The sequence below is a fragment of the Mycobacterium sp. 852014-52144_SCH5372336 genome, assembly GCF_001665615.1.
Classification (GTDB): domain Bacteria; phylum Actinomycetota; class Actinomycetes; order Mycobacteriales; family Mycobacteriaceae; genus Mycobacterium; species Mycobacterium neumannii_A.
In genome coordinates this window covers 56,938-171,623 of sequence record NZ_LZSW01000049.1, presented here as the reverse complement: position 1 = coordinate 171,623, position 114,686 = coordinate 56,938, and the positions used below count along the sequence as shown (strand labels likewise).

Sequence of the window (114,686 nt, the reverse complement as noted above, 5' to 3'; positions counted from 1 at the left end):
GGAGGAGACGGGACGTACCCCGATGCAGTGGGTGACCGACCAACGCGTGTTGTACGCGCGAACCCTGTTGGAGGAGACCGATCTCGACGTCGACCGGATCGCCGAGCGCAGCGGTTTCGGGACAGCGACGCTGTTGCGGCACCACTTCCGCAGGATCATCGGGGTGACACCGTCGGACTACCGCCGCCGGTTCTCATGCAGCACATGTGAACCCGAGCCCGACACCGATACGGAAATGGCCTCGGCCTGACCTCACGCCGTCGCGCTCAGCCGCCTTCACCGGCGAGTGCGAAGCGGCCGTCGGCGGTCTGTTCGACGAGGCCGTCGACCAGAAGCGAGTCCAGCGCGCGGTCGCGTTGTGCGGTGTCGGACAGCCACGCGACGTCCAGCTGCGCTCGGGTGACCGGAGAGGCGTTGTCCCGCAGGACATCCAGCAGCCTGCCCCGGACCTGCCGGTCGGTGCCCGCATAGCGTTGAACGCGCCGCGCCGGCGAAGGCGACGCAGGGAAGCCCCGAGACCGCCACGCGCACGTACTCAGCGGGCACAGCCCGCAACGGGGCGCCCGCGCGGTACACACCGTCGCGCCCAACTCCATCAAGGCGATCGAGAACTTGGGCGCCAGAGCGGTTTCGGGCAGAAGAGCCTCGACATCGGCAAGGTCGCGCGTTGACGACGCCGCGTCGGCTCGACCGTGGACGACCCGGGTCACCACCCGCCGAACGTTGGTGTCGACCACCGGTACCCGGTCGCGGTATGCGAAGCAGGCGATGGCCCGTGCGGTGTAGGCCCCGACACCCGGCAGCGTCAGCAGCGTCTCGACGTCCGACGGTACGACGTCGTCGTACTGCTCGGCGATCACCGTCGCGCATTCGTGTAACCGCTTGGCGCGGCGCGGATAGCCGAGCTTGCCCCACGCCCGCAGGATGTCTGCGGCGCTTGCCGCCGCGGTCGCCGACGGTGTGGGCCACCGCTGCACCCACGCGAGCCAGACCGGTTCGACGCGGGAGACCGGCGTCTGCTGCAGCATGAATTCGCTGACCAGGATCTGCCAGGGGGTGATCCCCGGCCGCCGCCACGGCAGATCTCGCTGTTCGCGGTCATACCAATCGACCAACTGAGGCACAATGTCGGTCATGCCCAACACCAGCCCAGTGACCGCGTGGAAAGCACTCAAAGAGGGTAACGAGCGCTTCGTCGCCGGCAAGCCCCTGCATCCCAGCCAAGGCGTCGAGCACCGCGCCAGCCTGGCCACCTCGCAAAAGCCCACGGCTGTCGTGTTCGGCTGCGGGGACAGCCGGGTGGCCGCCGAACTGATCTTCGATCAGGGGCTCGGGGACATGTTCGTGGTGCGCACGGCCGGGCACGTGATCGATTCGGCGGTGCTGGGCTCCATCGAGTATGCGGTCGCGGTGCTCGACGTGCCGCTGGTCGTCGTGCTCGGCCACGACAGCTGCGGGGCGGTGAAGGCGACGCTGGGGGCGCTCGACGAGGGCGTGGTGCCTGGCGGTTATGTCCGCGACATCGTCGAGCGCGTGATGCCGTCGATCCTGTTGGGTCGTCGCGACGGGCTGACCCGCGTCGACGAGTTCGAGGCTCGTCACGTGAGCGAGACCGGTGCCCAACTGCTGGCACGCTCGACGACCGTGTCCGAACAGGTGGCCGCGGGCGAGTTGGCGATCGTCGGCGTCACCTATCACCTCGCCGACGGCCGGGTGGTGTTGCGGGACCACCTCGGCGACATCGGCGAAAGCTGAGGGCGACACGCCGAGCGACCTCGACCGATAAGGCGTGACCTGGCCTTACCGTGAGGTTGTGCTGGATCTGGAACCGCATGGCCCGCTACCGACGCAGATTTACTGGCGTCGCAGGGCACTGGCGTTGGGCATAGCGGTCCTCGTGATCGGCGTGATCGCGGCCATCGTGGTCGTGGTCGTGAAGAACACCGGGGGCTCCGAGACGAAGGGCGCCGACGCGTCCGCCCCCGCTGCGGCAGGCGAAACGACGCCGCTGCCGGGGGAGAACCCCGAGGTGAAGACGCCGGTGATGCCGCCGGCGCAGGACGCACCGCCGCCCACCCCGACACCCACCGCGGCCGTCACACCGCCACCGATCCTCAACGAGGGCGACGACTGCCCCGACTCGACACTGGCGGTCAAGGGCATCACCAACCAACCGCAATACGTCGTCGGTGAGCAGCCCAAGTTCACGATGGTCGTAACCAACATCGGGCTCGTCGGCTGCAAGCGTGACGTCGGCGCCGCGGTGCTGGCCGCCTACGTCTACTCGCTGGACAACGCCCGGCTCTGGTCCAACCTCGATTGTGCGCCGTCGAACGAGACGCTGGTCAAGGCGTTCCAGCCCGGTGAGCAGGTGACCACCGAGGTCACCTGGACGGGCATGGGATCGGCTCCGGGCTGCCCGCTGCCGCGTCAGCCCATCGGGCCGGGCACCTACAACCTCGTCGTCCAGCTGGGCAATCTGCGGTCGGCCACGGTGCCGTTCATCCTCGCCGCGCCGCAGTCGCCGGAGCACGGTCAGGGCGTCGCCCCGCCGCCGGGACCTGTCCCCAACTGAGGTTCGGCGCGGATTCAGGCCAGCCGGTCGGCGATCGTCGACTCGGCCAACTGCGACAGGCCCTCCCGGATGTGGCGCGCCCACATCGAGCCGATGCCCTCGACCGACTGGAGGTCGCCAGCGCTGGCCGCCAGCAGGCCCTGTAACGACCCGAACGAGCGCACCAGCAGGTCGACATGCGCGAACTGCAGGCGGGGGATGCCGGCCATCGCGCGGTAGCCGCGCGAGCTCATAGCCGAATCCTGCGCCTCGATCGTGGACGGGTAACCGAAAACCCTTGCCAACGTCGTGAAGTCGAGGAGCTCACTGTCGGAGAGCCCGTCGAGCTCCTCGAGGGTGGCGCTCACCTGCGCCGCCGACGGAGGGTCCGGGTTGGCGTGATAATCGCGCACGATGAGCTCGCGGGCGGTGTCGTTGTCGCCGACGAGCTCGTCGAGCTGCAGTTTGAGCTGGCGGCCGTCTGTGCCGAGTTCGACCACGTACGAGTCGATTTCGAGGCTGATGCGGCGCACCATCTCGAGCCGCTGCACCACGGTCATCACGTCGCGCAACGTGACGAAGTCTTCGATCTCGGCGGTCGAGAGCTGCCTGCTGACCTCGTCGAGACGCGTCTTGTACCGCTCGAGGGTGTCGATCGTCTGGTTCGCGCGCGACAGGATCGTCGCCGAGTCGGGGACCACGTGCCGCTCACCGGCGACGTACACGGTCACGATGCTCATCGAGTGACTCACCGAGATCACCGGATAGCCGGTCTGGATCGCCGTGCGCTCGGCGGAGCGGTGCCGGGTTCCGGATTCCTCGGTCGGGATCGACGGGTCGGGCACCAGTTGCACGTTGGCCCGCAGGATGTGGGCGCCGTCGCTGGACAGCACCACCGCGCCGTCCATCTTCGACAGCTCCCGCAAACGAGTCGGTGCATAGCGGACGTCGAGGGAGAAGCCGCCGTCGCAAATAGCCTCGACGCTTTCGTCGTAGCCAATCACGATCAGGGCGCCGGTGCGGCCGCGCAGGATGCGCTCCAGGCCGTCGCGCAGCGCCGTTCCCGGGGCCAAGCGGGCGATCGTCTCGCGCATGGTGGGTCGCGCCAACGGCACCACCGTGCGTCCCGATCTGCCACCCGACTTCACGGCCATCGCCCCTCCCTAGGATCGGCCGTCATTGCTCTATCTTTGCTGATCTTTGCTGATATCGCGCAAAACTCGCAACGCCGAGCCGATGTCGTGGGCGGTGATCGCCCGCAATCCCGCGGGCACCGATGTCACGCCGGGTGGTACGACCGCCGAGGTGAAGCCGAGCCGGGCCGCCTCGGCCAGGCGGCGGTCCATGCCGGTGACCCGGCGTAGATCGCCCGCCAGGCCCACCTCGCCGATTGCCACCGCGGCGGCCGGCACGGGCAGGTCCATCTTCGAAGACGCGATGGCCACCGCGATCGCCAGGTCCGCCGACGGATCGGTCAGCCGCATGCCGCCCACGGTCGACAGGTAGATGTCGTGGGCGCCCACCGACAGGCCCGCGTGCTTGTCGAGGACCGCGGTGATCATCGCGGCCCGCGAGGAGTCGATTCCGCTGACGGCGCGGCGGGCGGTCCCGTTCGCAGGCGGCCCGATCAGCGCCTGCACCTCTCCGATCAGCGGACGCTTACCGTCCAGGGTGACCGTGATCGCCGTTCCCGCAACGGGTTTGGGTCGTTGGTCGCGAAACAGGCCGGATGGGTCGGCCACGCCTTCGATCCCGTTGTCGTGCAGAAGGAAACAGCCGACTTCGTCCGCGGCGCCGAAGCGGTTCTTGATGCCGCGGACCATCCGAAGCGACGATGCGCGGTCGCCCTCGAAGTGCAGCACGACGTCGACGAGATGTTCGAGCGAGCGCGGCCCGGCGATCGCACCGTCCTTGGTCACGTGGCCGACGAGGATCAGCGCGACGCCGGATGTCTTGGCCGCCATCGTCAAAGCGGTGGTCACCGCGCGTACCTGGGTGACGCCGCCGGTGACGCCGTCCGCCTCGGTGGTGGACATGGTTTGCACCGAGTCGACCACCACCAGGCTGGGCTGCACCTCGTCGATGTGTGCAAGTGCTGTGCCCAGATCCGACTCCGCGGCCAGGTACACCTCGTCGTGAGTGCAGCGCGTGCGTTCCGCCCGCATCCGGATCTGGCCTGCCGACTCCTCACCCGAGAGGTACAGCGCCCGTTTCCCCGCCGCCGCCCACCGGTGCGCGACCTCCAACAACAGCGTCGACTTGCCCACGCCGGGATCACCGGCGAGCAGCGTCACCGATCCGGGCACCAGGCCGCCGCCGAGCACTCGGTCCAACTCGGTGACACCGGTGTGGCAGTGACGGGTGCGCCCGGGATCGATCGAGCTGATCGGCACGGCCGCTGAGGAGGGGGCGACTGAACGTCGCGCTCCGGCTCCGGCCACCGCGGACAACACGGCCACCTCGTCGACGGTGCCCCAGGTGCCGCATTCGGGGCAGCGGCCGACCCATTTGAGGGTTACGTGGTGGCACTCCGAGCAGCGGTACTGCGAGCGCGCTTTGGCGCCACTTTTGGCCACGCGTTGACGGTAGCCGTCGCCTCCGACAGACAGCGACAGAAACTCAGCGCTGAGCGGTCGTGTCGCGGACTTCGCTCAGTGCCCGCCGCCGTGTCCGCCCGCTTCGGCGGCTTCGCCTCGACGCGGCGCCTCACCGGCGGAGATCGGCACCCGCACGGTCGCCTCGCCTGCCTTCTGGAACTTGAACGTGAAGTCGTAGAGCAGGCCGTTGGTGATCGGCTTGCTCAAGGTGACCATGGCTTCGGCGGCTTCTGCGGCCTCGACGCTCTCCAATGGGGTGATCTGCCCGTCCGGTGCGCCAACCGTGAGCATGCCGCCCGCGGGCACAGTGGTGTCACCGGTCAGGGTCACGGTGCCGACCTCGGAAGTGACCGACTCCAACTTGTCGGCCTCTTCAGGCGAGGTGTTGGCCGCCACGAAGATCAGCTCGACCTCTTTGCCCGGCCGGACGAAGTCGGTCACTTGCTCGGCCCGCAGGTGAACGTTGCGCAACGCGATCTCGCCGAGGTTCGCGCTGGTGCCGTTGACGGCCGGCTCCTGCGTGGTCATCTGGGAGACCTGTCCCGAACTGCAGCCGACGAGCGCCCCGCCCACGACAAAGGCAGCAGCCAACCCGCAGGCGGCCAGTTTGAAGCGGTCCACTCTTGCCTCCTGCTCGGCCCGTCGAAGCGACCGATCCGGTCGGTCGCGGGATTCGACTATGCAGAGTAGTAGGTGCGTGCGGGCGGCGGTAGCTGAGGTCCGGCACGTCGTCGGGAATCCGCGGGCGGCGCCGCGAAAGTGGCACCGGAAGTGCCACTGCCCCATGCGCGATGCCCCGCCCCAGCTACTGGATGGACGTCTCGAAGACGCCTGAGCCATGCATGGATTCGTCGGCGTGTCAACCCCTAACGTTCCCCCGAGGTGCCCCTGACCTGCACCGTTGGTCCACCCCTGTCTGGGCACCGTGCTAGCATTGAGGTGTGAAAGGGGCTCGAAACTGATGATTTTCAAGGTCGGAGACACCGTTGTTTATCCCCACCACGGTGCTGCGTTAATTGAGGCGATCGAAACCCGGACCATCAAAGGCGAACCAAAGGAATACCTCGTCTTGAAGGTCGCTCAGGGGGACCTCACGGTTCGAGTGCCAGCCGAGAACGCAGAGTATGTCGGGGTGCGCGACGTCGTCGGACAGGAGGGCCTGGACAAGGTTTTCCAGGTGCTCCGTGCCCCCCATACCGAGGAACCGACCAACTGGTCGCGGCGGTACAAGGCCAACCTCGAGAAGTTGGCCTCGGGTGACGTGAACAAGGTCGCCGAAGTGGTCCGCGACTTGTGGCGACGCGATCAGGAGCGTGGCCTGTCGGCGGGTGAGAAGCGGATGCTGGCCAAGGCGCGACAGATCCTGGTGGGCGAGCTTGCTCTCGCCGAGAACACCGATGACGAGAAGGCCGCGACCATCCTCGACGAGGCACTCGCCGCCGCTTCCTGAAGCCGATGACGAGCCTGCCAAGGGTCGGGCTCGGCACCGACGTACACCCCATCCGGGCGGGGCGGCCGTGTTGGCTGCTGTGTCTGCTGTTCGACGGGGCAGACGGCTGCGAAGGCCACTCCGACGGTGATGTCGCGGCGCACGCGCTGTGCGACGCGCTGCTTTCCGCGGCCGGTCTCGGCGACCTCGGCGAGGTCTTCGGAACCGGTCGCGACGAGTGGCGCGACGCCGGCGGCGCCGACATGCTTCGGCACGTCCACGGGCTCGTCACCGATCAGGGCTTTCGAATCGTCAACGCGGCAGTGCAGGTGATCGGCAACCGTCCGAAGGTCGGTCCGCGCCGCATCGAGGCGCAGAAGCTCCTGTCCGAACTGCTCGACGCTCCAGTGTCCGTCAGCGCGACCACCACCGACGGCCTGGGTCTGACCGGCCGTGGTGAGGGTCTGGCGGCGATCGCGACCGCGTTGGTGGTCGACCGCGATTAGGCCTGTAAGCTGGCCCTTCGTGATTGGGGGCGAACGATTGGGTGCCGTGAATCAGACGAACGGTTGGGCGGTCAGCGCGTGACCGACCTGCGGCTGTACGACACCATGAGCGGTGCCGTCCGCGACTTCGTTCCCGTGCGCCCCGGGCACACCTCGGTCTACCTCTGCGGCGCCACGGTTCAGGGTCTGCCCCACATCGGACACGTACGTAGCGGAGTCGCCTTCGACGTGCTTCGGCGCTGGCTGATGGCCAAGGGCTACGACGTCGCCTTCATCCGGAACGTCACCGACATCGATGACAAGATCCTCAACAAGGCCGCCGACGCGGGACGGCCGTGGTGGGAGTGGGCCGCCACCTGTGAGCGCGCGTTCTCGGCCGCCTATGACGCGCTCGGGGTGATGCCGCCGTCGGCCGAACCGCGCGCCACCGGCCACATCACCCAGATGGTCGAGCTGATCGAGCGGCTGATCGAGCGGGACCACGCGTATGTCGGTAACGGCGACGTCTACTTCGACGTGCTCAGCCTGCCAGGCTACGGCAAGCTGTCCGGTCACAAGATCGACGATGTACACCAGGGTGAGGGCGTAGCGACCGGCAAGCGCGACGAACGCGATTTCACCTTGTGGAAAGGCGCCAAACCCGGTGAACCGTCCTGGCCGACGCCATGGGGTCGTGGAAGACCGGGCTGGCATACCGAATGCGTCGCGATGTGCCAGGCGTATCTCGGCGCGGAGTTCGACATCCACGCCGGCGGCATGGACCTGGTGTTCCCTCATCACGAGAACGAGATCGCCCAGGCCGAGGCGGCAGGCGACCCGTTCGCCAGGTATTGGCTGCACAACGGTTGGGTGACCATGGGCGGCGAGAAGATGAGCAAGTCGTTGGGCAACGTGCTCGCGATTCCCGCTGTGCTGCAACGTGTCCGGGCCGCGGAGTTGCGCTATTACCTGGGCAGCGCGCACTACCGGTCGATGCTGGAGTTCTCGGAGACGGCGCTGCAGGACGCGGCGAGGGCCTACACCGGTATCGAGGACTTCCTGCACCGCGTGCGCAACCGGGTTGGCGCCGTCGTGCCCGGCGAGTGGACTCCGAAGTTCGCCGAGGCGCTCGACGACGACCTGTCCGTTCCGATCGCGCTTGCCGAGGTGCACGCCGCGCGCGCCGAGGGCAATCGCGCGCTGGACGCCGGTGACCACGAAACCGCCCTGACACAGGCGATGTCGATCCGCGCGATGATGGGTATTCTCGGCGCGGACCCGCTCGACGAGCGCTGGGAATCCAAGGACGAGACGTCGGCCGCACTGGCCGCGGTCGATGTGTTGGTGCGCGCTGAGGTCGAACGGCGCGAGGACGCACGGGCGCGGCGGGACTGGGCCGAAGCCGACGCGATCCGTGATCGCCTCAAGGAAGCCGGGATCGAGGTCACCGACACCGGCGATGGTCCGCAGTGGACGCTGCTCGACGGACACACGAAGTAGATGGCCGGAAACTCCAAGCGCAGAGGCGCGGTACGCAAGCCGGGAACGAAGAAGGGCCCGACGGTCGGGTCCGGCGGCGTTAGGCGGCGCGGTCTGGAAGGCCGCGGCGCCACTCCGCCCGCGCATATGCGTCCCCACCATCCGGCGGCCAAGCGGGCGGCCAAGGCCGCGAAATCCCAGCCGCGTCGGCAGGGCAAGAAAACCGACGACACCGAGGTGGTGCTGGGACGCAATCCGGTCCTGGAGTGTTTGCGCGCAGGGGTGCCCGCGACGGCTCTGTACGTCGCGCTGGGTGCGGACGCCGACGAGCGGTTGACCGAGTCAGTGCAGATCGCCGCGGACGCGGGAATCTCGATCCTCGAGGTCCCGCGCCACGACCTCGACCGCATCGCCGCCAACGGTCTGCATCAGGGTGTGGCGCTTCAAGTTCCGCCGTACTCCTACGCGCATCCGGACGATCTGCTCGCAGCCGTGACGGCCGACGGCGCCTCGGCGCTGCTTGTCGCATTGGACAACATCTCCGACCCGCGCAACCTCGGTGCGATCGTGCGTTCGGTCGCCGCGTTCGGCGGTCATGGCGTCCTGATTCCGCAGCGCCGGTCGGCCTCTGTGACCGCGGTCGCGTGGCGTACCAGTGCGGGTGCCGCCGCGCGGCTTCCGGTCGCGCGGGCCACGAATCTCACCCGCACACTGAAGAACTGGGCCGACGAGGGCCTGCAGATCGTCGGCTTGGACGCCGATGGCGACATCACGGTCGACGAACTTGACGGCTCGGGACCGATCGTCGTCGTGGTCGGCTCCGAGGGTAAAGGGCTTTCGCGCCTGGTGCGGGAGACCTGCGACGCCGTGGTCTCGATCCCGATGGCCGGCCCCACGGAGTCGTTGAACGCCTCGGTGGCCGCGGGCGTCGTGCTCGCCGAGATCGCCCGTCAGCGCCGAGGCTAGAGGCCGAACAACCGCAGCGCCACCCACAGGCCGGCGACCGCGGCCACCAGCGTGGCGGGTACTGTGCACAGTCCGATGCGGCTGAACTCACCTGCGGTGGTTGTCATTTCGCGGCGTACGACGCTACGCCAGAGCAAGTTGGCCAGCGAGCCGACGTAGGTGAGGTTCGGTCCGATGTTCACTCCGATCAACACCGCCAGCACGGCGCCCGGTCCCGATGCCGACACCAGCGGCAGCAGCACCAGCACCGCGGGCAGGTTGTTGACGACGTTCGACAGCAGCGCCGCGACGGCCGCGATCCCAAGCAGCGCGAGCAGTCCGTGACCGCTGGGCAGCAGGCCGCGCATCGCGTTGTCGAGACCGTTGACCATGACGGCGTCGACCACGATGCCGAGGCACAGCACGAAAAGCAGAAACGGCACATCGGCTGCGGCTGCCATCCGGGCGACGGTCGTGTGGCGTCGCGTCAGGCTCCACCCACCGAGCACGACGACTCCGCCGAGTGCGGCCCAGGCCGGCGAGACTCCGAGCATCGAGGTGACGACGAATCCGGCCAGCGTCAAGCCCAGTACGACAAGGGGAAACACGGGGACGTGCACCGTATCGTCGGGCACCGGCCGGGGCGCGATCGAGAGCTGCTTCCTGAAAAGCCAACGCAGCACGACGAATTCGACGACGATGGCCAACAGCCAGGGCAGTGTCATGAGCGCGGCGAAGTGCAGGAAGGTAATGCCCGCCGCGGTGAACGCCAGCAGATTGGTCAGGTTCGACACCGGTATCAGCAGCGACGCGCTGTTGGCCAGGTGCGCGGTCGCATAGGCATGCGGGGTGGCCGGCACCGACAGCATGCGAGCAGTGGCAAGCACGACGGGGGTCAGCAACAGCACGGTGGCATCCAGGCTCAGGACCGCCGTCGTCGCCGCGGCGATCGCGAACACCCCTGCCAGCAAGCGGTTCTGGCTGCCGTCGGCGGCACGCGCCAACGCCGCACCCGCTGCGCGGAACACTCCCTCGTCGGCGCACAGCCGCGCCAACACCAGAACGACCGCCAAAAAGCCCACCACCGGCACCAGGCGACCGACCTCCGCGGCGGCCTCGTCCAGCGAGACGATGCCGGCGCCGATCAGCAGCGCGGCCACGGGTACCGCCACGACGGCTTCCGGCCACTTGTGCGGGCGGGCCACCGCGAAACCCAGTATGACCGCCAGGGCGGCCACCGCCAGGATCAGATCCACGGATCGGCAGGCTGCCACAGCGTGGGCAGGTGCAATGCGACGCCATCGTCGTAGGCCAGCCGCGACAACACCCGCATCGAGACGTCGAGGTCGTCGGCTGCGTAGGGAAGCGCGCGCAGTGGTTCGTGCAGGGGACGGAAGAAGTCATCCCAGTGGATGAGCACCACGCGGCGCGCGCCCACGGTCCGCACGGTTTCGCGCCAGTAATCACGCAGGTAGCGCTCCGGCTGCAGTCCGAGCTGGCCGACTCCGAGGTACGCGACATCGGCGCGGTGTCCGGCCAGTGCGCCGGCAACGAATCCCGCACTGCCGACGATCAGCAGACGACGATCCGACGGACGGTGACGAACCAGCGTGGACCACGCCTCACCGCACCGGTACGCCGACACCCTGACCGGCGGCACGACCGGACCGGTGATGACACCCGGAAACCGGTCGGGCGGGCAGTGATCCCCCTCGATGAGCGTGACCTCGTAAGCGCCCAGCGCGACGGGGTCGCCGGGGCTGACGACCACGATGCGGTCCTCGGGCAGCCGGTGGCCGCGGCCCACGTGGGCGGCGGATTGGCCGCCGACAAGTCGCGCGCCGGTCCGCTCGGCGACAGCCGCACTGTCCATCGTGTGGTCGTAGTGGGTGTGTACGGGAAGGACGGCCTCCAGCCGGTCGATCCGCAGGCGGGTGAGGCAGCCGTCGATGCGCGGTTCCGCCGGTGACAGCCGCCGCAGCCCGACTTCGGCCAGGCTCGGGCGTGAGAAGAAGCCGTCGGTCAGCAGCGCCGATTCGCCATCGTCGATCAGCAGCGTCGTGACGCCCGCCCAGGTGACCCTCAGCGGCGTATCCGCACCCGCCGGCGGGACGTCGAAATAGCGCTCGTAATCCGCCAGGTTGGGCCTGCCGAGTTTGAGACGCATAGCGCCAACTCTAAGTGGCCAACGCGATGGTGCGCTCGATCGTGACTGTCGACCGCGTCCTTCACCGATCCTCCCCTTCGTGCCGGCTGCTGATTTCGCCGGCATGTTCGGCCCTGTCGTCACACGGATCCTCGTGCCAGTCGCCGAAAGGGTCTGCATATGCGGGCCATTCGTGTGGGCGCGCCCATTCCTCGTCGGTGAGCAGTGCCGCGCGTAACGCGTCGACGATGTCCTCTGGTTCCGCTCCGCGCACCAACACGGTGATCGAAACGTGACGGTCGCCGAGACGGCCGTCCCAGTCGGCGGCAGCGAGCGCAACACGTTGCGGGTCTGCGTAGGTCCGCTCGGTTTCGCTCATTGCGGCCAGCCATCGACCCGCATACTCGAACCGCATACCTCCGCCGGCTGATTCGAGCCACATGACATCGTCGAACCGGTTGGCCAACCACAGCCGTCCCCTCGTGCGCACCACGCCGTCGAGAAGCACCTCCAGCGCGTCGTGCAGTCGCTGGGGATGGAATGGCCGACGGGCGGAGAACAGCAACAACCCGATCTCGCCGTCGGCATCCAGTGACGGCTGTCCGGCGAGCAGCGGGTCGTGCGGGTGGTCGCTGCGTCCGCGCCTGCTGTCAGGCTCGAGGTTGGCCAGCGCCATCTCGATGCGTTCAGAACCGACCGTCAGGCGCGCACGATGTGCCAACCGTCGCAGTACTTTCAGTGTCTGCGCATGAGCTTGGTCCAGTACGAGCGTGTCGGCGAATTCGGCCTGCCCGACAGCCACCTGCGCCACGGTCCGTCCGTCGTCGAGGTCGTGGTCGCCGGTCGCCTGAGTCAGCCAAACGGCAGAGTCGACGCAGGTCACCACCGCCTCGATGCGCACGTCACGAGCCGCTGGTGCGTCGATGTAGCCAGGACCCACGTGCACCCGCACGTTGTTGATCGCCCAGCACACCGGTTCGGGCTCAAGCCATGGCATGAGTTGCACCGCAATGCGATTGACATCGCCGCGGCGGTGTAGTCGGCGCAGCAGCGCCAGTAGGTCCTCGCGCACGGTGCAGGTCACGCATCCGCGGACCAACTCGATGGGCTTAGCCGTGGTGCCCGACGACGTCGTGACGGTACGCACCACGACTTGACCGTCGTATCCATGTCTGACGACCACCGTGCCGGTCGCCCGGGCCAGCACGGTGGCGACGCCTTCTGTGTTGCCTTGCCCGCAGATCAGCACCAGTGGAGTGCGCACAGCAACCCTTCCTCAGTTGAAAATGATTTTCATTAACGCTAGGTTACCGCCGAAGGAGGAATATGTCCGCGCACTGTCAGGTCACCGGCCGAGCACCAAGTTTCGGCAACTCGGTATCGCATTCGCACCGACGCACGCGTCGTCGCTGGAGTCCCAACATCCAGACGAAGACGTATTACCTGCCGTCCGAATCGCGCCGGATCAAACTGCGGGTGAGCGCGAAGGGCATCAAGGTCATCGACCGAGACGGCGTCGAGGCCGTCGTGGCGCGGTTACGGAAGGAGGGGAAGAAAATCTGATGGCGCGCACCGATATCAGGCCCACCGTGAAACGGCGTTCGACGGCCGGTACGGGCTACACATATGTCACACGCAAGAACCGGCGCAACGACCCGGATCGATTGGTGCTGCGCAAGTATGACCCCACCGTCCGCCGCCACGTCGACTTCCGAGAGGAACGCTGATGGTGGCCTGTCCTCGTCCGGCGCACAGCCCCGCAGACGATCGGCAGTGGCTGTTACACGCACGGTGCCGTGGGCTGCCGACAGAGATCTTCTTCGCGGCCGAAGGTGAGCGCGGGCAACGTCGAGTAGCACGCGAAGAACAGGCGAAAAGAGTTTGTCGGCCGTGCCCCGTGCAGCCCGAATGCCTGCGGTACGCACTCACAGCCGTGGAGCCATGGGGCATCTGGGGCGCAACGACGCCAACAGAACGACAGCGGCTCACCGAGCCGGCCGAGCCGTCGGGACGAGCGCCCACCGACGCCCGTGTGGCAGGATCATGCCCGACAGGCGATCGCGACTCGAGGAAGCCGGTGTGAATCCGGCGCGGTCCCGCCACTGTGACCGGCGAGGTCTTTGCGATCGAGCCGGGAGCCAGATACTCACCGCGGTCGCCTCCTCATAAGGCTGGGGCGGATTTCCCCGGTGAGGCTGACCTCGGCGTACCGAGAGCGCTTCCCGTGGCATCCGCGCACGACGGAGGGCACGGCATATGGCGCGTCGACATCTTGCGGCGGCGGTGATCTCGGCGCTGCTGCTTACCGCGTGCGGCACTGCGAGCCCGCCGGCCGGCACCACCGCCGCCGAAGCCGTGGCGGGATTCCCGGTGAGCGTCACCAACTGCGGCATCACCACAACCTACGACCGCCCTCCGCGCCGGGCCGTGGCCTTGAACCAGCACTCGGTCGAGACGATGTTGGCGCTGGGACTTCAGGAGTCCATGGTGGGCACCGCATTCCTCGACGATCAGGTGCTGCCCGAATACCGCGACGCCTACGAGGGCATACCGGTGATCGCCGAGGAATACCCGTCGTACGAGACACTGCTCGCCGCCGAACCCGACTTCGTCTACGGCGGTTGGGAAAGCGCATTCGACGAGAAGGAGGGGCGTGGGCGCGAGCGGTTGCGCGATGTCGGCATCGACACCCACCTCAACCCTGAGAACTGCTCTTCTGAGCCGATGACGTTCTCTGCGGTGGACGACGAAATACGCACCATGGGGCGGATATTCGGTGTCAGCGACCGAGCCGAGTGGGTGGTCGAACGCCAGCAGCGTAGCCTGCAGGAAACCCGTCAGCGCGTGCGCGACCTGGCACCGGTCGATGTGGCCGTCTACGACAGCGGTGAGGCCACCGTGTTCACCTCCGGCGGGCAGGGCATCGGCAACCAGATCATCGAATCCGCGGGCGGGCGCAACCTGTTCGCCGACGTACCGAAGGTGTGGGCCGACGTCTCGTTCGAACAGTTCGCCGAACGGGCGCCCGAGGTCATCCTGATCTATGACTACGGCGATCAATCGGTCGAGCAGAAGAAACGGTTTCTGCAGGACAACCCGCTGCTGCAGCGGGTACCTGCCGTCCGCGACCAGCGCTTCGCGGTGTTGCCGCTGTCCGAGATCACCGCAGGCGTGCGTGTCGGGCCCGCGGTCAGATCCCTTGCCGAACAGCTGCATCCGGAGCAGGCGCGATGACGGCCGTCGTCCTGGACAGGCCGGTGCGGTCGGTGACCCCGGGCTCGCAACGCGTTCCGTACGGCCTCGTGCTGACCATGCTCACGGGGCTCCTTCTGATGTGCGCGACCGCAGGGGTCACCATCGGGTCGGTGGCCCTTCCGCCCGGGCAGGTGTGGCAGATCCTGCTCCACCAGCTCCATCCGATGTTGGTCGACCCGACATGGCCGCCCGTGCGTGCCTCGATCGTGCTCGACGCACGGCTACCCCGGGTTGCGTTGGCGGCGGTCATCGGGGCCGGCCTGGCATGCTGCGGGATGGTGCTGCAGGCTGTCGTGCGCAACCCGTTGGCCGACCCGATGCTTTTGGGTGTGTCGTCGGGTGCGTCGGTGGGTGCGGTTGCGGTGCTGGTGGCCGGCGCAGGGCTCGGCGTGTTCATGCTGCCGCTGGCGGCGTTTCTCGGAGCGTTGGTCGCGTTGGTCGCCGTCTACTTTCTCGCTCGTACGGGCGGACGGATGACCACGCTGCGACTGATACTCGCCGGTGTCGCGGTCGCGGAGGTGCTGTCGGCCGTCGCCAGTCTGCTGATCGTCACTTCTGACGACCCGCACAAGGCCCAGTCGGCGGTGCGCTGGATGCTCGGCGGCCTCGGTGGGGCCACCTGGTCGACGGTGTGGATCCCGGCTGTCGCCGTTGCCGTCGGTATCGCGGTGCTGCTCGCCGTCACCCGGCCGCTGAATCTGTTGTACAGCGGTGAAGAGGCCGCTGCAGCAATGGGTTTGGACGTTCATCGCTTCCGCGGGGCGATGTTCGTCGTGGTCGCGTTGATGGTGGGTGCCATGGTCGCGGTCAGCGGTGCGATCGGATTCGTCGGCCTGATCATGCCGCACATCGTGCGGATGCTCGTCGGCGCCGACCACCGTCGCGCCCTGCCCGCGGCCGCGCTGCTCGGGGCCTCGTTCCTGATCGTGTGCGACATCGCCGCGCGAACCGTCGCCGCACCGGAGGAACTGCCGGTCGGCGTCCTGACCGCCCTCGTCGGCGGCCCGTACTTCCTGTGGCTCATGCGGCGCAAGGTGTCGGCGTGACCGGCGGAGTCCTCATCGACGATGTGACGGTGACGAGGGGGCGAAAGACGTTGATCCGCAACGTCTCCATGCGGGCGGAGCGCGGTGAGATGGTGGCGGTCGTCGGACCCAACGGCGCCGGTAAGACCACGCTGTTGCGCACGCTCTACCGCGCTCAGCGGCCGACATCGGGGCGCGTGCTGGTCGGCGGCGACGACGTCTGGCAGATGTCGGCCAAGCGCGCGGCGCGCCGCATCGCGGCGGTGTTGCAGGACGCGCCGGGCGATTTCGCGCTCACGGTGTTCGACGTGGTCGCGATGGGCCGGACCCCGTACAAGCGCGCGTTCGACGGTGACAACACCGACGATCGCCGCATCATCGCCGAGGCGCTCGAATCGGTGGAGGTATCCGGTCTGGCGAACGAACCGTTCGACCGGCTCTCGGGTGGTCAGAAGCAGCGCGTGATGATCGCTCGTGCGCTTACACAGAGGACCGACACGATCGTGTTGGACGAGCCGACCAACCACCTCGATCTGCGCCACCAGCACGATGCTCTGCACCTGCTACGGAACACCGGCACCACCGTCATCGCGGCATTGCACGACCTCAATCTCGCTGCGGCATACTGCGACCGGGTCTGCGTCCTCGATACCGGCCGCGTGGTGTCGATCGGCACTCCCGCACAGGTCCTGACCGAGGGCATGCTCGCCGAGGTCTACGGCGTCGCGGCCAGGGTCGGCCTCGATGCGGGCACCGATCGAATCCGGGTCGACGTGACACCCAAGGAGCGGACCCGGTGAGGATCGACGCTCAACTCACCGAGATCACCCGCTTCGGAGGGTTCTTTGCCATCGCCCATGGGGGCGCCGAAGCGGGTTGGCGGCCGGTGAACGCGTGCTACACCGACGGATACCAGGACCTGATCGAGGTGACGGCTAAACGCTACCGCACGAGCGACCTTCGCATCAGCGCGTCGGCGGTGCAGTTGAGCCACGCGTCGAGGCTGTGGTCACCGGTGCTCGCGTGCGCCGTCACATACGGGGTGGTCCCCGACCTCACGAGCCTGCAACGTGCGGAGGACAGCCCAGCGCTGAGAGTTCCTGCCCCCGAAGGTGCTCAGATCGTCGGGGATCCGTCGGCCGCGCTGTACCGCATCGTCGTCGAGGAGCACCTGGAGCGGTTGGCCGACGGGCTGCGTGTCAAGGTCGCACCCGGCCTGCTCTACGGCAACATCGCCTCGGCGTTAGTGGCCGCGACCAGAGCGCTCTACTCGGTGCGACCGCAGCTGCGCGATTCCGCGACCGCCCTGGCGCGGTCTCTGCTGGAGACCGGCAGACTCACCGGAACCGGAACGGTCAAATACAACTTGGCGTTTCGTCGCCGAAGCTGCTGTCTGTACTACCGCGTGAGCGACGGATCGAAGTGCGGAGACTGTGCGTTGCGCTGAATCAGGTGAAGGGGGCGATCTCCACGCCCTCGGCCAGCAGCCTGTCGCGTACCGCCGTGGCGATCTGCACGGCGCCCGGTGAGTCACCGTGCACGCAGATCGAATCGACGGTGATCGGAATCGTCGAGCCGTCGACCGCGTCGACGCGCCCGTCCGACACCATCGACGCGATCCGGTCGGCGATGACGTCGGTGTCGTGCAGGACGGCACCGCGCTGGCGTCGGTCCACCAGCCGGCCGTCGGGACGATAGGCCCTGTCGGCGAACGCCTCGGGCACCGTGCGCAATCCGAGCTGTTCGGCCTCGCGGAAGAACGCCGAGCCGGTGAGCCCGAGCACCGGAAGGGCGGGATCGACGTCGTGCACGGCCTCTGCGACCGCTCGGGCCTGATCGTTGTTGGTCACGATCGCGAAGTACAGCGCCCCATGAGGCTTGACGTAGGTGACGGTGGATCCGGCAGCGTGCGCGATCGCCTGTAGCGCGCCGATCTGGTAGATAACGTCGGCCTTGAGATCCTCGGGTGTCGCGTCGATGAACCGGCGGCCGAAGCCGGGCAGATCGCGATAGCTGACCTGCGCGCCGATCCGCACGTCGCGCTCGGCCGCCGCTCGGCAGGCCCGCACGAGCAGGGCCGGGTCGCCGGCGTGGAAGCCGCAGGCGACGTTGGCGCTGGTGACGATGTCGAGCATGGCATCGTCGTCGCCGAGGCGCCAGACCCCGAAGCCCTCACCGAGGTCGGCATTCATGTCGACGGTTCTCATGTCGGTGACTCCGCGGATGTCGATGACGGCCAACGGTTTTCGGCGACGAATTCGCTCAACGGGCGTCCAGTCGTCCATTCGTCGATCTCGAGCTGGGGACGATCCGGAAACTCGGGGACCGGGCCGAGGCACAGGATCGCCACGGGCTCAGCGCCGTTCGGCATGTAGAGCAACTCGGCGAGCCTGTCCGGTTCGAAGATCGACACCCAACCCATGCCGAGCCCCTCTGCGCGCGCGGCAAGCCACAGGTTCTGTATCGCGCAGGAGACCGAGGCCAAATCCATGTGTGGAAGGGTGCGACGCCCGAACACATGCTCGTGTCTGCCGTCGCCCAGCGCAACGACGAGGAGCTCGGCGCACTCCAGGATCCCTTCGACCTTGAGAGCCAGGAACTCCTCGCCACGTGGCCCCAACGCCTCGGCGGTCCGCACACGCTCCTCGTCGACGAGGTCATGGATGCGTGCCCGCAACCGGTCGTCGGTGATCCGGACGAATCGCCATGGCTGCATCAGGCCGACGCTCGGTGCGGCGTGTGCGGCCTGCAGCAGCCGCACCAGTACGTCTTCGGGTATCTGCGTGCCGGGCAGGAACCGGCGCATGTCGCGGCGTTCGGCGATCACCCGATAAACCGCGCGGCGTTCTTCGACGTCGAACGCGTGCTGGTTCACGCGGCCAGCTTAGACATTCGGGGACCACCGTGACGCCGGCCGCGCGGTCCGGGCAGCGCCCACTAATGGAAACGGTTATCGTTATCGGTGTGATGACCCCCCGCATTGCCCGCACGATCCTCGCCGGTGCGCTGCTGGCCGCGCCGTTCGCTTTGGCGGCGTGCGCCGGCAGTGACGAGCGAGCCCAGGAGGCGAGTACCGTTCCGTGTCCGGTCCGGCCGGTCGACGTCGTCGTCAGCGTGGATCAGTGGGGTGACATCGTTTCCCAGTTGGGCGGTGCCTGCGCGGAGGTCTCCACGGTGCTGGCCGGCTCGGCGGCCGACCCCCATGACTTCGAGCCCGCACCGTCGGATGCGGCGAAATTCGACGGGGCGCAGCTCGTGGTCCTCAACGGAGGTCACTACGACGAGTGGGCGGTCAAGCTGGCCGCGAGCACGGCCCCGGACGCGCCGGTCGTGGCGGCGATGGCCGTCGACCACGAAGACGGGGCCAACCCCCATGCCTGGTACGACCCCGCCGCGGTGACGGCGCTGGCCGACGCGGTCACCGCGCGACTACGCCAACTCGCGCCGGAGGCGGCGGGCTACTTCGACGAACGTCGCGTCGCGCTCGCGCAGAACCTCAAGCCGTACCATGAGCTCATTGATTCCCTGAGGGCCAAAGCGTCCGGCAAGAGCTATGCGGCGACCGAGACGTCATTCGATGACATGGGTGCGGCGCTCGGTCTGGCCAACCGCACCCCGCGCGGCTATCAGGTCGCATCGTCCAACGACTCCGAACCGTCCCCGGCCGACCTCGACGCCTTCTTACAACTGTTGTCCGATCGCGGCGTTGACGTCCTGGTCTACAACGTGCAGACCGAAGGCTCTGTCCCGCAACAGCTTCGGGCAGCGGCCGAGCAGTCGGGGCTTCCGGTGGTCGAGATCACCGAGACGCTGCCGCCGGACGCCGATTCGTTCCAGAGCTGGCAGGTCGACCAGTTGATCGCACTCGGCGAGGCGCTCGGTGTCGCAACCTAGTTCCGAACCTGAGGTCGAGCCCGACGTCGAGCAGACGGCGCTGACCTTCGAGGACGTCAGCGCGGCGCGCGGCGGGCGGCTGATCTGGTCGGAGGCGACGTTCGAGGTCCCCGCCGGCGGCATCGTGGCCGTCATCGGGTCGAACGGGGCCGGAAAGACGACGCTGCTGCAGATCGTGCTCGGTCTGGTGCCGCCGGCGTCCGGACACGTCCGCGTCTTCGGCCAACCGGCCGGTGCGCTCAACAAGTCGATCGGTTACGTCCCGCAGAACTACGCGTCGGCTTCCGGCGAGGCGATCCGGGCGCGCGACGCCGTGATGCTCGGCCTCGTCGGGCACCGGTGGGGTTTCGGGTGGCCGAGTCGTGAGGACAACCGTCGCGTGGACGAGGTGCTCGCCGCCGTCGACGCGACCGCGGTGGCGGACAAACGGCTCTCCCAACTCTCGGGCGGCCAGCGCCAGCGGGTCGCGCTGGCCGAGGCGCTGGTCTCCAAGCCCCGCATGTTGATCCTCGACGAGCCGTTGGCCGCACTCGATCTGCGCAGCCAGCGCGAGATCGTCGCCGTGCTCGAGCGGATCAGCAAGGAGTTCGGGGTGACGATCCTGGTCGTCGCACATGACCTCAACCCACTGCTGGGCGTGTTGACCAGCGCCATCTACCTGCTCGACGGACACGCGCACTTCGACACGTTCGACGGCCCCGTCGACGAGACACTGCTGAGCCACCTCTACGGCACCCGAGTCGAGGTCGTTCATACGCCGCAGGGCGATCTCTACGTGCGGAGGCCGTGATGAACACGACCATCGTCGCGCTTGGCTACCAAGACCATTGGTGGCAGATCCTTATGTCGTCCTTCATGCGCAACGCGTTGATCGGCGGCACGATCGTCGCCCTGGCCGCCGGCCTGATCGGTTACTTCGTCGTCGTGCGCAACACCGCCTTCGCCGCCCACGCGCTCGCTCACATCGGGCTGCCGGGCGCGACGGGAGCGGTACTCGTCGGCGTCCCCGTCGGGGTGGGGCTCGGCGTGTTCTGTATCGGCGGCGCCCTGGTGATCGGAGTGCTGGGCCGCCGGGCGGCCGACCGCGAGGTGGCCACGGGAACCGTACTGGCGATGGCGACCGGTCTCGGGTTGTTCTTCAACTCGCTGGCGACCAAGAGTTCGAGCACGCTGACCAACGTCCTGTTCGGCAACCTGCTGGCGATCTCGCGCCAGCAGATCATTACGTTCGCGGTGCTGGTGGCGGTGCTGGCGGTGTGCATCGCGCTGATCTACCGGCCGCTGCTGTTCACGTCCGTCAACGCCCAGGTGGCCGACGCCAGGGGAGTGCCGGTGCGCGCGCTTTCGGTGGCGTTCATGGCGCTGCTCGGCCTGGCGGTGACGATGGCCGTGCAGGCAGTCGGCACGCTGCTGCTGTTCGCGCTCGTGGTCAGTCCCGCTGCGGCGGCGATCATGCTGACACCGCGACCGGGCAAGGCGATCGCCCTGTCCACGGCGTTCAGCCTCGCAGCCGTGTGGGTGGGTCTCGGCCTCTCGGCGATGTTCAACGCGCCGCCCAGCTTCGTGATCGTGACGGTCGCGTGCAGCGTCTGGGCGGTGGTGTGGGCCGGGCAGCGCGGGCTGCGACGAACCGCCGATCAGGTGCTGGTCACCTGAGCTTGAGCCGTGGTCGGCTACCCTCACGGAGCATGCCGAGGAGTCCCACGCCGCGACGGCGTGCCACGCTGGCTTCTCTGGCCGCCGAACTGAAGGTCTCCCGCACCACGATCTCCAACGCCTACAACCGGCCGGACCAGTTGTCGGCCGAACTCCGCGATCGCGTACTGGCCACCGCGAAGCGGCTGGGATACCCCGGCCCCGACCCGGTGGCGCGTTCGCTGCGCACCCGGAAGGCCGGTGCGGTCGGTCTGATGATCACCGAACCGCTCAACTATTCCTTCAGCGATCCAGCCGCACTCGACTTCGTGGCCGGCTTGGCCGAGTCGTGTGAAGAGGCCGGGCAGGGACTGCTGCTCGTCGCGATCGGCCCCAACCGCAGCGTCAGCGACGGGACGGCGGCGATCCTCGCTGCCGGGGTGGACGGTTTCGCCGTCTATTCGGCCTCCGACGACGACCCGTATCTCGCGACCGTCCAGCAGCGGCACCTGCCGATGGTGGTGATCGACCAGCCCAAGGACGTGCCCGGTGCCTCGCGCGTGTCCATCGACGACCGTGGCGCCATGCGCCAACTCGCCGAACACGTTGTGCAGCTGGGTCATCGGGAGATCGGCCTGCTGACGATGCGGCTGGGCCGGGATCGGCCGAAGGGCGGGGCAGGGCCCACGGCGGCCGACCCGCAACGACTGCAGACTCCGCACTTTCACGTACAGCGCGAACGCATCGCAGGGGTTCGTGACGCGATGAGTGCAGCCGGGCTCAACCCCGAATCGTTGACCGTGGTGGAGAGCTACGAGCACCTGCCGACGTCGGGCGGGGCGGCCGCGGCAGTCGCCTTGGCAGCCAATCCCCGGCTCACCGCGTTGATGTGCACTGCGGACGTACTGGCCCTGTCGGCGATGGATTACCTACGGGCGCGGGGCATCTACGTTCCCGGCGAGATGACGGTCACCGGATTCGACGGAGTGCCCGAGGCGCTGCGGCGCGGTCTGGCCACCGTCGCACAGCCCAGCATCGAGAAGGGTCGCCGGGCGGGACGGCTGCTGCACCACCCGCCACGATCGGGTCTGCCCGTCGTGGAAGTCCTCGACACCGAGCTGGTCCGGGGCCGCACGGCGGGACCGCCCGCCTAGAGCGCGGTGACCGGTGGGGATGCCCGCCACTGCTGGACCATCGGTGCGATACCCGAGGTGAGCATCGGCAGCTCGGGAGCCATCGCCAGCGCCGCGACCATCGCGAGCCTGCCGGCCGCCTCGGTGATCCGCAGAACACGTTCATCGGTCGGGCGCAGCCCTATGGAGACCGCCGCCGCGTCGTAGGCGGCGAGGGCGTCGGCGCCCACCATCGCGAGGTCCGATTCGACCGCACCGAGCGTCACGAGTTCGAAGTCCGACCACATCTCGCCGTCCGGTGTGGTGATCATGTTGTGGTATGGCGCGTCACCGTGAATGGGCTGGACGTCGACGCCGGGGAATGCGGACTGAAAGGCCGCGCGCGAGGTCAACACTGGGCCGATGACATCCCATTCGCGTTGCGCCCGTTCGAGATCGGGTGTCGGAATGAGTTCGGGCAGGTTCCTCAACGCCGCCAGCCCCTCCGGTATATAGGAGCCAAACGGCGCCCAGAAATCCAGCTCCCCGTCGTAGTCGCGCAACGCGGCGTGCAGCTGCGCGGTCTGCTGCATGCGGCGATTCAAATCCGGGTTCGGATCGGGGACCTGCTCAACGAACTGCCAGAACGTCATCGAAAACCCGTCGCGGCGAACGGGTTCGGCGGGCACCAACGGGCTCGGTGCCACTACCGGATGCCCACGCTCGGCGAGCCATCTGGTGACGGCGAGCTCTGCGCGCTGTTGCCGGGTCTGCACATCCGGATTTCGGGTGTACGACGGCGGCAGGACCGTGGGCACTCGGACGACGACCGGCTCGGGATGAAGGTGGACGATCACGGAGAACACGTCGTAGAGCACGCGGGGATCGTCGCTGCGCAGGCCGAGGTCGGCCCCGGCGGCGACGGCCGCGGCAACTGCGGAAGCGGTCCGCTCGGCGATCTCGGCGTCGGTCAGCACCGTCAACCCGATTGCGAGCGGCGCGCGTCGAGCAGGTAAACCAACGCTGCCGCAACGTCTTGCGGCGATTCGACGCGATAGGCCGCCAACGTATCGCCCGGCCCGATCTTCACCCCGACGTCGTCACCGCGAAGACGACGGAACGCCTTCTCATCGGTGACGTCGTCGCCGAAGAACACCACGGCGTTCGCGTTCTCCTGCTCTCGCAGGATGTCGATCGCCTCGCCCTTGTCCGTCTGGATCACCGCGAACTCCAGCACTTCCTTGCCTTCGGTCAGCTGGGCATCCCAGTCGGTCGACGCCTCGCGAGCCGCGGCGAGCGCGGCCGCGCCGTCGTCCGCCGAGGCGTTGCGCACGTGCAGCGCGACGCTGGCCGGTTTGGTCTCGACCGTGACACCCGGCTTACCCGAGGCGATCTTTAGCAGCTCCGACGTGATGCGCTGCAGCGCAACGTCGTCGACCTCGTGCGTGAATCCCGTGTCGAACTCGGCACCGTGGCTGCCGACAAGATGCACCGCAGGCGGCATCCCCGACAACTCGCGCAGCACCTCGAGCGCGCGTCCGGAGATCAGCGCGGAAGCCGTGTCGGGCAGGTCGGCGAGCGCGACCAACGCGTCCGCGGCCTCGGCGAGTGGCCGGGCGTCGCCCGGGTTACTGACGATCGGCGCCAGCGTGCCGTCGAAATCGGAGGTGATCAGCAGCCGTGGCGTCGCAGCAGCCGAAGTGAGCGCGCGCTGCAGATCGGCTGGAAGCACGCCTAGATCTTAGGATGCTCTCCGTCGCCGATCAGCAGCCGCACAGCGAGGTCCAGCCGCTTGCTGACGTCGGTTGCCGAGGCCCGCCTGGTGAGCCAGGCGAGCAGGTTGGACAGCCAGACATCGGAGATGACGCGCGCGATGTGGTACTGGTCCTCGGTGGGCTCACCGTCGCTCATGGCGCGGGCGAACATCGAGTCCATCAGCTTGCCGACGTGGTCGACCTCACCGGCCGCCGACGCGTCGGCGAACACGAACGCTCGCGTCATCGCCTCGGTCAACAACGGATTGCGCTGCATCGCGCGGTTGAGCTTGCCCACCATGATGTTCAGCCGCTGATACGGCGTGCCACCGGCCAGCGAGGCGCGGTCGGTCTTGGCGTCGATGCGCTCGAACTCGCGACCCAGTGCGGACACCAGCAGGTGCACCTTGGACGGGAAGTACCGGTAGAGGGTGCCGACCGCGACATCGGCCCGTTCGGCAACGGCCCGCATCTGGACGGCTTCGTAGCCGCCCTTGGAGGCGATGGCCAGCGTCGCGTCCAGGATGCGCTTGCGGCGCTCGCGCTGGGCTTCTGAGCCGAGCTCTGACTCGGACAGGACCGCCACGTTCATCACCTGGCGTGGTCGAGATTCCGACCCCGAGCCCGGGTTGGCGGCTGCTGGCTGGGACGGGCCGGACATGCGGCGGGCTTCTCCTTCGTTACGCGTTCTCGCTGGAAACGATACGCATGCCGATGCACTTTTTCTCACCCCGATGTCGCCGATGGCACCGATGTGTCCTGCTGTAATGGCGGTCGACTTGACGGTCGGTCGCTGGCACTATTAGAACACGTTCTAGTGAGGAGCACCGCCTTCTCACCCAATAGCTAGGAGTGGACGGTGTCGCTCGCATCCCCGGGGACCATTGCCGACGACCAGGCAGCCGTGAGGGAGCTGGTGCGTGACTGGGCAACAGCTTCTGACGTCGTCACCGCCGCGCGAGACGTCGAGCAGGGGCAGGCGGACGCCTGGCGCCGGGCCTATGCGGGGATGGCCGAACTGGGGATCTTCGGGGTGGCGTTACCGGAGGCGCACGGCGGCGCCGACGGCACGGTCGACGACCTGTGCGCGATGGTCGACGAGGCGGCGGCCTCGCTGGTGCCCGGCCCGGTAGCGACGACCGCACTGGCCACGCTCGTGTTCGAATCGCCGGAAGTGCTGCAGGCGCTGGCTTCGGGTGAGCGGGTTGCCGGGGTGGCGTTGACGGCCGACCTGCGCTTCGCCGACGGCCGCGCCTCGGGCACCGCGGACTACGTGCTCGGCGCCGATCAGGCGGGGGTGCTGCTGCTGCCGGCAGGCGACGTCTTCGTCACGGTCGATGCCGGCGCGGACGGCGTGACCGTCGAGCCGCTGAAGGCCACCGACTTCTCCCGGCCGCTTGGGCGGGTCGTGCTCGAGTCCGCGCCTGCCGAGGCGGTCAGCGCTCCGGCGCAGCGAGTGATCGACGTCGCCGCGGCCGTGATGGCGGCCGAGGCCGCGGGTCTGGCCCGCTGGGCGCTGCAGACCGCGACCGAGTACGCGAAGGTGCGCGAGCAGTTCGGCAAGCCCATCGGCAGCTTCCAGGCCATCAAGCACATGTGCGCGGAGATGCTTCTGCGGTCCGAGCAGGCCTCGGTGGCCGCCATGGATGCGGCAAGAGCCGTTTCGGAAGGCGACGAGAACCAACTCTCGATCGCCGCTGCGGTGGCGGCTGCGGTCGGAATCGAGGCCGCCAAGGCCAACGCCAAGGACTGCATCCAGGTGCTGGGCGGCATCGGGATCACCTGGGAGCACGACGCGCATCTGTATCTGCGCCGCGCCTACGGCATTTCGCACTTCCTCGGCGGAGCGCCGCGCTGGTTGCGCCGGGTCGCGGCGTTGACGCAACAGGGTGTGCGCCGGGATCTGCGTATCGACCTCGAATCGGTTGAGGGTCTGCGACCCGAGATCGCCGCTGCCGTCGCGGAAGTCGCTGCCCTACCCGTCGAGAAGCAGCAGGCCGCACTCGCCGACGCGGGCCTGCAGGCGCCGCACTGGCCCAAGCCGTACGGCCGCGGGGCCGGGCCCGCCGAACAGCTGCTGATCGACCAGGAGTTGGCGGCCGCCGGTGTCACCCGGCCCGACCTGGTGATCGGATGGTGGGCCGCGCCAACGATTCTCGAACACGGCACCCCCGAACAGATCGAACAGTTCGTCCCCGCGACGCTGCGCGGCGAACTGCTGTGGTGTCAGCTGTTCTCCGAGCCGGGCGCCGGATCGGATCTGGCCGCGCTGCGCACCAAAGCCGTACGCGTCGACGGCGCGACCGCGGGCGGCGCAAGGGGCCCGGGTTGGAAGTTGACCGGCCAGAAGGTGTGGACCTCCGCGGCGCACAAGGCCGCGTGGGGCGTCTGCCTGGCGCGCACCGACCCGGACGCGCCGAAACACAAGGGGATCACGTACTTTCTGGTCGACATGAAGTCGCCGGGCATCGACATCCGCCCGCTGCGCGAGATCACCGGCGACAACCTGTTCAACGAGGTGTTTTTCGACGAGGTGTTCGTGCCCGACGAGATGGTCGTCGGCCAGGTCAACGACGGGTGGCGACTGGCCCGCACCACGCTGGCCAACGAGCGGGTCGCGATGGCTCACGGCACCGCGCTCGGCAACCCGATGGAGGAGTTGCTCAAGCAGGTCGCCACGCTGGACTTCGACGTGGCCGGTCAGGACCGCTTGGGTTCGTTGATCGTGGCGGCTCAGGTCGGCTCACTGCTGGATCAGAAGATCGCCGAACTCGCTGTGGGAGGGCAGGATCCGGGCCCGCAGGCCAGCGCGCGCAAGCTGATCGGCGTGCGCTACCGGCAGGCGCTGGCCGAACTGCGGATGGAACTGTCCGAAGGTGGCGGCGTGGTCGAGAACTCGACGGTGTTCGACTTCCTCAACACGCGCTGCCTGACCATCGCGGGCGGCACCGAGCAGATCCTGCTCACCCTCGCGGGTGAACGGCTTCTGGGCCTACCCCGCTAACTGAATGAGGCCTGCGCGCACGCGTCCGGCGAGGTGATGTTGACCCCGCTGTAGACCACCTGGATGTGCGAGCACACGATCAAGGGAACGTCGGTGCGCGGCGCTCCCGTGCGCTGATCAACCGGCCAGGCGATCCCGCGGAGTTGGAACTTCTCGGGCGGTCCGCCCCCGAAGTAGATGGTCGTGAACTCCACGTCGGTGAGCGATTTGAACGACCGGGTGTTCGGGGCGTCGAAGTTGAAGTTTCCGACGTACACGCCCCGGTCCATGGTGCGCAGCGTGGTGGTCTGGCGGGCCCACAGGTCGCCGGGGAAGCCGAGAACGTCCGGGCCGCGGCGCAGATTGGCCCTGGCGTCGAACAAGCACTTGGCCTCGGCCGCGATGCAGTTCGCGGTCGCGTGCATCTCGAGGTTGGTGCCGGGGTCGACCGGGATCGACGAGTCCGCGGTGTCGACGGCCGCGGCCGCCGTCGGGGTGGGTGCCATGAGCGTCAGCGCCAGCAGCACCGCCGAGATCGCCGCAGCGACGCCGGTCAACCGGTTCGTCACGTTGCTCCCCTTCCACGTGCGGCGAATGCTAGCCCGCGCGCTATTCGTCATAGGTGACTTCGACCGAATCCGAGCGGGGTAGGGCCTGGCAGCCCAGGATCAGACCCTCATCGAGGTCGGACTGCTCGAGGACGTCATTGACGTCCATCTCGACGTCGCCGCTCTTCTTCAGCACGGCGCACGCGCCGCAATGGCCCTCGCGGCAGGAGAACGGCGCGTCGAGTCCCTTGTCCAGCAGCACGTCGAGCAGTTTGGCGTTGCGGGGCCAGCGCACCTCGTGGGTTTCGCCGTCGAGCGTGACGATCGCCGTGGCCGGCCCCTCGTCGCTGTCGTCCTCCTCGATGACCACCGCCGCGAACGGGTCGGAGTCCAGCGACTTGAACACCTCGATGTGCACCCGTTCGGCGGGCAGTCCTGCGCCCTTGACCGCCTCCTCTGCCGCGGCCATGAACGGCCCGGGGCCGCAGATGTAGGCGTCGTGGCTCGTGTAGGGAGCGGTCAAAGCGGCCAGCGCCGCCGCGCTCGGCAGACCCTGCACCGTTTCCAGCCAGTGCACGACGACCAACCGCTCGGGGTACTTCTCACTCAGCTCACGCAGCGCCGAGCCGAAGATCACCGACTTCTCGTCGCGGTTGGCATAGACGAGCACGACCTTGCCGCTGCCCTCGGCCAGCGCTGACTTGCAGATCGACATCATCGGCGTGATCCCGGAACCCGCGGCCAGCAGCAGGAAGTCGGTGTCCAGCGTCTTGGGCACGAACGTGCCCGAAGGCGCGAGCACGTGGATCTTCATGCCGGCGTGCGCGTGGTCGCACAACCAGTTCGATGCGTACCCGTCGGCGGTGCGCTTGACGGTGACGGTAAGCCGGTCGTCGGTGAACGGGGAACTGCACAACGAGTAGCACCGCGCCACCGAACCCGTCCGGTCGCTGGGCACGCGCAGGGTCAGGAACTGCCCCGGCGCGTACCGCAACCGTTCGGCGGGGATATCGGCGCCGGAGGGCACGCTGAACACCAGCGAGCGCGCGTCGTCAGTCTCGGTGACGACATCGGCAAGTTCCAACTCGAGCACGTGGCTGCCGAGTGGCTCGTCGGTCACTTTCGTGTCCACCTCTCACGTCCGCCGGCCCTGCGATCCAGGGCAATAACTAGAACAGGTTACAGAAATGCATGTGTGCAGGTCCAGGTCCTACAGGTATGCCCTACTCGACATGAATCGTAACGTGTTCTAATCTGACGGCTAAGCGGTTCGCGCTTCGCGTGCGTGCTCATCGCAGTCCGTCCTATCGGGAGGCACATCAGTGACGTCCATTGAACAGCGTGACGTGCAGTCGGTCCTAGCCGGGATCGACGACCTCCGGCCGCTGATCGCCAAACGCGCACAGGCGACCGAAGACCTGCGCCGCCTCCCCGACGACACCGTCAACGAACTGAACGAGGTCGGCTTCTTCAAGCTGCTTCAGCCCGAGCAGTGGGGCGGGATGCAGTGCGATCCGACGCTCTTCTACGAGGCGGTGCGCCGCCTGGCCAGCGCCTGCGGTTCGACCGGTTGGGTCAGTTCGATCATCGGCGTCCACAACTGGCACCTCGCGCTGTTCGACCAGAAGGCGCAGGAGGAGGTATGGGGCGAGGACCCGGCCGTGCGGATCTCCTCGTCGTATGCCCCGATGGGTGCGGGCACCGTCGTCGACGGCGGCTACATCGTCAACGGCTCGTGGAACTGGTCGTCCGGTTGTGACCACGCCACGTGGACGTTCGTCGGCGGCCCGGTGATCAAGGACGGCAAGCCGGTCGACTTCGGCAGCTTCTTGATCCCGCGCTCCGAATACGAGATCGACGACGTGTGGCATGTGGTCGGCCTCAAGGGAACCGGAAGCAACACGCTCAAGGTCAAAGATGTGTTCGTGCCGCGGCACCGCTTCCTGTCCTACAAGGCGATGAACGACCGCACCGCGGGCGGGCTCCAGACCAACACCGCCCCGGTCTACAAGATGCCTTGGGGCACAGTGCATCCCACCACCATCTCCGCTCCGATCGTCGGTATGGCGTACGGCGCGTACGACGCGCACGTCGAACATCAGGGCAAGCGTGTGCGCGCGGCGTTCGCGGGGGAGAAGGCCAAGGACGACCCGTTCGCGAAGATCCGCATCGCGGAGGCCGCCAGTGATATCGACGCGGCCTGGCGCCAGCTGATCGGCAATGTCGGCGACGAGTACGCCCTGCTGAAAGCGGGCGAGGAGATCCCGTTCGAGTTGCGCGCCCGCGCCCGCCGCGACCAGGTCCGCGCGACCGGCCGCGCGATCGCCTCGATCGACCGCCTGTTCGAGGCCTCCGGCGCCACCGCGCTCAGCAACGACGCACCGGTGCAACGGTTCTGGCGCGACGCCCATGCCGGGCGCGTGCATGCCGCCAACGATCCCGAACGCGCCTACCTGATCTTCGGCAACAACGAGTTCGGGCTGCCGCCGCAAGACACGATGGTTTAACGGAAGGCCAGATGACCTCATACATCCAGGAGACCGAGCAGCAGGTCGAGGTCACCTTCGAATCGACGTCTCGGTACGCGCAGGTCCGCGCCGGTGAACGAGACATGCGGCTGCACTACCACGAGGCCGGTGTCGGCCACTCCGAGACGGTGGTGTTGCTGCACGGCGGCGGGCCGGGAGCGTCGAGTTGGTCGAACTTCTCCAAGAACATCGCGGTGCTGGCCAGGCACTTTCACGTCATCGCCATTGACCAGCCCGGGTACGGTCACTCGGACAAGCACACCGAACATGAGCAGTACAACCGCTACAGCGCGAACGCGGTGCTCGGGCTGTTCGACCACCTGGGCATCGAACGTGCTGCGCTGGTTGGTAACTCGCTCGGTGGCGGGACCGCGGTGCGGTTCGCGCTCGACAACCCCAAGCGGGCGGGCCGGCTGGTGCTGATGGGCCCCGGCGGGCTGTCGGTCAACCTCTTTGCGCCCGATCCCACCGAGGGCGTCAAGCTGCTGGGCAAGTTCACCGCCGAGCCCACGCGCGAGAACATGGAGAAGTTCCTGCGCATCATGGTTCACGACCAGAAGCTGATCACTCCCGAACTGATCGACGAGCGGTTCGAGATCGCCAGCCGGCCCGAGTCGCTGGCCGCGGCCAAGGCGATGGGAATGTCGTTCGCGGGTGCGGACTTCGAGCTCGGCATGATGTGGCGCGAGGTGTACAAGCTGCGTCAACCGGTGCTGTTGATCTGGGGTCGCGAAGATCGCGTCAACCCGCTCGACGGCGCGCTGGTGGCGCTCAAACAGATTCCGCGGGTTCAGCTGCATGTCTTCGGGCAGTGCGGACACTGGGCTCAGCTGGAGAAGTTCGACGAATTCAACAAGCTCACCATCGACTTTCTGACGGTCAAACCCAAGGAGGTTGCGCGATGACCATCAAATCGCTTGGCTACCTTCGGATCGAGGCCACGGACGTCGCGGCGTGGCGCGAGTACGGCCTGAAGGTACTCGGCATGGTAGAGGGCTCCGGCGAGACCGACGGTGCGCTCTATCTGCGGATGGACGAGTTCCCGGCCCGGCTGGTGATCGTGCCAGGAGAACACGACCGGTTGCTGCAGTCCGGCTGGGAAACCGCCAACGCCACTGAGCTGCAGGACATCCGGAACCGGCTCGACATCGAAGGCGTGCCGTACAAGGAGGCCTCGGCTGCCGAGCTGGCCGAACGCCGCGTCGACGAGATGATCCGCTTCGACGACCCGTCCGGTAACACGCTCGAGGTCTTCCACGGTGTCGCGCTCGAGCACCGTCGCGTCGTCAGCCCGTACGGCCACAAGTTCGTCACCGAGCAGCAGGGCCTGGGCCACGTGGTGCTGACCACCCGTGACGACGCCGAGACGCTGCACTTCTACCGGGATGTGCTGGGGTTCTACCTGCGTGACTCGATGCGGCTACCACCCCAGCTCGTCGGACGGCCCGCCGACGGCGCGCCCGCGTGGCTGCGCTTCCTCGGGGTCAACCCGCGCCACCACAGCCTGGCGTTCATGCCGGGTGAGACGCCGAGCGGCATCGTTCACCTGATGGTGGAGGTCGAAAGCGCCGACGATGTCGGGCTCTGTCTGGACCGCGCGTTGCGGCGCAAGGTGCCGATGTCGGCGACGCTGGGTCGCCACGTCAATGACAAGATGCTGTCGTTCTACATGAAGACGCCGGGCGGCTTTGATGTCGAGTTCGGTTGTGAGGGTTTGCAAGTCGAGAATGAAGACTGGGTCGCGCGGGAAAGTACCGCGGTCAGCCTATGGGGCCACGACTTCAGCGTCGGCTTCAAGTGACGGTGAAGATCACTCGATAATGGCGGCCGAACCGATCGATCCGCGCACATTCCGCAGCGTGCTCGGACAGTTCTGTACGGGCATCACGGTGATCACGACGATCCACGACGGCGTGCCGGTCGGGTTCGCGTGCCAGTCGTTCGCCGCGCTGAGCCTGGATCCACCGCTGGTGCTGTTCTGCCCGACGAAGATGTCGCGGTCGTGGCAGGCGATCGAGGCCAGCGGTAATTTCTGCGTGAACGTGCTGCACGAGAACCAAAAGGATGTTTCGGCGCGGTTCGGCTCGAAGGAACCCGACAAGTTCGCCGAAATCGAGTGGTATCAGTCCAAACTCGGCTCGCCGGTCATCGAAGGCACGCTCGCTCACATCGACTGCTCGGTGCATTCGGTGCACGACGGAGGCGACCACTACGTCGTATTCGGCGCTGTGCATTCGCTGTCGGACGTCCCGCACCGCAAGCCGCGGCCGCTGCTTTTCTACCGCGGGCAGTACACCGGTATCGAGCCGGAGAAGAACACGCCCGCCCAATGGCGTGACGATCTCGAGGCCTTCCTCACCGCGACCACCGACGACACCTGGTTGTAGGCGCGCTACAACAACCCGTCGATGAAGTCGACGATCGCGGCCGCGACCTCTTGGTGCATGGTCTCGTTCAGAATGTCGTGACGAGCCCCCTCGAACTCGGCGAGGCGCAGCGCGTCGATCTGCTCGGCGTAGGCACGTACCGCCCCGACCTGGGCGAGGGGGTCGTTTGAACCGTGCACGGCCAGTGTCGGCACCGTCAGCTTCGGCAGCACCGCGCCGAACCGGTCCCAGGCCCGGTCGAGCTCCCGCACCAGCGCCACACCGTCGGCGTCGACGAACGTCAATGGATCGTTCGCCAGCAGGTCGAGGTAGAACGGGTCCTCGGACAGCCAACTCGGCTCGAGGGCCAGTGAGGTGTCGCTGTCGAGCATCGCCGGGATCGGTACCAGCGGAGCGCCGGAGACGATACCGCCGGCGTAACGGTCGGGCTGGTCGAGCAACCGGAACAGCGTGACGATCGAGCCGAACGAATGTCCTTGTGCGATCAACGGTATTCCGGGAGTGGCGCTTTCGGCGAGCGAGATCAGGTCGTCGGCCAGTGAGGAGCTGTCCTCGGTCGATCCGAAGTCACCGCGGGTGCCCGGGCTGAGCCCGTGGCCGAACTGGTCCACCGCCCAGAGGTCGAAGCCCGCGGCGTTGAGTGCGAAGCCGTAACGGTGGTAGAGACCGGTGTGCTCGCCGAAGCCGTGCAGGAAGATCACCGCCGCGCGGGGCTGCGGCGACGCCCAGTGGCGGTAGTAGGCCCGACCCTTCGGGTGGTCGATGAACGGCATACCGACGACGTTAGCCCTTGCCCAGTAGCACGTCGTGCTGGTCGTCCATCCGATCGCGAATCGCGTCGACGACGGCCGCCACCTCCGGCCGCCGCAGTGTTTCGCCGCGGGTGACGAGCCAGTACGTCAGCCGCACCGAAACCTCGGTGCGCAGGACGCGTACGAGATCGGCGTGGCGGTCGGCCATGAAGCAGGGCAGCAGCCCGAGGCCCGCGGCCGCGCGGGTCGCCTCGACGTGGACGAAAACGTTCGTGGACGTGACGGATTCGCGCATCGCGGGCGCGAAGCTCGTCGCCGCATCGAGGTCGTCGACCTGCAACATCGAGTCGATGAAGTACACCAGCGGATAACGGTTCAGATCGGCTACGGTCCTCGGCGTACCGTGCTCGGCCAGGTAGTCGCGGGACCCGTAGAGGCCGAGGCAGTAGTCGCCGAGCCGGATCGCCCTGGCCCGATGGACACGGGGTTCGCCGACGACCACCTCGACGTCCAGCCCGGACCTCTGCTGGGTCGCACGGCGGGTGGCGGCGACGATCTCGACCGCCACATTCGGATGCTGCCGCTGAACGCGCGCGGCGGCGGGTGCCGCGATGTAGGCGGAGAAGCCGTCGGTGGCCGAGATCCGGACGACACCCTCGAGCGCGCGCTCGCCGGCGGGATCGACGGCAAGTGATCGCACGGCCGACTCGATGGCTTCCGCGGCGGCCAGGGCGTCGCGTCCGAGTTCGGTGAGTTCCCATCCGCCCGCGCCGCGGGCGAGCACCCGTCCGCCCACCGACTCCTCGAGCGCGGCGATGCGCCTGGAGATCGTGGTGTGGTTGAGGCCGAGTTCCTCGGCGGCCGCGTTGTACCGTCCCGATCGGCCGACCGCCAGCAGCACCAGGAGGTCATCGGCGCTCGGTCGTCGCCGAGCCGGCGGCTGCGTCATGTGTGCATTTTTGCAGATACTCCCTGCGCCTTTCGCCATTGCCCGGGGGCGTATCTGCGTGAATACTCACAGGCGACTTGTCTGCCATCACAACCCGAAGGAGTGTGCGATGGGTGTCACCAACGCCGACAGCGGCGCCGCGCCGGTCCCCACCGGGCTCAAACGCGTCGTGGTCGCCTCGATGGCAGGCACCGTCGTCGAGTGGTACGAATTCTTCCTCTACGCCACCGCCGCCACCCTGGTCTTCAACAAGGTGTTCTTCGCAGAAGGCACCAGTGAGGCGAGCGGTCTGATCGCCGCACTGTTGACCTACGCCGTCGGATTCGTGGCACGGCCGCTGGGCGGAATCGTCTTCGGGCACTTCGGCGACAAGTACGGGCGCAAGAAGCTGCTGCAGTTCGCGATCCTGCTCGTCGGTGCAGTCACCTTCCTCATGGGCTGCCTGCCGACCTACGCGCAGATCGGCGTGTGGGCGCCGATCCTGCTGGTGGTCCTGCGGTTCATGCAGGGCTTCGCGGTCGGAGGCGAATGGGGCGGAGCGGTCCTGCTCGTCGCCGAGCACAGCCCCAACGACAAGCGCGGCTTCTGGGCCAGCTGGCCGCAGGCGGCGGTGCCGGTGGGCAATATGCTCGCCACCGTCGTCCTCCTGGTGCTGACCGCCGCGCTGCCGGAGACGGCGTTCTTGTCCTGGGGATGGCGGGTCGCGTTCTGGCTGTCGGCCGTGGTGGTGCTGATCGGGTACTACATCCGGACCAAGGTCACCGACGCCCCGATCTTCGTGGCCGCACAAGAGGAGGTCGAGCGCGCCAAGGCCGTCTCGTACGGGGTGGTCGAGGTGCTGAAGCGTTATCCGCGTGGAGTTTTCACCGCGATGGGCCTGCGGTTCGCCGAGAACATCATGTACTACCTGGTGGTCACCTTCTCGATCGTGTACCTCAAGACGCACGTCGGCGCCGACACCAGCGACATCCTCTGGTGGTTGCTGGTCGCGCACGCCGTGCACTTCGTGGTGATCCCCCAAGTGGGGCGCTTGTCTGATCGGTTCGGTAGGCGGCCGGTGTATATCGTCGGGGCGATCCTCGGAGGCACGTGGGGCTTCTTCGCGTTCCCGATGATGAACAGCGGTTCCTATGCGTTGATCATGGCAGCCATCATCCTCGGGCTCGTCATCCACGCGCTGATGTACTCACCGCAGCCGGCGATCATGGCCGAGATGTTCCCGACTCGTATGCGGTATTCCGGTGTCTCCCTTGGCTATCAGGTGACATCCATCGTCGCCGGATCGCTCGCGCCTGCCATCGCCACCTGGCTGCTGGACAGGTTCGACTCAGCAGTTCCCATCGCTCTCTACCTCGCGGGCGCGTCAGCGATCACCCTGGTGGCCGCGTTGTTCAACCGTGAGACCAAAGGCCTCGACCTCGGGACGCTCGACGCCGCCGATCGCGATCAACTCGCCAAGGCGGGTGTCGTATGAGCGATCTCGACGGGCGCACCGCGTTGGTCACCGGTGGCGCAAGCGGGATCGGCGCGGCTTGTGCGCATGCCCTCGCTGAGCGCGGGGCGACGGTCACCGTCGCGGATCTGGACGAGGAAGGCGCCAAGAAGGTTGCCGACGAGATCGGTGGAAGGCCATGGGCTGTCGACCTTTCCGACGTGTCAGCGCTCGAGGACCTTCGGCTGCAGACCGACGTCCTCGTCAACAACGCCGGGGTGCAGCACGTCAGCCCGATCCACGAGTTTCCGCCCGAGCGATTCCGCTTCATCCTCGCGTTGATGCTGGAAGCGCCGTTCCTGTTGATCCGCGCGGCGTTGCCGCACATGTACGAGCAGGAGTTCGGACGCATCATCAACATCTCCTCGGTGCACGGTCTACGCGCCTCGGAGTACAAGAGCGGCTACGTCACCGCCAAGCACGGTTTGGAGGGGCTGTCGAAGGTGACCGCTCTGGAGGGCGCGCCGCACGGCGTCACAAGCAACTGTGTCGACCCCGGCTATGTGCGTACCCCGCTGGTGACCAAGCAGATCGCCGATCAGGCCCGCACCCACGGGATCGACGAGGATAAGGTGGTCGCCGACATTCTGTTGAAGGAGAGCGCGATCAAGCGACTTGTCGAACCCGAAGAAGTTGCCTCCCTGGTCACCTGGCTCGCCTCGCCGGCCGCAGTGATGGTGACCGGAGCGTCGTACACGATGGACGGTGGGTGGAGCGCCCGATGACCGCAACTCCGCAATGGACACCCACCGAGGACGATGTGGCCGGAGCGCGCGTCACCGACTTCGCACAGTTCGTGCAGCGCCGCACCGGCCGAAATCACCCCGACTACGAGACGCTGTGGCAGTGGTCGACCGACGAGCCGGATGAGTTCTGGGCCGCGTTGTGGGACTACTTCGACCTCGGCGATCGCCCGGAGCAGGTGCTCACCTCTGCTGAAATGCCTGGAGCGCAGTGGTTTCCGGGCGTGCAGCTCAACTATGTGGATCAGGTGATTCGCAACGCCCGGTCGGACCGGCCCGCCATCCTGTACCTGCGCGAGGGTGGGGATCCCGTCGAGGTGTCGTGGGCCGAGTTGTTGGGACGCACGGCGGCGTTCGCGCAGACGCTGCGCGACCTCGGTGTGAGCGCCGGCGACCGGGTCGTCGGATATCTGCCCAACATTCCCGAGGCCGTGATCGCGTTCCTGGCGACGGCCAGCATCGGCGCGATTTGGAGCGCGTGCGGCCAGGACTATTCGGCCAAGGCCGCACTCGACCGTCTCGGTCAGCTCGAACCCACCGTGCTGGTGACCACCGACGGCTATACCTACGGCGGCAAGTTCCATGACAAGGCCGCCGAAATCACCGCGCTGCAGAAGGGATTACCAACGCTGCGTGCGACGGTGATGGCACCCGACATGGCGGGCAGCAGTAGCAAGGAGTTGACCACGACGCCGGTCGACTTCGCCCACCCGCTGTGGATCCTGTTTTCCTCGGGCACCACCGGGTTGCCCAAGGGCATCATTCACGGCCACGGCGGTGTGCTGGTCGAACACCTCAAAGCCGTGAGCCTGCAGTCCGATATCGGACCGGACGACATCTTCTTCTGGTACACCAGTCCCAGCTGGATGATGTGGAACTTCCAGGTGGCGGGCCTGCTGGTCGGATCGACGATCGTCTGCTACGACGGCAGTCCCAGTGTGCCGCGTCCGGATGTGCTCTGGGAGATCGCGGCGCGGGTCAAGGCGACGGTGCTGGGGACGAGTCCGGGCTATGTGCTGGGCTGCGCGAAGGCCGGCGCGGTGCCGCGCAAGGAGCACGACCTGTCGGCGCTGCGCACGGTCGGCATCACCGGCTCGTCGCTCCCCCCATCGTCGTCACTGTGGTTGCGCGACAACGTCGGTGAGCACGTGCAGGTGTCCTCGATCAGTGGCGGCACCGACGTGGTGTCCGCTTTCATCGGCGGGGTCCGCACGGTCCCGGTATGGCCGGGTGAGCTGTCGGCGCCGTACCTCGGATGCGCCCTGGACTCGTGGGACGAGTCCGGAAAGCCGGTGCGCAACGAGGTCGGCGAGCTGGTGGTGACCAAGCCGATGCCGTCGATGCCGGTCGGCTTCTGGAACGATCCCGACGGGTCACGTTACCGCGCAGCGTATTTCGAGATGTATCCCGGGGTGTGGCGGCACGGGGACTGGATCACGATCACCGATCACGGCAGCGTCATCGTGCACGGCCGTTCGGACTCGACGTTGAACCGGCACGGTATCCGGATGGGTAGCGCCGACATCTACCAGGCGGTCGAACGGCTGCCCGAGGTGGCCGAAGCCCTGATCATCGGCGTCGACCAGCCCGACGGCGGATATTGGATGCCGCTGTTCGTGGTCCTCGCCGAGGGAGCCGAACTGACCGACGAGGTGCGCGACCGCATCAAGAACGCCGTCCGCGAAGAGGTCTCGCCGCGGCATGTGCCCGACGAGATCATCGCTGCGCCAGGTGTTCCGCACACCCGCACGGGCAAGAAGCTCGAGGTGCCGATCAAGAAGCTGTTCCAGGGCGCCGACGCCGCGAAGGTGGTCGAGCGCAGCGCCGTCGACGACCCGGACCTGTTGGACTGGTACGTCACACAGAAGCGCTGAGTTATCCCGACTCATTCGGGTGTTCATTCTTGTCGCCCAGGCGTGGCATAATCGAACACGTGTTCGAAGGCGTGGATGAAGCGGGGTTGGTGGCCACCATCGAGGAGGCCACCCGCGCCGAAGCGTCCGCGGGCGCATTGCGCACGGCGGCGATCGGGGAGCTGATGTCGCGCCGCGGTGTCGGCGACGACGATCATCCGCGTGCGTTGTGGGCGTGTGATCCGTGGGCTTCGACCGCTGCCGAGGTCACCGCGGCCATGAACATCAGCCACGGCAGGGCCTGCGGGCAGATGCGCATCGCCGAAACCCTGCGCGATCGCCTGCCCAAGGTCGGTGCGCTGTTCGGCGCGGGCCGGCTCTCGGCGCGCGTGATCGGGATACTCACGTGGCGTACCCGGTTGATCGCCGACGACGCGGTTTGGGCGCAGGTCGATGCGGCGCTGGCCGAACGGGCGGACGAGTGGGGACCGCTGTCGGAAGACGATCTGCGCATCGGCGTGGACGCGTTGGTGCTGCAGTACGATCCCGACGCGGTGATCGCCAGCCAGGCCCGCGCCCGTGGCCGCGATTTCAAAGTCGGGTCCTACGAAGACGAGCACGGGGCCACATCGGTGTGGGGCAAATTGCAACCCGCCGATGCCGCGGTTCTCGACCGCAAGGTCGCCGCGATGGTGGCCACCGTGTGCCCTGACGATCCGCGTTCGGCCGGTGAGCGTCGCAGCGACGCAGTCGGGGCGCTTGCGAACGGCAACGACCACCTACCGTGCGAATGCGGCTCCCCGGCCTGCCCGGCGCGGGCGGCCCAGCCCGCCCCTACATCGTCGGTGGTGGTGAATGTTTACGCCGACCAGACCGCCGTCGATGCCACCCAAGCGACACCGGAATCCGTCCGGCGCACCGCGGCCTGCCGACGGGACCCGGGCACCGCAGTGATATCCGGAGCCGGGGGTCCCGAGGTGCTGACCACCCCGATGCTGGCCGCGCTGCTGCGCAACGGTGCCACACTGCGGCCGCTGGGCGAACCGGACGAACAGCCCGAGCACGGATATCGGCCGTCGGCCAAGCTGGCCCGTCGCATCCGTGCCCGTGATCTGCGCTGCCGCTTTCCGGGATGCCATCGGCGCGCGGAGTTCTGCGATATCGACCACGTCACGGCCCACCCGAACGGGGCAACGCATCAGTCGAATCTGGCTTGCCTCTGCCGTCTTCACCACCTACTGAAAACCTTCTGGGACGGTGACTGGTCGTATCTGCTGCGCGCAGACGGCGCCGCGGTCTGGACGTCACCGACAGGCCGTACATATACGACATATCCGGGGTCTCGAAGTCTGTTCCCCGGATGGGACACAAAGGCAGCCGAGCTGCCGCCGCGGGCTAGCGGCCCACCGCATGGTGCCGGCCCGCCGCCCGGCAACCGCGGTTTGAAGATGCCGATGCGCAAGAACACTCGATCGGTCGAACGTGCCCAGCGCATCAAAGCCGAACGGGCACAGAACGCCTCGGAGTCGCCGTCGTTTTGACTCCGGTCGACGTGCGCACCGGAATGCTAATGGTGCTGCAGCTGACCCAGCCAGCTGCCGATTCGCCGGAGCGCCTCGGTGATGTCGCTCGCTGGCCCGGCGAACGACAGCCGGACGAACGTATGGCCGCGGGCCGGGTCGAAGTCGATGCCCGGTGCGATCGCAACTCCGGTGTCGGCGAGCAGCTTCGAACAGAACGACAGCGAATCAGACGTGAGATGCGACACGTCGGCGTACACGTAGAACGCTCCGTCAGTCGGGGCCAGGCGATCGATGCCGAGGCCGCGCAGACCGTCGAGCAGCATCTGCCGGTTGGCGGCGTAGTGATGAAGCAGCGCGTCGGACTCCGCGATCGACTCCGGGGTGAACGCCGCGATCGCGGCGTACTGCGGCAGCGTCGGCGGGCAGATGGTGAAGTTTCCGGTGAGACGGTCGACCGCCCGCTGCAGCTCCTTCGGAACCAGAAGCCAGCCGAGCCGCCAACCTGTCATCGCGAAGTATTTCGAGAAGCTGTTCACCACAATCGAATCCCGTGACGTCGCCCAGGCGCAGCTGACGGCGGGAGCACCTTCGTAGACCAGCCCGTGATACACCTCGTCGCTGATCAACCGGACACCGCGCGATGCGCACCACGAAGCGATCGCAGCGAGCTCGTCCGGCGGAATCACCGTGCCTGTCGGGTTGGCGGGGCTCGCCACGATGACACCCTGCACGGGCGGGTCGAGTTCCTCGAGCATCTGCACCGTCGGCTGAAAACGGGTTTCGGCGCCGCAGGGGATCTCCACGACCTCACAACCCAGCGCGGAGAGGATGTTTCGATAACAGGGGTAACCCGGGCTGGCGATCGCGACCCGGTCACCGACGTCGAAGCAGGCCAGGAACGCCAGTAGGAAGCCACCCGACGAGCCCGTGGTGATGACCACGTCATCCGGATCCACCTGCAGGCCATGCTGTTCCAGGTACGAATGCGCGATTGCTGCGCGCAGTTCCGGGATCCCGAGCGCGACGGTATATCCGAGGACGGTCGTCTCCAGCGCCTCCTTGGCGGCTGCCCGCACGGCTGCGGGAGCACCCGCGCTGGGTTGGCCCGCGGACAGGTTGACCAGGTCACCGTGGCTGCGCTGCCGCTCGGCGGCGGCCAGCCATACGTCCATGACGTAGAACGGAGGGATCCCTGACCGCAGCGAGATCTTCCCGGTCATCATCCGTGATCCTCGCACGCCGGCTCGGCGAGGCCGCGCAGCACGGCACAGTCCGCGCCCGGGCCGCCGTCGCAGTCGACACTGGCCACATCGAGAAGCCTCGCGATGTCGCGCTCGAGCGCATGTAGCTCCGCGAGCTTGTCGCGGATGGAAGCAAGATGCGTCTCGGCCACCTCGCGCGCCTCAATGCAGGACCGGTCGGTGTCCTGCAGCAGGCACGCCAGGGTTCGCACCTGGGCGACCGCAAAACCGAACTCCCGGCAGTGCCTGATGAACGTCAATCGCCCGATGTCGTCGCGGCGGTAGCGTCGTTGACCGCCCACACGGCCCGGCGGTGGCAACAGGCCGATTTCCTCGTAGTAGCGGATGGTGGACGGCGTTGTCCCAGCTGCCCGTGCCAGTTGCCCGATCTTCAGTTCCGTCCGAGCCATCGAAACATCCCGCTCTCTTGAACCTCAAGCTACGTGAAGGGTCATCCTCGAGGATATGGAACCACCCCCAGCATGTAACCTGCCTGCGGCCGACCATCGGAAGCGCCTCGCGTGGATCCATGAGCTGAACTCCACAGCCCTCCGTGACTTCCGCCGAGAACGCCGAGCGATCGAGCTCAGATATGACGCGAGCGCCGTTGACCTGGTGCGGGCATTCGTGCGCGGCGAGCGGAATTGCTGCCCATTTCTCGGCTTCACCGTGGAGAAGAACGGTGATGCGGTCGTGGTGCGGATCGAGCTCCCCGACGACTTGCGCCATACCGCTGACGAGCTGTTCGCGCCCTACACCGCGTCATGATCGAACTCGAGGCCGACCGCGCCGACAAGGTTCTCGTCATCCATGCGCGGGGAAAGTTGACGCGGGAGGATTACCGCGACATCCTCGCGCCGCAGGTTCGGTCGCTGCTCGATCGATCCGGCACGCTGAGGGTGATGTTCGTGATGGACGACAGCTTTGAGGGTTGGACTCTCGGCGCCGCGTGGGAGAACACGCTTTTCGATTTGAAGCACCGCCGAGACCTCGAGAAGGTGGCGATGGTGGGGGCACCGAGATGGGAGGAGTGGTGCGTCAACGTGGCGGCCGCACTGCTGATGAAGGGCCAGCTGGCGACGTTCTCGCTCGATCAACGCCCAGAGGCGTGGAAGTGGCTGTGCGCCTGAGCTTTAGAACACTTCGGATTCGAGGCGGCGCAAGTGATCGCGCGGAGGTCCGAGCAGCTGGGCACTGCCGTGCGCGCGCTTGAAGTAGAGCTGGATGTCGTGCTCCCAGGTGATCGCGATGCCGCCGTGCATCTGGACGGCTTCGGCGGCGACGTTGGTGAACGCCTCGCTCGCCGAGAACCGGGCCAGCGCAGCCGAGGTCGGTGACGGCGCGGCGATCGCCTCGTCGACGACCGCACGCGCGGCCTGAACCGCGACGTACATGTCGGCCATGCGGTGCTTGAGCGCCTGGAAACTGCCGATGGGCCTGCCGAACTGCACCCGGTCCTTCGTGTATTGCACCGTCAGGTCGAGGCACCGCGACGCCGCGCCGATCTGCTCGGCGGCCAGCAGCAACGCGGCGGTGTCGGCCAGTCCCGGATCCGAGCCGATGTCGGTGCTCTGTTGGACTTCGACGCGCGCAAGCCGGCGGGTCAGGTCCATCGCGTCCAGGCGGTTCGCGGTGAACTCGGTCCACCGGGCCATGCGGTCGCCGTCTGCCCCGATCACCACGTCGGCGATGTCGCCGTTGATCACATAGTCGGGGTCGAAGACCACCGTGCCGACGCTGGTGCCCTCGGCCATCGCCTCGAGCGCTTCGGTGTCCGGCTCGTCGCCGGCCAGTAGTGCCAGCTCGGCGAGAGTGGTTCCCAACAGGGGAGTCGGCACCAGTGCCTTGCCGAGTTCCTCGAGTACGACCGCCGCATCGGCGAGCTCACCTCCGGCGCCACCCAGCTCCTCGGGCACCACAAGCGCCGCCGCACCGACCTGCTCGCACAGCAGCGTCCACAGCGATTCGTCGTATCCGCGTTCGGATTCCATCGCCTCGCGCACCGCGGCGGGCGAGGCGTGCTTGTCCACCAGCGCGGCGACGGTCTCCCGCAGCAGTTGGCGTTCTTCACTCATCAGAGGGCCTCCAGTACGCGCCGACGGTGGACTGCGGGATCCCCCCACGCTGAGCGCAGCGCCTGCGCACGCAGCAGCCACAACGACAGGTCGTGCTCCTGGGTGAATCCGATCGCGCCGTGTGTCTGCAGCGCCGAGCGGGCCGCCAGCAGTGCGGCGTCGCTGGCCGCGGCCTTGGCGGCGCTGACATCGCGCGCCGTGTCGGCGGATCCGTCGGCAAGTGACAGGGCCGCGCCGTACACGAGCGGTCGGGCCAACTCGACGGCGATGTGCACGTCGGCGAGTTTGTGCTTGATCGCCTGGTAGGTGCCGATGACCTTGCCGAACTGGCTGCGCTGCTTGGCGTATTCGACCGACATGTCCAGCATCGCCTGGCTCGCACCCACCAGCTGGGCCGCGGTGGCGAGCACGCCGAACTCATAGGCGCGGGCCACGTCGGCTGGTCTGCCGTCGCCTGACGCGTTGACGTCGAACAGCTTTCGGCTCGGGTCGACCGATTCGTGCTCGGCTCCTGCGGCGCCGTCACGTACTTCACCGTCGACGGCCACGAGGATGATCCCCGCGGTGTCGGCGTTGACAGCCCTTGGCACCTGTGGCGGCAGGGCGACGGTCGCGATCAGCTCGCCGGAAGCCAAGCCGGCGCAACGCTCGTCATCGGCGAGCAGGATCGGCGCGACCGCGATGGATTCGACCACCGGGCCGGGAACGCACCACCGGCCGAGTCGCTCGGCGGCGACCACCAGGTCGACCGGATGGGCCTCGATGCCGTCGTACTTTTCCGGCACGAGGAGCGCCGTGACGCCGAGGTCGGTCAGCTGAGCCCACACCTTGCGCCCCGGTGACGTGTCCCCGGCGGCCCACGCGCGAACCGCGCCGGGCAGGTCGGCTGCGCCGAGTGCGGCGTCGATGCTGGCGGCGAAATCGCGCTGCTGTTCGTCCAATTCGAAGTTCATGTGGTTACTTTCGCGGCAGGCCCAGCAGGCGCTCGGCGATGATGTTGCGCTGAATCTCGTTGGTTCCCGCATAGATCGGTCCGCCGAGCGAGAACAGCAACCCTTCGGTCCAGTTGTCGGCGAGCTCGGCGTCGGGACCGCGCATGTCCAGGGCGGTCTGGTGGATGGCTACGTCGAGGTCGGACCAGAACACTTTGGTCACACTCGACTCGGCGCCCAATTCGCCGCCTGCGGTGACGCGCGTCACGGTGCCGAACGTGTGCAGGCGGTAGGCCTGGGCCTTGATCCAGGCGTCGGCCACGCGGTCGGCGTAAGCTTCCTTCAGTTCGATGTCGGGGTTCTCTTTCCATTGCGCGACAAGCCGTTCGGCGGGGGCAATGAAGCGCCCGGGGCTGCGCAGCGACATGCCGCGCTCATTGCTCGACGTGCTCATCGCTGCGCGCCAGCCCTGGTGGACATCGCCGATGACGTCGTTGTCGGGCACGAACACGTCGTCGAGGAAGATCTCGCCGAAACCGGTGTCACCGCCGAGTTGCGCGATGGGGCGGACCGTGACGCCGTCGGCCTTCAGGTCGAACATGAAGTACGTGAGGCCACGGTGACGTTCGGCTTCGGGGTCGGAGCGGAACAGCCCGAAGGCGCGTTCCCCGAACGGCGCGCGCGAACTCCAGATCTTCTGCCCGTTGAGCAGCCAGCCACCGTCGGTCCTGGTGGCCGTCGACCGCAGCGACGCCAGGTCGCTGCCCGACTCGGGTTCCGACCAGGCCTGCGCCCAGATCTCCTCGCCGCTAGCCATTTTCGGCAGGATACGGTCGAGCTGTTCGGTGGTGCCGTGGGCGAACAGAGTCGGCGCCAGCATCGACGTGCCGTTGGCGCTGGCGCGGCCGGGAGCCCCGGCGCGGAAGTACTCTTCTTCGTACACCACCCACTGCAGCAGGCTGGCGTCGCGGCCCCCGTATTTCTCCGGCCAGGTGATCACGGACAGCCCGGCGTCGTAGAGCACCTTGTCCCAGCGTCGGTGCTGTTCGAAACCTTCGGCGGTGTCGTACGACTTCGTCGGGAAGCGGTCCTTGTTCTCGGCCAGGAACTCGCGCACCTCGGCCTGGAACTCTCGCGTCGCGTCGTCGATATTCAGGTCCATCAGGAAGATCCAGCCCTCTCACGCAGCAGCGGTTTGACTACCTTGCCCCCGGGGTTTCGCGGCAGCGCATCGAGAAACTCGACCGAGCGGGGGGTCTTGAAGTTCGCCAGATGCTCCCGGGTGTAGGCGATTATGGTGTCCTCGTCGAGTTCGGCGCCGGGCTTGACCACGATGTAGGCCTTGCCCACCTCACCGAGCCGTTCGTCGGGCACGCCGATCACCGCGGATTCCGCGACGCCGTCCAGTCGCGCGAGCACCTGCTCGATCTCGGCGGGGTAGACGTTGAAACCGCCGCAGATGTACATGTCCTTGAGGCGGTCGGTGATGCGCAGGTTGCCGTTGTCGTCGACGGTGCCCACGTCGCCGGTGTGCAGCCAGCCGTCGGAATCGATGGCCGCCGCGGTGGCGTCGGGGTCGTCGAGGTAGCCCAGCATGACATTCGGTCCACGCAACAGCACCTCGCCCGCGCCGTGCTCGCCCGGGCTGTCGATGCGCAGTTCGAAATCCGCGATCGGGCGGCCCGATGTGGTGGCCACGGTGACGGCGTCGTCGTCGGGACGGCACATCGTTCCGAACCCGCTCGCCTCGGTGAGGCCGTAGGCGGTCAGCACGATGTCGATGTCCAGTTCGGTTTGCATCCGCTCGATCAACACCACCGGGATGGTCGCCGCGCCGGTGACGGCGAACCGCAGCGAGGTCAGGTCAAACTCGGCGCGCTTGGGATGGTCGAGCAGCGTCTGATAGATCGTCGGCGGCCCCGGCAACACGGTGATGCGGTGCTCCTGCACGGCGGACATCGTCTTCTCGGGATCGAACGTCAGCTGCGGGATCAGCGTGGCGCCGGTCTGCAGGCAGGCCAGGATGCCCGCTTTGTAGCCGAAGTTGTGGAAGAACGGGTTGATGCACAGGTAACGGTCGTCGCTCGTCAGTCGGCCGCACTCGGCCCACGCCGCCGGGGCGTCGAGCGACTGGCGGTGCGCGCACAGCACGCCCTTGCTGCGGCCGGTGGTGCCGGATGTGAAGAGGATGTCGGAGACGTCGTCGGGTTCCACCGCGTCGGCACGCGCATCCACCGCGCCGAGGTCGGTGCCGCGGGTGATGAACTCGTCCCAGGTGCCATCGTTCTTCTCGATCGGCACCCGGACCACGTGGTGTAGCTGCGGCAGGGCGTCGCGGTCGATGGAGGCGGCTTTGTCGGCGCCGAGGAACTCACCCGATGCGAACAGCAGCGGGGCGCCGGTGCGCGAGAGGATGTCGGTGGCCTCGCTGGCGGTGTAGCGGGTGTTTAGAGGTACGACGACGCCGCCTGCGTAGTGGGTGGCCAGGCAGGCGACCACCCAGTGCCAGGTGTTGGGGGACCAGATCGCGACGCGGTCACCGGCGTTGATGCCGAGGTCGATCATGGCTGCGGCCGCCCGGCGGACCTCGTCGCGCAGCTGGGCGAACGTGAACGTCCGGTCCTCGGTCAACAGGGCCGGGTGGTCGGCGAATCGGTCGGCAATGTGGTCCAAGACCTGGGGAATGGTCCTTGGATCCGAACTCATCGCTGCTCCTCTAACAAAGCAAGTGCTTGGTAGGTTAGCCTACAAGGGTGATTGAGGTCGAGGAGTTCCGGGCCGAGGTCCGCGACTGGCTCGCCGACAACCTCGTCGGGGAGTACGCCGCACTCAAGGGCCTCGGCGGGCCGGGCCGAGAACACGAAGCATTCGAGGAACGCCGAGCGTGGAACCAGCATCTGGCGGCAGCCGGACTGACGTGCCTGGGCTGGCCCGAAGAGCACGGCGGTCGCGGTCTGTCGGTGGCGCACCGGGTGGCGTTCTACGAGGAGTACGCGATTGCGAACGCTCCTGCGAAGGTCAACCACTTCGGTGAGGAGTTGCTGGGACCGACGTTGATCGCGTACGGCACCCGCGAGCAGCAGAAGCGCTTCCTGCCGAAGATCCTCGACGTGACCGAGTTGTGGTGCCAGGGCTACTCCGAACCGGGTGCCGGCAGCGACCTCGCCAACGTGTCCACGACCGCCGAACTCGACGGCGACCAGTGGGTGGTCAACGGGCAGAAGGTATGGACCTCGCTCGCGCACTGGGCGCAGTGGTGCTTCGTCGTCGCCCGCACAGAGAAGGGCTCCAAGCGGCACGCGGGGCTGTCGTATCTGCTGGTGCCGCTGGATCAGCCGGGCGTGGAGATCCGCCCCATCGTGCAGCTGACCGGCGACTCGGAGTTCAACGAGGTTTTCTTCGACGACGCCCGCACGGATGCGTCGCTGGTGGTCGGCGAACCGGGTGACGGCTGGCGGGTCGCGATGGGCACGCTGACGTTCGAGCGCGGGGTGTCGACGCTGGGCCAGCAGATCGAGTACGCCCGCGAGCTCTCGGGTGTGGCGGAGTTGGCGAAACACACTGGTGCGGCCGATGATCCGTTGGTCAGGGAGCGATTGGCGCGGTCGTGGGCCGGCCTGCGGACGATGCGGTCGTACGCACTGGCGACCATGGACGTCGAGCAGCCGGGTCAAGATAACGTTTCGAAGCTGTTGTGGGCCAACTGGCATCGCGAGCTCGGCGAGATCGCGATGGACGTGCTCGGCCGCGAGGGTCTGACGCTGACCGACGGTGACTTCAGTGAGTGGCAGCGGCTGTACCTGTTCTCGCGGGCGGACACGATCTACGGCGGGTCCAACGAGGTGCAGCGCAACATCATCGCCGAGCGGGTGCTCGGTCTACCCCGAGAGGTCAGGCCTTCGTGAACCTGTCAGAAGCCCCGAAAGAGATTGAGGGACACGGCCTGCTGACCGGCAAGGTGGTCGTCGTGACGGCGGCAGCGGGCACCGGTATCGGGTCCGCGGTGGCACGCCGGGCGCTGCTCGAGGGCGCCGACGTGGTTGTCTCCGACCATCACGAGCGGCGCCTCGGCGAGGCCCGCGATCAGTTGCTCGAACTCGGGTTGGGGCGGGTCGAAAGTGTCGTATGCGACGTGACCTCCACCGCACAGGTGGATGCGTTGATCGCATCTACGACGGCGCGGATGGGCCGACTGGACGTCATGGTCAACAATGCCGGCCTCGGCGGGCAGACCCCCGTCGTCGACATGACAGACGAAGAGTGGGACCGCGTCCTCAACGTCACGCTGACGTCGGTGATGCGTGCGACGCGGGCGGCGTTGCGGTACTTCCGCGACGCCGACCACGGCGGCGTGATCGTCAACAACGCCAGCGTGTTGGGTTGGCGCGCACAGCATTCACAGTCGCACTACGCCGCAGCCAAGGCCGGGGTGATGGCGCTGACTCGGTGCAGTGCGATCGAGGCCGTCGAGTACGGGGTGCGAATCAATGCGGTCTCACCGAGCATCGCGCGGCACAAGTTCCTCGAGAAGACCAGCAGCGCGGATCTGTTGGACCGGTTGTCGGAGGGCGAGGCGTTCGGCCGCGCGGCCGAGCCGTGGGAGGTCGCCGCGACGATCGCATTCTTGGCCAGTGACTACTCCAGTTATCTGACTGGAGAAGTGATTTCGGTGTCGAGTCAACGGGCCTAGGTGGTAGTCCGACCGTCGACAGCCCGACGCGCGCCAGCTTTGTAGGATCCCAGATACACCATCGCGAAGACGCCCGGGGTCAGCACGGTCACCAGGGCGAGCTGCACTTTCTGTCCGGCCGCGATGGGTCGGTGGGCCAACGCATCGCGATATCCGAGGGAGAAGGCGCTGAATAAGATGGCGCCCATACCGACCGGCTCGCCAACCGGGACGCAAGTAGCCAAGCAAGCGCTTGGTTGATATCATGTGTCGGTGGATCAGGTGCCACAGAAGCAGCCGGCGAGTCAGCCGCCGACGCGCCGCGCCGAGCTACTCCAGCTCGCCGCGACGATGTTCGCCGAGCGAGGCCTGCGCGCGACGACGGTGCGCGATATCGCCGACTCCGCGGGCATCCTCTCAGGCAGCCTGTATCACCACTTCTCATCGAAGGAAGAAATGGTCGACGAAGTCCTGCGGGGCTTCCTCGACTGGTTGTTCACGCGCTACCAGGAGATCGTCGACACCGAACCCAACCCGCTGGAGCGCCTCAAGGGTCTGTTCATGACCTCGTTCGAGGCGATCGAGCACCGGCACGCGCAGGTCGTCATCTATCAGGACGAGGCCAAGCGGTTGTCCGGGCAGGAGCGGTTCTCCTACGTGGAGCAGCGCAACAAAGAACAACGCAAGATGTGGCTGGACCTGCTCAACCAGGGCGTCGAAGAGGGCTACTTCCGGCCCGACATCGACGTTGATCTGGTGTACCGGTTCATCCGCGACACCACCTGGGTTTCAGTCCGCTGGTATCAGCCGGGCGGACCGCTCACAGCCGAAGAGGTCGGCCGTCAGTATCTCGCTATCGTTCTTGGTGGCATCACGAAAAAATGAGGAAACCATGACTCCAACATCGCAGGCTTACGTCATCGACGCGGTTCGCACCGCAGTCGGCAAGCGCAACGGATCGCTGGCCGGTGTGCATCCCGTGGATCTGGGCGCTGCCGCATGGCGGGGCCTGTTCGACCGCGTCGAAGTCGATCCCGGCGCGGTCGACGACGTCATCGCCGGTTGCGTCGATGCCATCGGTCCGCAGGCCGGCAACATCGCCCGGCTGTCGTGGCTGGCGGCCGGCTACCCGGAAGAGGTGCCGGGCGTCACCGTCGACCGACAGTGCGGGTCCAGCCAGCAGGCTGTTTCCTTTGGCGCACAAGCGATCATGTCTGGAACGGCCGACCTCATCGTCGCCGGCGGTATGCAGAACATGAGCCAGATCCCGATCTCGTCGGCGATGACCGTGGCCGAGCAGTTCGGCTTCACCTCGCCGACAAACGAATCCAAGAGCTGGCTGCACCGCTACGGCGATCAGGAGATCTCACAGTTCCGCGGCGCCGAGCTGATCGCGGAAAAGTGGGACATTTCGCGCGAGGAGATGGAGCAGTACTCGCTGACGAGCCACGAACGGGCACAAGAGGCGATCCGCTCCGGTTACTTCGAGAACGAGATCATTGCGGTCGACGGGTTCGCCACCGACGAGGGTCCTCGCGACACCTCGCTGGAGAAGATGGCCGGCCTCAAGACCCTGGTCGACGGCGGCCGGCTGACCGCCGCGATGGCCAGCCAGATCTCCGACGGCGCCAGTGCGGTGCTGCTCGCCTCCGAGCAGGCCGTCAAGGACCACGGACTCAAGCCCCGCGCCCGCATCCACCACATCAGCGCCCGCGGCGCCGACCCGGTGTTCATGTTGACCGGGCCGATTCCGGCAACGGAGTACGCGTTGAAGAAGACGGGCCTGTCGATCGAGGACATCGACACCGTCGAGATCAACGAAGCCTTCGCGCCGGTCGTGATGGCCTGGCTCAAGGAGACCGGCGCAAACCCCGCGAAGGTCAACCCCAGCGGCGGCGCGATCGCGCTCGGTCATCCGCTGGGTGCGACGGGTGCGAAGTTGTTCGCGACGATGCTGAACACGTTGGAGCGCACCGGCGGTCGCTACGGCCTGCAGACGATGTGCGAAGGCGGCGGCACCGCCAACGTCACGATCATCGAGCGCCTCTAGGCCTCCCGCGGCCTCGCACTGTCGCCCTCGACGAGCTCTCGCATCGCCGCAAACCCGTCATGGCGGTGCGCACCGAGCGCCCACACCACGGCGATCACGGGCAACAGTGCGAAGGCCGCCCACCAGTTCGCGCCGGCCGGCAGTAGATCGGCGATCACTTCCGCTCGTGGCGTTCCGTTCACGTCGGCCGGCAGCCACTCGTTGAGCAGGACCGCCAGCATGCGGGAGGTCTGGAACGGCCCGACGCTGGTCGCGATAATCCAGCTGGCACAGGAGATCCCAAGCGACCACGGCCATGCCAGCAGCAGTGATTGTCGGTCGACCAGTTCGGCGGCGCAGCGCACGGTCTCGGCAAGGTAGGCAACGCCGAGCGCAGCCAGGAGCACTCCGATCTGCGCGGTGAGCAGGTCGTTGACCACCGGATGCGCCAGCTCGTCGTCGGGCCGCGTCGGCAGCCCGATCGCCAGGGCGATGAGGCCGGCCACCAATGCGAGCGTCGCCAGGCGCGCGGCCGTATCACTGACGCGGTCGAACGAGTCGACGACGGTACGAATCACCAACCGTGACGCCGTAGCCGGCGCGGTTCGATACACGACCACCAGCACGAGACCGGACACCACGATGGCGATCAACCACGTCATCACAGCCGTGCCCACAGCCGTCAGGGCCAGCGATCCCAGAAGCGGGACCAGCACGTCGTCAGTGCTGACGCTGCTGCGAATGACGATCAGCGGCACGGCGCCGAACGCCACCGCACCCGCCAAACCCAGGACCAACGGGACCGTGAATCGCGTGAGATCGGCGGGATTGAGGTCCAGCTTGCGATTGCGGACGGCGTTAGTCTCGGTGCTCAGCACCGACCGCACATGCGACAGCCAGCGCACTATGCCTCCGGCATCACGTCAGTGGTCGTGGATGATCACGCCGCGGATGTTGCGCCCCGCGAGCATGTCGTCGTAACCCTCGTTGATGTCGTTGAGTTTGTATTCGGCAGTGACGGTTTCGTCGAGCAGAAGCTTGCCGTCACGGTAGAGGTTGAGGAGCCGCGGGATGTCGGCGCGCGGATTGGCCTCGCCGTAGAGGCTGCCCAGCAGGCGCTTCTGGAACAGCGTCATCATCGCCATCGACAGCGTCGGCGTGACGTCGGCCATCGACGCGATCGCCGTCATCACAACCGCACCGCCCTTGCGGATGATGTTGAGCGCTTCGTCGATCATCCGCCCTTCAAGCACGCCCATGGTCAGCAGCGCGGAGTCGGCCATCACGCCGCGGGTGAGCTCGGCGACCAGTTCCATCGCCTCCGGCATGGAGGTCACGAAGTGGGTGGCGCCGAACCCGAAAGCTTTCTCCCGCTTGCTCTCTACGAGGTCGACGACCACGATGTGTTCCGCTCCGGCCAGCCGCGCACCTTGAATTGCGCCGCTGCCGATCCCGCCGCACCCGATGATCACGACCGTGTCACCCGGGCTGACGTCTGCGGTGTTGACGGCCGAACCCCACCCCGTCATCACCCCGCAGCCCAACAGGCAGGCCCGGGCCAGTGGCAGATCGTCGTCGATCTTGACGACCGATGCCTCCGACAGCGTGCCGAACTGCGAGAAGCTGCCGATGCCCGACAAGACGCCGACGTCCTTGCCCTGAACCTTGCGGCGGTATGTGCCGTCGGCCTGCAGGCCGACGAGGATCAGCGCGCCGAGGTCGCACAGGTTCTGATGTCCGCTGGCGCACCAGCGACAGCGCCCGCACGCGGGCAGGAACGAGCTGACGACGTGGTCACCGACCTTGAGGTCACGCACGCCCGGTCCGAGTTCGACGACGACGCCCGCCCCTTCGTGGCCGCCGATGATCGGCAGCGGCACGCCGGCGAAGTCACCGGTGACGACATGATGGTCCGAGTGGCACAGCCCGGTCGCCTCGAAGGAGACAAGCACCTCGCCTTCCTTCGGACCATCGAGGTCGATCTCCTCGATGCTCCACGGCTCGTTGAGTCCCCACAGAACGGCGGCATTGGTTTTCATGGGCGCGAGTGTAGGAAACCCACGACCGGATTTCGGGCGAATCGAAGGGCTTACTGTTCAGTGTGCGAGAGCCAGTCCGCCGAGTGCGACGATCCAGCTGGCGAAGCTTCCGACGAGAAAGTACTCGGTCACTTCGTCGATTCCGATGCCCCCGTTCTCGCGTGCCTTCTGGGCGTTGATCTCCGGGAATCGGATGATGCTCTTGGCGGCGACGACGGCGGTGGCGGCGGTGAGCTGACCCGCCAGGCCCAGCCCGAGGATGAGCACCCGCTCCATCGGGCCGAGCAGCCTGCCGCCTTTCAACCGGTCCGACGCCTGAGGCTCACCCGCGGGTTTGACCGCGCCGACGGAGCCAAGCACCAAGCGCACCAAGGAATTTCCGGTCACCAGTTGCATGAGCAGCACGCCGACGATCATCAGGAGTCGGTCGGGGGACACCACGATGCCGACCCATGCCGGCCATCGCGCCGCCACACCGGCCACCTCCGAGCTGAGGCCGGAGAGCAGGATCAGCACCCCGAGCGCACCGCCGAACACGACCAGCGGCGCGATCTGCCGGCGTCCGGTGCGTTCGGCCCGTGCACTCAGCACCACCCAGCCGACGCCGGCCACTGCGGCCACGACCAGCAGCACGATGTCGCCCCACCGCCACAACCCGGCCGTCGCCGCGCATCCGATCACGACAAGGGGCGCCGCCGTGGCCGCCAACCAGACGCGATCGACGAGCCGTCGAAGGATATCGGCGACGCCGATCGCGATCAGCAGCACCGCGGCCGCGCTCACGGCACGCCCCGCAGATACTGCGCCGCGAGCAGGATCAGGTCCAACCCGTCGCGACCCGCGCGTTGAGACACCGCCGACGCGCTGATGCCCTCGTCCGCGGCGATGTCCTTCTTGGTCTTGCCGGTCAACAGTCCCTTCACAATCCTCAATGAGCGGTCATCGAGCGATCCAAGCAGATGGTCCCGACACAACAGCGCGGCGTTGATCGCGTCGAGGTCGCCGCGGACGTCAGCCTCGGCCCGAAACGACGTGCGCACCAAGGCCAGCCCCGGTTGCCGTTGGGCCGAGGCGGTCCACTCGATCGCTTCGCGGGCGGCCCACCAACCCGGCCCGTCCTGGATCCCGGAGTCCGAGTCCAACACGGTCACGGCGCCCCAACCGATGCCGAACCGGACCTCGATCCCGGGCGCGACGGCCAGACGAATGGCGAACGCCGCTTCGATCGCCGCGCCGGCCGTCCGATAGCTGCCCTGGAACTCATCACCGACCGTGAATGCGGGTGCGTCGATGGCATCGCCGGCCGCGCCGGCGAGTGCCTTGTCGAGTGCGCGGTGCGTGGCGGCGCGATCGGCCACTCGGCGTGAGCCGATGACGTCGCCGATCAATGTGGCGCGGGAGCGTGGTGAAGGCGACCGCTTCAGTTCTGACACATGAAGAGTATAGCTTCACTGCCACCCAATTAAGCAATATCCTTCACTCAAGGTATCCGCTGGCCTGTCGCAGGTGTTTGACCGCGTCGGCCACGATCGTCTCGACCAGTTCCGCGCACGACGGCAGATCGTCCAAAATGCCCGCGACCTGGCCGGATGCCAGTACCCCCGCGTCCGTATTGCCCTCGACCAAGCCGGCCTTCAGCAGCATCGGGGTGTTGGCGGCCATCACCACCTGCGACCACGTCAACTCCTTGCCGTGCCGCATTTCCAAGCCGTCGTGGATCATCGACCGCCACGTCATTCCCGACATCTTCTTGAACTTCTGCGCGTTGCGGACTGCCGCAGAGAATCCCCGCAGACGCGACCCGCTTTCGAGCTTCTCGACAAGGCCGGTGCGCAGCACCCGGTGCGGCATCCCGTCGACACGGGTGGACACAACGGTGCCGTCGAGCCCCGATTCGAGGTAGCGACGCTTGACGGCGTCGGGAACCGTGGAGTCCGACGTCAGCAGGAATCGGGTCCCCATGGCGACGCCCGCAGCACCGTAAGACAACGCCGCTGCAAGCCCGCGGCCGTCGAAGAAGCCACCCGCCGCCACGACCGGGATGTCGACGGCGTCGAGCACCGACGGCAGCAGCAACGTGGTCGCGATCGGCCCGGTGTGGCCGCCGCCTTCACCGCCTTGCACGATCACCGCGTCGGCACCCCAGCCCGCCACCTTCTTGGCGTGCTTGGCCAGACCGACCGACGGAATCACCACGATGCCGGCTTCTTTGAGCTTGGCGATGAGATCCGGTTTGGGCGCCAGTGCGAACGAGGCGACCTTGACACCCTCGCGGATCAACAGGTCGATGCGTTCTCCGGCGTCTCCCGCGTCGGCGCGGATGTTGATGCCGAAGGGCTTGTCCGTGGCGCTCTTGACCTTGGTGACCGCCGTCTGCAGTTCCTCGAGCGTCATGGTCGCCGACGCCAGGATCCCCAGTCCGCCGGCGTTCGACGTCGCCGAGACCAGCCGCGCACCAGCCACCCAGCCCATGCCGGTCTGGACCACCGGATGCTCGATACCGACGAGCTCGGTCAGCGGTGTGCGCAGAGTGGGTTTACCCGGTGTGCTCACCGTATTTCCTTGTCCCGCAGTCCCTTGGGATCGATCACCTCTCGGATCAGTTTCTGCTCCTCGTCGGTGGGCAGCCGGGTCTGCTCGGCGGAGTCCAGCCCGTGCACCTCGAACGAGGTGTTCTTTGCGACCTGGTCGGGCTCGATACCGGGATGCAGTGAAACCGCGCGCATCTGATGGTCGGGGCCGTTGAAGTCGAACACGCCGAGGTTTGTGATCGCCCGGTACACGTTGACGAACCGGTATGCGGGGTTGCCGGGATCGACCTTGTCCCAGCCGATACCGGAAACGATGTCGACGGACTCACCGAATACGCGCGTGGAGTGGTTGCCCACCCAGTAACTCGTCGCGTGGTTGATGGTGTTGCCCGGCGCCCCGCGGACACCGAACATCTGGCGGGTGGGATGCTGCAGCGGTCCGAACGCAGACAGGTTCTGGTTGCCGTAGCGGTCGATCTGGTTGGCGCCCATGACCACATGGCGCCGACCCCACGCCAGCGTCTCGAAGACCCGACCGAACGGCATCCAACCTTCGATCGCCCCTGCGGCGCCGAGCGCGGGCGTGTCGGCGAGCAGGCGCGCCTCACCGTCGGTCAGCAGGATGTCGGGAGAGAAGGTCAGGCGGGCCAGCCGAGCGCCGATCGAGACCATGGTCGTCATCGGGCTGACCATGATCTCACCGGCGTCGCGGAACAATTCGGCGCACGCGACGGCGCACACTTCGGCACGGGACACCGACATCATTGAGCTCCTGCCTTTCCGCCCGCCGCGTCCGCGGACTGGAACTTCCGCACCGCCGCCTGATAGTCGGCCTCGGTGGCGGACAGATACGTCTGCACGAAGTCCTGCCATGAGTCGTCGGACTTCGCCGCTTCGGCGTAGTGGCGCTGAAACTTCTCGTCGCGGCGGTAGTCGGGCTCGGCCGTGGTGAAGTGCGCACCGTTGGGCGCCTCGACGACGGTGTCGACCATCATTCGGTTGATCAGAAGCGCTTGGGGCGGAACCGCTTTGACCAGTTCGTCGGTCGGCACCACTCGCTCGACCGACAGTAGGCGGCGTTCGGCCGCCATCAGGTAGAGGTCGTCGAAGTAGGGGTCGATGCCGGTGTACGCCGCATTGCCCTGCGCGTCACCGAGATTCATGTGCACGAACGCGGCGTCCAAGGTCAGCGCGGGCATCGCGACGAGTTCTTCGTACGCCTCGCCGGTGGGGTAGGGCGACCGCACCGTCTTCAGCTCGTCGCCCCAGAACGCGCGGACGTCGCTGCCAAGGCCGGCCCGGATCGGGAGGAACGGCAGCCGCTGTGCCGCGGCCTGCAGTCCGCATCGAAGCATGCCCTCGTCCATCTCACGGGCCTCGATCGCCCCGGTGGTGCGCGCCTTGGCGAACCACGGGTCGTAGAACGGCGGCGAGTCGAGCGACACGAAGCCGTAGTAGACACGTTTCACCTTGCCCGCCGAACACAGCAGCCCGAGGTCGGGCCCGCCGTAGGTGACGACGGTGAGGTCGGTGACGTCGGTGCGCAGCAGCGCCCGCACGAACGCCATCGGCTTGCGACGCGAGCCCCACCCGCCGATGCCGATGGTCATACCGCTGCGGATCTGCGAGACCGCGTCGTCGAGCGTGGTTCGCTTGTCTGTCATGCCTTTTCCCCCTTCGACGTGCCCGCGAACGCGTCGCGGTGCTCGTCGGAGACGCCCGCGAGGTTCAGCTCGAAGGTGAAACCCTGTTCCATGCGGTAGCTGGAGTTCACCTTCTGCACGTCGATCAGGTTCAACGCCTCTTTGGCCGCACGGATGACCCGGGTGTCCTTGGCGGCGATGTCGCGCGCGACGCGAAGCGCGGCCTCGTCGAGTTGCTCGCGTGGCACCACCTCATGCACCGAGCCGAAGTGGTGCAGCGTCGCCGCATCGACGGTGGCGGCGGTGAAGAACAACCGGCGCATCATGTGCTGCGGCACCAATCGCGACAAGTGCGTCGCCGCACCGAGCGCGCCACGCTCGACCTCCGGCAGTCCGAACGTCGCGTCGTCCGAGGCGACGATGACGTCGGCGTTGCCGACCAGACCGATGCCGCCTCCGACGCAGAATCCGTTGACGGCGGCGACCACCGGGACCGCGCACTCGTAGACCGCCTTGAACGCCGCGTAGCACCCGCGGTTCGCGTCGATCAGCGCGGTGAAGCCTTCCGTGCGCTGCATCTCCTTGATGTCGACTCCGGCATTGAAGCCCCGGCCGGCCGCACGCAGGATCACGACATGCGTCTCCGGGTCCGCGCCGGCCTTGGTTATCTCGTCGGCGAGTTCGAACCAGCCGCGCGACGGAATCGCGTTGACCGGCGGGTAGTCGACGGTGACCGAGACGATTCCCGGTTCGATGGTGGTACGAGTGATGGTCATCTGAGCTCCCGAGCACTTCCTGGGTCCGGTAGGAAAGCAAGCACTTGCTTGGTACGCTAGCACAGTGACCGACCTGCGAGACATGAACCTCGGCCTCGAAGACAGGGTGGTGCTGGTTACCGGCGGTGTGCGCGGAGTCGGTGCCGGCATCAGCGCCGTGTTCGCCGAGCAGGGCGCCACGGTCGTCACCTGCGCCCGCCGGCCTGTCGACGGCCTGCCGTACGAGTTCCACGCATGCGACGTGCGCGACGACGACGCGGTCGCCTCTATGGTCGAGGCCATCGCCGAGCGTCACGGGCGTCTCGATGTAGTGGTCAACAATGCGGGCGGATCGCCCTATGTGCTCGCCGCCGAGTCGTCGGCCAAGTTCAGCCGCAAGATCGTCGAACTCAATCTCCTGGGGCCGCTTTCGGTGTCGACTCACGCGAATGCGCTGATGCAGAAGCAGGACCACGGCGGGTCGATCATCAACATCGCCAGCGTGAGCGGGCGCAGGCCCACGCCGGGCACCGCACCCTACGGGGCGGCCAAAGCCGGCATGGAAAGCCTCACCGCCACGTTGGCCGTCGAGTGGGCTCCGAAGGTTCGCGTCAACTCGGTGGTCGTCGGGATGGTCGAGACCGAACAGTCCGAACTCTTCTACGGCGATGCGGATTCCATCGCGGCGATCTCGCGCAACGTCCCGCTGGGCCGGCTCGCCAAACCGGCCGACGTGGGCTGGGCCGCGGCGTTCTTGGCCTCCCACGCGGCGTCCTACATCAGCGGCGCCTCGCTCGAAGTGCACGGTGGCGGTGAGCCGCCGCATTACCTTGCAACCACCACTGCTGACATCAAATAGCGCTAAACAGGCAAGGAGACAACAGATATGGGATTGCTCGACGGCCGAGTGGTCATCGTGACGGGGTCCGGCGGCGGCATCGGCCGCGCGCACGCTCTTGCGTTCGCCGCCGAGGGCGCCCGCGTCGTGGTCAACGACATCGGAGTCGGGCTCGACGGGTCGCCCGCGAGTGGCGGTAGCGCCGCCCAAAGCGTCGTCGACGAAATCACCTCCGCCGGTGGGGAAGCCGTCGCCAACGGCGCCAACGTCGCCGACTGGACCCAGGCCGAGGGCCTGATCCAGACCGCGGTCGACACTTTCGGCGGCCTCGATGTCCTGGTCAACAACGCCGGCATCGTCCGCGACCGGATGTTCGCCAACACCAGCGAAGAGGAGTTCGACGCCGTCATCGCCGTGCACCTCAAGGGGCACTTCGCCACCATGCGGCATGCCGCCGCGTACTGGCGCGCTCAAGTCAAGAGCGGAAACGCCGGCCCCGACACCCTCAATGCCCGGATCATCAACACGAGCTCGGGTGCCGGCCTGCAAGGCAGTGTGGGACAGGCGAATTACAGCGCCGCCAAGGCGGGAATCGCGGCGCTGACCCTGGTGGCCGCCGCCGAGATGGGGCGTTACGGCGTCACGGTCAACGCCATCGCGCCGTCGGCGCGCACCCGCATGACCGAGACCGTGTTCGCCGACATGATGGCCACCCAGGATCAGGACTTCGACGCCATGGCGCCGGAGAACATCTCCCCGTTGGTGGTCTGGCTGGGAAGCGTCGAATCCAGGGATGTCACCGGCCGCATGTTCGAGGTCGAGGGCGGCATCGTCCGGGTCGCCGAGGGCTGGGCGCACGGCCCTCAGGTCGACAAGGGCGCGCGGTGGGATCCCGCCGAACTCGGCCCAGTGGTCACCGATCTGCTCGCCAAGGCGCGTCCGCCGGTGCCGGTCTACGGCGCCTGAGCGGCCGGAATCACCGGCAAGCGCTCTGCCGGGTCACGGCCGACCGCTACCATCACACCTGACGCACACCGTTGACCGATTGGGGCACGGCCCGAGGCGTCGGGAGTTTCGGGGGGACTGGACGATTGCAATCGCCATTGGAGCGTGGGCCGGCGTTGCGCTTCGCCTTCCTGACCGAGCTTTACCATCCGAGCGTCGGTGGGCAGGAGGTCTTCTTCCAGGAACTGGCTGAGGCGATGGTCCGCCGTGGGCATCGGGTCGACGTCCACTGCATCGGCCACCAGGGGGAACTGGCTGATGCCGAGACGATGAACGGGGTCAATCTTTACAGGACTCCGAACGGCGGCCGCTATAAGACGCCCAGGCTGGCTGCAATGCGCCGCAACTGGTTCGACATCGTCAGATACAGCCTTGAGGTGCGCCGACTCGCCTTGAGAAACGGCTACGACTTCTACTTGCTGAACCAGTGGCCCCTCATGCATGTGGCCGGACTGCCCGCGCAGGTGAGGAGGCGCAGCGCCGTGCACTGGTGCGAGATCCGGGAAGACCCGCTGCTGCGTGTCCTGCAGGCCCAGTTACCGAAGCGGGTGGGCATGAACTTCGCCGTCAGCGAAGCGGTGGCGGCAACAATTCGCCAGCAGTCCGACCGAGAGTGTGGCGTCCTGCCCAGCGGTATCGAAGCAGCGCGGTATCGGTCGGTCGTCCGGGACGACCGCTCGGGCGTGCTCTACGTCGGGCGGTTGGCACCGCATAAGAACCTACCGTTGCTCATCGACGCCTTCGCGCTCGCGGCCGAGCGCGGTTTCGTGGGCGACCTCGTGATCGCAGGTGACGGCCCGTCACGCACGGACATCGAGAATCACGTCCGCCGGTCGCCCGTGGCGGCGCGCGTGCACGTGCTGGGCTCGGTCGATGAGGCGCGAAAGATCGAATTGTTGTCGCGTTCCGCCGTCCTCGGAATGCCGAGCCGCCGGGAGGGTTTTCCGCGGGTGATCGCGGAGGCGATGGCCAGCGGACTGCCGGTCGTGACGGCCGAGTTCGCCGAGAACGGGGCGCGCGACGTCCTCCGGCAGTACGGCGCCGGTGTGGTCTGCGGAACCGATCCGGAGGACTTCGCCGGTGGGTTGCGCGACGCAGAGGCGCAGTGGGATCGGTTCTCCAAGGCGGGGCTAGCCGGAGCCGAGATGTTGGACTGGTCCCATATTGCCGAGAAACTCGAAGCACACGCCCGTACGGTCGTCGGGCGCGGCTGAGCATCCGTCGAACACACGAGGGGCAGCAGATGCGGATCATGGTCACGGGCGGAGCGGGCTTCGTCGGCAAGCAGTTGGTGCAGATCCTTAAGGAACGTTCCGAGCTGCTGGTCGCCGACCTGCTTCGATATGGCACCCCCGACTGGCTGGGGGGTGAGCCGGACGGTTTCGCTTTTCGCCGTATCGATATCCGGGATGCCGCGGAGACACGCAACCTGGTGAAGGATTTCGCTCCGGATGTGATCGTGCACCTGGCCGCGATCCACTACATCCCGGAATGTGACGACGATCCAGCGAACGCTGTTGCGACGAATGTCGCGGGTACGGTCAACCTGTTGTCGGCGTGCCCCGAGGGCACCCGTTTCGTATTGGCCAGCAGCGGCGCGGTCTACCAGCCGGACGAGGCGGCACATCGTGAACTCGAATCCGTTGTCGCTCCTGCCGACATATACGGCTTCACCAAACAGCATGGCGAGGACTACCTTCGCAAGCTGACGGCAAGTCGCGGTTTGGCGGGTGTGATCGTACGGCTTTTCAACGTCATCGGGCCCGGGGAAACGAACCCCCATCTGTTGCCCGCGATCGTCGCCCAGCTGCGGGAGGACCCGAACGTCGTTTACCTCGGTAACACCTGGCCCAAACGCGACTACATTGACGTCCTGGACGCCGCTGAGGGATTCGCTGCCGCCGCGCTCGGTACTTCTCCGGAAGCGGGCAGTTGCGACGTGGTGAACTTGGGCAGCGGGCAACAGTATTCGGTCGACGAGATCGTCAAGCGGTTGAAAGCGATCACCGGACTGAGCTTCGAGGTGCATCGAGATGAACGCCGGGTACGTGCTGTGGACCGGCCGTTTCTAGGCGCCGACATCTCACGAATTCGTGAGCGATTCGGCTGGATGCCGAAGCGCGGACTCGATGAAACCCTGAAACGCATGTGGGACAACCCCGATTTCTTGCCGGCGCTGGAAGGCCGTTTGACCTAATATGGTCGCTTCCGAACGCGTGGACCTGCTTTTCGATGCCCGACATATCAGGCAGAGCGGTATCGGCACCTACATCGCAACCCTGCTACCGCACCTGGAACGGACGTTCGCGGACAACGGAATGTCCCTGGCGGTTCTGGTCGCCGAGCATGCCGCGCCGGTTCTGGCCCATTCCACGAAGACTTATGTCGAGCGTGAGATCGCGCCGATGTATTCGATGAAGGAGCAACGACTGTGGCGTCGAGTGTTGAAAGGCGTACGCCCGCGGGGCTTCTGGGTTCCCCATTACCCGTTCCCATTGGCAGTGCTCGCGATGGGCACGAGGAGACCGTTGCTGTTCTCGACCGTGCACGACACACTGCACGTGATGAGCCGCGCCGCGGGCGGCCACAACATCGACTTGCCGCGCCGAATCTATGCGCGCATCATGCTGAACCTCGATGTACGGATGTGCCGAAAGATCTTCGCGCCGTCGGAGGCGACTGCATCGTCGTTGGCGAGTATGGCGCCGGATGCGCCCGTGATGGTCACCCCGATACCAGTCGACGAGGAATGGTTCAAGCCGGTTGATCCGGGACTGTCGCCGGTGTCCGGCCGGTACATCCTCTACGTCGGAAACGCGAAGCATCACAAGAACCTGCCGTTGCTACTGGAGGCGTATGCCGATGTCGCGCAGCATATTCCACAGAAATTGGTGATAGCCGGTAGCGGTGAGAAACTGCGGGACAGCGACGAAAGGGTCGCTGAAATGGCTGCTCGGCACGGCGACCGCGTTGAAGTCATGGGCCGACTGGACTTCCACGCATTGCGCGCACTCGTGGCGGCTGCCGACCTACTGGTGATGCCGTCGCACTACGAGGGGACGGGCCTTCCGCCGATCGAGGCGATGGCTTCGCACACAGCCGTCCTGGTGTCCGACATCCCCGCCTTACGTGAAACATGCGGAGACGGCGCACAATACTTCGATGCTCACGACCCCCATGCGTTGGCCGCTCTGCTCACCGAATTCTGCCTCGATGACGCATCCAGAGCCCATCTGGCGAACCGCGGGTGGGCACACGTCAACGCTCGCCAGTCGGGCATATCCTTCGGTGCGGCGCCGGAAGCGGTGGCAGCCGAACTGGCCCGCGACTGACACGTGGCGTCTTAACCCCTGGTTCTCGCCCGAGTGGTGCGGCGCATGCGAGACAGCAAGACTATCGCCACTGCGGCAACGGCGACGGCAGCGGCCACGCCTGCCCCGATGACGACCCAACGATCGACAGCATGCGAGGTCGGCGCCTCGAAGATATCGGCCTGCGCGCGGATCGCGACATTCGTCGGAACGCCGGCCGCACCGGCGGCCAGCACATCGCCGGTGAGAGCGGACCAGCCGCCGTCCTGCCCTTCGATGTAAGCGAACAGCGTGTCCACCAGTGACCAAGCGCCAGTCGTTGTAACGAGGATGACGGAACGGTTGCGTGGCCGGTCGGCGAACGCCTGGATCGATCCAAGGCCACCGTCGACGTCGGCGCGGAGTTCGGTGTTGAGACTCACGTCCACGGCGTTTCCGTCGCCACCGATCGGCGGGTTCAGGGAGGTCTCTTCTATCGCCGCAGACTTGGCGACGATCAGGGCGCCCGTGTCGGAATCGGCGGCGGCCCGCAGGTCCACCACCTGGGGCGTCAGCGGCTCTCCGGTGAGACGCGCAATAGCGGTGACCACTCGAGCGGCGTAGGACAGCTGATTCGGGCTGCTACCGTCCAGCGCAACCATGAAGCCGGGGCTGAACTCGGACGGCACGGCGCCGAAGCCCTCGAGCGGGGGGCCGCCGCGGCGCATCGACAGCGTCGACCGTGGGTCCACCTGGAACGTGATCGGCACGATCAAAGGCCCACACATCTCATGGGGCGTATAGGTGAACGCGAAATCGAGATTGATCCACTGGCCGAAGGTCTGGCTCGGCAGGTCGAACGTCGCATCCAGCACCCCGCTGTTGTCCAGCGCGGTTCGGTAGACCACCGCCCCGTCGGAACGAATCACGACACTTGCGGCGTCATCCCGGGGCACCGGCGTGTAGTCGGCGAGCAGGTGCACCTGCACACTTTCGACGCGGCCCGCCCCGAGTGCGGCGCGGTCGACACCGACCGTCAAGCTGCCGGTCCGAAGCACGTCCGTTTTGCCGCTCATACCCAACTGGCTGAACGTCAGCACATCGCCGTCGGGGGCGGTGTTCGATCCTGCTTGATCGACCCGGGCGGTGGCCGTCTGCACCAACTTCTGCAGCTGGTCGACGAGCAGCGAAACCTGAGTCGACAGCGCATCACCGTCGCCCGAGAACCGCAAGTACGCGCCCGGGGTTGCGGCGTTCTCGATGCGGAGCCCGGCCGGACCACCCCGCTCCACGACGACCGCCCGCGTCAACTGACCAGCCGCCGGTGGCGCAGCGCCACGGCTGGCGGTGACGACCGATATCGCCAGCGGCTGAGGGTGATAGAGCCGTGTCAGGGCGGACGCCAGGGTCAGCACCGATTGCTGTTCGGCCCTGTCGGCATCGCTCGGCGCATAGATCACGACCTTCTCGAGCACCGGCGGGAAGAAGTTCGCGATGGTCGTCGCCGACGACTCCGCCCCGGTGAAATCCGTGGCCAGATCACTGATGAACAACTGCTGAAGCGGGCCACAGAAGCGGTCGGCGGTTTCCCGGGTTCGGAGAGTGAGCGACAGCTCGACCGTCGAAGCGCCCGCCCGTGCCGCCGAGATGTCGACATCGAGCGGCGTGACAGCCCGGCCGGATTCCGCGGGAGGAAGGTCGATGGCCGCAAGCAGCTGCCCCGCGCCATCGTTGATCTCGAGATAGCCGGCGTCGATGTTCACCGGTGCATGCACCACACCGCGCATCCGCGTGGCCTTCAATCCAGCAGGCACCGGCACGGTGAAGCTCGTGCTGCTGTTAGGGCTCAGATACGTCTGTGGTTCGAGCCCGAGCGTGGGCCAGGCCAATGTCACTCCCGCCGCGTCGGGCGGGGCGGTGTCGCCGGGTTGTGCGAAGGCCGGGCCGACGGCCGATCCCGCCAGCAGGGGGGACAGGAAGACAACGATCACCGATATGGCCGATATGGATGCACGCACTACGGTGCGTCGTTTCATAACGGAGCCTCGGCACTGGCGGCCACCGCGTGCCGCGCCCGAAGAGTTTGCTGCGAACTCGCTGACAAGAAGGAGCTGACCGAGTGCACGCGTTCTACTTTCGAGTGTGTCCAAATAGGGCTAGGACTATACCGGCGGATACACGGGCGGAAGCGTAGTTTGCGCCGACGGGACGTCATCGGTGCCGAGTTAGCGGGGGGCCGTTTCCGGACGCCACAGATTGGTCGTGGCGTTGTCGAATGCTCTGATGAGAGTTGCCGCCGAAGCCGGTTCCTTCTGGGATAGCGTTAGACGTCATGTGCGCTCGCTGGTGGGGCGGGGCGCGAGCGGCGAGCACGAGGGGAGCGTCTCGGCAATGAAGGGTCGCAGTTGACTGTTCAGGACTTCGTGCAGATGTTGCGTAGGCGCTGGAAGTTTATTTGCGGTGTAGCGGTCGTCGTAGTTCTCGCTGCGTTCGTCTATTCCTTCGTTGCCACCCCGCAATACCAAGCCACCACACGCCTATTCGTAGCGACCACATCGGACGGCACCAACACCCAGACCTACGACGGCGGTCTGTTCGCCGAACGGCGGGTGCTGTCCTACACCGAGCTGTTGACCGGTGAGGTTGCTGCGCAACGCACCATCGACAAGTTGGGGCTCGATATGAGCCCCGCCGAACTGGTAGAGAAAATCGAAGCCAGCGTGCCCACCGATACCGTCTTGATCGACGTCACGGTGTCGGACCGATCACCTGCCCGAGCACGAGACATCGCCAACACCCTGGCCGATGAATTCGTCATCATGGCCGCCGCATTGGAAACCCCCGAACTGGGCGCCGAGCCGAATGCGCGGGTGATCGTCCAGCAACGGGCTGACCTCCCCGAAAGCCCGGCGGCAGCGAAGGGCATGCGCACCCTGGCCCTCGCCGCTGTTCTGGGTGCGCTGCTCGGGTTCGTGCTTGCGCTGATTCGTGACCGCTTCGATGATTCGGTGAGAAGTCCCGAAGTTCTCGAGGAGATCACGGACGTCGGACTGGTTGGGAGTATCCCGCTCGACGCAGAGCGCCAGAAAAGTCCGGTGTCGTCATTCGAAGGTGATCAGTCAGAGTTCGCAGAGGGCTTTCGTGAACTGCGAGTCAACTTGAGGTTTCTCGAGATCGCCGACGGGCCACGAGTGCTCCTGCTGGCGAGTGCCATGCCCGACGAGGGTCGAACCGTCACCGCGGTAAATCTTTCGCTGGCATTGGCCGAGGCCGGTCACGATGTGGTGGTCGTCGACGGTGACCTGCGACGCCCGATGGTCGCGTCACATCTCAACCTGGCCGGACAGGCGGGACTGAGCACGGTGCTCACCGGAGCCGCGACGGTTCAGGAGGCGCTACAGGTGACACGATTCTCCCGACTGACCGCGCTCACTTCCGGAGCCGTTCCATCCAACCCCACCGCGTTACTGGAATCCCAGCCGGCTCAAAACATCCTTGACCAACTGAGCGCGCAATTCGATTACGTGGTCGTCGACTCCCCTTCGATGCTCGTGACAGATGCCGCGCTCTTGGCGGCGAATAGTCAAGGGGTGCTGTTGATCAGCCGGTTCGGTAGGACCAAGCGCCGTCAGCTGGCGATTGCAGTCAATACGCTCAAGCGAGCCGGTGCGCCGCTGCTTGGCAACGTTCTGACGATGGCGCCCACCAAGGGGACGTCGAGGAAGGCTGACCGTTATCTGCGGGTCGGTGGCGCCCAACAGAGGCCACAGGTGCACGGCCGACGTCGGCGCCGCGGCTCGCGCGAGAAGTGAGTAGGTCGGCAGAGTATGGAGGGTTACGGATTGGAGCAGCGTGGGACGTTCGTAGCCTGCCCTCCCTCATCCGCCGGTGGGGATGTCGTCGCCTCCTCGGGCCGCATGCGACCGTCCGAAAACTTTCGCATCGCGCCTCCGTGCGTTTTCGACTCGGAGACAAGGGATTCCAGACAGCGACACCGCGCGTTCGCCGTTTTGATCGTCACAGCCATTGGGCTTGTGACCATCCCGGATCTGATCACGTATCTGACCGTCGAACACTCGCCGGTCCTGCCCCCGGGAGAGGCCACAACCTCGTCGGATCTTCCGCTGGCACAACTCGTCAGTTTGGGCGGGTCGGCTGTTTTGCTCGCATTGAGCGCGGTCGTCGTATTGATGCGCGGCCACCCGAACCGGGATATCACCGGCGTGTTCATACTTCTGCTCGCCCTCAATTTGCCCTACTTGGTCAGCCCGCAATTGCCGCCAGCGGTGGACCTCCCCAAGATCCTCTTGGCCAATGCGTTCATCTTGGCCATCTGGAATGTCGGGGCACCGATCACCGGGCTGAAATGGCTGCCGATCACCGTCTCCGCCATCTCGGTCTACTCACTGGTCGGCGGCCTGATTCTGCCGAAATACATGATGTACAACCCGAATTCCGAGAAAGCGCTGATCGCGGGTTGGGAACTAGCAGGCCCGTTCGGCCACGCGAATGTGTTGGGAATGTATTGCGCCCTCTCATTCGCGCTGACTCCGCTCATCACCGAGCGGCGGTGGCGACTTCTCATCGGATCCATCTTGTTCGTCACGGTAGTGGCGTCAGCGTCGAGGACTGCGCTGATTTCCGCTTCCTTGATTGCGTTGTGGTGGCTCATCTGCTGGTTTCGTTCGACGATATCGGTCCGCCTGGTAGGAACGTTCCTCGTCACCCTGTTCGCGACCGCGATGTTCATGTTCCCGTTCGGCGACTGGGACCCCGACGCGTTCACCGACCGGGCTCACGTGTGGGCAGAGAGTATTCGTGTCTGGGAACAGTCACCCGTGGTCGGAATGGGTGTCAACTGGTTCCTCGACGACGCGCAGGCATCCGGGAACATCGCGAAGTGGGCGTTCGTCGGAACCGGACACAACATGGTCATAGACACGCTCGTCAAATCCGGTCTCGTCGGACTCGCCGTCCTCGTGCCACTTCTGGGGGCTGCCTTGGCCGCGACACGTGCGTTACGGATTACCAGCCAACAGATCGCATGCTTCGGATTCCTGATGGCCTTCTTCGTGGCCGCGACGACGGAGGCCGTCTGGGCCCTCTTGCCCAACCTGCAGCTGTTCCCGATCAGCGGTTTGGTTTTCGCAGTGCTGATCATGAGCAGGCGTGACGACCGCAGTGCGGACGGATTGTCGTGACCATCGGTAAATCGGTGAGTGTCGTGGTCCCGACTATCGGCCGACCAAGCCTGCGGAGTGCGGTGGAGTCGGCGTTGCAACAGACTTCGCCGCCGCTGGAGGTGATCGTCGTACTCGACGCGGATTGCGAGCCAGGGCTGCCCGAGTCAGCAGGGATCCGGCTGTTGCGGACATCGGGCGGTGTCGGACCCAGCCTCGCGAAGCACCTGGGTGTCGAAGCCGCCCGCGGGAACGTCATTGCATTGCTTGACGATGACGACCTGTGGCGGCCGGACAAGCTTGCCATCCAGCTCGCGGCGGCTCCGCAGGGGGACGAATGGATTCTCTCGTCCCGGTTCACCGTGCACATCGATGGACGGGAGCCGATAGTCGGACCCAAGACCCCGATCGGACCCCATGAACGGATCGCACCGTACTTGTTCGAACTCCGTCAGCGGCAGGCGTTCAACATGGTTCAAACGTCGACGCTCGTGTTCCCGCGGAAGCTGGCAGCGGCAGTGCCGATGTCTGTGGCGGCTGGGTCGGTACATGACGACCCGAAGTGGTTGTTCGAGGTTCGGCGCGCCTTCCCCAACGTCGCGATCATCCAGGTCGCCGAGCCGCTCGTCGACATCATCTGGACGGCGGCTTCTCTCTCCCGTTCGGGCGTCGATCGCAGTGCGGACCTGATCGATTGGGGAATCCGCGAGCTCGCGCAGGAGTCGAGTCGGGTGCGAGGCGACTACCTGCTCACCTCCCCGGTCGGCTCGGCGCTGGGGGCTGGTTCGCTTCGCGGCGTGGCCAGATCGATCGTCGCCGCGACCCGGTACGGACGGCCGAGCCCTCTGGCATGGGCGAGTGCGGCGAAGTCGATATTGAGGCTTGGCTGGGCACGGATGCGAACCCTCGCAACCCGATCGCGCTGATGCCGCCGTCTTTCCTACGCAACACACTGCTCGGATTCTCATCGGGCGCTGCCGTCGCGCTCGCCGGATTCATCGGCAACGCGATCACAGCAAGACTGCTCGGACCGGACAAGCTGGGCGTCCTCGCATACGTCGTCTTCTGCGTGACGATCGCTTCCATGGTCGCCGGTCTCGGTATCGGTGTGGTTCAACAGCGGTTCATTCCGAACCTCCGCGCCGAAGGCAAACATGAGGAGGCGGAAGGCCTGATCGGGGCGACCACGCGGCTGTCCATGGCAGCTGCAGCCGTGGGCAGCCTACTGCTTTTCGCCTACCTTTACTGGCCTGGGAAGGGTGCGGTGGAGGGGCCGGCGAAGGCCCCGGTGGAAGTGATCATTGGGGTGGCGCTGATCTGGTTCATCTGCTGGCGGATGGCCGAGGTCTACCAGTTTTATCTGAGAGGCGAGCAGCGATTCGGTGAACTCGCACGACTGTCCGCCGTGTCAGCTCTGATCAAACTTGCGGTGATCACTCTGGGAGCCTGGCTTTTCGGCATACCGGGCGCGTTGGCCGGCTACGTCGCCGGAAATCTACTGCCGGCCGCCCGCATCTTTCGGTTGTTTCGTATCAAGTCGAGCGTAGGTCGATCACTGAGGCGAGAAGTCACGCGGTTCGCCGTGGCGAGTTGGGCGACGGCAGTCCTCGGGGCGTTGGTGTTCGGCCGGACCGAGATCCTCTTCCTCGAACGCTATACCGGCCTCGGTGCCGTCGGCTTCTTCGCGGCGGCCGCGACGGTCGCCGAAATGGCAGTGCAGTTGCCGCCGCTTTTGCTTTCGGCCCTACTGCCGCGGTTCAGCGAGCAACACGGCCTGGGCGCGCACGACGATATGCGCCGGTTGTATCGGGCCGTGACGGCACTGATCGCAATGGTGATCGTGCCGCTCTGCCTGGGCCTCGCAGCGATCGCTCCGGTGCTGGTGCCACTGCTGTTCGGAAACGAGTTCGCCGACGCTGCCCCGGTCGCGTCCGTGCTGCTGATCGCGGCGGCGCTCAGCAGCCTCGGCGTCACGACCCTCTACCTACTGCAGAGTATGGGCAAGGCGGGATTCTTGTTCATATCCAACGGTGTAGGCCTGATCGGCACGGTCACGCTCGGCTTCATTCTGGTTCCCCAGTTCGGGTTGATGGGGGCCGCCTGGTCGCGGGCGATCGTCCAAGTAGCGGTGGTACTCATCGAAACCTGGTATGTGACAAAGCGCTTGGGTATTTTTCCGCCGTACCGGGCACTGAGCGCGATACTGCTGGCCTCCGTAGCGCAGGGGGGGGTAGCCTACTTCGTCTGTACGGGGTGGCCTACCGCCGTGTCGCTGTTGATCGCGGTACCCGCCGCGGTTGCTGTTTACCTGGTCGCCGTGCGGATCCTTGCGGTGATGTCGTTGGTGGACCCGCAGTTGCGAGATCGAATAGTCGCGCGCACGCCGCGTCGGATGAGGCCGTTGATGTCGCACATCCTTCGGTGACGCCAGGTCCGGTCACCGGGTAGAGCCTTTCAGTTCAGCGATGTCCATCAGCGCACCTGCGGCGGGCTTGGGTGCGAGATCTGCGCGTAGCACGCCGAAGTTCTGTTCGAAATCGGACGGATCGCTTCCGCCGTCGACCAATTCGTAGTAGATCAGCGGCCCGGCCCAGTCCCAGTGGGCGATCTGCTCACGTGCTTGCAGAAGCGCCCGTGTCTGATCCTCCTCCGATACCGCGTATTGGCTGGTTCCGGTCGGCGCACCGTACTCGGTGACCCAGATCTTCTTATGGCCGTCTCCGTGTCGAACCATCACGGCATGCAGTGCAGGTAGATCCTTGAACACCCCGGTCGCTCGCTGGATTGGCGACATTGGCAGATCGGGAAAGGTATAGGGATGGACGGCGACACCGTTGGCGAGCCGCGCCGCACCGTTCTGGTATAGCTGCTCGAGGAAGTCGGTCGACACGGTCTGGGGTTCTGGCACATCGAATTTCGGCGCAAGGCCCCCTATGAGAATCGTGGCGGCGGGATCTACATCGCGTATCGCTTCCGCGGCGACCCAGAACAGGGTGCCGTACTGATTGGCGTCGGGTCGCGGTGGCCAGAACTTGGCAGTGTTGGGCTCGTTCCAGATCTCCCAGGTGTGCACCCCGCGCGATGAGTAGCGCTCGACCGCGGTCCGCACGAAGTCGGCCCAGTCCGACATGTCATCCGGCCGAAGGTGACGTGACGTCCACTCGTCGCCGGGGGAGGACGGACGTGCCCACTCTGGGCTTGATGCGAGAACAGCCAGCACCTTCATCCCGTGCGCCTCGGCTTCCGCGGCTACGGCATCGGGATATGTCCAATTGAACTGTCCGCGCTGACGTTCTATCGCCGACCAGTCAATGTCCACTCGAACCCATGTCACGCCCATGTCCGCCATCAAGTCGAACTGTCGCTTGATGGCGGCGCTATCCGCGTTGCGGAAGTGCACGGTCATGCCGATTTCGACGGCGGAAACCGACACGTGGCAGGAGAGGGTCGTACCACCGATGAGAACGAGTGAGATCAGTTGGAACAGGCGCTTGGACCCGCGGATCATCGGAGGATCGCCCGGTGATCGTCCTTGCCGCAGAACGTTCGCCCGAACACGCCTTCGGCGCGACCGACCAAGAGGGCGAATGCCTCGCCAGTGCTGAATTTCTCCGGCTTGCGAATCGGCATCAGCGCTGCGGCGGCCAGATGGGCCGCCTTGTACCAGAGTGGATAACGCCACGTGCGCAGCACGTACCCGGCGCCCCGCCCGTAGCTCCGCTGCTTTCGGCGGCGCTCGTGGGGCGGCAGGTGAGCGAACTCGGTCTGCGCTCGAATGACGATGTCGCCTACCCATTCGATCGAGAAGTCGTCGAGTGCAGACAACCGCAGCAAGAGGTCGGGGCCTTCACCGGATTGCCACGGTGAGTCGGCACCGGAGCCAAGTAGAGGATTGAACCCTCCGACCGCAGCGAAGTCGCCGCGCTTGACGAGCGTCGCCGGTTCCATCGCACCCCACACGTTTCGTCGAGTGAGCTTCGAGCCTCGAGCCGGAAGTGGGTTTCTCGGGCCTTCCCGGTCGACAAGCTGAACGGCGACCACGGTTGCCGTCGTCACACAGTGGCGGGCTACGCGTTCCAGAAAGTCCGGTTCGACCCGGCTCGTGTCGTTGGGAAACCAGAGCCAATCGACATCGTCACCGAGCGCCGCGGCTGCGGCGTTGCGTCCGTTCGAGATGCCGCGCCGGCTCACCACCCTGCGGATCTCCAGGTCACCGGAGAAAGATTCGATCAGCGCATCCGCCTGCGCAGCGTCGGCATGATCGTGGTGCGCGATCGCCACCACGCTCGGCTGATGCGACTGGGCGACCAAATCGCCTAGCAGCTGTCGCAAAGGTCCCCACCGACCTACCGTTGTGATCGCGACACCGATCCGCGGATGAGCCGATGCCGGCACGGTGGCCCCCATGTGTCGAAGCGTAGTCGCGCCCCTCGCGCTAAACGGGTTCGCAGACCACCAAGGGGATCACGCGATCGGTCCACGACTGGTAATTCTCGTACGTCGGGTACATCTCGACGAGTCGCGGCCAGTAGGTCGCGCGTTCCTCTTCGGTCGCGTCGCGCGCGGTCAGGTCGAGCACCTCGCTTTTGATCTGCACCTGGACGCGCGGATTCGCCTTGAGGTTCAGGTACCACATCGGATGCTTGTCGCTGCCTCCCTTGGACGCGGCGACGATGACCTTGTCGCCGTCGCGGTGAAAGTACAGCGGGCTGACCCGCGGTTGGCCGCTCTTGCGCCCGGTGGTCGTCAGCAGGGCCACCGGGATGCCTTGGAACTCGCCGCCGAGCCCTTCCCCGTTGTTGCGGCGATACATGAAGGTGTTGAGCCTCGACATCTGTTTGACGAAGAAGTCCGAAGCCTTCGTATCCATGAAGCGTGGCCGCGACTTTGGCATGGCCGCCATCCTATGCTCGATCGATGGGCACAGTCTCTGACACCGATCGCATCGCCGCTGCGGAGTCCTATATCGATGCGCTGGTCAGCCATCGCGGCGACGACGTCCCCTTCGCGCCGGACTGCATCAGGATCGAGAACGGTCTCAAGACCGGCTTCTCGGGTGCGCATCTGCGCCGCAGCCTCAATGGCGGGCCACAGTTCCGGATCATCTCGGCGATCGTCGATCGTGAATTCCGCGTCGACGGCGACGAAGTGCACGCGACGTTCACCGTCGTCACGAAGCCGCGAATCGCGGGTCGGCGCGTGGGTGCCCGCACCGAGGAGACCTTCCTCATTCCGGCTGACGACGGAAAGATCCACCACATCCACGCGCGCGTGCGACCGGTACTGCTGCGCGACTGAGCGCGCGCAAACTGCCTCTCTGTCCGACGGTTTCGGGCAGAGGTGCGACTAGATCCGTTCGATGATCGTGCCTGTGGACAGCGCACCGCCGGCACACATCGTGATCAACGCGGTGCTCTTGTCGGTGCGCTCCAACTCGTGCAGGGCGGTGGTGATCAGCCGGCTGCCGGTGCTGCCGACGGGGTGGCCGAGCGCGATCGCGCCGCCGTTGACGTTGACGCAGTCCATGTCGGGTTCGTGTACCCGGGCCCACGACAGGACGACCGAGGCGAAAGCCTCGTTGATCTCGACGATGTCGATGTCGCCCATTTTCATACCGGCCTTTTCGAGCACCTTCGCCGTCGACTGAACCGGCCCGTCGAGGTGGTAGTACGGTTCGGCGCCGACCAGCGCCTGGCTCACGATGCGCGCCCGCGGACGCAGGCCGTGGGCTTTGGCCACGTCACTGTCCATCCACAGCACGGCGGCCGCACCGTCGGAGATCTGCGACGAGGTGCCGGCGGTGTGGATGCCGTCCTCGAGTACCGGCTTCAGCGAAGCCAAACCCTCGAGGGTGGTGTCGCGCAGGCCCTGGTCGCGCGTCACGACGTGGCGCTCACTGGTGGGCTGTTTCTGCTCGTCGAGCACGGGAGCCTCGATGCCGCTGATTTCGCGGTCGAACCGGCCCTCGGCCCACGCCTGCTTGGCCTTGCGCTGAGACTCGAAGCCGAACTGGTCGATGTCCTCGCGGGTGATCCCGCGCCGTTTGGCGATTCGCTCGGCGGCGGTGAACTGGTCGGGCAGGTCGATGTCCCACGACGCCGGACGCAGGATGCTGCGGTCGGGGCCGGCGTTGGCGCCCAGACCGACGCGGCTCATCGCCTCGATGCCACAGGCGATGCCGACGTCGATGGCGCCCGCCGCGATCAAGCCGGCGATGAGGCCGTTGGCCTGCTGCCCGCTGCCGCACTGACAGTCCACGGTCATCGCGCCGACGTGCTCGGGCAGGCCGCCCACCAGCCAGCTCACCCGGGTGATGTTGTTGGACTGTTCGCCGTACTGGGTGACACAGCCCCCGACGACCTGCTCGACATCAGCGGCGTTGATCCCGGCCTTCTCCACGAGGGCCTTCTGGGTGGCGCCGAGCAACTCGGTGGCGTGTAGACCGGACAGCCAGCCGTTGCGCTTACCGATGGGGCTACGGGTGGCTTCGACGATGACAGGGTTACCCATTCCGTCAGGCTAGAACACGTTTCATTACTCTGACAAGCAGCGTTGATGACCTGCCTTTTATCTGCGCAGAAGGCATGTTTTACTGGCACTAGAACATGTTGCAATAACTGTTGCGGAGGAGCTTCCCCCATGCCTTGCCCGAATATCCCAGCCGACTTCGACTTCCTCGACGCGAGCCTGAACCTGGAGCGCCTGCCCGTCGAAGAGCTGGCCGAGTTGCGCAAGTCCGAGCCGATCCACTGGGTCGACGTGCCGGGTGGCACCGGCGGCTTCGGCGACAAGGGTTACTGGCTGGTGACCAAGCACGCCGACGTCAAAGAGGTCTCCAAGCGCAACGACGTCTTCGGCAGCTCACCGGACGGCGCCATCCCGGTCTGGCCGCAGGACATGACGCGCGATGCCATCGACCTGCAGAAGGCCGTCCTCCTGAACATGGACGCGCCGCAGCACACCCGTCTTCGCAAGATCATCTCGCGCGGCTTCACGCCCCGCGCCGTGGGACGGCTCGAAGACGAGCTGCGTTCTCGGGCGCAGAAGATCGCCGAGACCGCCGCGGCCGAGGGCTCGGGCGACTTCGTCGAACAGGTCTCGTGCGAACTTCCGCTGCAGGCCATCGCCGAACTGCTCGGCGTCCCGCAGGACGACCGCGACAAGATCTTCCGTTGGTCCAACGAGATGACCGCCGGCGAAGACCCCGAGTACGCCGACGTCGATCCTGCGGTGTCGTCGTTCGAGTTGATCCAGTACGCGATGAAGATGGCCGAGGAGCGGGCCAAGAACCCGACCGAAGACATCGTCACCAAGCTGATCGAGGCCGACATCGAAGGCGAGAAGCTCTCCGATGACGAGTTCGGCTTCTTCGTCGTGATGCTCGCGGTCGCCGGTAACGAGACCACCCGCAACTCCATCACCCACGGGATGATCGCGTTCTCGCAGAATCCCGACCAGTGGGAGCTCTACAAGCGCGAACGCCCCGAGACCGCCGCCGACGAGATCGTCCGTTGGGCCACCCCGGTTTCGGCCTTCCAGCGCACCGCGTTGGAGGATGTCGAGCTGGGTGGCGTGCAGATCAAGAAGGGGCAGCGGGTCGTGATGTCCTACCGCTCGGCCAACTTCGACGAAGAGGTCTTCGAGAACCCGCACAAGTTCGACATCCTGCGCGATCCCAATCCGCACGTCGGCTTCGGTGGCACCGGCGCGCACTACTGCATCGGCGCGAACCTGGCGAAGATGACCATCAACCTGATCTTCAACGCGGTCGCCGACCACATGCCCGATCTCAAGCCGATCGGCGAGCCCGAGCGGCTCAAGTCGGGCTGGCTCAACGGCATCAAGCACTGGCAGGTGGATTACACCGGAAAGTGCCCGGTCACCAACAGCTGACGACGTAAGTTGTAGCGACCGCGAAATTTCCCGGTATCAAGGAGGATTCGGGTGGACTTCAGTCCAGACGAAGGGCAGCAGGCTGTCGCCGACGTGGTGACCTCGGTGCTGACCCGAGACAACAGCTGGGACGCACTGGTGTCCGGCGGCGTGACGGCCCTGGCGGTTCCCGAGCGTCTCGGCGGCGACGGCGTCGGCCTGCCCGAGGTGGCGACCGCGCTCACCGAGATCGGCAGGCACGCCACGATCAGCCCCGCGTTGGCCACGCTGGGGCTGGGGTTGTTGCCACTTCTCGAGTCGGCGACCGACGAGCAGCAGGACCGCTATCTGTCCGGGGTCGCCAAAGGCGCAGTCATCTCGGCCGCGCTCAACGAGCCGGGGGCACCGCTGCCGGATCGGCCCGCAGTCACGTTCGCCGATGGCCGGCTCAACGGTATTAAGGTCGCCGTTCCCTATGCGGAACAGGCGGATTGGCTCGTCGTCACCGCCGACACCGCCGTGGTGGTGGTGTCGCCGAAGGCCGACGGCGTGGTGGTGACCAAGACGCCGACCTCCAACCACGGCGACGAGTACTCGGTGACGTTCACCGACGCCGCCGTCGACGGCACGCTCGAGGGCGCGCAGCCGCGACGGATCAATCAGCTGGCTCTCGCCGCGATCGGCGCGTTGGCTTCGGGGCTGGTCGCCGGCGCGCTGCGGCTCACCGCCGACTACGTGGCCAACCGCGAGCAGTTCGGCAAGCCGCTGTCGACCTTCCAGACCGTCGCTGCACAGCTCGCCGAGGTCTACATCGCCTCACGGACTTTGACATTGGCGGCTAACTCGGTGACCTGGCGACTGTCCGAGGGCCGCGACGCTGACGACGATATCGACATCCTCGGATATTGGCTGGCCTCGCAGGCGCCTCCGGTGATGCAGCTCTGCCATCACCTGCACGGCGGCATGGGTATGGACATCGCCTACCCGATGGACCGCTACTACTCCTCGATCAAGGACCTCGCCCGCCTCGTGGGTGGTCCGTCACACCGGCTCGACTTGGTGGGAGCTGCACTGGGCGAGCGAGGGGACGGGAAATAGGAATGTTCATCGAACTGACGCCCGAACAGAAGCAGTTGCAGGCCGAACTACGCGAGTATTTCTCCAGTCTCATCTCTCCGGAAGAGGCCAAGGAGATGGAGAAAGATCGCCACGGCAAGGCGTACCGCACGGTCATCAAACGGATGGGCTCGGACGGCAAGCTCGGCGTCGGCTGGCCGAAGGAATTCGGCGGCTTGGGTTTCGGGCCCATCGAACAGTCGATCTTCGTCAACGAGGCGCAGCGGGCCGACGTACCGCTGCCGGCCGTCACCCTGCAGACCGTCGGGCCCACGCTGCAGCAGTACGGCACCGAAGAGCAGAAGAAGAAGTTCCTGCCAGCGATCCTCGCGGGCGAGGTTCACTTCGCGATCGGCTACACCGAGCCCGAAGCGGGCACCGACCTGGCCTCGCTGCGCACCACGGCCGTCCGCCAGGGCGACGAGTACATCGTCAACGGACAGAAGGTGTTCACCACAGGCGGGCACGACGCCGACTACATCTGGCTGGCGTGTCGCACCGACCCGGAAGCGGTGAAGCACAAGGGGATATCGATCCTCATCGTCGACACCAAGGACCCCGGATACTCGTGGACGCCGATGATCCTGTCCGACGGCGCCCACCACACCAACGCGACGTACTACAACGACGTTCGGGTGCCGGCCGACATGCTCGTCGGCGAGGAGAACGCCGGGTGGAAGCTGATCACCACCCAGCTGAACAACGAGCGCGTGATGCTGGGACCCGCCGGCCGATTCGCCAGCCTGTATGACCACGTGCACGCGTGGGCGTCGAAACCCGGTGGCAACGGCGACATTCCGATCAATCACGACGATGTCAAACGCTCACTCGGCGAGCTCAAGGCGATGTGGCGCATCAACGAACTGCTCAACTGGCAGGTTGCCGCGGCGGGGGAGACCATCGACGTCGCCGACGCCGCAGCCACCAAAGTGTTCGGCACCGAGCGGATCCAGTACGCCGGGCGCCTGGCCGAGGAGATCGTCGGCAAGTACGGTAACCCGGCCGAGCCGGAGACCGCCGAACTGCTGGAATGGCTTGACTCGCAGACCAAACGGAACCTGGTGATCACGTTCGGTGGAGGTGTCAACGAGGTGATGCGGGAGATGATCGCGGCCGCAGGCTTGAAGGTGCCGAGGGTTCCGCGGTGAGCGCCGACCTGAGTGCGGACATCGAGAAGATCAAGGCGGACGGCAAGAGCGAGCCGCGCACCGGCCGAGATCCGGTCAATCAGCCAATGATCCACCATTGGGTGGACGCCATCGGTGACCGGAACCCGATCTACACCGACGAGGCAGCGGCCAAGGCCGCCGGCCACCCCGGCATCGTGGCGCCGCCGGCGATGATCCAGGTGTGGACGATGGGCGGGCTAGGTCAGGGCCGCTCGGACGATGATCCGCTGAGCAAGATGATGCAACTCTTCGACGATGCCGGCTACGTTGGCGTGGTCGCCACCAATTGCGAGCAGACATACCACCGGTATCTGCGCCCGGGCGAAGAGGTCAGCATCCACGCTGAGATCACAGACGTTGTGGGCCCGAAGCGGACAGCGCTGGGTGAGGGATACTTCATCAACCAACTCATCACCTGGCAGGTGGGCGACGAGGGCGTCGCCGAAATGGTTTGGCGCATCATGAAATTCAAGCCCGCTGAGAAAGACGCGGGCGCGCCGGTGCCCGACGATCTGGACGCGGACATGATGATGCGGCCGGCCTCGTCCCGCGACACCAAGTTCTTCTGGGACGGCGTCAATGCCCACGAGTTGCGCATCCAGAAGCGCGACGACGGCAGTCTGGTGCATCCTCCGATACCCGCGATCTGGCAGGACAAAGACCTGCCGACCGACTACGTCATCGCCAGCGGTAAGGGCACGGTGTTCAGTTTCGTCGTGCACCACGCGCCGAAGGTGCCCGGCCGCACGTTGCCGTTCGTCATCGCCCTTGTCGAGCTCGAGGAAGGTGTGCGGATGCTCGGGCAGCTCCGAAACGTCGACCCGGCCGCGGTTGAGATCGGGATGCCGGTCCGCGCAACGTATATCGACTTCCCCGAGGGAGACTCCGGCCCCGCGTGGACGCTCTACGCGTGGGAACCCGATGAGGAGGCCACCGTAGTTGAGAAGGGCACAGCATGAGCGCCCCCGTCGTCGAAGTGGGAACCAAGCTCCCCGAACTCGCCCTCTACGGCGACCCGACCTTCATCGTGTCGACGGCCATCGCCACGCGCGACTATCAGGACGTCCATCACGACAGGGACAAGGCGCAGGCCAAGGGTTCGAAGGACATCTTCGTCAACATCCTCACCGACACCGGCCTGGTGCAGCGCTACATCACCGACTGGGCCGGTCCGACCGCGATCATCAAGTCGATCTCGCTGCGGTTGGGCGTGCCCTGGTACACCTATGACACGGTGACGTTCTCCGGTGAGGTCACCGCCATCGATGACGGGCTGATCACGCTGAAGATCGTCGGCGCCAACAGCCTCGGTAACCACGTGATCGCGACTGCCACACTTGTTATCGGAGGGAGCGCCTGATGGCGAGTGCACTGTCGGGCAAGGCGGCGATCGTCGGCATCGGCGCCACCGACTTCTCGAAGAACTCCGGTCGCAGCGAACTTCGACTCGCGTCCGAAGCGGTGCTGGACGCGCTCGACGATGCCGGCCTGACACCCGCCGATGTCGACGGCATGGTCACCTTCACGATGGACTCCAACACCGAGGTCGCGATCGCGCGGGCGACGGGCATCGGTGAGCTGAAGTTCTTCTCGAAGATCCACCACGGAGGCGGGGCGGCCTGTGCGACCATCCAGCAGGCGGCGATCGCTGTAGCGACCGGTGTCGCGGATTGCGTTGTGGCATACCGGGCGTTCAACGAGAGATCCGGTGTCCGGTTCGGCCAGGTGCAGATGCGGTTGGTCGAGAACGCCGACTCGACCGGCGTCGACAACTCCTTCTCCTATCCGCACGGTTTGTCCACTCCCGCCGCTCAGGTCGCGATGATCGCCAGGCGGTACATGCACCAATCGGGTGCGACAAGCCGAGATTTCGGCATGATCTCCGTCGCGGACCGAAAACACGCTGCGAAGAACCCCAAGGCGTACTTCTACGAGAAACCCATCACGATCGAGGATCACCAGAATTCGCGGTGGATCGCCGAACCGTTGCGGCTCCTGGACTGCTGCCAGGAGACCGACGGGGGCGTGGCGTTGGTCGTGACTTCCGCCGAGCGGGCCAAGGACCTCAAACACCGCCCGGCGATCATCGAGGCGGCCTCGCAGGGTTCCAGCCCGGACCAGTACTCGATGACGAGCTACTACCGACCGGAGCTGGGGCTGCCCGAGATGGGCCTCGTCGGTCGGCAATTGTGGGAGCAGTCAGGGCTGAAGCCCGAGGACATCCAGACCGCGATCCTCTATGACCACTTCACGCCGTTCACCCTGATCCAGTTGGAAGAGCTCGGATTCTGTGACAAGGGTGACGCCAAAGATTTCATCTCCGACGGCGCCATCGAGGTCGGCGGTCGGCTGCCGATCAACACGCACGGCGGACAACTGGGCGAGGCATACATCCACGGCATGAACGGAATCGCCGAGGGTGTACGCCAACTGCGCGGAACGTCGGTCAATCCAGTGCCGAACGTCGAGCACGTTCTGGTCACCGCGGGCACCGGTGTTCCCACCTCCGGGCTGATCCTCGGCTGATCGACGTCCGCCTGGGACGCTAGGCGCGGCCGGCGTACGCCTGGCGGCCGTCCGTCGATACCCGTTTCGAGGGCCATCGCTGAGTTGCGCGCCGAATCGGCTGATCCTGTGCCGCTCGTTGCATGTTGCTGGGTGTGCACGATGTGCCTTGCCGCATTGTGGCGGATCTTTCGGCCAAGGCTGCGGGCCGTCCCGATGTGTGCTACGTGATCGTGCAGTTTTAGCAAATTTCAGACCATGTTGCCGGTCGATGCAGCGGGCTGCAGGAGAAGTTTTCTAAGCTACGCCATGCAGTGGGACGATCGATCGACCGCGATCTTCTTGGGCGCCGGTCGGGACCGAAGCGCACTTATCTATCTCAGCAGGTCAAATTAACGAACATAATAGACACAGGCGATAATTCAAGCCGGGCTTGCCCGTTCCTCGCAGGGAGCTGCGTCTTTACTCCAACGCAAATATGCTCCGCGTAGCGAACCGAATGCCTGTGCTGACGCGGGAGGCAGTGGGGTGACTCAGCACACAAATCTCCCGGTTGCGCGACAATCTGGCAAACAAATACCATTACACCCGTTCCGCCGGTAACGTGCCGAGGAGTTGAGTCCCCAGGGAGGGACAGGCGTGGCGATTTCGAGTGGTTCCAGTGTTCTCTACCGATCGGACGGCGGACCGTCCCGAGATGATGGCGCGGTGTCACAGCTTTGCTGTGCTCGCCTCCGTGGCGACGGATCGGACTGACTCCGTCATGAATCAGTTCAGAGAAAGCACCGCTTCCGCGGTCGACCCCAAGATCGTCGGCACCTCCGAAAGTCGATTGTTCGTCCAGCCGTCCATGCCCGCGGTCGATCCGCTATCCGGCAATGCTCACGTCGGTCTGAAGAAAGCGCGGATATCACCGCTGTCACGAGGTGAACGGTTCGCATCGGATTCGGTGCCAACCACGATGATGCGACCTGAATTCAGTGGGATCGACATCCACGGGATACCACGCGGTACACAGATTCTCATCGTCGATGACAGCAAGCTGTATCGCGAGTACCTGGCGAGTGTCATCAGTGCCAACGGGGTGTACCCGCCGAGCATCGCCTGGGATCTGCCCACGTTGACTGCGGCCGTCAACGAGACGATGCCGCGCATCATCCTGCTGAACATGGCCACCAGCAACAGTGAGATGTTGTTGCACCATGCGCTGAACATGGGTGCGGGCGTGCGAGTGATCGCCATGGGCATGTCGGACGACGACGAGTCCGACATCGTCGCTTGCGCCGAAGCGGGCGTCGCCGGATATTTCCTTCGCAACGAGTCGCTGGACGACCTGCTCTTGTTGATGCGAAAGGTTGCCGGTGGTGAGTCCCTGTGTTCGCCGAAGGTGTCGGCAATCCTGTTGCGGAGGTTATCAACACTGGCGTCACAACGCCGACGGACGACCGAGGATCTAGATCTCACGGCCCGTGAGGCCCAGATCCTCGGGCTGCTCGAGTTGGGTCATTCGAACAAGGAAATCGCCGAACAGCTCTGTATCGCAGTGCATACCGTGAAAAACCACGTACACAGCCTTTTGACCAAGCTCGGGGTGAGCACTCGAGCCCAGGCTGCGGCGCTCGCAAGGACCATGCGGTACACAGAGGGCGGCCAAGAGAACTAGTCCGGGTACTAGTCGAAAGTTCGCTCGGATGATTTATGTACTAGGCGCTGATCGACACCCATAGTGGTGTAATGCTTTTCGCGTTTGCTCCGCATCGCATGCGACGGTCGCTGGTCGTTTCGTCGGCAACGTTGCCGAAAAGCGGCGGACCGAACCGTGACGCAGCCGAAGAAACCGACGGCCGCGGACACACGTCGGTCACCCGCTGGATCGACATCATCGACGCATACCGGCCTGCCGTAGGCCAGGCACCGGTCCCTTCAGGACACGTCAACACGGAGTGTGGAACATGAGGGTTCTCGTCACCGGCGTGGCCGGGTTCACCGGCTCCACCCTCGTGGACCGCCTACTCGAAGACGGCCACCAAGTGATGGGTATCGACAACCTGAGCACGGGCACCATCGACAATCTTCCATCGGTGACCGCACGCGCCACGATGTCTGCGCCGCGATTCAGCTTCATACGAACTGATATTCACCGCCTCGACAATCTGCAACACCAATGCGACGACCGTGGCCGCCAACTAGCGGCCATGAGCGGAGCGCGTTGAGCACATGCCCATGGATAACCCGATCTCCGTCAACTTTGTCGGACTCAACTACTTTCCGGAACCATTCGGAATCGCGCCGTACGCGACGGGATTGTGCCGTGCCCTCGCCGAGCGTGGGCACCGCGTCAACGTGATCACCGGAATGCCGCATTATCCCGAATGGCGGATCCAACCGCCGTATCGGCGGAAATGGGCGATGACCGAGACGGTCGACGGGATGCCAGTCCGGCGGGTCAGGCATTCGGTTCCGAAGTCTGTCTCCAATTCTCGTCGGCTTCTCATGGAGACAACCTTCGGCCTGCGGGCGGCATGCTCGGGGTGGGGGACTCCGGACGTGGTGATCTGTACGAGCCCCGCCCTGGTCGCGACGGCCGCCGTATGCATGCGGAATCGGGCCTCGGCGCGGCGGCCGGCCATCGGAGTCTGGGTGCAGGATCTCTACTCGGTGGGACTCAACGAAACCCAGAAATCCAGCTTCGCCGCCGAGGCGGCGTCAAGACTCGAGAGCTGGGTCCTGCGGACGGCCGATGGGGTCATAGTCCCGCACGACAGATTTCGTGTGCAGCTCGTCGAAAAGTTGGGTGTCGAACCGGCGAAGGTCGAAACGATCCGCAACTGGACTCACGTCCGATCGACCGACGGAGATGACGGACCGGCGGAGCGTGCGCGCTTCGGTTGGTCCGACAACGAGATCGTGGTGCTTCATGCCGGAAGTATGGGTGTGAAGCAGGGCCTCGAAAACGTCGTTCGTGCGGCGCAGATCGCCGCGGAGAGAAACCTGAATCTACGGTTCGTCCTGGCCGGCGACGGAAATCAGCGACACGTGCTCGAGGAGATGTCCTTGCAGACGACTCATCTCGACATTCGAGACCCATTTCCGGACAGCGACTTCCGCGCCGCGCTGAGGTCAGCGGACGTCCTTCTGCTGAACGAGAGACCTGGTGTTGCCGAGATGTCGATCCCGAGCAAGCTCACGTCCTACTTCCAGAGCGGGACGCCCGTGCTGGCCGCAACGAGCCCGTTGAGCAACGCGGCGGGGGAGATCAAAAACGCCCGGGCCGGCATCGTCATCGACAGTGGTGAGCCGGCGCTGCTGGTCGATGCCGCGGTGGCGCTGGGAAGCGATGCTCCGTTGCGTCGGCGACTCGGCGACAACGGTATCCGCTATGCGGCCGAGGAACTGAGGGAAGACGCGGCCTTGAACCGGTTCGAAGAGTGGATAAGACGACTGGCGGGCAGGCCGACATCGCTGACCGCCGACCTACAACGAGGGCGGATATGATGACGAAGGTCGCGCTGATCACCGGTATCACCGGGCAGGACGGTTCATACCTGGCCGAACTCCTGTTGGACAAGGGCTACGAGGTCCACGGCTTGATTCGGCGAGCCTCGACATTCAACACGACGCGTATCGAGCACATCTACGAAGACCCCCACAGCCCGGACGCCCGATTGTTTCTGCACTACGGCGACCTGTGCGACGGCGGCCGACTTGCGACCCTGCTGAGCAAGATCAATCCGGACGAGGTGTACAACCTCGCTGCGCAGTCACACGTGCGGGTGTCCTTCGAGGAGCCCGAGTACACCGGCGACACGACAGGGGTTGGCTCGGTCCGTCTGCTCGAGGCGGTGCGGTTGGCCGGTGTTTCGTGCCGTTTCTATCAGGCGTCCAGTTCGGAGATGTTCGGTGCCTCCCCGCCGCCACAGAGTGAGCTCACGCCCTTCTATCCGCGGTCCCCATACGGCGTCGCGAAGGTGTACTCGTACTGGATAACCAAGAACTACCGCGAGGCATACGGGATGTTCGCGGTGAATGGAATCCTCTTCAACCACGAATCTCCTCGCCGCGGCGAGACATTCGTGACGAGGAAGATCTCCCGAGCGGTCGCCCGCATCAACGCCGGCCTGGACAGTGAACTGTATCTTGGCAACCTCGACGCGGTGCGCGACTGGGGTTATGCACCCGAGTATGTCGAAGGAATGTGGCGCATGCTGCAGGCCGACGAACCGGACGACTACGTGCTCGCAACCGGATCGGGATACACGGTGGGCGAGTTCGTCAAGCTCGCCTTCGAACACGTCGGACTGAACTGGCAGGAGTACGTCCGGTTCGACGAGAAGTACGTACGGCCGACCGAGGTCGACTCGCTCATCGGGGATCCGACCAAAGCGCACCGACTGCTCGACTGGAAGGCAGAGGTTCACACTCCCGAACTGGCCAGGATCATGGTCGATGCCGACATCGACGCCCTTCGTTGTTCGGGAACGCCCTGGATCGACAGACCCGTTTCCATCGGATGGGCCAGCTGATGTGCACCCGCAGTGCGCACCTGAGCACGACACCGCGTCGTAGCGAGATCGCGAGGTGACGCCGTGCGAATACTTCAGGCAGTCACGTTATTGAGTCCTGACGCCGCGTACGGCGGGCCAGTACGGGTGGCACTCAACCAGGCGTCCGCTCTGCGTGAGCGCGGTCATTCCGTGATCGTCGCGGCGGCCGAACGTGACTTCGATGTCGTCCCCAGCTCGCAAGAGGGGACACCGCTGGTGCTCCGACGCGCTCGGCGGCTGGTGCCGCACAGCGGATTCGCCGGACTGTGCGCACCCGGACTCGCCAGATGGCTTCTGGGTGCGCGAGACGAATTCGACGTTGCACACATCCATTTGGGCCGAGATCTCGTACTTCTACCTCTCGCGGCGCTCCTGGCGCGGCTGCGGATACCGTACGTGCTCCAACCACACGGCATGATCCTTCCTGGCGCGCATCCCCTCGCGCCGTTGGTCGACGGACTGGTCGTCCGCAGGCTGCTGCGTGAAGCACACGAGGTCTTCTACCTGACCGCGCAGGAAGGGGACGCGCTGAACGAGGTGGCACGCGGCACAGCACGGCTGTCCGCACTCGCCAACGGCGTCCCTCTGTACGAACCGGCAACACGCGCGGCCGAAGTGCCGGAGGTGCTCTTCCTGGCGCGCCTGCACGAGCGGAAGCGACCTCTCGACTTCGTACATGCCGCGCTCATGCTCAATGCTCAAGGCGTCAGGGCGCATTACACACTGGTCGGTCCGGATGAAGGCGAAGGCGCCAAGGTGTCGGCCGCCGCGACCGCTGAGAACATCCGCTGGCTGGGTCCGGTCCCGTCGGGCGGGGCGCCGGGCCGCATGCGCCGGGCCGCGATCTACGTCCTTCCGTCGATAGGCCCGGAGCCGTACCCCATGGCCGTCCTCGAGGCGATGTCGGTAGGGCTGCCCGTCGTGGTGACCGAACAATGTGGCCTGAGTTCCCTTGTCCGTAAATACAATTGCGGGCTCGTTACCGAACTGGGGGCCGGAGCCATCGCGCGTGCGGTCCGCACCCTCGTCGAGGCGCCCGATCTGGCGCGGGCGATGGGCGCGAGGGGACGCGCCGCCGTCGAGCGTGACCTCGGCATGCTCGCCGTCGGCGCGCGATTGGAGTCCTCGTACCAGGGGGCGTGCGCCGGACTGAGGCGATCCGCGTGAGGACCGAACCCGCCTCACTGATACGCGGCGCCGAACGGCGCCGACGGCACGCGACGAATACAGGCTTCGGAAGGAGATTGCCATGAAGGTTGTGTTGTTCTGCGGCGGCTACGGCATGCGGATGCGGTCAGCCGAGGGAGACATCATCCCGAAACCCCTCCAAATGGTCGGCCCGCGCCCGCTTCTGTGGCACGTCATGCGGTACTACGCCCACTACGGCCACAAGGAGTTCATCCTGTGCCTGGGCTACGGCGCCGAGAAGATCAAGGAGTTCTTCCTCCGGTACAGCGAGACCCAATCCAACGACTTCGTCCTGCACGACGGACAGGTCGAACTCCTCGGGTCCGACATCTCCGACTGGACGATCACGTTCGTCGACACCGGACTGGAATCCCCGATCGGAGAACGACTTCGCAGGGTGCGTAAATACCTCGGCGACGATCCGTACTTCCTGGCCAACTATTCGGATGTGCTGACGGATGCACCATTGGACCGCATGGTCGACAAAGCCCTCAGCGTCGAGGCGACCGCCACGATGCTGATCGTGCCGCCCAATGCCTCGTTCCATTGCGTCGACGTCGCTTCCACGGGCGAGATCAAAGAGGTCATGCCGATCACCGACTTCCCCGTCGGCGTCAACGGTGGCTACTTCGTTCTCAATCAGGAAGTGATAGACCTTATTCCGGAAAACGGCGATCTCGTCGGTGACGCCTGCTTCTCCCTCGCGGGCACTGGCAAGCTCATCGGTTACCAACACGACGGGTTCTGGAAGCCGGCCGACACCTTCAAAGAACGAGCAGAGCTGGACGCCGACTACAACCTCGGCATCCGCCCCTGGGCGGTATGGGAATCCGCCGAACCGGCCGGGGTGACACCATGATCGGGCTCTCGACGGGGGCGATCGACAGTGTGGCCCTCATCGGGGCGCACTGCGACGACATCGCCATCGGTGCGGGCGCGACACTGATGCAACTCGTGCGGGACAACCCCGATGTCGTCGTGAATGCGTTGGTACTCACCGGTGGCGGCACCGAACGAGAAGTGGAGGAGAAGGAAGCGTTCGCCACGCTCTGCGGCAAGACCGAGGTGCGGTTGACCGTGGCAGATCTTCCCGACGGACGCCTGCCGCACCACTGGGATGCGGTCAAGCAACGTCTCGGCGACTTCCGGCGCAGCTGTGAGCCGCAGTTGGTGATCGGCCCCCAGCGAAGGGACCGTCACCAGGACCACCGGCTTCTCGGCGAGTTGCTGCCGACGGAGTTTCGCGACCACCTGATCCTGGGTTACGAAGTCCTCAAATGGGAATCGGACCTCCCCGATCCGGCGGTGTACGTACCCGTTGATGCCGACACGGCTGTCCGCAAAGCGGCAGCGATCGCAGAGTGCTACCGGTCGCAACTCGACAAGCACTGGTGCGACGACGAGCTCTTTCTCGGATTGATGCGAATTCGGGGGGTCCAATGCCACAGCCGATTCGCCGAAGCCTTCGTCGCCGAGAAGACGGTGATCGGTCTGGGAACCGCTCAGATGACAACGGAATCCTGAGATGTCGGGGGACCCATGCAAGCAACCACCACCGAGCGAACGAGCACGAACCTGGATGGCCGAAACGGTGAGGGCATCGTGACGCTGACGGCGGACCGACCACATGAACCACCCACCGCGGCGCCGGTGAAGACCGTAACCAGCAGGGCGAGTTTCGGGCTCCTGCCCAGCAGGGTGTTCGAACGGACGATATGGCAGCGGCGGTACATCGGCCGGTTGCGGGTGACGGACACCCTGGTGGTCTGTGTCTCGGTGTTGTTGGCCCAGTACGTGCGATTCGGCACTCTCATGGAGCCGTCAGAGGACTTCTCCTACTACGTACCGGCGTTCTCCGTGCTGTTCGTCATCGTCTGGCTGTCGGCGCTGGCCGCATTCCACTCCCGGTCGCCGCGGTGGATCGGCACGGGCACCGAGGAGTACCGGCGGGTGATCGCGGCCTCGTTCTCGACCTTCGGTGTCATCGCAATGGCGACCTTGCTGCTCAATGTCGACATCGCCCGTGGGTACCTCGCGGTCGCTCTGCCGGTCGGCACCCTGGGACTGGTGTTGAGCCGGCAACTGTGGCGGGGTCATCTTGCGAAACTCCGTGCCCGGGGCCGATATCAAACGGCTGTGTTGGTGTTCGGCGAGCGCGACGCGGCAGAACATCTCGCCGCCGAGTTGAGCCGCGACCCGGTCAACGGATTCGAGGTCGTCGGCGTCGGGATACCCGGATACGGCCCTTCGCGCGGTGAACACGTCACGATCAGTGGTCGTCTCGTTCCCGTGGTTGGTGGCGAGAACTATATGACGGAGGCGATACACACCTGCGACGCCGACACCGTGGCAATCGCCGGAACGGAGCATTTCGGTGTGCGGGGAATCCGAAGGCTGATATGGGATCTCGAGCCCATGGGTGTCGACCTCGTAGTGTCGACGGGTGCCATGGACGTCGCGCTGTCTCGGCTGGTGATGCGCCCGATCGCCGGACTGCCGCTTCTGCACATCGAGAAACCGCAGTACCTGGGCGCCAAGCGGTTTCAGAAGCGCGCGTTCGACACCTGGTTCGCATTGGTTGCGCTCACCGTGATGGCGCCGGTCCTCCTTGTCACCGCGCTGGCGATCAAACTCACCAGCAAGGGCCCGGTGTTCTATGCCGCAGAGCGCATCGGCATAGATGGCCGGCCGTTCCTGATGTTGAAGTTCCGGACGATGGTCCAGGACGCCGATAAACGACTGCCGGATCTGTTGAGCCAGAACGAACTCGACGGCCCGCTCTTCAAGATTCGAAACGATCCTCGAATCACGCCGATAGGGCGGATCCTACGACGGTACAGCATCGACGAACTGCCGCAGTTCATCAATGTGCTGCGTCAGGAGATGAGCGTCGTGGGTCCTCGGCCGCCGTTGAGGCGGGAGGTAGGAGCATACGACTGCGACGGATTGCGAAGACTCCTCGTCAAACCGGGCGTCACCGGCCTGTGGCAAGTCAGCGGTAGGGCCGATCTGTCATGGAACGAAGCCGTTCGGCTCGATCTGTCGTACGTCGACAACTGGTCGATGGTCGAGGACGTTTTGATCATCGCCAAAACATTGAGGGCCGTGTTCGGGCGTCGAGGCGCCTACTAGGCCGATGCCGAAGCAAATGACGAATTGAGGGCATGTGCGTTGTCGACTCTGTGACTCAGACCGTCTTCTGAGCGTGCTGGATCTGGGTGCCACACCACCGTGCGAGAGCTTCCTCGCATTCGACGAGCTCGATTCCGCCGAGCTCACCTTTCCCCTGCACCTGCGGCTGTGTGAGAACTGTCTTCTCTTACAGCTGCCTGCGCTGATCACGCCCGAGGACACGTTCACCGAATATGCCTATTTCTCATCGTATTCCGATACCTGGGTGCGGCACGCGAAGAGCTTCGTGGACGGCGCTGTCCGCTCATTGGACCTTGACTCGAATTCGTTCGTCGTCGAGGTGGCCAGCAATGACGGATATCTCCTGCAGCACGCCGTGGCGGCGGGCATCCGGTGCCTGGGCATCGAACCTTCGGTCAACGTCGGGGAAGCCGCCCGGGCGCGCGGCGTACCCACCGAAACCGCATTTCTGGATCCCCAGTACGCAGCCCGCGTCCGCGCTGAGCACGGTCCAGCCGACCTCGTCGTGGCCAACAACGTCTACGCGCACATACCGGATCTCCTCGGGTTCACTCGAGCGCTGCGGGTTCTGCTCGCCGACGACGGTTTCCTCAGCATCGAGGTACACCACGCGCTGAACCTCGTCCAGCTCGGCCAGTTCGACACGATCTACCACGAGCATTTCCAGTACTACACGGTGCTGTCCGCGATGCGCGCGCTGGCCACGGCGGATCTGAGAGTCGTCGACGTCGAGATGCTTCCCACGCACGGTGGATCCATCCGGGTGTGGGCAAGGCCCGCCGAGTGCGGCGGGCCGATCAGCAGCCGCGTCGCCGATGTGCTCGCGATCGAGGAAGCTGCCGGGTTGCACGACGTGGACGGCTATCTCGAATTGCGACCGAGAACGGAGGCGGTTCGCCACGAATTGCTGCGGTTCCTGTTGGAGTGCCGCGCAGAAGGCAGGCGAGTCGTCGGCTACGGCGCTCCGGGGAAAGGCAATACGCTCTTGAACTACTGCGGCATCCGAAGTGACCTGCTCGAGTACACCGTTGACCGTAATCCGTACAAGCACGGCCGGTTCACCCCCGGCACGCGGATCCCGATCCACAGCCCGGACCGGATCGAGGAAGACCGGCCCGATGTGGTGCTTGCGCTCCCGTGGAATCTCGAGCCGGAACTGACGGAGCAACTCGCTTACATCGCCGACTGGGGTGGTCGGCTCGTGTTTCCGCTTCCGGTGCTGCACACCGCTGCGCTAGCACCAGAACACCTCGATGACGCGACCTCTGGGTTGGAACAAGAGATGGAGATCGCATGACCGATGCGCCAATCATTGTGATAGGCACCGGGTTCGCCGGATTCGGCGCCGGCCATTTCTTGGAGGCAGCCGGCGAAACCTATGTCGTCTACGATCGCAACGCGCACTATGGGGGCCATACCGCGAGCCACGAACTGCCAGGCGGCTTCATCTTCGACCAGGGGCCACACGTCTCTTTCGCCAAGGACGAGAGGGTGAAACGAATCCTGGCCGACGCGGTCGACGGTCGGTACGAAGATGTCCAAATCGGCCTGGACAGCTACTGGCAGGGGCGCATACTCACCCACCCGGTTCAGGTCAACCTTCACGGACTGCCGCCCGAGCTGATCGTTCAGGTGCTGCTGGACCTGGTGGCCGCATCCGCCGACCCCTCCGACGAGCCGCCCTCCGATTACGAGACGTGGTTGCGGCGGTCGTACGGCGACACATTCGCCGAGACCTTCCCGATGGTCTACGGGGACAAGTACCACACGACGCCGATGCGCAATCTGACCACTGACTGGTTGGGGCCTCGCATGTATCGGCCGTCGTTGGAGGAGGCTCTGCGTGGCGCCGTGTCGACCGCTCCAGTGCGAGACCTGCACTACGTCACCCAGTTTCGATATCCCACCGAAGGTGGCTACCAGGCATACCTGTCGTCATGGGTGGAGCGGTCCGACGTGCGACTCGAACACGAAGTCGTGCGTATCGATCCGCGAGGGCGGAGGCTTCGCTTCGCCGACGGTCACACCGCTGAGTACGCCCAGTTGATTTCATCCATCCCGTTGCCTGAACTCGTGTCGAGGATCGAGGGGGCTCCGGAACCGGTGCTCGCCGCGGCTCGCCGCCTCGCCTTCACGTCGGTGGTACTGGTCAATCTCGGTATCGACCGACCGGGGATCGGGGGTGATACGCATATTCGCTACGTCTACGACGCGGATATACCGTTTTCGCGCATCAGCTTCCCGCACCGACTCTCGCCGCGTGTGGTCCCGGATGGTGCGAGTGCAATCCAGGTCGAGTGGTACTTCTCGGACAAATACCGCCCGCTGGCCACCTCTCCCGATGTGCTCATCGAGCCGACCGTGGCCCACCTTCAGTCGATGGGAGTGCTGGAACCGGGCGACGGCGTAGTGGTCTCCGAGGCGGTGGTCGCACGCTATGCCAATGTGATCTACGATCATGAGCGTCCAGCGGCGGTCGCGACCATCGAGGAGTTCCTGAGACAGGTTGGGATCCACGCCTGTGGTCGATACGGTGAGTGGAATCACTTGTGGACCGACGAGTCGTTCCTCAGCGGTGAACACGCAGCGAGATCGGCTCTGCGTGGATTGTCCGTCGAATTGGGCGATTCCACGCTTCTGGAGTACTCCGGACAGGCTTAGCGCATTCGGCCGGCGTCATTGCCCGGCCAGGCGCGCGACGATTGGGGCGACCATGTCGACGTCCCCGCCGAGATTGAAGTAGCTGAACCCGAAGCGCTCCCGGATCTCGAGGAGTCGATCGACGCAGGCCTCGACACTGCCGATCAGAACGGCAGGCGAATCGGTCATCGCGACTTCGTCCGCCGCTAGCGACGCGGCGAACGTGGAAACCGCGCGACGGGCCGCCCGCGACGAATCAGTCACGTCTACAAGGTAAATCGAATGCTGGAGTTCCGGTCCGGAACCGGTTCGGCCGGCAGCTCGCCACGCGTCCTGGACCCATCGCACCTTCTCCGCGACCCGGTCGGCGCGCAGATCGGCAGCCGCGTCCGTGCGGGCCTCGGGGCCGTGCAAGCGCGCGTGAACGCCGACGATGTCAGCCACGCGACCCGCCAGTTCCAGGGCGATCCGTCCGCCGCCACCAAGCAGCAGCGGGGGTCGCGGCTGTTGGACCGGCCGTGGCAACCCCACCAGATCCGCTATCTGGTAATGATTTCCGTTGAAGCTCAGCGGTTCCGTCCGAAACAGACCGTCGATAACGGCTACCGCCTCCTCCAGACGCGTGAGACGAACCCGCGGTGAGTCGAACGGAAGTCCCGCCGCTTCGTAGTCGGACGGCATCCACCCCGCGCCGAGCCCGATCTCCACCCTGCCGCCGCTGAGCACATCGAGGGTGGCGAACGCTTTGTGTACAGGAACCGGATGCCGAAAGTCGTTGCCCAATACGAGCGTCAGAAGTCGGATCTCATCGGTGATTTCGGCCGCAGCGGTCAACACCGTGAGAGGGTCCATCGCCCAACCTGCGGACAGGTGGTCTGAGATCGACAGTGTCGAAAACCCCAGATCCTGGATCCGGCGAATCGAGTCGCGCCAGGTGGCCACCGAATCTCCCAACGGAGGCATCGGTGCGATGAAGCGGAACGGCCGATGGTCGTCTCTCACAGCACCTCCAGGTGCGGCAACGCCATCACGTAGCGCGTGTGCGCGCCGAGCGCGTCCTGCAGATACCGGATGATCTGGTTCGCCGACGGCCAGGGCAGGATCATGACGTAATCGGGCCGCTGTCGCTCGAGTTCTGCCACCGGGCGGATCGGGATCTGCGATCGCGGCAGGCGACGCCCCTGTTTGGCCTCGGAGCGATCCACGACGAAGGGCAGCAGCTCGGCGTCGGCATCGGCGAGATTGAGCAGGACCGTACCGCGCGACGAAGCTCCGTATCCGACAACCGTGCGACCAGAACGGCGCGCCTCATCGAGGAACTCGATGAGCTCGGCACAGGCAGTTCGCACTCGCTCGGCGAGGCCCGCATAACCGGCAGCCTCGTCGACACGCGCCGTCCGTTCGATTCGGCGGATCTCGTCGGCCTCCAATCCGTTGTCCGGAATGGATGTTCCGTCGTGATCACCAGTGGCCAGCACCCGCACCGTGCCGCCGAAGTCGTCCACACATCTGGCCGCGACGACGCGCAGGCCGTGTCGCTCGAGCACCCGGTCGAGACTGCACAGCGAGAGGTAGGACCGGTGGGTATGGGAGATGACGTCGAACTGCCCCTGGGTCAAGCCCAGAACGTGGTGGAAGTCGATGGAGACAACGCCTCCGGGGACAAGGGTTCCGGCGATTCGCTGGACCAAAGCGTCAAGGTCGTCTGTGTGAGCGAGGGCGTGGCCGGCCAGTATGAGGTCGGCGGATTTCCCACCGCCGCTTGAGGATCCGACGGTTATCGATGCGCCGGCAGCAAGCGCATCCACCGGAAGCCCACTTGACTGGTCGACATCCCACACTGCGGGTGACATTGATCGCATGGCCTGTCGGATGACGGTCGCCCACGCATCGCCGCTCGGTGTGGATGATGCGTGTCCGTGCGGGGGCAGGGGACCGTCCGGTCGCGTGCCATGCATCTGTACGAGTCCGCAAACGCCGCAGATCGCCAGGATCACTGGTGCTTCCGGGGCGGGATCCGGGTGTTCGCGGTCGAGTAGCCAGTCGGGATCCGGTTGTGGTCCCAGGTCGAGAATCGTTTCCAGTGCGCGCTCACCGCAAGAGCGGCAACCGCTCCGAGGTGCCTTTGTCATGACGGCCGCATTCTTCTGGCTACTATTGCAATCGTGACCGAGCCGGACGAGTGGGTGAACGACCTTGCTCGCGCGTTTTCAGGACGTTCCGTGCTACTCACGGGACATACCGGCTTCAAAGGTTCGTGGCTGGCGATATGGCTGCACCGCCTCGGCGCGCACGTCACGGGCTACGCGCTCGATCCGCCCACCGTGCCCAGCAATTACGACTTTTCGGCTGTGAGCGAGTTGTTGGTGACCGACCGGCGCGCCGACATCCGCGACCGTGAGGCGTTCACGCGGGTGGTGCGCGACACCCGGCCCGACATCGTGTTGCATCTGGCCGCGCAGACGGTGGTGCTCGACAGTTACCGGGAACCGGTCGACACGTTCGACGTGAATGTCGTCGGTACCGCTGTCGTACTCGATGTGCTGCGCACCGTCGATCGGCCGTGCGCCGTGGTCGTCGTGACCAGCGACAAGTGCTACGCCAACGACGAAAGCGGTCGACGTTTCGCCGAGGACGATCCGCTCGGGGGCGCGGACCCCTACAGCGCCAGCAAGGCAGGCACCGAACTCGTGGCCGCCTCGTACCGAAGATCGTTCTTCCCGCCGGCCGCATTGGACCGGCACGGAGTTGCGGTGGCAACGGCCCGGGCGGGCAACGTAATCGGTGGGGGGGACTGGACGCCGCACGGTATGGTCGCCGACATCATCCGGTCGGTCGGGCGCGGGGAACCTGTCAAACTCCGTCGGCCCGAAGCGATTCGGCCGTGGCAGCATGTCCTTGAACCGCTTTCGGGTTACCTCACCCTCGCCGCCCGGCTGAGCGGTCCACACCCGGAGCGGTATTGCGACGCCTGGAATTTCGGCCCCCTGCCCGAGGACGATGCGACGGTCGGCGAAGTGACCGACAAGATCCTGCGTGAATGGGACGCCGGCGACTGGTCTCACGGCGGCAGCCCCGACGACCTGCCGGAGGCGGCGACCCTGCGGCTTTCGATCGACCGCGCGGTATCGGAACTCGGCTGGCGGCCACGGTGGCGCCTCGACGAAGCGGTGCGTCGAACTGTCGCGTGGCAACGACGTTTTGACGTGGACCCGCGTTCGGCGCGCGCTGCATGCCTGGGCGACATCGACGCCTACATGGGCGGCGACCTCTCCGCGCACTGAAACCACGACACCGGTCGAGGACTCTTCGACGCGGGTCAGGCCGGCGGCAACTGGGGACCGAAACTGACACTGCTGGCAATTTCCATGGTAGGTGCTGGCACACGTAGACGCGTGACCTGGCCGCGGTGTGTGCTTTCTGCTTGCGATGCTGGCGGAATTCGCCGGCTCGCCAGCGCTGGTCATGAGATCGCGCGTGTGAAATGCGACTTTGTTTTGCCGTCGGGTCGCCAATCCGGCTCTCGTCATGTCAGAATATTAGCTGCCGTCGCCGTGAAGGTCGACCGCTGGGCGCCGAGTAGCAACCATGGTGCGTGTTAGCTGAATCAGAGGTAGCAAACGAAATGAACTACAAAGCAGCGGTTGTGTCCGCCGTCGGCGGCAGGTCCGCCGGCCCAGCGATCCGGGTGCGGCGATGAGGAAGTACCGCTTCAGCTCGAAGGCTGCCGATCCGCGGGTTCTCTGCATCTCCAACCGCGACATCGCCCCTGTCATCTCACGGTGCATCCGGTATGAATTCGAAGATTTGACCGCAGCGTTGGATGCCGTCGATCTCATCGCTCCGGCCGATACGCCGGCCCCCACCGAAGGGGTCACCGCGATGCAGAAGGGTCTCCGCACGCTATGGCGGCTCTGGGCCAAGGCGGAGCGACGGTTGGCGCTGAAACTCGAAGCGGCGCTGCCGTCGACGGGCCGGCGGCCACTGCCCGCCGGCCTAGCGCCCGAGTATGAGCTGCTCTTCGTCAGCGCCGAATCGGCTCTGGATCTCTACAATCTCGGCCCATGCGAGATGTGGCATTCGAAAGCGCACGTCTCGATCTGCCACATACAAGAGCTGTACGCCCGCGACGTCGAAACGTTGGGCAGCCTACTTCCCGTCCTCAAGCGGTTCGACTACATCCTCGTCGGCTACCGCGACACCGTGGAACCCCTCGCCGAGGCCACCGGCCGTCCGTGTCACTACCTGGTGCCCTCCACCGACGCGCTCAAATTCTGCCCTTATCCGGGAGATCCCGACCGTGTCATCGACTTTTACGCCCTCGGCCGGCGCCCGCCTCCCGAAACACACAAGGCGCTGCTTCGGATGGCGGAGGACAAGGGCAGGTACTACGTCTACGACACGGTGACGAACTGCCCCGTCTCGAGCCACGCCGAGCACCGAAGTCGTCTGGCGGACAACATCAAGCGCTCGAAGTTCTTCCTGGTGAATGCGGCGGCCTACACAGAACTCCAACGCACCGGCGGTCAGCAGGAGTTGGGTTACCGGTTCTTCGAAGGCGCGGCCGGTGGCGCCGTGCTCATCGGTGACGCACCTCGCAACGACTCGTTCCGCGAACATTTCGGATGGGAGGACGCCGTCATCCAATTACCACCGGAGCGCGAGATCGAGGATGTCATCACCGAGTTGGAATCCGATCCGCATCGACTCGAACGTGCCAGCGATATGAACGTGATCAACTCGTTACGGCGACATGACCACGTGTACCGGTGGGCCGAAATCCTCGCCATCGCAGGGATGAGCGAGACCCGCCAGATGGAATGCCGCAGGCGAGAGTTGGAAGAACTCGCGACATCGGTAGAACTGCGTATGGCGGCGCCGGTCGAATGAGACGGCAGTGAAGCAGGCGCAGTACACGCCCGGGCGACTGGATCGTTCGACGCCGGTGTTCGTCGCCGGCCATCGCGGCATGGTCGGTTCGGCGGTTCGACGCAAGTTGGTCAACGAGGGGTTCACGGCTCTGCTGCTGCGGACACGGGACGAACTCGATCTCACGGACCGTGGTGCGACCTTCCGTTTCTTCGAGCAGTTCAGACCCCAAGTGGTGATCATGGCTGCCGCCAGGGTCGGCGGGATACTCGCCAACAGTGAGCGTCCGGTCGACTTTCTCTCGGAGAACCTGCAGATCCAGGTAAACGTGATGGACGCGGCGCTCGAGTACGGGGTGGAAAGGCTGCTGTTCCTTGGTTCGTCGTGTATCTATCCCAAGTATGCCGCACAACCCATCCGCGAAGACGCGCTGTTGACGGGTCCCCTCGAGCAGACCAACGACGCATATGCGATCGCGAAGATCGCAGGGATCAAGCACGTGCAAGCGGTGCGGCGACAGTACGGCCTGCCGTGGATCTCGGCCATGCCCACCAACCTGTATGGACCCGAGGACAATTTCTCACCCACGACATCACATGTGCTGCCCGCCCTGATACGCCGGTATGAGGAAGCGCGCGCGAACGACGCGGCGTCCGTCACGAATTGGGGAACCGGCACGCCCAGGCGCGAATTTCTGCACGTCGACGACATGGCGTCTGCCTGCGTCCACCTGCTGGAGACCTACGACGGTCCACAGCAGGTCAATGTGGGGACCGGCGAGGATCTCACCATCGCCGCGCTGGCGCAGATGGTGGCGCAAGCCGTCGGGTACTCGGGTGAGACTCGTTGGGATGCGACGAAACCCGACGGCACACCCCGAAAGCTGCTCGACGTGAGCATATTGCGGAGCAGCGGTTGGGTTCCGTCCATTCCTCTCGCCGAAGGCATCAAAGACACGGTTGACTGGTTCCGCTGCGGTGACCGGTCGATGAGAGTTTGAGCGCTAGCACCACTGGAGGCCCGATGACTATTCACCCTGCCGTACAGGTCGATTCGCAGCCGGTGACTCGATTCGATCTGGCCGGCTTCACCGGCGCAGGTTATGACAAGGGGCGGCCGCTGGTGATACAGGCGCTGTGGTTGATGGTGTCCCGCTTGATCGTGATGAAGTGGTGGTGCCCCGGTTCGGTTCGAGTCTCGGTTCTGCGCCTGTTCGGCGCGCAGATTGGCAAGGGAACACTGATCCGCGCCGACGTGAAGATCCACTGGCCGTGGAAACTCACCGTCGGTGATGCTACGTGGATCGGCGAGGATGCCTGGATCCTGAACCTGGAGCCGGTCACCATCGGATCCAACACCTGCATCTCACAGGCCGCCTTCATCTGCACCGGCAGCCACGATCGCACAAGCCCGACCTTCGAGTTCGACAACGCCCCGATCACCATCGGGGACTCCGTTTGGGTCGCCGCGCGCGCCACCGTCCTGCGCGGCGTCCAGATTGCCGATGGTGCGACAGTGGGGGCAGGCGCGCTGGTGACACGCGACGTGGCGCCAAATGAGACGGTCCTCGCGGCGAGGGCATCAGCCACCGATCAAACATGAATTCATCTGCGGCTACCCGAGTTTCACCCAAGCCGCCGCGCCGGGAGAACGGTTCGAGCATCGCCGCGATTATGCTCGCGGTGGCGCTGACCGCTGTGTTGACGGGCGCACTGTGGTGGGGCTTGCGACAGGATGGTTCCGCCGCCCCGTCGGGCAGCCACGTCTACTTCGACTTCACCCGGGCGTCCGACGGGCCGCCACCCGCGCGCTTTGACACCGGCCAGCGCGCCAATTACTCGACATCGCCGACCGATCCCGGATCCGACTTCAGCGTCAACACAGGACTTCTCACCTACCATCCCACCATCGACCAGGTCTCCGCGGCGTACCTCAGCACGCCGGATATGGGCTCGCCCGTGGCGTCGCTCGGCGCGAGTTGGGTCTTCTCACCGGGCAGGGGCACCTACGGTGCCGTCGCTCTGCTCGTGTCTCGAGGCACGCGGAATGCGATGCCCCCGATCGTTCCGCCGGTTGCGCTACATTTCGTAGCCACGGCCGTGAACTGGACGCTCGCGGTGGCGAAGGATGAGGAAACGTCACTGGAAACCCTCGCTGCGGGACGGTTCGAGAAGCCGCTGCGTGAAGACGGCGTCACCTCGTACACGGTATCGATCGGTATCGATCGGGACCGGGCCGCGATCGAGTTGCCCGACGGCGACCGTCAAGTCGTCATCGACCCCCGTATTTGGCAGTGGCGGGGGAACTTCGCAACTTTCGAGGTGTACTCGAATCACGGACTTACCGACTCGATCGGGGGCTTCAACGGCGTCTGGGCCCGGTCGACGGGAAACAGCTGATGTCCGCGTTGTCTGTGCACCGCTTGCGTGCTGTGTCGGGGGCGCTGGATCAGGTTTTCTTCAGTATCGGTAACGGCGTCATCGTTTTCGCCCTAGCCGTCGTCTCGTCGCCACAGCAGTTCGGTCACATAGCGATTCTGATGACGATGCTGGTCGCGGTCATGGGCTGCCTGCGCGGTGTCCTCGGCACCCCGTTACTGCTCAAGGCGGACCAAGGTCGCGAAAGAATCACTCGCGAAGGGTCGTATGCACTGACCTCGGTGCTGGTCATCGGGCCGGTCGTTGCGGTGACGATCGTCATTCTCGGTGCCGACATCGGCGGCGCCGTATTCCTCGGCGCCGCTGCGCCGTTCGTGCTTGCACACGATGTGCTGAGATATGTCGCGATTGCCGACGCGCGACCACATGTAGCCGCGATATGGGATGGCATCTGGTGCATTGGGACGGTCACGCTGCTGGTCATGGCTTGGCGGCATGAGTTCATGACCGCATCGGTTCTACTCGGTGCATGGGGCTTGTTGGCCCTTGTCGCCTTGTTCGGATTGTCGATGAACCTTCGGGTATCGCCCCGGCTGGAGGGATCGGCAGCGTGGCTGAAGGCGGGCCTGATGCACCGTGTCCGGTACGGCGCCGACTCCGGACTCGAACAGGTCACCGTCTTCGCCGTCTTGACCCTCGTCGCGGTACTCGTCTCGCCGACGGCCACCGCCGCGTTACGCGGGGCTACCGCTCTGCTGGCACCGATCGGGTTGTTCGGCAACGCAATCCAGGTCGTCGTGATACCCGAGAGCACACGACGAGCGTCGCAGCCGGCCGCGGTGTGGCGCGTGATGTCGAGGATCGCCATCGCCTCGGCGTTGGCCATCGCCATATTCGGTGGGCTCGTCCGAAGCGTTGTGCCTGCCCACATCGGCGTCCTACTTCTCGGCGACTCGTGGAACATCTCCCGACAGATCTTGCCGGTAACGGTGGTGGAGTATGTCGCGACATGTGTCGCCGTTTCCTTGGCCGTTTTCCTGCGCACCTTCAACCGCAGCGCTGACGCGTTGAAGTTGAGAATCGCGATGACCGTCGCTGCGATCGGCGGGGCCGCCGTGTCGGCCGTCGTTTTCCGCGACGCGATCGGGGTTGCCATCGGGCTGGCTGTCGCGGCGATGTTGGTGGCGGGCGTAGCGCTTGCGTGGTTCGGCCCGTGGCGTCCACACGCACGCGCGGGTTCGGTGGACATCACCGAACCGGCGCGGCTCACCGACGCGACGAACCCATCTAGTTGAGGCGGAACACCTCGTCGTCGAACGGCGTGACCGGCGTGAGGTAGGACTCCCGATGCCACCATGCCGCATCCTCGACCGGGCGGATGGGCTTGGCCGGAACTCCGCCGTACAGCCTGTCGGTCGGCGGCTCGATACCCGGCTTGCTCTTGACCACAATCGATCCCGCCGCTAGCACGGATCGATCGGGCAGGTGCGAATCCTTGAGCATGATGACTGCGGTGCCGGTCATCGCACGTTCACCGATGACGACTCGTCCGACGGTGGTCTTGTTCTGAGCGAGGTCGATCTCATGGCTCTGAAAGATGCTCTTGATTCCGCCTATTCCGGAATAGGCCTGCAGGATGATTTGCCCGGAGCAGTCCAGATAGTGGCGGTTCGTGATGGCGGCTTGTTCCTCCATCAACAGCATTCCGACCCGATCGCTGAAATTCTGGTAGTCGCGGGCCGCGGTGATCTGGTTCCACGACCCGATGAAGCACTTCTTTCCCACCTTCACCGTCGCGAGCTGCCGGAACACGTTGAAGGGGGCGATCCGTGCCCCGTCATCGACGGAGAATCGGCCGCAACTCAGAACCAGCGTCGGTCCGATCGTCACATCGGCGCCGACGCGGTTTCCGAGCCACCTCAGTGCCGAGTTCTTGAAGCTGCTCGCGGGTAGCAACCAGAACAGCAGCGACAGAACGGTGTTCGGGCGTTTCGGGGTTTTTGTATCGCTCACTGTCTCACCCGCCTCGGTGAGGCGGAGTCGAGCCCATCAGATGGGTTGTCACTTCGCTCCCTTTCTCTCGATGGGTCTGCGGACCACCCGCTGACCTCTCTTGTGAACACTCACAATCCGGTGGCCGTGAAGCTCGCCAGACCGAATTCACCGTTCGCCGCGCCCCGTTCGTCTTTGAAGAATCCGATTCCCGGGTTACCGGTCGGGTAGACGGAGTCGACGGCTCGCGTCAACAACCGGTCATTGAGATAAAGCGTGATGACATTCCCGGCGGCGGTGGCCCGAATCGTGTCACCGTTCTGGGGGGCGATGACATCGCCGACCTCGGCGAGGGTCGTGAAGTCGCCGTAAGGACCGTTCCACCGCACGATCTTGGCGTATTGGCCACCGTGATGGATGAAGCACTCGTATCCGCGGGCATTGTCCGCGTCATCGCTCCAGCGCAGGAGTATCTCCACCTCCTGAAACCCGGTGGGGGAACCCTTTTGGATCACGCCGCAGGCCTGTTGATCCGGGGGGAACCCGGAAAGGTAGGCGTAAGAGTCGTCGTATCCGCCGCGCCCGGTCTGGGTACCGTGCGCACTGCCGTTTTCCGTCTGAACCATCGTCCACGGCCTGCCGCGATGCGTCCATGCGCCGTTCTCCGAGATCGGGAGCTCATCGGAACCAAAGGCGGTGCTATACGAAGGTCCTCGGCCGATCTGACCGCCGCACGGCGGCTCGGCGATCCGGGGCTCATCACCGCTGGCGCTGGAACAGCCGATCGCTGCGACGAGGAGCAGGACACCGCCGACTCCGACAATCGACGACAATCGTTTTATGACAGTCGAATTCAGGGCCATCATCCGACCTCGACCGTCGCGCGGTCCCGTTTGCGGTAGCGCCGGTAGATGACCGCTGCGGGGAGCACGAAGGCCAGCGGATTGCCGATGGCGGCGCACGCGAAGCCGCCGATCAAGCTGCCGTCGACGCCACCGACGACGTAGCCCACGACGTACCCGCCGCTTGCCAGCGCGACCAGCAGGGCACGCCCCACCGTGGCTGTCACGGGGTGCCCGAGCAGGCGCAGGACCATCGCATCGACGCCGGCGTATCCCGAGGTGATGGCCAACCCCCCGACGAGGAGGGTGCCGACGATCAGGGAGTGGTTGTCGGCCCCACGGAGACTGAAACCGGTGACCGTCAGCGCCAGAAGGGCGCTCGGTACTACGACGAGAGATAGCAGGCTGAGGTTCCTCGATGCCCTTCGCCCGTGCCGAATCAGATCACGCGGATCGGCGTGTGTCTCGCGGGTGGCGCCGTCCGCCAGCAGGTTCGTCCAAGTCGCGGCCATGAACAGGTTGAGTGGACCCAACAGTGTCTGCGCGAGGCGTACGCCTCCGATGTACAGCGAATCGCCCAAGCCACCCAGCAGGATCAGCGGAATGGACGCGACGAGTTGGCCGATCAGGAAGTCGGCGAGTACCGAGGAGGCCTGCCGCCAGAACCGTGTCGGTGACAGGTGCGCCGCAACGGCTGGAAGGCGGGCGGCGAGGTAGATGATGTTGCTCAGGTAGGTGATGCTGACGAACAAGAAGAAGACTTCCGGCGCGGTGGTCCACCACAGCACCACCGGTCCCGAAAGCGTCGCCGTCAAACGTAAAGCGTCGCTTCGCGCGACGTTCCAACGCTCATCGAGCGCTGTGCCCCGCATGCGTAGCCATTCGGAGAGGACGGGAAGGGCGTTTGCGGCCGATAGGGCCAGGAGCCAGCCTGGTTGACGGACACCCATGATGACGGCGGCGACAGCGAAACAGACCATGGCGGCGAGCGATCCGCTCAGCGCGACGCCGATGTGGACGTGGGCGTGACGGTTGGTGCGGGTTTCGATCAGCGCAGGCAGGAACAGGAGCGCGCGCACGGCCCCCGCCACGATGAACGTGACCAGGATGTACAACGAGAAGGTGGTGAAGTGCTCGGGTTCCATCGCCGCTGCAGCCATCACCATCGCCAGCGCACCTGCGGCGCTGGCGAACAGCTGGCCGAGCAGCAGTGGCTGTGCAGATATGCGGGTAACGAGACCGTTCACACCAGTCACCTCAGCAACCGCCTCTTCGTTCACCGAACGCACGTGTCGACCGGAGCGTCTCCCGCCAGACGCTCGCTCAACCACTGGGCAAGCCGCGGGCCACCGTCGAGATCCGTCTGGCCCTCCCGCGGTCGGTTGATGAACTCGACGACATCCCCGAGTCCACAGGCCTTCTCGACTGCGGTAGCCACCCACTGGGACCGCACGATCTCATCCCGTTCACCGGTGATCACCAGCATGGGCCCGGTGGCGGGCCGCTGTGGTAACGCGTATGCGGTCAATGCTGCGCGCAATGCCTCCGTAGCCTCGGCGCTGGCTGGCACGCTGTCGTCGATCGTCAACCGCGACATCAGCTTCGGTATCTCGGCCACAAGTGGGCCCGAGCACGCCAGCAACGGATCCCTGTCCCGCTCGAGAACGCCGTGCAGATAGTCGTCCGGATTGAGAGCAGGATTCGTTGCCTGCAAGCCGTATACATACGTCGGAAGCAGCGATTGCTGAGCCTTTGTCAGCCACTTCGACTTCGCGAGGGTCGCCAATGCGGAGAGGTCGACCGCGGGGCGCATGGACGCTGAACCGAGAAGCTCGAGACCGTCCCCGTACTCCTGAGCCATCTCATTGGCCGCCCAGGCGGCTTGGCCACCCTGTTCGACGCCGACCGCGAACCACTTGTCCGAGGTCGTGGGGACGACGTTGCGGGCCGCTCGCACCGAATCGACCATGTTGAAGGCCGCGGTTCTCGGCTCGAGATACGGGTGCCTGCCTGGCATCCCGAGCCCTTCGTAATCGGTCAGCGCGACAACGAATCCCAATTTGATCAGCGATGCCACCACCAGGTCGTATCCCAGCAGGTTCTGGTATCTCGACGGTCCACATTCGTTGCCGATCCCGGTCGTGCCATGGCCGTAGGCGACGATGGGCCAACCGCCGTCGGGTGGCGGACCGGCCGGGACGAACACCGCGCCGGAGACATCGCGCATCGTTCCGTCGACTCCGGATGCCGACCGGTAGACGATCTGGCGCTGGGTGGCTCGCGCCTCGCTCAGCGGCGCCGACGGCGCGTCCACCGGTTCATCGACGATGACGGCCCCGCGCCCGTCGCGAACTTCCTGGGACAACGGCGGCAGCGGCAACGCGGGGCCGGCCGCGGGTCGCTGCGCGGCCGATTCCTGCGAGCAGCCCGTCAGTATCGAAATCAGGACAGCCGAGCACACCGCGGCAGTCGCGGGCAGGGCTCGTGTCATTCGCATCGGGAACTCCCAGTTGCTGAATCAGTTTCTACGAGCATGGATTCGGATCATCTCCCGTCGGCGTGGCTGCCGGCCACCGCATAGGACAGGTCCTGTACGACTGGACCGGAAACGATGGGGTATGGCGACACCAGGCCGGTGATCAAGCGGTTGCCCCGCGTCACGTCGACGCTCACGGTCAGTCCCTGGGGTGGTGGCTGACCGATCGGCGCAACACACGTCGCCACCCCGCTTGGCGCCGCGCAGGTGGTCTTCGTCGGACCGACGGCCACCGTCACGGTAGCCGGAGCGGTCAGGAAGGTCAGCGCTTCGACCGCGTCGCGCGCTGGTGTGCTCCCCGGTCGCAAGTGGGCGAGTTGTGTTTGCGGGCTCGTCGGTGTCGCATCGATCAACTGGGTGCGGTGCGTCAGGAACACGCGATCCTGCGAGATCGCCGGTGCCGAACCGCCCTTGAAGAAGTCGATGTAGTACTCACAGATGTCGAGGAGAGCCCAACCGTGTCTGACCGAGGGAGCGATTCCGCTGTTCTCGGAATAGTCGTTCCACGTGACTATCTGGACCCAGTCTGCAGGTCCGTCGATGGCGATTTGCCACGTATGTCGCAGATTGGTCGTGTTCTCCGCCTCATCGAAGAGCTGCTGCGACGGTCGATAGTCCTGTACCGAAACCGGTTGCATCCACAGTTGACCCAATTCATGAAGCCTCCGAACGGGGTCCAGTGAGAAGCCGTGTACGGGGTTGAACGCGGGATTTCGGCCGCCCCACGTCGACATCCCGTAGGTGATGGGGCTGAAGGCGTTGATTGTCTGGGCGTTGATATCCAGGAACACCGGCACCAGGGCAACGTCTTGTCCGTGGCGGGATTGCATGACGGCGAGGAACTCCCGCCACCAGGACACGGGTCGGTTCTCGGCCTTGTACGGCGAGATGACCAGGCGGCCGTCCGCGAGACGAAGCGCGGCCGGACTGGCTGCCAGCAGCGCGATCTCATCGGCGAGCTGCTGTGGGGTCAGCGTTCCGAGCTGACCGTCCATGTCGGGCATCAACATGACCTTGAAAGCAGGATCGACCGCTTCGGCGGCCCGCAGGAGCAGCGCCGGCACCGGCGCGATCCACTCGTGGCTGTCGTGTGCGGTCAGGATGTCGACGCTGAAACCGTCGATTCCGACCCTTGACGCCTGCCTGACCTCCTCGACGAGATCGGCCTCACGCCAATCGAGTTCGGCCCTGGGCTGCCTCGGCAGCGGCCGATCACGCAACATCCCTCCGTAAGACGCGTAGGCACCGCCCATGCCCGCCGGACTCAGATAACCGGTCGAATAGAAGTCTTCGGCCGGAAACTTGTTGTCGATGGAGATGGGATACGGCGGAAAATAGTGCGCGAAAACCAGTTTCGGCTTATTGGCCGGGCCGGTGACCATTGGTTCGACTGGTCCTGCACTGTAACCGGCCGGCTCGATCAGCAGCGCGGCTGCCGCGTTGAATACCAGGACGAGTGCCGCCACCACGGTAAGACCCCGGAGCCACGAGGGCCGGCGCTCACCCGAGCGGTCGCGCCGCACTGGGGCGACAAGTCGCGATGGACGACTGTGCACGCGGCTATCTCACGTCGGTGAGTACGGCGCCGAGCACGTTTGCACCAAGGCGACGGAGCGTCTGGGCCGCAGCCGACAACTCGTCGCGCTTCGTCTTACCCTGCACGGCGGTCAGAATCACGCCGTCACAGGCCAACGCGATCACGGTGGCGTCATTGGCGGTCTCGAGATCCGGTGAATCGCAGAAGACAAAATCGTGGCTGTTGCCCAGCTCGGCGATCAGCTTCGCCAACCCGTCGGAGGCAAGCACATCACCGGGTGATCGGTGCGTCGAATCGGCGGGCACGAGGTCGATTCCGGTCGTGGGGACGCGGACGAGGACATCATCGAGCATCGTGTTGGCGTCGATCACCGCGGTGAGGCCCAGATCGCAGGAAACACCGAGGTAGCGCGTCAGTCGTGGACTTCTCAGATCAGCGTCGATCAACGCCACGTACCGGTTGATTCCGTCGAGGGCCACCGCGAGGTTGGCGGCTGTCGCCGTGGTCGACATGCTCGATGAGGGCGTCACGAACGCGATCGTCTTCGGCGGTGCGTCCACGCCCACGTAGAGGAGGTTGGTCCGCAGTTCACGGATCGACTCCGCATATGCCGTCTTGGCGTCCGCGTCGGGATCGAGTTTGCGCTTCGACCGCGCCCTATCCTTGGGCAGCGTTCCGAGGATCGGTGTGCCGGTGGCGTTTTCGACCTGCTCTTCTGTGCGGACCCGTCGGTCGAAGATGCGCCTCAGCCAGTTGATGAAAAGGCCGAGAAATAGCCCGACGGCGAGGCCGACGACGGCGTTCAACGCGGTCTTGGGGGCTGTCGGTGACGCCGGCGCCTCGGCCTCCTGGATCACATCGACCGCGGCGACGGGTTCGCTAGATCCCGCCGGGGTCTCCAACCGGGCCACGTACTTCGGGAAGTTCTGCCCGTAGCTGTTTGCGATGTCGGCGGCACGCTGCGCGGAGCCGTCGGTGACGGACAGTTGGAGGAGGACCGTCTTCGGAACCTGAGAAGCGGTGACTTTCGTGGCCAACTCGTCGGGCGTGATGGGCAGCGCGAGGTCGTCGATGACCTTCAGTCCCAGATCCCGGTTTCCCGCCAGTTGGGAATACGTCGCCGACCGCTGCTGCGAGAACAGGTCCCCGTTGTAGGCACCCGACGAGTCGGCGCTCGCCGGCGACCCGAGGAAGAACGTCGTGGTGGCAGTGTAGGACTTCGGCGTGGCCGCGCTCAGGGCAAGGCCTGCGGCGATGCCCAGGACCGCGCACAAAGCAACGGGCCACCAACGCCTTGCGAACTCGTAGCCGTGCATCATTCAAACCCCTTGCCTACTGCCAGTAATCGGTTGTCTTGATCGAGGTGGGCGCGGGATTCGGAGATCAGGATAGTGCCCATGATCCGCGTGTCTCGGGCTCGCAGAAGGTCGACGGCCGCCGACAGGTCCCGAACCTCGGTCACCTTCTCCGTTGCAACCAGGACGACCGAATCCGCCACCTCGGCCAGCAACGCCGGTTCTGCTCGCCGGAGAAGGTCCGGCGCATCGAAGATCACCGCATCGAACGACCCGCGCAGCTCGAAGACGATGCGGCGAAACCTGTCCGATCGCAGAAGATGTGTGAGATCGCGCGGGCCGGGCCCGGCGAGATAGAACAGGTTCGCGATGATCGTCGGCCGCAGCGCGGCCTCCAGGAGTCGTTCTCCCGTGACGACCTCCGCGAGACTACCCGCGTGATGCGCGTCATCCGCCACATAGTGCCGGTAGTCGGCGGCCCCCGTCTCGATCGGAATGAGCGCGGTGCGCAAGCCTCCGAGCGCAAGCGCCGCCGCGAGCGACCCTGCCACCGCGGATGCGCTTTCGGCCGTCGTCGTGTTGGTCACCACGATGACGCGATCGTCGGCGTCCTCCATTTCGAGCGCGAGGTTGCGGTGGAGGCTGCGCCATCTCTTGTCGGAATCCTCCGCCGCGGGGTATTCGTCGCCCGCCACACCCAATACGGGCCGACCGGTGGCTTGTTCGACCATAGCCGCTCCGACCACCGTGGATCTTCTGCGCAGGAATACCGCTACCGTCACCCCTGCCAGGAATCCGGCCGCGGCGCCCAGGATGAGGAAGATGCGAACATCGGGTTCGCTCGGTGCCGAGGGCGTGGCGGCACGTTGGGTGACGACCGGCTCGACGGTCGGGATGATCACGGATGAAGGCATTTCGAGCCGGCGAATGTCACTGGCCAGTTCCGCCGTCACTGCATCCGCGAGGACCCTCGCCTCATCCGGGCGCTCCGATTTGACCGTGATGTCGATGAGGACCGTGTCCGGGCGAGCCACCGCGGATATCGCGTCGGCCAGGTCTTCGGGCCGCCAGTCCAGCCCGAGTTTTCCGATCACGCGGCCGGCCAGGTCCGGGTGCGACGCGAGCTGAACGTAACTGCGGGCGCGCTGCTGCGTGAAGGTGTCGGCCTGGAACGGGCTTGTCTCAGAGGTGGCCAGGCTGCCGGTAGCACTGTATCCCGGGGTGGCCAGGAAGATCTGGGCGGTCGCGGCGTATCTGGGAGTGATCGACAACACGAGAACCATCGCGAGCGAGATGCCGATCAGGGTGCTCACGGTCACCCATACCCAGCTGTCGCGGAGGAAGCTCAGATAGTCGCGCAGTGTCATGAGATTGCCGCTCCGCTCTGTCCGATCCGCCGGTCTTGCAACGACTTTGCGAGCTTCTTGGCTATGAATTCCTGGCCGGTTTGGTTCGGGTGTAGGCCGTCGATCTGCAACATGGTCGATTCGTCGACGCCGTCGTACCAGCCCTCGGCCGCAGGATCGATCAGAAGGCCTCCGTGCCCTTCGACGATGGGGCGAAGCAGTTCTATGCGCACTCCATAGTCGGGGTCCGGGCCGGGCGACAAATAGTAGGGCGCTATCGCGATCAGCCTTGTGGCAGGCCAGATCCGACTGATTTGCTGGAAGTATCGCGCAGTGGCCGAGGCGAGCACCGGCGCGGGCGTCTGGTTGTCGTTGCGGCCCGCGTCGACGATGACGTAATCCGGATCGAACAGCTTCTGATCCGTGGGGAGGCGGTCGATCAACGGGAACGTGTTGGGGGAGTAGTCACGACCGTCGTTGACGAAGCCGGTGCCCGGTTGCGCGTCGACGCCGCAGTTCAGTCCGATCGAGTAACAGGTGATCTGCGGATAGGCGTTACGCCCGACTCCGCCGTATCCGGCGGGGAAATCGTCCCCGACGAAAAGCGCCGATTGGCGCTTCGGCGTCTCCAGTGCCACGGCGCCATAGAGGGGCTCGGGCGTCTGAGTCTCCGACTTGTGGCCGGCGCGGTACAGAAGGACACCGAGAAGCAAACCGCAGATGGTAGCCAGGGCGATCGTCGAGCGCAGCCTCATGTCGAGGCCCTCCTTTGCCACCGGCTCACGAAAACGGCACAGCCCACGATTGCGAAGAGGTACGACATCGCTTGCAGCAGTGAACCTCTCAGAAGGATCATGAGGTAGAAGGGCAGGATGCATGCCAGGATGCCCGGTGCCCGCGCACGCATGAGGTTGTGTTCGATCTGTCTGTCACGCGACTTGACCAGTGCACCCAGACCGAACATGCCGACCACCACGAGCAACCAGCCACCGTTGATATAGAGTTCTGCCCAGATGGGGGAGGACAGGTTCTCGAACTTGTATCCGCGGTTCTGCGCGATGAGTATCCCGGTGTCTTGCGGTTTGTCCGGCCAGAACCGTCTGGGGACCCAGAACAAGACCACGCCCGCGGCCTGCCTGCCGTCGGTGATCCCCTTTCGCTCGACGTAGAGCATGGAGTTGTTGATCTGGGCGATCGCGTCGAAATCCGGTGAGCTGAGGGACTCCAGCGTTGACGTCGTCTTGAACTGGGCGCCTTTGGAGTAGCGGAATGCGTCGGCCAACGGGAAGACCACGATGAGGGCGATCACCCACGCGACCGCGGTGATACGGAACAGTCGTGGTGTGGCGAAGAGTCCGAAGAGTGCAGCGACGGCCAGCGCGGCGCTTCCGAACACGTAACGCGCGTTCGCGATTGGGTTGACTGTGATGGCCAGCGTCAGCCCGACGAATGCGGTCAAGGCGATCAGTGGCCATTCGCGGTTGTTGGTCTGGCGGATGTATTGCACCAGGGCGATGAAGGCCACGAGTGTGCTCATAGCGGTGGCCGCCGATATCAATCCGGCGACAAAACTCTCCGGCCAGGCGGACTGGATGGCGTGCGCGAGGTCTTCGCGGCTCGAGAACAGGTTCCCTACACCGACTTTCGATATGAAGTACAGATCCAGCAGCACCGCGAACGCGGCGAGCAGGACGACCCGGGGAAGGTTGACTCCGTCGGGGATGTACGGAATCGGCAGGAAACCGCGGCGCGACACCGGGAGCGAGAGTCCGATGAGGAAGGCGACGAGGCCGACGATGGTGAGCACCATCGCATCCATTTGCAGCGTCGTATCGATCTGTGGCGCGGTATAGGGGGTACGGCCCGTGCGCAGCTGAACGAGTGGCGCGATTCCGAGGAATACGTAAGTGAACGACCAGAAGGACATTTCGAACAACCGCCGCCGTCCGTCGGCGACGATCCACGCGTATCTGGCGCCCGCGATCGCGATGACCGCGAGCGACAGGAGCCACTCACCGCTGCCGGGGCGTGGGGTGAAGTGAACCAAGGTCGCCGGCAGCACGACCACCATGGCGACACCCACCCACGTGCCCAGTGTCCAGGCGGCGATTGTTCCCGGCCCGGCTACGGAAGCATCGCGTCTGCCGCGAGCCAACGGCTCGGCGTCCAGCGATTCCTTCGCCCGCATTGCGGCCCACCTCACGTGTTTGCCACCCGCCTCTGGAGTGGTAACCAGCGGTGAGTGTAGCAATGATCAGAGCGTGTTCGCGCGTGTTGCTGATCCGGAGGAATCATCCTCTGCGTAAATGCCCAATGTGCGTTACCGTGAGCGGCCGAATAGCCTGATCGACTTGGCGAAGTGGCGTCGAACGCAGACGTAGAGCCTGGTTAAATCGCTGTCGATGGCATACGCTGTGCAAGGCGAGTGGTGATACAGATCCTCAGAGGGCCAGATCGCGGGTGTGGGCCGCCGGCGACGAAAGGGATTCGCGATAATGGCAACTGTGCAGTTTCGGCGAATTTTATTGACATTGCTGTCACTACTTGCCGCGGCGGTAACGGTCCTGGCGTTCGAACATGTCGGTGGCACCCCTGCCTCGGCGCGGGGCGACCGTCCTGAGCGCCTCGCGACGGCCGACCCGCCCACGGTGCTCTTCGTCGGGGACAGCTTCACCGCCGGTGCCGGGGTGCAGAACGTCATCGACGCGTATCCGGCACTGATAGCCAAGAGTGCGCGTTGGGATGTCAAGGTCGACGCTCAGGGCGCGACCGGCTTCATCGCCGATGGCCGGGGCACCGGTAATGGCGATACATCCAAGCTCATCGACAGGTTGCCGAACGACAAGCAGGCTTACCCGGATGTGAATCTCCTGGTAGTCGACGCCGGCCGATGTGACCTGGAGTTTCCGACAGACGACATCGCGGCAGCGATGGCCGAATATCTGCAGCAGGCCCGAATGCAATGGCCTGACGCCGAAATCGTGCAGATTCTTCCTGCGTTCATGACGGCCTCGCCCTATGACGCGTATCCCGACCTCCTGCAGAAGATGAAGTCGAATCTGGATGTGGTCAACGGAACGTTGATCGACCCTTTCGCCGAGGGTTGGTACGCCAATGCCGACGTGGACTCGATGGTTGATTCTGACAACGTCCATCCGAATTGGCTGGGAAGCGCTCATATCGCGGATCGACTGGTCGAGTCCTTTCACGCCAAGGGACTGATTTCCGGGGAATGACCGCGTAGTCGGCTTCGTCGAAACGTCTCTGCAGCGCGACCACTACCCTGGTGTCGCAAAGACATTCGCCTGACGCGATTTCTGGGGGTAATGCAGTGACGGTAAACCGCAGTGAGATGGTGGCGTGAATTTTGCGCCGCCCCCGGATGACTCGGGCTCACCCGTTCGCGACGGTGAACGTCGGTTCGATGCACCGCTGACGGTGACTCCGCGCCAGGTACAGCCGGGATCGCCGATGAGGACGGTGGCCATCGTTGCCGCCGTCATCGGCGTCATCGCTGTCGTCGCAGGACTGATCTTCTGGTTGACGCGGCCACCCCAGGACGATGCCCCGCAGGCCACTCCCACAGAGCCGACGACGGCCGGCACACCTGTGACAACAACGACGACGACAACCCGCACCGAAGACAACGAGCGGCTGCTGCGACAGCTGCCGAAGGGCTACCCCACCGGAGCGTGTGAAGCGACACCGGCGACTGAAGGCGTTCTTTCCAAGGTGAATTGCGCCAAGAACGTCGATCCCGACGGCCCCGAGTCGGCGACGTTCAGTCTCGTCGCCGACCGACCGTCACTGGAGAAGGTTTTCAACGACGCGATCGCGGCCAGGGTGCGGGTCGACTGCCCTGGCAAGATCCAGTCGCCGGGGCCGTGGCGGCGTAACGCCACTCCGGACAAGGTCAGCGGGCAGCTCTACTGCGGATTACTCGACGGTCAGCCGACCGTGGTCTGGACCGACGAGGAAAAGATGACGGTCAGCGCCGTCCGGGCGGGGCCGGCAGGCCCGACCTTTCCACAGCTGTACGCGTGGTGGTCATCGCACTCGTGACGACGCTGACCGTGTCACCTCGTAGACGATCCGGTTACGGCGTCGGCACCGGGGTGTAGGTGGTCGGGGTCTGCACCTGGTCACCCGCGGGCAACGGGGTGCCCTGGCTGCCGGCAGGCTGCGGTACGCCCTCGGTGGTGCCGGCCGGGGCGCCCTGTGCGGGCTGCTGTGCCGGGGCGCCCTGTGCGGGCTGCTGTGCCGGGGCGCCTTCAGCCGGCTCGACCGGGGTGCCGTGGCTGCCCTCCGGAAGTGGGGTGCCCTGGCTGCCCTCGGCGAGCGGCGTCGCCTGGGTGCCCTCGGGCGCCTCGGTGCTCGTTGCGGCGGGAGCGGCGGTCGTACCCTCAGGGGCCTCAGTGACCTGGGCCTCGGCAGCGGCCGGCGAGCTGTCCGTGCCGTACGAGGTCGACGGCGAGGACGTGCTCGTGTTCGATGCGGACTGGGTCCACACCAGCAGGTCCCGTCCGCCGGCGTTGTAAACCACGCTGTCGGGGGAGGCGCCGGTGACGTCGAAGTAGACCTTGCCCGACGTCTCCTGGCCTGGGGCCAACGTCGAGGGGTTCACGCCCTGAGGGGTGGCCACCTCGAACAACGCGCGGTACGTCTGACCGTCAGCGGCCCGGGCGTTCAAATTCGACACGATCGGCGTCGCCGACCCCTGGATAGCCTGATCCGTCGCAGTGGCCTCCCACAGCGTGCCCCGCACGGGGAAGGGGATGACGTCGCTGCTCGGCTTGAGGTTGGTGAGTGTCCAACCCTGGATCACGGCTCCGTCCACCAACTTGCCCTGGGAACCGAGCGCCTGGGTTTGCACAGTCGGGCCCGTCGGCGTCGCCTCGGGCTCGGGCTGGGCCGAAACAATAGGTGCTGCGATGAATCCCGCTGTCGCGGTCGCTGCCAACATGCTGCTGAACTTGGTGATCTTCACGATGTGCTCCTGACTCGTCCGGCAATTGGGATGGTCACCGCAGGAAACTATCAGGCTGTGAATTGTTTGTGTAATCCGGTTCGGTTGCAGCAGTTGGTAATACAGCTCAAACTATTCGCGCACAGCAATACTTTTTTCGTTCGCGTAAAGCCGATAACACGCGTTTTAGGAGTGTCTCGGCGATATCGGCAAACGACACAATTGCGCATCGGCGCCACCGGAGCCTAATCGGAGAAATTCTCCACGGTGGCGCAAAAGGCCGTGCACCCGCGCTCGCCGGTGAATGCGGCGGTTAAGCCGGAATCAACTCCACGCCGGCGAGCGCCACCGCGTCATCACGCTCGGGCGCGGTCACGGTGGCGACAAAGCCATCGCCGTCCTTCCATACGCTGGCCTTGAGCGTCTCCCCGGGGAACACCACC

General features: G+C 65.7%; 114 protein-coding genes, 1 pseudogene and 1 riboswitch (2 of these 116 only partly in view). Of the genes and pseudogenes, 67 read left to right on the top strand and 48 right to left on the bottom strand.

Annotated features, from left to right (window positions below; genetic code table 11):
- Positions 1–250: the final stretch of a GlxA family transcriptional regulator gene (locus A5759_RS15545; RefSeq protein WP_068199183.1), read on the top strand. It extends 746 nt beyond the left edge of the window; only the last 250 of its 996 coding nucleotides appear in the window; its start codon lies beyond the left edge, outside the window; it ends in the stop codon at positions 248–250.
- 16 nt (positions 251–266) lie between these two features.
- On the opposite strand, the gene A5759_RS15540 is transcribed toward A5759_RS15545, so the two are convergent.
- A complete protein-coding gene (locus A5759_RS15540; protein ID WP_068199180.1) occupies positions 267–1,136 on the bottom strand; it encodes an A/G-specific adenine glycosylase in 870 nt (289 codons plus the stop codon).
- Here A5759_RS15540 and A5759_RS15535 point away from each other — a divergent pair.
- Together A5759_RS15535 and A5759_RS15530 are read left to right on the top strand one after the other, a co-directional pair.
- On the top strand, positions 1,135–1,755 hold the full coding sequence (locus A5759_RS15535) for a carbonic anhydrase (protein ID WP_068199178.1): 621 nt from the start codon (positions 1,135–1,137) through the stop codon (positions 1,753–1,755). The genes A5759_RS15540 and A5759_RS15535 overlap by 2 nt on opposite strands.
- 58 nt (positions 1,756–1,813) lie before the next feature.
- Positions 1,814–2,575: a hypothetical protein gene (locus A5759_RS15530; RefSeq protein WP_068199177.1), complete on the top strand. Its 762-nt coding sequence runs from the start codon at positions 1,814–1,816 to the stop codon at positions 2,573–2,575.
- A 14-nt stretch (positions 2,576–2,589) separates the two neighbouring features.
- Here A5759_RS15530 and disA read toward each other — a convergent pair whose 3' ends face one another.
- The 3 genes from disA to A5759_RS15515 form a co-directional block, all read right to left on the bottom strand.
- On the bottom strand, positions 2,590–3,708 hold the full coding sequence (disA, locus tag A5759_RS15525; RefSeq protein WP_066841215.1) for a DNA integrity scanning diadenylate cyclase DisA: 1,119 nt from the start codon (positions 3,706–3,708) through the stop codon (positions 2,590–2,592).
- Between the two features lie 30 nt (positions 3,709–3,738).
- Complete coding sequence (gene radA, locus A5759_RS15520; protein WP_068199175.1) at positions 3,739–5,130, bottom strand: DNA repair protein RadA; 1,392 nt, start codon at positions 5,128–5,130, stop codon at positions 3,739–3,741.
- Between the two features lie 75 nt (positions 5,131–5,205).
- Complete coding sequence (locus tag A5759_RS15515; RefSeq protein WP_064399273.1) at positions 5,206–5,772, bottom strand: hypothetical protein; 567 nt, start codon at positions 5,770–5,772, stop codon at positions 5,206–5,208.
- Positions 5,773–6,112: 340 nt separating this feature from the next.
- Here A5759_RS15515 and carD point away from each other — a divergent pair, with 340 nt between their 5' ends.
- The 4 genes from carD (at position 6,113) to rlmB (ending at position 9,510) form a co-directional block, all read left to right on the top strand.
- Positions 6,113–6,601, top strand: a complete 489-nt coding sequence (gene carD / locus A5759_RS15510; RefSeq protein ID WP_064425037.1) for an RNA polymerase-binding transcription factor CarD — start codon at positions 6,113–6,115, stop codon at positions 6,599–6,601.
- Between the two features lie 5 nt (positions 6,602–6,606).
- Complete coding sequence (gene ispF, locus A5759_RS15505) at positions 6,607–7,086, top strand: 2-C-methyl-D-erythritol 2,4-cyclodiphosphate synthase (RefSeq protein ID WP_068199173.1); 480 nt, start codon at positions 6,607–6,609, stop codon at positions 7,084–7,086.
- A gap of 78 nt (positions 7,087–7,164) precedes the next feature.
- Positions 7,165–8,565 carry a cysteine--tRNA ligase gene (cysS, locus tag A5759_RS15500; protein WP_068199171.1) on the top strand — a complete coding sequence of 467 codons (1,401 nt, stop codon included), beginning with the start codon at positions 7,165–7,167 and terminating at the stop codon, positions 8,563–8,565.
- Positions 8,566–9,510: a 23S rRNA (guanosine(2251)-2'-O)-methyltransferase RlmB gene (rlmB, locus tag A5759_RS15495; protein ID WP_064399271.1), complete on the top strand. Its 945-nt coding sequence runs from the start codon at positions 8,566–8,568 to the stop codon at positions 9,508–9,510.
- On the opposite strand, the gene A5759_RS15490 is transcribed toward rlmB, so the two are convergent.
- The 3 genes from A5759_RS15490 to mrf form a co-directional block, all read right to left on the bottom strand.
- Positions 9,507–10,745, bottom strand: a complete 1,239-nt coding sequence (locus A5759_RS15490) for an SLC13 family permease (protein WP_068199169.1) — start codon at positions 10,743–10,745, stop codon at positions 9,507–9,509. The two genes, rlmB and A5759_RS15490, sit on opposite strands and share 4 nt — an antisense overlap.
- Positions 10,736–11,656: an MBL fold metallo-hydrolase gene (locus A5759_RS15485; RefSeq protein ID WP_066841202.1), complete on the bottom strand. Its 921-nt coding sequence runs from the start codon at positions 11,654–11,656 to the stop codon at positions 10,736–10,738. Before A5759_RS15485 ends, A5759_RS15490 begins: the two co-directional genes overlap by 10 nt.
- Before the next feature lie 61 nt (positions 11,657–11,717).
- Complete coding sequence (gene mrf / locus A5759_RS15480; RefSeq protein ID WP_068199168.1) at positions 11,718–12,899, bottom strand: ribosome hibernation factor-recruiting GTPase MRF; 1,182 nt, start codon at positions 12,897–12,899, stop codon at positions 11,718–11,720.
- Between the two features lie 62 nt (positions 12,900–12,961).
- Between mrf and rpmB the strand changes: the two genes are divergently transcribed.
- From rpmB to A5759_RS15450, 7 genes are all read left to right on the top strand, one after another.
- Positions 12,962–13,198, top strand: coding sequence for a 50S ribosomal protein L28 (gene rpmB, locus A5759_RS15475; protein WP_064425041.1), 237 nt, complete (start codon positions 12,962–12,964; stop codon positions 13,196–13,198).
- Positions 13,198–13,362, top strand: a complete 165-nt coding sequence (rpmG, locus tag A5759_RS15470; RefSeq protein WP_064425042.1) for a 50S ribosomal protein L33 — start codon at positions 13,198–13,200, stop codon at positions 13,360–13,362. Before rpmB ends, rpmG begins: the two co-directional genes overlap by 1 nt.
- Positions 13,362–13,718: a WhiB family transcriptional regulator gene (locus tag A5759_RS25680; RefSeq protein WP_156616940.1), complete on the top strand. Its 357-nt coding sequence runs from the start codon at positions 13,362–13,364 to the stop codon at positions 13,716–13,718. Before rpmG ends, A5759_RS25680 begins: the two co-directional genes overlap by 1 nt.
- Positions 13,703–13,783: riboswitch (cobalamin riboswitch) on the top strand. (Overlaps the previous gene by 16 nt.)
- Before the next feature lie 108 nt (positions 13,784–13,891).
- Positions 13,892–14,869, top strand: a complete 978-nt coding sequence (locus A5759_RS15465) for an ABC transporter substrate-binding protein (RefSeq protein ID WP_068199166.1) — start codon at positions 13,892–13,894, stop codon at positions 14,867–14,869.
- A complete protein-coding gene (locus A5759_RS15460) occupies positions 14,866–15,936 on the top strand; it encodes an iron ABC transporter permease (protein WP_197506052.1) in 1,071 nt (356 codons plus the stop codon). The genes A5759_RS15465 and A5759_RS15460 overlap by 4 nt, the downstream gene beginning before the upstream one ends.
- On the top strand, positions 15,933–16,715 hold the full coding sequence (locus tag A5759_RS15455; protein ID WP_068199252.1) for an ABC transporter ATP-binding protein: 783 nt from the start codon (positions 15,933–15,935) through the stop codon (positions 16,713–16,715). Before A5759_RS15460 ends, A5759_RS15455 begins: the two co-directional genes overlap by 4 nt.
- The gene (locus A5759_RS15450; RefSeq protein ID WP_068199164.1) at positions 16,712–17,362 is read left to right on the top strand and encodes a (2Fe-2S)-binding protein; all 651 of its coding nucleotides are present in this window, start codon (positions 16,712–16,714) and stop codon (positions 17,360–17,362) included. Before A5759_RS15455 ends, A5759_RS15450 begins: the two co-directional genes overlap by 4 nt.
- 1 nt (position 17,363) lies before the next feature.
- On the opposite strand, the gene A5759_RS15445 is transcribed toward A5759_RS15450, so the two are convergent.
- Both A5759_RS15445 and bluB read right to left on the bottom strand, forming a co-directional pair.
- On the bottom strand, positions 17,364–18,122 hold the full coding sequence (locus A5759_RS15445; protein ID WP_066841261.1) for a LamB/YcsF family protein: 759 nt from the start codon (positions 18,120–18,122) through the stop codon (positions 17,364–17,366).
- Positions 18,119–18,790 carry a 5,6-dimethylbenzimidazole synthase gene (bluB, locus tag A5759_RS15440; RefSeq protein WP_068199162.1) on the bottom strand — a complete coding sequence of 224 codons (672 nt, stop codon included), beginning with the start codon at positions 18,788–18,790 and terminating at the stop codon, positions 18,119–18,121. The genes A5759_RS15445 and bluB overlap by 4 nt, the downstream gene beginning before the upstream one ends.
- A 92-nt stretch (positions 18,791–18,882) precedes the next feature.
- On the opposite strand from bluB, the gene A5759_RS15435 reads away from it, so the two are divergent.
- Genes A5759_RS15435 through A5759_RS15420 form a run of 4 tightly spaced genes read left to right on the top strand, consistent with a single transcriptional unit; the run spans position 18,883 to position 22,598 of the window.
- Positions 18,883–19,809, top strand: a complete 927-nt coding sequence (locus tag A5759_RS15435) for a metal ABC transporter solute-binding protein, Zn/Mn family (protein ID WP_068199160.1) — start codon at positions 18,883–18,885, stop codon at positions 19,807–19,809.
- Positions 19,796–20,599, top strand: a complete 804-nt coding sequence (locus A5759_RS15430) for a metal ABC transporter ATP-binding protein (protein ID WP_068199158.1) — start codon at positions 19,796–19,798, stop codon at positions 20,597–20,599. The genes A5759_RS15435 and A5759_RS15430 overlap by 14 nt, the downstream gene beginning before the upstream one ends.
- Positions 20,599–21,465 (top strand): metal ABC transporter permease, encoded by an 867-nt coding sequence (locus tag A5759_RS15425; protein WP_068199156.1) that lies wholly within the window; start codon positions 20,599–20,601, stop codon positions 21,463–21,465. The genes A5759_RS15430 and A5759_RS15425 overlap by 1 nt, the downstream gene beginning before the upstream one ends.
- A gap of 32 nt (positions 21,466–21,497) precedes the next feature.
- Positions 21,498–22,598 carry a substrate-binding domain-containing protein gene (locus tag A5759_RS15420; RefSeq protein ID WP_068199154.1) on the top strand — a complete coding sequence of 367 codons (1,101 nt, stop codon included), beginning with the start codon at positions 21,498–21,500 and terminating at the stop codon, positions 22,596–22,598.
- Here A5759_RS15420 and A5759_RS15415 read toward each other — a convergent pair.
- Genes A5759_RS15415 through kstR form a run of 3 tightly spaced genes read right to left on the bottom strand, consistent with a single transcriptional unit; the run spans position 22,595 to position 24,896 of the window.
- The gene (locus A5759_RS15415) at positions 22,595–23,533 is read right to left on the bottom strand and encodes a phosphotransferase (protein ID WP_068199152.1); all 939 of its coding nucleotides are present in this window, start codon (positions 23,531–23,533) and stop codon (positions 22,595–22,597) included. The two genes, A5759_RS15420 and A5759_RS15415, sit on opposite strands and share 4 nt — an antisense overlap.
- A 2-nt stretch (positions 23,534–23,535) precedes the next feature.
- Positions 23,536–24,288 carry a trehalose-phosphatase gene (gene otsB, locus A5759_RS15410; protein ID WP_068199150.1) on the bottom strand — a complete coding sequence of 251 codons (753 nt, stop codon included), beginning with the start codon at positions 24,286–24,288 and terminating at the stop codon, positions 23,536–23,538.
- A gap of 2 nt (positions 24,289–24,290) precedes the next feature.
- Positions 24,291–24,896, bottom strand: coding sequence for a cholesterol catabolism transcriptional regulator KstR (kstR, locus tag A5759_RS15405; RefSeq protein WP_165593330.1), 606 nt, complete (start codon positions 24,894–24,896; stop codon positions 24,291–24,293).
- Between the two features lie 273 nt (positions 24,897–25,169).
- Here kstR and A5759_RS15400 point away from each other — a divergent pair, with 273 nt between their 5' ends.
- Positions 25,170–27,314, top strand: coding sequence for an acyl-CoA dehydrogenase (locus A5759_RS15400; RefSeq protein ID WP_068199147.1), 2,145 nt, complete (start codon positions 25,170–25,172; stop codon positions 27,312–27,314).
- Here the strand turns inward: A5759_RS15400 and A5759_RS15395 are convergent.
- Together A5759_RS15395 and A5759_RS15390 are read right to left on the bottom strand one after the other, a co-directional pair.
- A complete protein-coding gene (locus A5759_RS15395; RefSeq protein ID WP_064428274.1) occupies positions 27,311–27,799 on the bottom strand; it encodes a hypothetical protein in 489 nt (162 codons plus the stop codon). The two genes, A5759_RS15400 and A5759_RS15395, sit on opposite strands and share 4 nt — an antisense overlap.
- A 103-nt stretch (positions 27,800–27,902) precedes the next feature.
- On the bottom strand, positions 27,903–28,961 hold the full coding sequence (locus A5759_RS15390; RefSeq protein WP_068199251.1) for a ferredoxin--NADP reductase: 1,059 nt from the start codon (positions 28,959–28,961) through the stop codon (positions 27,903–27,905).
- Positions 28,962–29,163: 202 nt separating this feature from the next.
- On the opposite strand from A5759_RS15390, the gene hsaA reads away from it, so the two are divergent.
- From hsaA to hsaB, 4 genes are read left to right on the top strand one after another with little or no spacing between them, the layout of a single operon-like run.
- The gene (gene hsaA, locus A5759_RS15385; RefSeq protein WP_064419296.1) at positions 29,164–30,348 is read left to right on the top strand and encodes a 3-hydroxy-9,10-secoandrosta-1,3,5(10)-triene-9,17-dione monooxygenase oxygenase subunit; all 1,185 of its coding nucleotides are present in this window, start codon (positions 29,164–29,166) and stop codon (positions 30,346–30,348) included.
- Between the two features lie 11 nt (positions 30,349–30,359).
- Positions 30,360–31,274: a 4,5:9,10-diseco-3-hydroxy-5,9,17-trioxoandrosta-1(10),2-diene-4-oate hydrolase gene (gene hsaD / locus A5759_RS15380; RefSeq protein WP_068199145.1), complete on the top strand. Its 915-nt coding sequence runs from the start codon at positions 30,360–30,362 to the stop codon at positions 31,272–31,274.
- Positions 31,271–32,170, top strand: coding sequence for an iron-dependent extradiol dioxygenase HsaC (gene hsaC, locus A5759_RS15375; RefSeq protein ID WP_068199144.1), 900 nt, complete (start codon positions 31,271–31,273; stop codon positions 32,168–32,170). Before hsaD ends, hsaC begins: the two co-directional genes overlap by 4 nt.
- Positions 32,171–32,189: 19 nt before the next feature.
- Complete coding sequence (gene hsaB, locus A5759_RS15370) at positions 32,190–32,756, top strand: 3-hydroxy-9,10-secoandrosta-1,3,5(10)-triene-9,17-dione monooxygenase reductase subunit (RefSeq protein ID WP_064399250.1); 567 nt, start codon at positions 32,190–32,192, stop codon at positions 32,754–32,756.
- A 5-nt stretch (positions 32,757–32,761) separates the two neighbouring features.
- Here hsaB and A5759_RS15365 read toward each other — a convergent pair whose 3' ends face one another.
- Entirely contained in the window at positions 32,762–33,529 is a 768-nt protein-coding gene (locus A5759_RS15365; RefSeq protein ID WP_068199139.1) for an alpha/beta fold hydrolase, read from the bottom strand.
- A gap of 10 nt (positions 33,530–33,539) precedes the next feature.
- Complete coding sequence (locus A5759_RS15360; RefSeq protein ID WP_068199135.1) at positions 33,540–34,496, bottom strand: LysR family transcriptional regulator; 957 nt, start codon at positions 34,494–34,496, stop codon at positions 33,540–33,542.
- A gap of 70 nt (positions 34,497–34,566) precedes the next feature.
- Between A5759_RS15360 and A5759_RS15355 the strand changes: the two genes are divergently transcribed.
- From A5759_RS15355 to A5759_RS15340, 4 genes are read left to right on the top strand one after another with little or no spacing between them, the layout of a single operon-like run.
- Entirely contained in the window at positions 34,567–35,931 is a 1,365-nt protein-coding gene (locus tag A5759_RS15355) for an MFS transporter (RefSeq protein ID WP_064399247.1), read from the top strand.
- A complete protein-coding gene (locus A5759_RS15350; RefSeq protein ID WP_064419300.1) occupies positions 35,928–36,674 on the top strand; it encodes a 3-hydroxybutyrate dehydrogenase in 747 nt (248 codons plus the stop codon). The genes A5759_RS15355 and A5759_RS15350 overlap by 4 nt, the downstream gene beginning before the upstream one ends.
- Positions 36,671–38,566 carry an acetoacetate--CoA ligase gene (locus tag A5759_RS15345; RefSeq protein ID WP_068199250.1) on the top strand — a complete coding sequence of 632 codons (1,896 nt, stop codon included), beginning with the start codon at positions 36,671–36,673 and terminating at the stop codon, positions 38,564–38,566. The genes A5759_RS15350 and A5759_RS15345 overlap by 4 nt, the downstream gene beginning before the upstream one ends.
- Before the next feature lie 59 nt (positions 38,567–38,625).
- Positions 38,626–40,086, top strand: a complete 1,461-nt coding sequence (locus tag A5759_RS15340; protein ID WP_082962141.1) for an HNH endonuclease signature motif containing protein — start codon at positions 38,626–38,628, stop codon at positions 40,084–40,086.
- A 26-nt stretch (positions 40,087–40,112) separates the two neighbouring features.
- Here A5759_RS15340 and A5759_RS15335 read toward each other — a convergent pair whose 3' ends face one another.
- A complete protein-coding gene (locus A5759_RS15335) occupies positions 40,113–41,288 on the bottom strand; it encodes a pyridoxal phosphate-dependent aminotransferase (RefSeq protein ID WP_068199133.1) in 1,176 nt (391 codons plus the stop codon).
- Complete coding sequence (locus A5759_RS15330) at positions 41,288–41,719, bottom strand: helix-turn-helix domain-containing protein (protein ID WP_064399244.1); 432 nt, start codon at positions 41,717–41,719, stop codon at positions 41,288–41,290. The genes A5759_RS15335 and A5759_RS15330 overlap by 1 nt, the downstream gene beginning before the upstream one ends.
- A gap of 55 nt (positions 41,720–41,774) precedes the next feature.
- Here A5759_RS15330 and A5759_RS15325 point away from each other — a divergent pair, with 55 nt between their 5' ends.
- Together A5759_RS15325 and A5759_RS15320 are read left to right on the top strand one after the other, a co-directional pair.
- Positions 41,775–42,077, top strand: coding sequence for a hypothetical protein (locus A5759_RS15325; protein WP_064419303.1), 303 nt, complete (start codon positions 41,775–41,777; stop codon positions 42,075–42,077).
- Positions 42,074–42,439 carry an STAS/SEC14 domain-containing protein gene (locus A5759_RS15320; protein ID WP_064419304.1) on the top strand — a complete coding sequence of 122 codons (366 nt, stop codon included), beginning with the start codon at positions 42,074–42,076 and terminating at the stop codon, positions 42,437–42,439. Before A5759_RS15325 ends, A5759_RS15320 begins: the two co-directional genes overlap by 4 nt.
- Before the next feature lie 3 nt (positions 42,440–42,442).
- On the opposite strand, the gene A5759_RS15315 is transcribed toward A5759_RS15320, so the two are convergent.
- Genes A5759_RS15315 through fadD3 form a run of 4 tightly spaced genes read right to left on the bottom strand, consistent with a single transcriptional unit; the run spans position 42,443 to position 47,022 of the window.
- A complete protein-coding gene (locus A5759_RS15315) occupies positions 42,443–43,384 on the bottom strand; it encodes an acyl-CoA dehydrogenase family protein (protein ID WP_068199130.1) in 942 nt (313 codons plus the stop codon).
- Complete coding sequence (locus tag A5759_RS15310) at positions 43,384–44,337, bottom strand: acyl-CoA dehydrogenase family protein (RefSeq protein ID WP_064419306.1); 954 nt, start codon at positions 44,335–44,337, stop codon at positions 43,384–43,386. Before A5759_RS15310 ends, A5759_RS15315 begins: the two co-directional genes overlap by 1 nt.
- A gap of 4 nt (positions 44,338–44,341) precedes the next feature.
- The gene (locus tag A5759_RS15305) at positions 44,342–45,478 is read right to left on the bottom strand and encodes an acyl-CoA dehydrogenase family protein (RefSeq protein ID WP_068199128.1); all 1,137 of its coding nucleotides are present in this window, start codon (positions 45,476–45,478) and stop codon (positions 44,342–44,344) included.
- On the bottom strand, positions 45,478–47,022 hold the full coding sequence (fadD3, locus tag A5759_RS15300; RefSeq protein ID WP_068199126.1) for a 3-((3aS,4S,7aS)-7a-methyl-1,5-dioxo-octahydro-1H-inden-4-yl)propanoate--CoA ligase FadD3: 1,545 nt from the start codon (positions 47,020–47,022) through the stop codon (positions 45,478–45,480). Before fadD3 ends, A5759_RS15305 begins: the two co-directional genes overlap by 1 nt.
- A gap of 47 nt (positions 47,023–47,069) precedes the next feature.
- On the opposite strand from fadD3, the gene ipdE1 reads away from it, so the two are divergent.
- The 4 genes from ipdE1 to fadA6 all read left to right on the top strand — a co-directional run bounded on the left by ipdE1 (position 47,070) and on the right by fadA6 (position 51,035).
- On the top strand, positions 47,070–48,221 hold the full coding sequence (gene ipdE1 / locus A5759_RS15295) for an acyl-CoA dehydrogenase IpdE1 (RefSeq protein ID WP_068199124.1): 1,152 nt from the start codon (positions 47,070–47,072) through the stop codon (positions 48,219–48,221).
- Positions 48,218–49,006, top strand: a complete 789-nt coding sequence (gene ipdF, locus A5759_RS15290; protein ID WP_068199121.1) for a (5R,7aS)-5-hydroxy-7a-methyl-1-oxo-2,3,5,6,7,7a-hexahydro-1H-indene-carboxyl-CoA reductase — start codon at positions 48,218–48,220, stop codon at positions 49,004–49,006. Before ipdE1 ends, ipdF begins: the two co-directional genes overlap by 4 nt.
- A gap of 261 nt (positions 49,007–49,267) precedes the next feature.
- Entirely contained in the window at positions 49,268–49,870 is a 603-nt protein-coding gene (gene kstR2, locus A5759_RS15280) for a TetR family transcriptional regulator KstR2 (protein ID WP_082962147.1), read from the top strand.
- A 7-nt stretch (positions 49,871–49,877) separates the two neighbouring features.
- The gene (fadA6, locus tag A5759_RS15275) at positions 49,878–51,035 is read left to right on the top strand and encodes a steroid 3-ketoacyl-CoA thiolase FadA6 (RefSeq protein ID WP_068199115.1); all 1,158 of its coding nucleotides are present in this window, start codon (positions 49,878–49,880) and stop codon (positions 51,033–51,035) included.
- Here the strand turns inward: fadA6 and A5759_RS15270 are convergent.
- Genes A5759_RS15270 through echA20 form a run of 8 tightly spaced genes read right to left on the bottom strand, consistent with a single transcriptional unit; the run spans position 51,032 to position 58,003 of the window.
- Positions 51,032–51,919 (bottom strand): hypothetical protein, encoded by an 888-nt coding sequence (locus tag A5759_RS15270; protein WP_066841138.1) that lies wholly within the window; start codon positions 51,917–51,919, stop codon positions 51,032–51,034. The genes fadA6 and A5759_RS15270 overlap by 4 nt on opposite strands.
- Positions 51,920–51,937: 18 nt before the next feature.
- Entirely contained in the window at positions 51,938–53,053 is a 1,116-nt protein-coding gene (locus tag A5759_RS15265; RefSeq protein ID WP_068199114.1) for an NDMA-dependent alcohol dehydrogenase, read from the bottom strand.
- Positions 53,054–53,110: 57 nt separating this feature from the next.
- Positions 53,111–53,836 (bottom strand): hypothetical protein, encoded by a 726-nt coding sequence (locus tag A5759_RS15260; RefSeq protein ID WP_068199113.1) that lies wholly within the window; start codon positions 53,834–53,836, stop codon positions 53,111–53,113.
- A complete protein-coding gene (locus A5759_RS15255) occupies positions 53,833–54,486 on the bottom strand; it encodes a SatD family protein (protein WP_156616938.1) in 654 nt (217 codons plus the stop codon). Before A5759_RS15255 ends, A5759_RS15260 begins: the two co-directional genes overlap by 4 nt.
- 43 nt (positions 54,487–54,529) lie before the next feature.
- A complete protein-coding gene (gene ipdC / locus A5759_RS15250; RefSeq protein WP_082962139.1) occupies positions 54,530–55,606 on the bottom strand; it encodes a (3aS,4S,5R,7aS)-5-hydroxy-7a-methyl-1-oxo-octahydro-1H-indene-4-carboxyl-CoA dehydrogenase in 1,077 nt (358 codons plus the stop codon).
- Positions 55,603–56,349 (bottom strand): cholesterol ring-cleaving hydrolase subunit IpdB, encoded by a 747-nt coding sequence (gene ipdB, locus A5759_RS15245; protein WP_068199112.1) that lies wholly within the window; start codon positions 56,347–56,349, stop codon positions 55,603–55,605. The genes ipdC and ipdB overlap by 4 nt, the downstream gene beginning before the upstream one ends.
- The gene (gene ipdA, locus A5759_RS15240; RefSeq protein ID WP_068199111.1) at positions 56,346–57,248 is read right to left on the bottom strand and encodes a cholesterol ring-cleaving hydrolase subunit IpdA; all 903 of its coding nucleotides are present in this window, start codon (positions 57,246–57,248) and stop codon (positions 56,346–56,348) included. Before ipdA ends, ipdB begins: the two co-directional genes overlap by 4 nt.
- Entirely contained in the window at positions 57,245–58,003 is a 759-nt protein-coding gene (gene echA20, locus A5759_RS15235) for a (7aS)-7a-methyl-1,5-dioxo-2,3,5,6,7,7a-hexahydro-1H-indene-carboxyl-CoA hydrolase (RefSeq protein WP_068199110.1), read from the bottom strand. The genes ipdA and echA20 overlap by 4 nt, the downstream gene beginning before the upstream one ends.
- A gap of 82 nt (positions 58,004–58,085) precedes the next feature.
- On the opposite strand from echA20, the gene A5759_RS15230 reads away from it, so the two are divergent.
- The 5 genes from A5759_RS15230 to A5759_RS15210 all read left to right on the top strand — a co-directional run bounded on the left by A5759_RS15230 (position 58,086) and on the right by A5759_RS15210 (position 63,157).
- Positions 58,086–58,841: an SDR family oxidoreductase gene (locus A5759_RS15230; RefSeq protein WP_068199245.1), complete on the top strand. Its 756-nt coding sequence runs from the start codon at positions 58,086–58,088 to the stop codon at positions 58,839–58,841.
- 27 nt (positions 58,842–58,868) lie between these two features.
- Positions 58,869–59,786 (top strand): SDR family oxidoreductase, encoded by a 918-nt coding sequence (locus tag A5759_RS15225; RefSeq protein WP_068199107.1) that lies wholly within the window; start codon positions 58,869–58,871, stop codon positions 59,784–59,786.
- Between the two features lie 125 nt (positions 59,787–59,911).
- Positions 59,912–61,039 carry a glycosyltransferase family 4 protein gene (locus tag A5759_RS15220; protein ID WP_068199106.1) on the top strand — a complete coding sequence of 376 codons (1,128 nt, stop codon included), beginning with the start codon at positions 59,912–59,914 and terminating at the stop codon, positions 61,037–61,039.
- Positions 61,040–61,068: 29 nt separating this feature from the next.
- The gene (locus A5759_RS15215; RefSeq protein ID WP_068199104.1) at positions 61,069–62,022 is read left to right on the top strand and encodes an NAD(P)-dependent oxidoreductase; all 954 of its coding nucleotides are present in this window, start codon (positions 61,069–61,071) and stop codon (positions 62,020–62,022) included.
- Between the two features lie 19 nt (positions 62,023–62,041).
- Positions 62,042–63,157 carry a glycosyltransferase family 1 protein gene (locus A5759_RS15210; protein WP_231984648.1) on the top strand — a complete coding sequence of 372 codons (1,116 nt, stop codon included), beginning with the start codon at positions 62,042–62,044 and terminating at the stop codon, positions 63,155–63,157.
- 11 nt (positions 63,158–63,168) lie between these two features.
- Here the strand turns inward: A5759_RS15210 and A5759_RS15205 are convergent, their stop codons facing one another.
- Positions 63,169–65,106: a hypothetical protein gene (locus tag A5759_RS15205; protein ID WP_231984647.1), complete on the bottom strand. Its 1,938-nt coding sequence runs from the start codon at positions 65,104–65,106 to the stop codon at positions 63,169–63,171.
- Between the two features lie 414 nt (positions 65,107–65,520).
- On the opposite strand from A5759_RS15205, the gene A5759_RS15200 reads away from it, so the two are divergent.
- The 4 genes from A5759_RS15200 (at position 65,521) to A5759_RS15185 (ending at position 70,720) form a co-directional block, all read left to right on the top strand.
- The gene (locus tag A5759_RS15200; RefSeq protein ID WP_068199098.1) at positions 65,521–66,927 is read left to right on the top strand and encodes a polysaccharide biosynthesis tyrosine autokinase; all 1,407 of its coding nucleotides are present in this window, start codon (positions 65,521–65,523) and stop codon (positions 66,925–66,927) included.
- 222 nt (positions 66,928–67,149) lie between these two features.
- The gene (locus A5759_RS15195; RefSeq protein ID WP_231984646.1) at positions 67,150–68,316 is read left to right on the top strand and encodes an O-antigen ligase; all 1,167 of its coding nucleotides are present in this window, start codon (positions 67,150–67,152) and stop codon (positions 68,314–68,316) included.
- Complete coding sequence (locus tag A5759_RS15190) at positions 68,313–69,221, top strand: glycosyltransferase family 2 protein (protein WP_197506050.1); 909 nt, start codon at positions 68,313–68,315, stop codon at positions 69,219–69,221. Before A5759_RS15195 ends, A5759_RS15190 begins: the two co-directional genes overlap by 4 nt.
- Entirely contained in the window at positions 69,146–70,720 is a 1,575-nt protein-coding gene (locus A5759_RS15185) for a lipopolysaccharide biosynthesis protein (RefSeq protein WP_068199096.1), read from the top strand. Before A5759_RS15190 ends, A5759_RS15185 begins: the two co-directional genes overlap by 76 nt.
- 12 nt (positions 70,721–70,732) lie before the next feature.
- Here A5759_RS15185 and A5759_RS15180 read toward each other — a convergent pair whose 3' ends face one another.
- From A5759_RS15180 to A5759_RS15170, 3 genes are all read right to left on the bottom strand, one after another.
- Positions 70,733–71,728 carry a cellulase family glycosylhydrolase gene (locus tag A5759_RS15180; RefSeq protein WP_231984644.1) on the bottom strand — a complete coding sequence of 332 codons (996 nt, stop codon included), beginning with the start codon at positions 71,726–71,728 and terminating at the stop codon, positions 70,733–70,735.
- Positions 71,729–71,799: 71 nt separating this feature from the next.
- Entirely contained in the window at positions 71,800–72,702 is a 903-nt protein-coding gene (locus A5759_RS15175; RefSeq protein WP_068199092.1) for a glycosyltransferase family 2 protein, read from the bottom strand.
- A 28-nt stretch (positions 72,703–72,730) separates the two neighbouring features.
- Entirely contained in the window at positions 72,731–73,189 is a 459-nt protein-coding gene (locus tag A5759_RS15170; RefSeq protein ID WP_068199239.1) for a nitroreductase family deazaflavin-dependent oxidoreductase, read from the bottom strand.
- A 23-nt stretch (positions 73,190–73,212) separates the two neighbouring features.
- Between A5759_RS15170 and A5759_RS15165 the strand changes: the two genes are divergently transcribed.
- Positions 73,213–73,593 (top strand): hypothetical protein, encoded by a 381-nt coding sequence (locus A5759_RS15165; protein ID WP_066841124.1) that lies wholly within the window; start codon positions 73,213–73,215, stop codon positions 73,591–73,593.
- 48 nt (positions 73,594–73,641) lie between these two features.
- Here the strand turns inward: A5759_RS15165 and A5759_RS15160 are convergent, their stop codons facing one another.
- Complete coding sequence (locus A5759_RS15160; protein WP_068199090.1) at positions 73,642–74,805, bottom strand: steroid 3-ketoacyl-CoA thiolase; 1,164 nt, start codon at positions 74,803–74,805, stop codon at positions 73,642–73,644.
- 129 nt (positions 74,806–74,934) lie between these two features.
- Between A5759_RS15160 and A5759_RS15155 the strand changes: the two genes are divergently transcribed.
- From A5759_RS15155 to A5759_RS15075, 16 genes and pseudogenes are all read left to right on the top strand, one after another.
- Positions 74,935–76,188, top strand: coding sequence for a cytochrome P450 (locus tag A5759_RS15155; protein ID WP_064399222.1), 1,254 nt, complete (start codon positions 74,935–74,937; stop codon positions 76,186–76,188).
- 51 nt (positions 76,189–76,239) lie between these two features.
- The gene (locus A5759_RS15150; RefSeq protein ID WP_068199087.1) at positions 76,240–77,265 is read left to right on the top strand and encodes an acyl-CoA dehydrogenase family protein; all 1,026 of its coding nucleotides are present in this window, start codon (positions 76,240–76,242) and stop codon (positions 77,263–77,265) included.
- A gap of 2 nt (positions 77,266–77,267) precedes the next feature.
- Positions 77,268–78,431, top strand: coding sequence for an acyl-CoA dehydrogenase FadE29 (gene fadE29 / locus A5759_RS15145; RefSeq protein WP_064419329.1), 1,164 nt, complete (start codon positions 77,268–77,270; stop codon positions 78,429–78,431).
- Complete coding sequence (locus A5759_RS15140; protein ID WP_068199086.1) at positions 78,428–79,411, top strand: bifunctional MaoC family dehydratase N-terminal/OB-fold nucleic acid binding domain-containing protein; 984 nt, start codon at positions 78,428–78,430, stop codon at positions 79,409–79,411. The genes fadE29 and A5759_RS15140 overlap by 4 nt, the downstream gene beginning before the upstream one ends.
- Positions 79,408–79,812: a MaoC family dehydratase gene (locus A5759_RS15135; RefSeq protein ID WP_068199084.1), complete on the top strand. Its 405-nt coding sequence runs from the start codon at positions 79,408–79,410 to the stop codon at positions 79,810–79,812. The genes A5759_RS15140 and A5759_RS15135 overlap by 4 nt, the downstream gene beginning before the upstream one ends.
- Positions 79,812–80,978, top strand: coding sequence for a lipid-transfer protein (locus A5759_RS15130; RefSeq protein WP_068199082.1), 1,167 nt, complete (start codon positions 79,812–79,814; stop codon positions 80,976–80,978). The genes A5759_RS15135 and A5759_RS15130 overlap by 1 nt, the downstream gene beginning before the upstream one ends.
- Before the next feature lie 742 nt (positions 80,979–81,720).
- On the top strand, positions 81,721–82,620 hold the full coding sequence (locus tag A5759_RS15125; protein ID WP_068199081.1) for a response regulator transcription factor: 900 nt from the start codon (positions 81,721–81,723) through the stop codon (positions 82,618–82,620).
- A 289-nt stretch (positions 82,621–82,909) separates the two neighbouring features.
- Positions 82,910–83,095: pseudogene (locus A5759_RS26360) on the top strand (GDP-mannose 4,6-dehydratase); the annotation flags it as partial.
- Positions 83,096–83,180: 85 nt separating this feature from the next.
- A complete protein-coding gene (locus A5759_RS15110) occupies positions 83,181–84,452 on the top strand; it encodes a glycosyltransferase family 4 protein (protein ID WP_068199073.1) in 1,272 nt (423 codons plus the stop codon).
- Complete coding sequence (gene gmd / locus A5759_RS15105; RefSeq protein ID WP_068199237.1) at positions 84,452–85,480, top strand: GDP-mannose 4,6-dehydratase; 1,029 nt, start codon at positions 84,452–84,454, stop codon at positions 85,478–85,480. Before A5759_RS15110 ends, gmd begins: the two co-directional genes overlap by 1 nt.
- A gap of 63 nt (positions 85,481–85,543) precedes the next feature.
- Complete coding sequence (locus tag A5759_RS15100) at positions 85,544–86,668, top strand: glycosyltransferase (protein WP_068199071.1); 1,125 nt, start codon at positions 85,544–85,546, stop codon at positions 86,666–86,668.
- 82 nt (positions 86,669–86,750) lie between these two features.
- Positions 86,751–87,548, top strand: a complete 798-nt coding sequence (locus A5759_RS15095; protein WP_068199069.1) for a glucose-1-phosphate cytidylyltransferase — start codon at positions 86,751–86,753, stop codon at positions 87,546–87,548.
- Complete coding sequence (locus tag A5759_RS15090; protein ID WP_068199235.1) at positions 87,545–88,213, top strand: PIG-L deacetylase family protein; 669 nt, start codon at positions 87,545–87,547, stop codon at positions 88,211–88,213. Before A5759_RS15095 ends, A5759_RS15090 begins: the two co-directional genes overlap by 4 nt.
- A 78-nt stretch (positions 88,214–88,291) precedes the next feature.
- Positions 88,292–89,821 (top strand): sugar transferase, encoded by a 1,530-nt coding sequence (locus A5759_RS15085; RefSeq protein ID WP_369816207.1) that lies wholly within the window; start codon positions 88,292–88,294, stop codon positions 89,819–89,821.
- Positions 89,822–89,855: 34 nt separating this feature from the next.
- Positions 89,856–91,139, top strand: coding sequence for a class I SAM-dependent methyltransferase (locus A5759_RS15080; protein ID WP_068199066.1), 1,284 nt, complete (start codon positions 89,856–89,858; stop codon positions 91,137–91,139).
- Complete coding sequence (locus A5759_RS15075; RefSeq protein WP_068199064.1) at positions 91,136–92,503, top strand: NAD(P)/FAD-dependent oxidoreductase; 1,368 nt, start codon at positions 91,136–91,138, stop codon at positions 92,501–92,503. The genes A5759_RS15080 and A5759_RS15075 overlap by 4 nt, the downstream gene beginning before the upstream one ends.
- Positions 92,504–92,518: 15 nt before the next feature.
- On the opposite strand, the gene A5759_RS15070 is transcribed toward A5759_RS15075, so the two are convergent.
- Positions 92,519–93,484, bottom strand: a complete 966-nt coding sequence (locus A5759_RS15070; RefSeq protein WP_082962135.1) for a TIGR03621 family F420-dependent LLM class oxidoreductase — start codon at positions 93,482–93,484, stop codon at positions 92,519–92,521.
- Positions 93,481–94,614, bottom strand: coding sequence for a class I SAM-dependent methyltransferase (locus tag A5759_RS26580; protein ID WP_082962134.1), 1,134 nt, complete (start codon positions 94,612–94,614; stop codon positions 93,481–93,483). The genes A5759_RS15070 and A5759_RS26580 overlap by 4 nt, the downstream gene beginning before the upstream one ends.
- A gap of 33 nt (positions 94,615–94,647) precedes the next feature.
- Between A5759_RS26580 and rfbG the strand changes: the two genes are divergently transcribed.
- The 6 genes from rfbG (at position 94,648) to A5759_RS15030 (ending at position 101,024) form a co-directional block, all read left to right on the top strand.
- Positions 94,648–95,766, top strand: a complete 1,119-nt coding sequence (gene rfbG, locus A5759_RS15055) for a CDP-glucose 4,6-dehydratase (protein ID WP_082962133.1) — start codon at positions 94,648–94,650, stop codon at positions 95,764–95,766.
- Between the two features lie 412 nt (positions 95,767–96,178).
- The gene (locus tag A5759_RS15050; protein ID WP_068199057.1) at positions 96,179–97,372 is read left to right on the top strand and encodes a glycosyltransferase; all 1,194 of its coding nucleotides are present in this window, start codon (positions 96,179–96,181) and stop codon (positions 97,370–97,372) included.
- 7 nt (positions 97,373–97,379) lie between these two features.
- Complete coding sequence (locus tag A5759_RS15045; protein WP_068199049.1) at positions 97,380–98,351, top strand: GDP-L-fucose synthase; 972 nt, start codon at positions 97,380–97,382, stop codon at positions 98,349–98,351.
- Positions 98,352–98,374: 23 nt separating this feature from the next.
- Positions 98,375–98,953, top strand: coding sequence for a DapH/DapD/GlmU-related protein (locus tag A5759_RS15040; RefSeq protein WP_068199047.1), 579 nt, complete (start codon positions 98,375–98,377; stop codon positions 98,951–98,953).
- Complete coding sequence (locus A5759_RS15035; RefSeq protein WP_156616936.1) at positions 98,950–99,750, top strand: hypothetical protein; 801 nt, start codon at positions 98,950–98,952, stop codon at positions 99,748–99,750. The genes A5759_RS15040 and A5759_RS15035 overlap by 4 nt, the downstream gene beginning before the upstream one ends.
- Positions 99,750–101,024 carry a hypothetical protein gene (locus A5759_RS15030; protein WP_068199044.1) on the top strand — a complete coding sequence of 425 codons (1,275 nt, stop codon included), beginning with the start codon at positions 99,750–99,752 and terminating at the stop codon, positions 101,022–101,024. Before A5759_RS15035 ends, A5759_RS15030 begins: the two co-directional genes overlap by 1 nt.
- Here A5759_RS15030 and A5759_RS15025 read toward each other — a convergent pair.
- The 9 genes from A5759_RS15025 to A5759_RS14985 form a co-directional block, all read right to left on the bottom strand.
- Positions 101,017–101,742 (bottom strand): hypothetical protein, encoded by a 726-nt coding sequence (locus A5759_RS15025; RefSeq protein ID WP_068199043.1) that lies wholly within the window; start codon positions 101,740–101,742, stop codon positions 101,017–101,019. The two genes, A5759_RS15030 and A5759_RS15025, sit on opposite strands and share 8 nt — an antisense overlap.
- Positions 101,743–101,852: 110 nt before the next feature.
- A complete protein-coding gene (locus tag A5759_RS15020) occupies positions 101,853–102,347 on the bottom strand; it encodes a hypothetical protein (protein WP_156616935.1) in 495 nt (164 codons plus the stop codon).
- Positions 102,348–102,583: 236 nt separating this feature from the next.
- A complete protein-coding gene (locus A5759_RS15015; RefSeq protein ID WP_156616934.1) occupies positions 102,584–103,810 on the bottom strand; it encodes a hypothetical protein in 1,227 nt (408 codons plus the stop codon).
- A 29-nt stretch (positions 103,811–103,839) separates the two neighbouring features.
- Entirely contained in the window at positions 103,840–105,060 is a 1,221-nt protein-coding gene (locus A5759_RS15010) for a lipase family protein (RefSeq protein ID WP_068199037.1), read from the bottom strand.
- Between the two features lie 47 nt (positions 105,061–105,107).
- Positions 105,108–106,565 (bottom strand): glycoside hydrolase family 71 protein, encoded by a 1,458-nt coding sequence (locus tag A5759_RS15005; protein ID WP_156616933.1) that lies wholly within the window; start codon positions 106,563–106,565, stop codon positions 105,108–105,110.
- Between the two features lie 94 nt (positions 106,566–106,659).
- Positions 106,660–107,955, bottom strand: a complete 1,296-nt coding sequence (locus A5759_RS15000) for a polysaccharide biosynthesis tyrosine autokinase (protein WP_068199031.1) — start codon at positions 107,953–107,955, stop codon at positions 106,660–106,662.
- The gene (locus A5759_RS14995; protein ID WP_068199030.1) at positions 107,952–109,298 is read right to left on the bottom strand and encodes a Wzz/FepE/Etk N-terminal domain-containing protein; all 1,347 of its coding nucleotides are present in this window, start codon (positions 109,296–109,298) and stop codon (positions 107,952–107,954) included. The genes A5759_RS15000 and A5759_RS14995 overlap by 4 nt, the downstream gene beginning before the upstream one ends.
- A complete protein-coding gene (locus A5759_RS14990) occupies positions 109,295–110,032 on the bottom strand; it encodes an SGNH/GDSL hydrolase family protein (protein ID WP_068199028.1) in 738 nt (245 codons plus the stop codon). Before A5759_RS14990 ends, A5759_RS14995 begins: the two co-directional genes overlap by 4 nt.
- The gene (locus A5759_RS14985) at positions 110,029–111,465 is read right to left on the bottom strand and encodes a hypothetical protein (RefSeq protein ID WP_068199026.1); all 1,437 of its coding nucleotides are present in this window, start codon (positions 111,463–111,465) and stop codon (positions 110,029–110,031) included. The genes A5759_RS14990 and A5759_RS14985 overlap by 4 nt, the downstream gene beginning before the upstream one ends.
- Positions 111,466–111,739: 274 nt before the next feature.
- Here A5759_RS14985 and A5759_RS14980 point away from each other — a divergent pair, with 274 nt between their 5' ends.
- Complete coding sequence (locus tag A5759_RS14980; protein WP_156616931.1) at positions 111,740–112,513, top strand: SGNH/GDSL hydrolase family protein; 774 nt, start codon at positions 111,740–111,742, stop codon at positions 112,511–112,513.
- A gap of 235 nt (positions 112,514–112,748) precedes the next feature.
- Positions 112,749–113,339: a hypothetical protein gene (locus A5759_RS14975; protein ID WP_068199021.1), complete on the top strand. Its 591-nt coding sequence runs from the start codon at positions 112,749–112,751 to the stop codon at positions 113,337–113,339.
- A gap of 34 nt (positions 113,340–113,373) precedes the next feature.
- On the opposite strand, the gene A5759_RS14970 is transcribed toward A5759_RS14975, so the two are convergent.
- On the bottom strand, positions 113,374–114,264 hold the full coding sequence (locus A5759_RS14970; RefSeq protein WP_068199019.1) for an MPT63 family protein: 891 nt from the start codon (positions 114,262–114,264) through the stop codon (positions 113,374–113,376).
- 292 nt (positions 114,265–114,556) lie between these two features.
- On the bottom strand, positions 114,557–114,686 hold the 3' end of the coding sequence (locus A5759_RS14965; RefSeq protein WP_068199010.1) for a MaoC family dehydratase. The gene runs 731 nt beyond the window's last position; only the last 130 of its 861 coding nucleotides appear in the window; the start codon falls outside the window, past its right edge — the gene reads right to left on this strand; the stop codon is at positions 114,557–114,559.

Bases quoted from the DNA above. Each gene is read 5' to 3' on its own strand.
- A5759_RS15535 (WP_068199178.1), top strand. From the start codon at position 1,135: ATGCCCAACACCAGCCCAGTGACCGCGTGGAAAGCACTCAAAGAGGGT.
- A5759_RS15540 (WP_068199180.1), bottom strand. From the start codon at position 1,136: ATGACCGACATTGTGCCTCAGTTGGTCGATTGGTATGACCGCGAACAG.
- disA (WP_066841215.1), bottom strand. From the start codon at position 3,708: ATGGCCGTGAAGTCGGGTGGCAGATCGGGACGCACGGTGGTGCCGTTG.
- carD (WP_064425037.1), top strand. From the start codon at position 6,113: ATGATTTTCAAGGTCGGAGACACCGTTGTTTATCCCCACCACGGTGCT.
- ispF (WP_068199173.1), top strand. From the start codon at position 6,607: ATGACGAGCCTGCCAAGGGTCGGGCTCGGCACCGACGTACACCCCATC.
- rlmB (WP_064399271.1), top strand. From the start codon at position 8,566: ATGGCCGGAAACTCCAAGCGCAGAGGCGCGGTACGCAAGCCGGGAACG.
- A5759_RS15485 (WP_066841202.1), bottom strand. From the start codon at position 11,656: ATGCGTCTCAAACTCGGCAGGCCCAACCTGGCGGATTACGAGCGCTAT.
- rpmB (WP_064425041.1), top strand. From the start codon at position 12,962: ATGTCCGCGCACTGTCAGGTCACCGGCCGAGCACCAAGTTTCGGCAAC.
- rpmG (WP_064425042.1), top strand. From the start codon at position 13,198: ATGGCGCGCACCGATATCAGGCCCACCGTGAAACGGCGTTCGACGGCC.
- A5759_RS25680 (WP_156616940.1), top strand. From the start codon at position 13,362: ATGGTGGCCTGTCCTCGTCCGGCGCACAGCCCCGCAGACGATCGGCAG.
- A5759_RS15465 (WP_068199166.1), top strand. From the start codon at position 13,892: ATGGCGCGTCGACATCTTGCGGCGGCGGTGATCTCGGCGCTGCTGCTT.
- A5759_RS15460 (WP_197506052.1), top strand. From the start codon at position 14,866: ATGACGGCCGTCGTCCTGGACAGGCCGGTGCGGTCGGTGACCCCGGGC.
- A5759_RS15445 (WP_066841261.1), bottom strand. From the start codon at position 18,122: ATGAGAACCGTCGACATGAATGCCGACCTCGGTGAGGGCTTCGGGGTC.
- A5759_RS15435 (WP_068199160.1), top strand. From the start codon at position 18,883: ATGACCCCCCGCATTGCCCGCACGATCCTCGCCGGTGCGCTGCTGGCC.
- A5759_RS15425 (WP_068199156.1), top strand. From the start codon at position 20,599: ATGAACACGACCATCGTCGCGCTTGGCTACCAAGACCATTGGTGGCAG.
- A5759_RS15420 (WP_068199154.1), top strand. From the start codon at position 21,498: ATGCCGAGGAGTCCCACGCCGCGACGGCGTGCCACGCTGGCTTCTCTG.
- A5759_RS15395 (WP_064428274.1), bottom strand. From the start codon at position 27,799: ATGGCACCCACCCCGACGGCGGCCGCGGCCGTCGACACCGCGGACTCG.
- hsaD (WP_068199145.1), top strand. From the start codon at position 30,360: ATGACCTCATACATCCAGGAGACCGAGCAGCAGGTCGAGGTCACCTTC.
- hsaC (WP_068199144.1), top strand. From the start codon at position 31,271: ATGACCATCAAATCGCTTGGCTACCTTCGGATCGAGGCCACGGACGTC.
- hsaB (WP_064399250.1), top strand. From the start codon at position 32,190: ATGGCGGCCGAACCGATCGATCCGCGCACATTCCGCAGCGTGCTCGGA.
- A5759_RS15365 (WP_068199139.1), bottom strand. From the start codon at position 33,529: ATGCCGTTCATCGACCACCCGAAGGGTCGGGCCTACTACCGCCACTGG.
- A5759_RS15360 (WP_068199135.1), bottom strand. From the start codon at position 34,496: ATGGCGAAAGGCGCAGGGAGTATCTGCAAAAATGCACACATGACGCAG.
- A5759_RS15355 (WP_064399247.1), top strand. From the start codon at position 34,567: ATGGGTGTCACCAACGCCGACAGCGGCGCCGCGCCGGTCCCCACCGGG.
- A5759_RS15350 (WP_064419300.1), top strand. From the start codon at position 35,928: ATGAGCGATCTCGACGGGCGCACCGCGTTGGTCACCGGTGGCGCAAGC.
- A5759_RS15345 (WP_068199250.1), top strand. From the start codon at position 36,671: ATGACCGCAACTCCGCAATGGACACCCACCGAGGACGATGTGGCCGGA.
- A5759_RS15335 (WP_068199133.1), bottom strand. From the start codon at position 41,288: ATGACCGGGAAGATCTCGCTGCGGTCAGGGATCCCTCCGTTCTACGTC.
- A5759_RS15330 (WP_064399244.1), bottom strand. From the start codon at position 41,719: ATGGCTCGGACGGAACTGAAGATCGGGCAACTGGCACGGGCAGCTGGG.
- A5759_RS15325 (WP_064419303.1), top strand. From the start codon at position 41,775: ATGGAACCACCCCCAGCATGTAACCTGCCTGCGGCCGACCATCGGAAG.
- A5759_RS15320 (WP_064419304.1), top strand. From the start codon at position 42,074: ATGATCGAACTCGAGGCCGACCGCGCCGACAAGGTTCTCGTCATCCAT.
- A5759_RS15315 (WP_068199130.1), bottom strand. From the start codon at position 43,384: ATGAGTGAAGAACGCCAACTGCTGCGGGAGACCGTCGCCGCGCTGGTG.
- A5759_RS15310 (WP_064419306.1), bottom strand. From the start codon at position 44,337: ATGAACTTCGAATTGGACGAACAGCAGCGCGATTTCGCCGCCAGCATC.
- A5759_RS15305 (WP_068199128.1), bottom strand. From the start codon at position 45,478: ATGGACCTGAATATCGACGACGCGACGCGAGAGTTCCAGGCCGAGGTG.
- fadD3 (WP_068199126.1), bottom strand. From the start codon at position 47,022: ATGAGTTCGGATCCAAGGACCATTCCCCAGGTCTTGGACCACATTGCC.
- fadA6 (WP_068199115.1), top strand. From the start codon at position 49,878: ATGACTCCAACATCGCAGGCTTACGTCATCGACGCGGTTCGCACCGCA.
- A5759_RS15265 (WP_068199114.1), bottom strand. From the start codon at position 53,053: ATGAAAACCAATGCCGCCGTTCTGTGGGGACTCAACGAGCCGTGGAGC.
- ipdB (WP_068199112.1), bottom strand. From the start codon at position 56,349: ATGATGTCGGTGTCCCGTGCCGAAGTGTGCGCCGTCGCGTGCGCCGAA.
- ipdA (WP_068199111.1), bottom strand. From the start codon at position 57,248: ATGACAGACAAGCGAACCACGCTCGACGACGCGGTCTCGCAGATCCGC.
- echA20 (WP_068199110.1), bottom strand. From the start codon at position 58,003: ATGACCATCACTCGTACCACCATCGAACCGGGAATCGTCTCGGTCACC.
- A5759_RS15230 (WP_068199245.1), top strand. From the start codon at position 58,086: ATGAACCTCGGCCTCGAAGACAGGGTGGTGCTGGTTACCGGCGGTGTG.
- A5759_RS15225 (WP_068199107.1), top strand. From the start codon at position 58,869: ATGGGATTGCTCGACGGCCGAGTGGTCATCGTGACGGGGTCCGGCGGC.
- A5759_RS15215 (WP_068199104.1), top strand. From the start codon at position 61,069: ATGCGGATCATGGTCACGGGCGGAGCGGGCTTCGTCGGCAAGCAGTTG.
- A5759_RS15185 (WP_068199096.1), top strand. From the start codon at position 69,146: ATGGGCGAGTGCGGCGAAGTCGATATTGAGGCTTGGCTGGGCACGGAT.
- A5759_RS15175 (WP_068199092.1), bottom strand. From the start codon at position 72,702: ATGGGGGCCACCGTGCCGGCATCGGCTCATCCGCGGATCGGTGTCGCG.
- A5759_RS15170 (WP_068199239.1), bottom strand. From the start codon at position 73,189: ATGCCAAAGTCGCGGCCACGCTTCATGGATACGAAGGCTTCGGACTTC.
- A5759_RS15165 (WP_066841124.1), top strand. From the start codon at position 73,213: ATGGGCACAGTCTCTGACACCGATCGCATCGCCGCTGCGGAGTCCTAT.
- A5759_RS15160 (WP_068199090.1), bottom strand. From the start codon at position 74,805: ATGGGTAACCCTGTCATCGTCGAAGCCACCCGTAGCCCCATCGGTAAG.
- A5759_RS15155 (WP_064399222.1), top strand. From the start codon at position 74,935: ATGCCTTGCCCGAATATCCCAGCCGACTTCGACTTCCTCGACGCGAGC.
- fadE29 (WP_064419329.1), top strand. From the start codon at position 77,268: ATGTTCATCGAACTGACGCCCGAACAGAAGCAGTTGCAGGCCGAACTA.
- A5759_RS15135 (WP_068199084.1), top strand. From the start codon at position 79,408: ATGAGCGCCCCCGTCGTCGAAGTGGGAACCAAGCTCCCCGAACTCGCC.
- A5759_RS15130 (WP_068199082.1), top strand. From the start codon at position 79,812: ATGGCGAGTGCACTGTCGGGCAAGGCGGCGATCGTCGGCATCGGCGCC.
- A5759_RS15125 (WP_068199081.1), top strand. From the start codon at position 81,721: ATGAATCAGTTCAGAGAAAGCACCGCTTCCGCGGTCGACCCCAAGATC.
- A5759_RS15110 (WP_068199073.1), top strand. From the start codon at position 83,181: ATGGATAACCCGATCTCCGTCAACTTTGTCGGACTCAACTACTTTCCG.
- gmd (WP_068199237.1), top strand. From the start codon at position 84,452: ATGACGAAGGTCGCGCTGATCACCGGTATCACCGGGCAGGACGGTTCA.
- A5759_RS15095 (WP_068199069.1), top strand. From the start codon at position 86,751: ATGAAGGTTGTGTTGTTCTGCGGCGGCTACGGCATGCGGATGCGGTCA.
- A5759_RS15090 (WP_068199235.1), top strand. From the start codon at position 87,545: ATGATCGGGCTCTCGACGGGGGCGATCGACAGTGTGGCCCTCATCGGG.
- A5759_RS15075 (WP_068199064.1), top strand. From the start codon at position 91,136: ATGACCGATGCGCCAATCATTGTGATAGGCACCGGGTTCGCCGGATTC.
- A5759_RS26580 (WP_082962134.1), bottom strand. From the start codon at position 94,614: ATGACAAAGGCACCTCGGAGCGGTTGCCGCTCTTGCGGTGAGCGCGCA.
- A5759_RS15050 (WP_068199057.1), top strand. From the start codon at position 96,179: ATGAGGAAGTACCGCTTCAGCTCGAAGGCTGCCGATCCGCGGGTTCTC.
- A5759_RS15040 (WP_068199047.1), top strand. From the start codon at position 98,375: ATGACTATTCACCCTGCCGTACAGGTCGATTCGCAGCCGGTGACTCGA.
- A5759_RS15035 (WP_156616936.1), top strand. From the start codon at position 98,950: ATGAATTCATCTGCGGCTACCCGAGTTTCACCCAAGCCGCCGCGCCGG.
- A5759_RS15030 (WP_068199044.1), top strand. From the start codon at position 99,750: ATGTCCGCGTTGTCTGTGCACCGCTTGCGTGCTGTGTCGGGGGCGCTG.
- A5759_RS15020 (WP_156616935.1), bottom strand. From the start codon at position 102,347: ATGGTTCAGACGGAAAACGGCAGTGCGCACGGTACCCAGACCGGGCGC.
- A5759_RS15010 (WP_068199037.1), bottom strand. From the start codon at position 105,060: ATGCGAATGACACGAGCCCTGCCCGCGACTGCCGCGGTGTGCTCGGCT.
- A5759_RS15000 (WP_068199031.1), bottom strand. From the start codon at position 107,955: ATGATGCACGGCTACGAGTTCGCAAGGCGTTGGTGGCCCGTTGCTTTG.
- A5759_RS14995 (WP_068199030.1), bottom strand. From the start codon at position 109,298: ATGACACTGCGCGACTATCTGAGCTTCCTCCGCGACAGCTGGGTATGG.
- A5759_RS14990 (WP_068199028.1), bottom strand. From the start codon at position 110,032: ATGAGGCTGCGCTCGACGATCGCCCTGGCTACCATCTGCGGTTTGCTT.
- A5759_RS14985 (WP_068199026.1), bottom strand. From the start codon at position 111,465: ATGCGGGCGAAGGAATCGCTGGACGCCGAGCCGTTGGCTCGCGGCAGA.
- A5759_RS14975 (WP_068199021.1), top strand. From the start codon at position 112,749: ATGAGGACGGTGGCCATCGTTGCCGCCGTCATCGGCGTCATCGCTGTC.